Source organism: Streptomyces sp. NPDC038213 (assembly GCF_055600495.1).
The window spans coordinates 54655-166029 of the sequence record NZ_JBVJYM010000014.1 but is presented as its reverse complement, the minus strand read 5'-3'; the positions used below and the strand labels follow the sequence as shown (position 1 = coordinate 166029).

The window sequence follows — 111375 nt, the reverse complement described above, 5'->3', positions numbered from 1 at the left end:
GATCCATCTTGACTTGGATTCTGTCCATCGTAGGATCTGATGTGTTGACAGCCAAGGGACAGGAAGACTCCAGTACGGCAGGAGACGAAAGACGTGACGGACCGCCGTCCGGGAGCCGCGTGGTGCCGCAGTGCCCACCGCAGGCCCCCGCGCCCCGCCCCGGCCCCCCGGCGGGCCGCGCTCCTCCTCCTGCGGGGTCCGACCCGCCCGCCCACTGCCGCGCAGTTCCTGATCACCGAGATCCGCCTGGTCCGGAAGGATTCCCATGTCTGAGAACCACGACGCAACCACCGCCAACACCCCGGGCGGCTGCCCCGTTGCGCACGGGCGAGCCCCGCACCCCACCCAGGGCGGCGGAAACCGCCAGTGGTGGCCGGAGCAGCTCAACCTGAAGATCCTGGCCAAGAACCCGGCCGTGGCCAACCCGCTCGGCGGGGACTTCGACTACGCCGAGGCCTTCGCCGGCCTCGACCTGCCGGCCGTGAAGCGCGATATCGCCGAGGTGCTGACCACCTCCCAGGACTGGTGGCCCGCCGACTTCGGCCACTACGGCCCCCTGATCGTCCGCCTGGCCTGGCACAGCGCCGGCACCTACCGGATCAGCGACGGCCGCGGCGGCGCCGGGGCCGGCCAGCAGCGGTTCGCGCCGCTCAACAGCTGGCCGGACAACGCCAACCTGGACAAGGGCCGCCGCCTGCTGTGGCCGGTGAAGAAGAAGTACGGCCAGAGCCTGTCCTGGGCCGACCTCATGATCCTCGCGGGCAACGTGGCCCTGGAGTCGATGGGCTTCGAGACCTTCGGCTTCGCGGGCGGCCGCGCCGACGTCTGGGAGGCCGACCAGGACGTCTACTGGGGCCCCGAGACCACCTGGCTCGCCGACGAGCGCTACTCCGGCGACCGCGAGCTGGAGAGCCCGCTCGGTGCGGTCCAGATGGGCCTCATCTACGTCAACCCCGAGGGCCCGAACGGCAACCCGGACCCGCTGGCCGCGGCCCGCGACATCCGCGAGACCTTCGGCCGCATGGCGATGAACGACGAGGAGACCGTCGCCCTCATCGCGGGCGGGCACACCTTCGGCAAGACCCACGGCGCGGGCCCGGCGGACTCCGTCGGCGTCGAGCCCGAGGGCGCGCCGCTGGAGCAGCAGGGCCTGGGCTGGAAGAACGCCTTCGGCACCGGCAAGGGCGGCGACACCATCACCTCCGGCCTGGAGGGCATCTGGACCAGCACGCCCACCACCTGGGACAACAGCTTCTTCGAGGTGCTGTTCGGCTACGAGTGGGAGCTGTTCCACAGCCCCGCGGGCGCCCAGCAGTGGCGGCCGAAGGAGGGCGGCGGCGCGGGCACCGTGCCCGACGCGCACGACCCCGCGCTGACGCACGCGCCGACGATGCTGACCACCGACCTGGCGCTGCGCTTCGACCCGGCGTACGAGCAGATCTCGCGCCGCTTCCTGGAGAACCCGGACCAGTTCGCGGACGCCTTCGCCCGCGCCTGGTTCAAGCTGACCCACCGCGACATGGGCCCCGTGGCCCGCTACCTCGGCCCGGAGGTCCCCTCCGAGGTGCTGCTGTGGCAGGACCCGCTGCCGGAGGCCGTCTACGAGCCGGTCGGCGCCGCCGACGCCGCGGCCCTCAAGGCCCTGGTCCTGGAGTCCGGTCTCACGGTGTCCCAGCTGGTGTCCACCGCCTGGGCCGCGGCCTCCTCCTTCCGCGGCAGCGACAAGCGCGGCGGCGCCAACGGCGCCCGGATCCGACTCCAGCCGCAGGCCGGCTGGGAGGTCAACGAGCCCGACGAGCTGGCGGCGGTGCTCCGCACGCTGGAGGGCGTGCGGGAGTCCTTCAACGCGGCCCAGTCGGGGGGCAGGGGGATCTCCCTCGCCGACCTGATCGTGCTCGCCGGCGCGGCGGGCGTGGAGAAGGCCGCCGCCGACGCCGGGTTCCCGGTCGAGGTGCCGTTCACCCCGGGCCGGGTGGACGCCGCCCAGGAGCAGACGGACGTGGAGTCCTTCGCGGCGCTGGAGCCGGCCGCGGACGGGTTCCGCAACTACGCCGGGAAGGGCAACCGCCTGCCGGCCGAGTACCTGCTGCTCGACAAGGCGAACCTGCTGAACCTGAGCGCGCCCGAGCTCACCGTCCTGGTCGGCGGCCTGCGCGTGCTCGGCGCGAACCACCAGCAGTCCGCGCACGGCGTGTTCACCGACACGCCGGGCACCCTGACGAACGACTTCTTCGTCAACCTGCTCGACCTGGGCACCGTGTGGTCGGCGACCTCCGAGGACGCGCACACCTTTGAGGGCCGCGACACCGCCACGGGCGAGGTCAAGTGGACCGGCACCCGCGCCGACCTGGTCTTCGGCTCGCACTCCGAACTGCGGGCGCTGGCCGAGGTGTACGCGAGCGACGACGCGAAGGAGAAGTTCGTCCGCGACTTCGTCGCCGCCTGGGCGAAGGTCATGGAACTGGACCGGTTCGACCTGGTCTGATGCCCGGCACAACGGGCCGGCTCCCCGCGGGGGGCCGGCCCGTTCGTGTGCCCGTACCGTACGGCCTGCGCGCCCGTGCGGCCCGGGTGCCCGTGCGGCCCGGGTGCCCGTACCGGCTCAGACCCGCCGGAAGACGTACACGCCCTGGTCGGTGGTGACCTCCAGCCGGTCCTGGCCGAGCGGGCGCATCGCGAAGGCGCCGTGGCCGTGGCAGATGCCCATGTCGGGCTGGGTCGGGAGCTGTCCGGCGACCATCCCCTCCGGGCCGACCTCGGTGAGCACCGCGAAGACCGAGCAGACCCGGCTCCCGGCGCCCGCGGAGAACTCGACCTGCGTGCCGGGCGAGGTGCTGCTCATGTCGAGCCGCAGCGCCGGGGTGGAGTCCGAGGTCTCCCACTGCCCGAGGTACGCCTCCTGCTCGGCGCCGGTGAGGGGCTTGGCGGGCTCCCGGCTGAGGACGGCCGTCAGCTCTCCCGCCGTCCACTCCAGCCGGTCCCCCTTGCGGACGATGACCTGCTCCGGCGGTGAACAGTCCGGACCCTGCTCGCCGAGGGTGGGGTCCAGGTCGGCATGGCGGATCGTCAGGCGCTGGGCGGTGGACTCGCTGCCGAGGGCCTTGCCCAGGCAGGCCCGGGCCGCGGTGCGCAGCACGAAGTCGGCGATGTTGCCCGCGCCCTCGTAGCCCTCGCCGATGGAGAAGCGCACGAACACGATGTCGGTGTCCATGGACCCGCCGCTCACCTTGCCCGACCACTCCCCCGCGTACTGCGCGCGGGGACCGGCGCCGGGAGCGGAGCCGCTGCGGCGGGGGTCCGACGGGCTCGAACCGCCGCCGTTCTTCCCCTCCTCCCCGCCGCCGGGCAGGAGCCCGGGCGCGAGGACCGGGACGAGGGCGAGGGCGGCGGCGACCAGTACCGCCGCCGCGGCCCCGACGAGGAGCCTGCGCCGGGGGCGGCGGGCGGGGCCGGGCGGCGCGGGGTCCGGGGGCGCCAGCCGGGTCCCGGAGGCCGGAGGGGTGTGCGGGGGCTGCGGGGGCACCGGCTGCGCGTCCTGCGCGGGTGCGGCCTCGCGGGCCGCCGGGCCCGGGGCGGTGCCCGCCCGGTCCGGGGTGGTGGTGCCCTGCGGCGGGGTGGGCTCGCCGGGGGCCGGGCCGTCCTCGTTGAGCAGCCGTCCGGCCCGGGAGCCGAGTCCGGTGAGGATCTCGGCGGGCAGCCAGGCCGCCAGGGCCTCCCGGGACCAGGGCGCCGTGCGCTCCAGGAGCTCGGGGGTGGCCGGGCGGTCGGCGGGGTCCTTGGCCAGGCAGTCCCGCACGAGCTCGCGCAGCGGGGACTCCAGCCCGTCGAGGTCCGGCTCCTCGGAGACGATCCGGAACATGAGGGAGTGCGCGCCGCTGTCCGTGGTGCCGAAGGGCGTGCGGCCCGTCACGGCGTAGGAGAGGACCGAGCCCAGGCCGAACACGTCGGAGGGCGGGCCGGGCCGCTCGCCGCGGACCTGCTCGGGGGACATGAACCCGGGCGAGCCGAGGACCATGCCGGTCTGGGTGAGGAAGCCGTCGACCGGTGTTTCCATGGCCCGGGCGATGCCGAAGTCGATGACGCGCGGGCCGTCGGCGGTGACCAGGATGTTGGAGGGCTTCAGGTCGCGGTGGACCAGTCCCGCCGCGTGGATGTCCGTGAGCGCCTGGGCGAGTCCGTTGGCCAGGGCCAGGGCGGAGGCCAGGGGCAGCGGGCCGTGCTCCTTGGCCACGACGGCGGCCAGGTCCGGCCCGGGTACGTAGCCGGTGGCGATCCAGGGCGCGGGGGCGCTTGTGTCGGCGTCGAGCACCGGCGCGGTCCACGCGCCGCCGACGCGCCGGGCGGCCGCCACCTCCTGGGCGAAGCGGAGCCGGAACTCCTTGTTGTGCGCGTACCCGCCGTGCACGACTTTGACGGCCACGGTCCGGCCGCCTTCCGAGCGCGCCAGGTAGACCCGCCCCATGCCGCCGGCGCCGAGCCGGCCGATGAGACGGTACGGGCCGATGTACGGGGGGTCGTCAGGAGTCAGCGGTTCCACAGGAAGAAGGTAGGGCACCGGTGATCGCGCGTCATCGGGGGTCCGCGCCTCGGTCGTCGGAGTCGTGCACGGCGGGTGCGCGCCGTGGCCGGATCCCGCGGTGCGGGCGGGGTCCGTGGGGCACGGGCGGGTCCACGGTGCGCGGGCTCCTTCGGTCGCGGAGCCCGGCGCCGGGGCGCGGATCCGGTGTGCCGTCATGAGACCCGGTCGGGCGCATTGAGGTCAAGGGTGTTGTCATAAGGTCGGCGGCGGGTTTTCGGTGCGGTCGTTCCCGCAGGTCAGGCCGGGCCCTCCGGATCCCAGCGGTCCAGGATCTCCGCGGCCGCGGCGAGTGCGCCGGGCTCGAAGCGGGCGGCGAGTTCGCGGAAGAGCGCTTCGGCGGCGGCCGCGGGCCACTCCGCGGGCAGGTGCTCGGCGGGCAGCAGCGGATCGCGGCGTACGAGGTCCAGCCAGTCGGTGTGCAGCAGGAGCTGGCGGCCGAGGTCGTCGCGGGCCTCGGCGGGGGCCCCGTCGCCGCCCCAGCGGGCGAGGAAGTCCCGGTAGCCGCCGGCGATGGCCTCGGTGTCGAAGGCGGTGTGCAGCAGCGGGCCGGCCCCGGTGGGCGCGGCGGCCTCGCCGTGGAAGGCCCTGATACGGTCCTCCAGCCCGAGCTCGGCGGCCAGGGGCGCGACGTCCACCCGGCCGGGGGCCACCCACAGCCCGCTCTGGAGCGGGCCGAACCCGGCCCAGACCAGGCGGGAGCGCAGGTCGTGGCGCTCGCTGCGCCAGGATTCGGGCAGCGAGAAGCCGACCAGGGTCCAGGTGCCGTCCCAGTCGCGGTTGACGGCGCCGGTGCGCCAGATGCGCTCGTGCCCGTCGGCGAGCACGGCTGCTGCGCGCGCGGTGGGCCTGAAGTACATCCGCCTGCCGCGCCGGTGACGCTCCAGCAGGCCGCGGCCGACCATGCGGGTGAGCGTGGAGCGCACGGCGTCCTCGCCGACGGCGACCCGGGCGAGGACCTCGATGATCCCGGCCGAGGAGAGGGCGTCCCGGGTGCCGGGGGCGTGGATGCCGAAGAAGCTCAGCATCAGGGACTGGGGGCGGGCGGGGACGCCGCGGTCGGGGTCGGGGTTCGTCACGGGGACAGCGTAGGGGCGGGGCGCTGCGGCCCCGGCGGGCCCGGGCGGGCCCGCCCCCAATATTCGGCAGTTCATTGACGGCAGACAGAAATATGCCTAGCTTTGGCGCCCACCGGCGCCCTTCGGCGCCCTGCCGAGGGAAAGGACCCCGCTCATGGAACCCGTCGACCTCTCCGGAAAGGTCGCCGTCGTCACGGGCAGCGGCCGCGGGCTCGGACTCGCGTACGCCGAGTCGCTGGCCGCCGCGGGCGCCGCCGTGGTCGTCAACGACGTGGACCCGCTGGCCGCCGCGGCAGCCGTGGACAGGATCACCGGGGCGGGCGGCCGGGCCGTCGCCGAAGTGGTGCCGGTCGGCACGGCGGAGGCCGCCGAGGCCCTGGTGGCCCGGGCCGTGGACGCCTTCGGGCGGCTCGACGCGATGGTCACCAACGCCGGGGTGCTGCGCGACAAGGTGCTGTGGAAGATGACCGACGACGATTTCGACACCGTCGTCCGGGTCCACCTGCGCGGCACGTTCACCTGCGTCCGCGCCGCCGTGGACCGGATGCGCGAGCAGGGCGGGGGCGGCCGGATCATCGTGGCGGGCTCCCCGGCCGGGCAGCGCGGCAACTTCGGTCAGACCAACTACGCCGCGGCCAAGGCCGGGATCGCCGCCATGGTGCGCACCTGGGCCATGGAGCTGGCGCGCGCGGGCATCACGGCCAACGCGGTGATCCCAGTGGCCGCGACCGCGATGACCCGGACCGTCCCCGTCTTCGCCCCGCACATCGAGGCGCTGGAGCAGGACGGCACCCCCTTCCCCGACGCCCTGCGCAAGGGCGGGGGCTTCGGCACCCCGCAGGACGTGGCCGGGCTGGTGGCCTTCCTGGCCTCGGACGCCGCGGCGGGCGTCACCGGCCAGTGCATCGGCATCGGCGGGGACAAGCTCGCCCTGTGGTCGCACCCCGAGGAGGTCGCCGTGGCCTACGCGGACGGCGGCTGGTCCGCCGAGGCCATCGCCGCCGCCTGGCCGGTGAGCGTGGGCCGCACCCCGCAGACGTACGGCATCCCCGCCCCGCAGCTGTGAGGAGCGCACCCGTGCCGCACCCGGCCACCCCCCTGCCGAACCCGGACGAGCTCGTCGCCATCGACGTCCACACCCACGCCGAGGTCTCCGCCGGGGGCGGCACCTCCCTGTCGGCCGAGCTGGACTCAGCGGCCGGCGCCTACTTCAAGGCCGGCCACCGCCACCCCACCCTGCCGGAGATCGCGGCCTACTACCGCGAGCGCCGGATGGCCTGCGTGGTGTTCACCGTGGACGCCGAATCGGCCACCGGCACCCCGCCCGTGCCGAACGAGGAGATCGCCCGGGCCGCGGCCGAACACCCCGGCACCATCATCCCGTTCGCGGGCGTGGACCCGTACAAGGGCAAAGCGGCGGTCCGTCAGATCCGGCGCCTGGTCGCGGAGTTCGGGGTCAGGGGCTTCAAGTTCCACCCCAGCCTCCAGGCCTTCCACCCCAACGACCGGATGGCCTACCCGCTGTACGAGGCCATCGAGGAGGCCGGCGCGATCGCGCTCTTCCACACCGGGCAGACCGGCATCGGCGCCGGGGCCCCGGGCGGCGGCGGGATCCGGCTGAAGTACTCCAACCCGATGGACGTGGACGACGTGGCCGCCGACTTTCCCGGGATGCGCATCATCCTCGCCCACCCGTCCTTCCCCTGGCAGGACGAGGCCCTGGCCGTGGCCACCCACAAGCCGCAGGTGTACATCGACCTGTCCGGCTGGTCCCCGAAGTACTTCCCGCCGCAGCTGGTCCACTACGCCAACACGCTGCTCCAGGACAAGGTCCTCTTCGGCTCCGACTACCCGCTGCTCTCCCCGGACCGCTGGCTGGCCGACTTCGCCGAGCTCCCGATCAAGGACGAGGTACGTCCGAAGATCCTCAAGGACAACGCGGCCGCCCTGCTCGGGCTCACCGACCGCTGAGGGGCTCCCATGCACCACCAGGGCATCGGATCCTGGACCGCCCGCCGCCACCGCAGGACCCCGCGGCGCACCGCGCTCCTGCACGAGGGCCGGGCCACCACCTACGCCGCACTCCACGAGCGGGCCGTACGGCTCGCGCACGTCCTGCGCGCCCACGGGACCGGCCGCGGGGACCGGATCGCCTTCCTCGGGCCCAACCACCCCGCCTACCTCGAAGCCCTCTTCGCCTCGGCGCAGCTCGGCGCCGTGTTCGTCCCGCTGAACAACCGCCTCGCGGCGGACGAACTCGTCCACCAGCTCACCGACTCCGGCAGCCGGCTGCTCGTCCACGTCCGGCAGGACCCGGACCGGGTGGCGGAGCTCACCGCACGGGCGGGCACGGCCGCCACCCTGGCCGCGGACGGCCCCGGGTACGGGGAGCTGCTCGCCCGCGCCGGGACCGCCCCCCTGGACGAGCCGGTCGGCGGGGACGACCCCTGCCTCATCATGTACACCTCGGGCACCACGGGCCGCTCCAAGGGCGCGGTGCTCACCCACGGGAACGTGCTGTGGAACAGCCTCAACGTGCTCGTGGACACCGATCTGGCGAGCGACGAGGTCGCGCTCGTCAGCGCCCCGCTCTTCCACACCGGCGCGCTCAACATGAGCTGCCTGCCCGTGCTGCTCAAGGGCGGCACGGTCCTGCTGGAGTCCTCCTTCGACCCGGCCCGCACCCTGGACCTCGTCCAACGGCACGGCGTCACCTGCATGTTCGGCGTACCGACCATGTACGACGCGATCGCCGCGGACCCGGGCTGGGCCGGCGCGGACCTGTCCGGGCTGCGCACCCTGCTGTGCGGGGGCGCGCCCGTACCGGCCCGCACCGCGCGGGCGTACCTGGAGCGGGGGCTCGCCTTCGTGCAGGGGTACGGGATGACCGAGACCGCCCCGGGGGCCCTGATCCTCGACCGCTCCGACGCGGCGGGCCGCGCCGGTTCGGCGGGGGTGCCGCACTTCTTCACGGACGTGACCGTCGTCCGCCGCTCCGGCGAGGAGGCGGCGCCCGGCGAGAAGGGCGAGGTCGTGGTCGCGGGCCCCAACGTCACCCCGGGGTACTGGGGGCTGCCGGAGGCCACCGCCGAGGCCTTCCTGGACGGGGGCCGCTTCCGCTCGGGCGACGTGGCCACCGTCGACGGCGACGGGTACGTCACCCTCGTCGACCGGATCAAGGACATGATCATCTCGGGCGGGGAGAACGTCTACCCCGCCGAGGTCGAGGACGCCCTGCTCGGGCATCCGGCGGTGGCCGAGGCGGCCGTCATCGGCGTACCGGACCCCACATGGGGCGAGGTCGGCCGCGCGGTGGTCGTCCTGCGGCCCGGCGCGGACGCCACGGCGGCCGAGCTGACCGCCCACCTGGAGGGCAGGCTCGCCCGCTACAAGATCCCCCGCAGCGTGGTCCTCGCCACCGGGCTCCCGCGCAACGCCACCGGAAAGCTCCTGAAGGGCCCGATCAGGGCCCGGTACGGGACGGACGGGACCGACGGCGCGGCCGGGTCGCCTGGGGCAGCCGGCGGCGCCTGAGCGCGCCCGCCCCGCTCCCCCTTCTTTCCTCTTCTTCCCTCTTCCTTCCCCCACTTCCTCCCGAACGGAGTCACCATGCCCCTCACCGTGCACGGCATCGAGGAGATCAAGGCCCAGGACGGCGCCGACCTCGGCCACAGCTCCTGGCTGGAGATCGGCCAAGGCCGTGTCGACACCTTCGCGGACGCCACCGGCGACCACCAGTGGATCCACGTGGACGTGGAGCGCGCCAAGGACGGCCCCTTCGGCGGGACCATCGCCCACGGCTACCTGACCCTCTCGCTCCTCATCCCCCTGTGGACCGAACTGCTCCAGGTGGAGGGCGTGTCCATGGCCGTCAACTACGGCCTGAACAAGGTCCGCTTCCCCTCCCCCGTCCGCGTCGGCTCCCGGGTCCGCGCCCACGGCCGCATCGCCTCCGTGACCGGGGTCCGCGGCGGGGTCGAGGTGGTCGTGGACCTGACCGTGGAGGTCGAGGGCGGCGGGAAGCCGGCCTGCGTCGCCCAGCCGGTCTACCGCTTCCTCGCCTGACGGCCGGCCACCGGCCGGCGGTCCGGCAGCCGGCCCGGCGGGGTCAGTACCCCGAGGGGCGGACCAGTCCCGTCTCGTACGCGAAGACCGCCGCCTGCGTGCGGTCCCGCAGGCCCAGTTTGACCAGGATGCGGCCCACGTGGGTCTTCACCGTCTGCTCGGCCACGACCAGCTGCGCCGCGATCTCGGCGTTGGACAGGCCCTGGGCGATCAGCGCCAGGACCTCCGTCTCGCGCTCGGTGAGCTCGGCGACGCGCTCCCGGGACGGGCCCCGCGGGGTCCCCATCCGGGAGAACTCGGTGATCAGTCGCTTGGTGATGTTCGGGGAGAGCAGGGCCTCGCCGGCGGCGACCACCCGGACCGCCTCGGCGAGCTGGTCCGCCGAGGCGTCCTTGAGGAGGAAGCCGGAGGCGCCGACGCGCAGCGCCTCGTAGACGTACTCGTCGAGGTCGAAGGTGGTCAGCACGAGCACCTTGACCGCGGTGCCGGGGGCGGCGGTGACGGCGGCCGTGGCCTCGATACCGCCGACGCCTGGCATCCGGATGTCCATCAGCACCACGTCGGGGAGCAGTTCGGCGGCCTTCGCGATCGCGTCCGCGCCGTCCACGGCCTGGCCGACGACCTCGATGTCGGGCTCGGCGTCGAGGAGGACGGTGAAGCCCTGGCGGACCATCATCTGGTCGTCGGCGATCATCACCCGGATCGGAGCGGGGGAGGCAGTGGTCATGCGCCCTTCTTCGGCTCGGTGGTGGAGCCGTGCGCCTGCGTGGGCAGCACGGCGGATATCTCGTAGCCCCCGCCGGGGCGCGGGCCCGCGGTCAGCTCGCCGCCCAGCATGGCCGCCCGTTCGCGCATCCCGAGCAGGCCGTGCCCCGTACCGGGGGAGGCGGCAGCGGGCCGGGTCGGCGCGGTGTTGGTCACGCCGAGCAGGAGCGCGCGCGGCCCGTACGTGAGACCGACCTCGACGCGCGAACCGGGGGCGTGGCGCAGGCAGTTGCTGAGCGCCTCCTGCACGATCCGGTACGCCGTGAGCTCCACTCCGGGGGTGAGCGGCCGCTGTTCGCCGACGCGCTCGACGCCCACGGCCAGGCCGGCCCCGCGGACGTTCTCCACCAGGGAGTCGAGGTCGGCGAGGGTGGGCTGCGGGTGGTGCGGGTTCGCCGGGTCCCCGGGTTCCTCGGAGCGCAGCACGCCGAGGACGCGGCGCAGTTCGGTCAGGGCCTCGAGGGCGTTCTCCCGGATGCCGGCGAGGTTCTCCCGGAGCTCGTCGGAGGGGTTCTCGACCAGGTGCGGGGCGACCTGCGCCTGGATGGAGATCACCGACATGTGGTGGGCGACGACGTCGTGCAGCTCGCGGGCGATCCGGCTGCGCTCCTCCAGGAGGGTGCGCCGGGCCCGCTCCTCCTCCGTCAGCGTCTCCTGCTCGTGCAGTTTGCCGCTGGCGACGCGGACCCCGCGCAGGGCGTACCCGATCAGGGCCGCGGCCCCGAAGAGGACCGCCACCTGGATTCCGCTGGACGCGCTCTTCTCCGGGAAGTACAGGCCTTCCAGCAGGACCGTCAGGAGCATGGCGAGGCCGACCAGCGATACGGTCACCCGCGGCGGCACCCGGAGCGCGGCCAGGAGCAGCACGGCCGCGAAGGCGAACATCCCGGCCGGGGTCCACATCCAGTTCTGCCCCTGGCCGACCCGGTCGTGGATGGCGAAGGCGGTGGCGACGGCCGTCCCGAGCCCGAGCCAGTACGCGGCGGCGGGCCGGAGCATGGCGAGCAGTACGGACAGGCCCGTGAGCACGCTCAGCAGGAGGGTCAGGTCCCCCGGCGTGTCGTAGTGGTTGCGCAGGTTGGTGAAGGTCAGGCCGCCGAGCAGGTAGGAGGCCAGGGCCACGGCCAGGTGCGGCAGTCGGGCCAGCGCCCTGGGTCCGCCCATCTTCGGCAGCGGGTCGCGCCGGACCGTGAACAGCTCGCGGGCCAGGGCCGCCGCGGTGCTGCGGGCCTCTCCCAGGCGCGCGGTCCGCCCCCGGAGCACTGCGGTCGAACTGTTGTCCCTCGGGTCGTTCACGCGGTTCAGCCTAGCCATGGGTGATCCCCTTCCGTGCCGCCGCCCTCGGCCGTCCGCCGCGGACCGCGGCGCGGCCCGGCGGCCGGCCGGGGGTCCGGCCCTGCTCGTACGGGTGGAACGCGGCCCGGCAGAACGCCAGGGCGAGGGCGAACAGCGGCAGCCACAGCAGCCGGGCGGCGATCCACCCGGGGCCGTCGGGGACCCGGTGCAGACCGGGCAGGTCGGTGCCGAGGAGCAGGCCGAGGGCGGTGACGGCCATCATCGCGGTCTGGTGCCAGAGGAAGACCGTCATGGCGGACAGGTTCAGGAGGGCCACCGCCGCCCAGGCGGCGGGCCGCCGCATGAGCCGCGCCAGCGGACCGCGCAGCAGCAGCGCCAGCCCGCACTGGGCCAGCCCGAAGGCCGCGGCGGCCAGGGTCGGCGGGCTCAGGTTGGACACCGCCGCGCCGGGCACGCCCACCATCGAGGCCGGGTACCCGCCCCACACCACCAGCGCGGCGCAGGCCGCGGCCCCGCCGGCGGCCAGCACCGCCGCCTGCGCGCGGCCCCGCAGCGCGCCCCGGGCCCACATCGCGCCCAGGCAGTACGGCACCAGCCAGCCCGCGGCCACGTTGGCCCAGCCCAGCCAGGCGGGGCCGCCGAGGCCGAACCTGACCAGGTCCGCGGCCGCCACCGCGGCGAGGGGCCACAGCGGGTGCAGCCGCGCCACCAGCGGGGTGGCGGCCGTCAGCGCGGCGTAGACGAGCAGGAACCAGAGCGGGGACAGCACCAGCCGCAGGAGGGTGCGCAGGGTCTCCGGCGCGGTCCCGCCCGCCAGCATCACCGCGGAGGCCACCGCCCACAGGACGAGGACGGCGGCGACCGGCCGCAGCAGCCGGCCCATCCGGGCCGCGACCCAGGCGCCGTACCCCTCCCCGCGGGCCCGGGCGGCGGCGTGGCCCCGGACGGCCGCGTACCCGCCGACGAGGAAGAACACGGCCAGGGTCTGGAACACCCAGGACACCGGGGCCAGCCAGGGCATCCCGGCGAGCGGGCTGACCGTGCGCAGGACCCCGTCGCGGGTGCTCAGGGCGGTCACCAGCCAGTGCCCGAGGACGACTCCGGCCGTCGCGAAGGCCCGCAGCGCGTCGACGGAGCGGTCGCGCCCCGCCGGGGTGGCCGCCTCGACACGGGCGGTGAGTGCGGTGAGTGCGGTGCGCGGTCCGGGGAGTCCGGCCTCGTGCCTAGCCACGGGGGGCCTCCTGTGCCGGGGCGTCGGCCGGGGCTGTGCCCGCCGGGGTCCGGCCGAGCGCGATCTGGGTGAGGGCGCCGAGCGCCGCGGAGCCCGGCTGCAGGTAGTCGCTGTGCCCGGCGGGCCCGGCCTCGAAGATCCGGGCGCCGAAAGCCGGGTCCACCGGATCCCGCCCGAACCCGACTGCTGTGCCCGGCAGTTCGAGGCGGACGTGCGGTACGTGCCCGATCCAGTCGGTGCCGCCGCGGCCCGCCCAGACCCGGGCGCTGCCGGGCAGGTCGCCGGCCCGGTCCACACCGGTCCCGGGGCTGCCGTAGAGGGCCGTGTCGGTCACGGCGGGTCCGGTCTCCGTACGCGCGCAGACCACCGATCCGTACGAGTGGCACAGCAGCGCCACGCGGGCGCGCGGGTTCATCCCGTGCAGCTCTCCGGTGAACGCGCCCAGCAGGCGGGCCGCCTCCTGCGCGCGGCCCGTGCCCAGGACGGCGGGGCTGAACGTGCCCGGCGTCTCGTACCCGAGCCAGGCGACGACCGCGCTGCGCGGGTGCCGGGCCTGCACGGACCGGGCCAGGGACGCCGCTCCGGCCCGGAACCGGCCGTAGGTGTCGAGCGAGGTGTCGGACCCGGGGACCAGGACGGCGATCCGGTCGGCCGCGGCGAGGTCGCCGAAGACCTCGACCGCACGGCCGGGGCCCCGCCCGTCGAAGACCAGGAACTGCGCCCCTCCGGAGGCCATCCGGCGCAGCCGGTCCGCCCGTCCGGTGCGGCCCGCGTCCCGGGCGGTGCGCTCCGCCTCCCGCAGGTTGGCGGAGTTGGCCGCGTACCGCTCGGCGGCTCCCGCCGCCGCCCCGAACCGCACCGGTTCCGGCGCGGGCACGGCGGGCAGTGCGGCCGCGGTCAGCGGGAAGGCGACCGCGGCGGCCACGAGGGCGGCCATGGCGCTCTGGCGCAGGCGGGCGGGGATGCGGCGCGTCATGAAGGGGGCCCTTCGGTTCCTGGAGGCAGTGCTTCTGCCTGGCACCGAAGTTATGGAGCGGCCGCCGTGGTCGGCGTCCCGCTGCGGAGCTCCCTTCCCGCGTGGCTCTCAGGTATGACGGGTATGCCCTCAACCCGTGCGGTAGCCCACGTAGTTCTCGGCGAGCGTGGTCGCCGCCGCCTCGCTGGACACCAGGTAGCGCAGGTGCGAGAGCCGCAGTCTGCGGTCGAACTCCGTCTCCTCCGGGGCCCCGTGGAGCAGGGTCGTCATCGTGTACGAGAAGTGCTCGGCCCGCCAGATCCGGCGCAGGGCGGTCTCCGAGTAGGCGTCGAGCAGCGAGTCGTCGCCCGCGGTCCGGTGGCGGGTCAGGGCCTGGGCGAGGAGGGTCACGTCCGCAACGGCCAGGTTGAGGCCCTTCGCCCCGGTGGGCGGGACGATGTGGGCGGCGTCGCCGGCGAGGAACAGGCGGCCGTGGCGCAGGGGTTCGGCGACGAAGCTGCGCATCGGCGTGATGCTCTTCTCGGTGACGGGCCCCCGCCGCAGCTTCCAGTCCCCGGCCACCTCGAAGCGGGTCTCCAGCTCGTCCCAGACGCGCTCGTCCGGCCAGTCGGCGGTGGTGTCCTGCGGGGAGACCTGGAGGTAGAGCCGGCTCACCTGCGGGGAGCGCATGCTGTGCAGGGCGAAGCCGTTCTCGTGGTGGGCGTAGATCAGCTCCTCGCAGGAGGGGGGTACGTCGGCGAGGATCCCGAGCCAGGAGAAGGGGTACGTGCGCTCGGTGACGGTGAGCAGGTCCGCGGGCACCGAGCGGCGGCCTATGCCGTGGAAGCCGTCGCAGGCGACGACGTAGTCGCACTCCAGGGTGTGCTCGGCGCCGCGGTGGCGGTAGCGGACGGCGGGCCGGCCGGATCCGCCGGCTGCGGCGGCGCCCTCGACGGAGAGGGCCTCGGCCTCGAAGAGCACCGTGCCGCCGGCCTCGCGCCGCAGCGCGATCAGGTCCTTGACCACCTCGGTCTGGGCGTACACGGTCACCGAGCGGCCGCCCGTCAGGGAGGGGAAGTCGATCCGGTGGGACGCGCGGTCGAAGCGCAGCTCGATGCCGTGGTGTTCGATGCCCTCGCGGTCCAGTCGGGCGCCGGCGCCGCAGGAGCGGAGCACCTCGGCGGTGTCGTGTTCGAGGATCCCGGCACGCTGGCGGCGTTCGACGTAGTCCTGGTCTCGCAGTTCGAGGACCACGCTGTCGATGCCCTGGCGGTGCAGGAGGTGGGACAGGAGGAGTCCGGCGGGGCCGGCGCCGATGACGGCGACGGTGGTACGGGGCATGGCTGCTCCAACAGGGGTGGGGCGGACGGGGGGAGGGGGGACGCGTGCACGGCGCGGGGGGACGGGTGGTGGCGGTCCGCGGGTCGGCGGGCCGGGCGGGTCAGACCGGCGGGGCGGCGTCCTCGGCCAGGACGCGCTGCGCGGTGGCGAAGGCCGCGTTCGCGGCCGGGACCCCGCAGTAGACGGCGGTCTGGAGCAGGACCTCCCCGATCTCCTCGGGGGTGAGTCCGTTGCGCCGGGCGGCGCGGACGTGGAGGGCGAGCTCCTCCAGGTGTCCGCGGGCGGTGAGGGCGGTCAGGGTGATGCAGCTGCGGGTGCGGCGGTCCAGCCCGGGGCGGGTCCAGATCTCGCCCCAGGCGCAGCGGGTGAGGTAGTCCTGGAAGTCGGCGGTGAAGGCGGTGGTGCGGGCGAGGGCCCGGTCCACGTGGTCGTCGCCGAGTACGGCCCGGCGTACGGCCGTGCCCTCCGCGTGGCGGCCGTCCGCGCGCTCGTGGCCCTCGAAGTGGCCCAGCAGGGCGGCGAGTACGGCCTCGGGCTGTTCGGCGGGGGCGAGGTGGGAGGCCCCGGCGAGCTCGGTGAGGCAGGCGCCGGGGATGCCGTCGGCGAGTTCGCGGGCGTGCGCGGGCGGGGTGGCCGGGTCGGCGCGGCCCGCGAGGACCAGGGTGGGCGCGGTGATCCGGCGCAGGTCGGCCCGCAGGTCGTGGGCGGCGAGGGCGTCGCAGCAGGCCGCGTACCCGGCGGGGTCGGCGGCGTGCAGGTCGCCGACGAGCCGGCCGGCGGTGCGGGTGCCGGCGAATCCGGCGGTGAACCAGCGCTCGGCGGCGGTACGGGCCACCGGTCCGGTGCCCCGGCCGCGGACCAGTGCCGCGCGCTCCCGCCAGGGCCCCGGCTCGCCGAACCGGGCGGAGGAGCAGACCAGGGCGAGTGCGGTGACCCGGTCGGGGTGGTGGACGGCGAGGTGCGCGCCGACGGCCCCGCCGAGGGAGATGCCCGCGTACCCGAAGCCGTCGATCCCGAGCCGGTCGGCGAGCCCGAGGACGAGCGCGGCGAGGTCGGCGACGGTGGTGGCCCCGGGGGCGGGGTCGGACAGGGCGGCGGTCGGGCTGCCGCCGTGCCCGGGCAGGTCCCAGCGGACCACCCGGAACCGCCGGGCCAGCGCCGCCGCCTGCCCGTCCCAGACGGCGAGCGAGGTCCCGAGGGAGGGCCCCAGCAGGAGCACGGGCGCCCCTGCGGGCCCTTCGGCCCGGTGATGGAGTACGGGGGTCATGGACGGCCTTCCGTGGCGGGGGCGGACGGGGCGGGGGCGGATGTGCCCGGGGCGGACGGGGCGGGGGCGGGGTGCGCGGACGCGGGGTGCGCGGTCGGGCCGGGGGCTGATGCGCCCGGGTCCGACAGGCCCAGGTCGGGTGCGCCCGGGTCCGACCGGCCCGGCGCGAATGCACCCGGGCCGGACGGGGTCTCGGGCGGACCCGGCAGGCTCGCAGGCGGACCAGGCAGGGGCGGGGGGCCCTCAGCGAGGGACCGGTCGACGAGGTGGGGGGCGGCGCCGGTGGCGGTGGCGGGGTCGGCCAGCCGGCGGAGGCGTTCCGGGGTGATCCGGCCCGCGAGGGCCGGGTGCCCGGCGAGGACCTCCGCGAGCGCGCGCCCCTCCGCCGCGGCCCGGCGGGCGGCTCCGGTGAGCAGGTCCCGGGCGGCGGCCCGGCCGAGGGGGCCAGCGAGGGCGGCGGTGAGGCGTTCGCTCGCGACCAGGCCGCGGGTCAGGTGCAGGTTCGCCGCCATGCGGTCCGGGAAGACCCGCAGCTCCCCGGCGAGTTGTGCGGTGTGGTGGGCGGCCGCCCCGGCCAGCCGGAGCAGTTCGCGCAGCGGCTGCCATTCGGCGTGCCAGGCCCCGGCGGGCCGCTCGTCCTCGGCGGCGAGCGAGCCCAGGAGCACGGCGGCCGGCGCGGGCGCCTGCCGGGCGCCTGCCGCGACGAGGGCCGCCCGGACCGGGTTGCTCTTGTGCGGCATGGCGGAGGAGCCCCCGCCGGAGCCCTCGGCGAGTTCGCCGGTCTCGGTGCGGGCCAGGAGGAGGACGTCCGCGGCCGGTTTGCCGAGCGCTGCCGCGGTGAAGGCGAGGGCGCAGCCGACGTCGGCGACGGGGGTGCGGAGGGTGTGCCAGGGCAGGACGGGTACGGCGAGCCCGAGTTCGTCCGCGTAGGCGGCGACCAGCGCGAGGCAGCCGGCCTCCGAACCGGCTTCGCCGGTAACGGAGTCGGTATCCGTACCGGCCCGCTCCCCGGCCCCCGCGTGTTCCCCGGCCAGGTAGCCGAAGGCGGCCAGGGTGCCTGCCGCGCCGCCGAGTTGGGCCGGGAGGGTCAGAGCCGACAGTCGGGCGGCGGCGTCGAGGGCGAGGGCGCGCCAGCCCGCCGCCTTGAGGCCGAAGGTGGTCGGCACGGCGTGCTGGCCCAGGGTGCGGCCGGCCATCGGCGTGGCCCGGTGCTCCGCCGCCAGCCGCCCGAAGGCCCCCGCGGCCCGGTGCAGGTCGGCGGTGATCAGCGGCAGGGTGCGGGCCGCGACCAGCATGGCGGCGCTGTCCAGGACGTCCTGGCTCGTCGCACCCCGGTGGACGTACGGGGCCGCCGCGGCCGGCACGGCCGCGGTCAGGGCCTGCACCAGCGGGATGACCGGGTTGCCGCCCGCGGCGGCGGCCCGCAGGGCCAGTTCGCGCGGGTCGAAGCGCTCGGCGCGGGCCGCCTCCGTCACCGCGGCGGCGGCCGCGGCGGGGGCCTGGCCCAGCCGGGCCTGGGCCCGGGTCAGTGCGGCCTCGGCGTCCAGCAGGGCCTGGAGGAGGGCCCCGTCCCCGGTCGCCGCCTCGACGGGGGTCCCGGCCCAGGCGGGGGCGAGCAGCCCGAGGTCGGCGGCGCCCGTGGGGCGGTCGGCGGCGGAGCCGGGGTCCCGGCGGTCAGCGGAAGTCAAGGAACACCGTTTCGCCGGGCCCCTGGAGGCGGATGTCGAAGGTGTACGTCCGCGGCCCGGCCGGGGCGGCGAGGAGGGTGTCCCGGCGCCCGGCCGGCAGACCCGCGAGCAGCGGATCGGCCTCCGCGGCCGGGCCGGGCAGGTAGATCCGCGTGAAGAGGTGGTGCAGCAGCCCGCGGGCGAAGACGCACAGGGAGAGGTACGGGACCCCGCCCGGCGGCAGGGTCCGGACCCCCCAGTGCCCGTCGGCGTCGGTGGCGACCCGCCCGAATCCGGTGAAGGTGACCCCGTCCCGGCCCGCGTACCCGCCGGTGACGGGGTCGCGGCGCAGGGAGCCGGGGGCGCCGGAGCGGTCCCCGTCGGGGGCGGGCTGCCAGCACTCCACGAGCGCGTCGGGTACGGGGGCGCCCTGCCCGTCGTAGACGTACCCGTGGACGGTGAGGGCGTCCGGGTGGCCGGCGGGGGCGAGGTCGGGGCCGCCGGGGAAGGGCAGCGCGTACCCGTAGAAGGGGCCGACGGTCTGTGCGGGGGTGGGGTGCAGGGCGGTCATCGGCCTTCCTCGGTCCAGGTCGCGGCGGGGCCGTCGAGGACGATGTCCCAGCGGTAGCCGAGCGAGAACTCAGGGGTGGAAAGCTCGTGTTCGTACGCGGCGACGAGCCGGTCCCGGGCCGCGTCGTCGGTGACGGACTGGAGGATGGGGTCGTAGGCGAAGAGCGGGTCGCCGGGGAAGTACATCTGGGTGACGAGCCGCTGGGTGAACGCGGTGCCGAAGAGCGAGAAGTGGATGTGGGCGGGGCGCCAGGCGTTGGTGTGGTTGCGCCACGGGTACGCGCCGGGCTTGACGGTGGTGAACCGGTAGTTTCCCTGATGATCCGTCAGGCACCGGCCGAATCCGGTGAAATGGGGGTCGAGCGGGGCCGGGTGCCGGTCGCGCTGGTGGGCGTACCGGCCGGCGGCGTTGGCCTGCCAGACCTCCACGAGCTGGCCGCGCACGGGCCGCCCGTCCCGGTCGAGCACCCGCCCGGTGACGGTGATCCGCTCCCCGATGGGCTCCCCGGCGTGGGCCGCGGTCAGGTCGCTGTCGGTCTCGGTGACGTCCGTGATCCCGAAGGCGGGCCCGGAGAGTTCGACGGCCTCCGGGTCCGCGACCGCGATCAGCGGGTGCTGCGGATGGCGCAGGGCGCTGCTGCGGTACGGGGGGTAGGAGCGGTCGGGGTGGTGGCCTGCCGCACCGGAGGCGGGGCGGGCCGCGCGGAGGGCGGCGATCTCGCGGGAGACGGCCTCCTGGGTGTCGGCGGCGGGCACACCCGCACCCGCACCCGCGGCGGTACGCGCAGCCGTACCCGCGCCCGTATCCGTATCCGTGTGTGTCATCAGCTTTCCGTCACCTTTCCAGGACGAGGGCGAGGCCCTGGCCCACGCCGATGCAGAGGGTGGCCAGCGCGGTGCCGGAGCCCGCGGCGGCGAGCCGGTGGGCCGCGGTGCCCGCGAGCCGGGCGCCCGAGGAGCCCAGCGGGTGGCCGAGGGCGATGGCCCCGCCGTGCGGGTTGACCAGGGCCGGGTCGAGCTCGGGCCATGCGGCCAGGCAGCCGAGGGCCTGGGCGGCGAAGGCCTCGTTGAGCTCCACGGTGGTGAGCCCGGCGAAGCCGCGCCCCGCCCGGGCGAGGGCCCGGCGGGCGGCTTCGACGGGGCCGAGGCCGAAGTACTGCGGCTCGATCCCGCTGACCGCGGAGGCGGCGATCCGGGCGAGGGGTTCGCGGCCGGTGGCGGCGAGGCCCGCCTCGTCGGTGAGGAGGAGGGCCGCGGCCCCGTCGCTGAGCGGGGAGGAGTTGCCCGCGGTGACGGTGCCGCCGGGGCGGAAGGCGGGCCGGAGCCGGGCCAGGGCGGCGGCCGTGCTGTCCTCGCGGACGCATTCGTCGCGGTGCAGGCCGGTGCCTTCCACGGGGACGACCTCGCGGTCGAAGGCCCCGGCCGCCCAGGCCGCGGCGGCCCTGCGGTGGCTGTCGAGGGCGAAGGCGTCCTGCGCCTCGCGGCTGATCGCGTACTTGTCCGCGATCAGTTCGGCGCCCTCCCCGAGGCCCGTGGTCCACTCGGCGGGCATCCGCGGGTTGACGAGCCGCCAGCCGAGGGTGGTGGAGTGGAGCTCCTGGTGGCCGGCCGGGAAGGCCCGGTCGGGCTTGGGGAGGACCCAGGGGGCGCGGCTCATGGACTCCACCCCGCCCGCGACGGCCACGGAGGCCTCGCCGAGGGCGATGGCCCGGTAGGCCTGTACGACGGCCTCCATGCCGGAGCCGCAGAGCCGGTTGACCGTCACGCCCGGGACGCTGACGGGCAGTCCGGCGAGCAGCACGGCCATCCGGGCTACGTCGCGGTTCTCCTCGCCGGCGCCGTTGGCGTTGCCGAGGAAGACGTCGTCCACGCGGGCGGGGTCGAGGCCGGGGCTGCGGGCCAGCAGGGCGCCGAGCACCCCGGCGGCGAGGTCGTCGGGGCGGACCCCGGCGAGCGCTCCGCCGTACCGGCCGACGGGGGTGCGTACGGCGTCGACGACGTAGACCGTCCGGGCCCCTGTCGCGGTGCGGTTCAACGCCGTGCCTCCTGTCCGGCGGCGGGGAGGGTGGCGGGGGCCTTAGCCAGGGCGGCGGGCACGGTGACCGGGGCGCCGGTCCGGCGGAGGAGTTCGTCGGCGCCGACCCCGGGCGCGGTCTCCACCAGGACCAGCCCGCCGTCCGTCACGTCGAGGACGCCGAGGTCGGTGATGATCCGGTGGACGCAGGCCCGGCCGGTGAGCGGCAGGGTGCAGGTGTCGACGATCTTCGGGGTGCCGTCCTTGGCGGTGTGCTCGGTCAGGACGAGGACCCGGCGGGCGCCGTGTACGAGGTCCATGGCCCCGCCCATGCCCTTGACCATCCGGCCGGGCACGGCCCAGTTGGCGAGGTCGCCGCGGGCGGAGACCTGCATGGCGCCGAGGACGGCGGTGTCCACGTGGCCGCCGCGGATCATCCCGAAGGACAGCGCGGAGTCGAAGAAGGAGGCGCCGGGCAGGACGGTGACCGTCTCCTTGCCCGCATTGATGAGGTCGGGGTCGGCCTCGTCCTCGTACGGGTAGGGGCCGACGCCCAGCAGCCCGTTCTCGGAGTGCAGTACGAGGTCCGTGCCCGCGGGGAGGAAGTTCGGGATCCGCGTGGGGAGTCCGATGCCGAGGTTGACGCAGGTGCCGTCGGTGAGTTCGCGGGCGGCGCGGGCCGCCATCTCGTCCCTGGTCCAGCTCATCGGCTGCGCACCGTCCTTCGCTCGATGCCCTTGTCGGCGGCCTCTTCGGGGGTGAGGGCGAGGACCCGCTGGACGAACACGCCGGGCAGGTGGACCTCGTCGGGGTCGAGGGCGCCCGGTTCGACCAGCTCCTCCACCTCCGCGAGGGTGGTGCGGCCGGCCATGGCCGCCAGCGGGTTGAAGTTGCGGGCGGCGCGGCGGAAGACGAGGTTGCCGTGCCGGTCGCCGCGGGCGGCGCGGACGAGGGCGAAGTCGGTGGTGATGCCGTGCTCGAGGACGTGCGGACGGCCGCCGAACTCACGGACCTCCTTGGGCGGGGAGGCCAGGGCGACGCTCCCGTCGGGCGCGTAGCGCCAGGGCAGTCCGCCCTCGGCGGCCTGGGTGCCGACGCCGGCGGGGGTGAAGAAGGCGGGGATCCCGCAGCCGCCGGCGCGCAGCCGCTCGGCGAGGGTGCCCTGCGGGGCGAGTTCCAGTTCGAGTTCGCCGCCGAGGTAGCGGCGGGCGAACTCCTTGTTGTCGCCGATGTACGAGCCGGTCACCCGGGAGATCCGGCCGGCGGCGAGGAGGACGCCGAGTCCGCCGCCGTCCACCCCGCAGTTGTTCGAGACCACGGCGAGGCCGGTGCTGCCCCGGGCGTGCAGGGCGCGGATCAGCACCTGCGGAACCCCGCTGAGCCCGAAGCCGCCGACGGCGAGGGAGGCGCCGTCTCCGATGTCCGCCACCGCCGCGGCGGCGGACTCCACCACTTTGTCCATGTGCCATCCTGGTGTTCGCCTGGTGAACTTTCGTTCATCTCCATTGGGGCGGGCAGAGTGTCCGCCCCGCGGCGGGACCTGTCAACGGGTTCCGGCCGTGGACTGCGCCGGTGGCGCCCGTCCGCGGTCCCTCCGGCGGGTCCAGCCGGCGGGCCGGGCGCCGCCGATCCCCGTACGCACGCACCCCCGAGGAGTCCGCACATGACGCAGCCGACCGAGCTGGTGGGACCGCTGGAGCGCGGGCTGGCCCTGCTGACCGCCGTGGCCGCCGGTCCCGGCAGCGGCCGCTCCCCCGCCGAGCTGGTCCGCGCCACCGGGCTGGCCCGCGCCACGGTGGACCGGGTCGCCGGCACCCTCGTACGCCTCGGCTACCTGCGCTCCGAGGGCCGGGACCTGCTGCTCGCCCCGCGCTCGGCGGAGCTGGGCAACGCCTACCTGGCCGCGGCGGGGCTGCCCGCGCTGCTCGGCCCGTACGCGCTGGAGCTGGCGGACGGGCTCGACGAGTCCGTGTCCGTCGCCGTCCCCGACGGGGACGGGGTGCGCTTCCTGACGCAGGCCCCGCGGCGGCGGGCGATGGCCGTGTCCTTCCGCGCCGGGGACCTGCTGCCCGCCGAACGCTGCGCGCCCGGCGCGCTGTTCGCGGCGGACTGGGACGCGGAGGCCTGGGCGCGCTGGCGCGCCCGGCGCGCGGCGGACCCGCTGGACCTCGGCTTCCCGGCGGTCCCGCCGCGCGCCGCGCCGGGTGGGGACGGAGCCGACCCCGGGGGTGAGGAGGGCTTCCGGGAGCGGGTGCTGGCGGCCGCGGAGTCCGGCTGGGCGGTGGACGACCAGCTGGTCGAAGCCGGGCTGATCGCCGTGGCCCTGCCGGTGCACGGCCCGGACGGCACCCCGGTCTGCTCGGTGAGCGTGGTCAGCCACGGCAGCCGCCACGACGTCGGCTCCCTCCTCGCCCGGGCACTGCCGCCGCTGCGGCACACGGTGGGGCGGATGGCGGCCGCCCTGGCGGCCGCGTCCACCGACGCTCCGTCACATCTGGTAACCAGCAGGACTGTTGGGGACCAGATGGGTGCGGCGGGCAGGGCCGACCGCCGGCTCAAGGAGGAGCTGGGCGCCGGGTTCCTCCAGTCGCTCGCCCGCGGACTGGACGTGCTGTGCGCCTTCGGGGAGGTGCGCGGACCGGCCCGGCTGACCGACCTGGCCCGCCTGACGGGCCTCCCCCGCGCCACCGCCCGCCGGTCCCTGATCACGCTGTGCCACCTGGGCTACGTACGGGAGGACGCGGAGGGCTTCCGGGTGCTGCCGCGGGTCCTGGACCTCGGGCACGCCCGCCTGTCCGGGCTGTCCCTCGCCGCGATCGCCGCCCCGCACCTGGCCGAACTGGCCGCCCGCGTCCGCGAGTCGGCGTCCGCGGCCGTCCTGGACGGGGACGAGATCCGGTACGTCGCGCGGGCCGCGGGCTCCCGGATCATGCACATCGACATCACCGTCGGCACCCGGCTGCCCGCCTACGCCACCGCCATGGGCCGGGTCCTGCTGGCCGCCCTCCCGGCGGACGAGCGCGAAGCCCGGGTGGCCGGACGGGCGCCGCGGCCCCTGACCCCGCACACCGTGACCTCGTACGAGCAGCTGGCCGCCGTCCTGGCGCAGACCGCGCGGCGCGGGTACGGCTGGGTGGAGGAGGAGCTGGAGGTGGGGCTGCGCTCCCTCGCCGTCCCGGTGGCGGACGGCCGCGGACGGGTGGTCGCGGCGGTCAACGTGGCCCTGCCCGCGGGCCGGGCCCCGGCCGCGCAGAGCCTGGCGGAGCTCCTGCCGCCGCTGCGGGAGACCGCGGCACGCATCGGCGCCGACCTCGCGGCGGTCGGCCGCTGCTCGCCGACCCCGGTCCCGCTGTCCTGACCCTCCGGCAGACCGGCCCGGGCGTCCGGCGGCCCGCCGCCACCCCGCCCCTCAGGCCCGCCCGCCGAGCCCCGCCGACCCCCGAGCCCGCGCCCCCGCGCCTCAGCCCGCGGCCGGCCCCCGTCCGCCCGGGAGCCTCACGGCCACCGCCTCCAGCATCAGGTCGAGCGCGAAGGGGTACCCGCTGCCGCTCATGTCGGCGGCGAGCAGCGGGAAGGTGGCCGCGATGTTCGGATGGGTCTCGGCGGGCAGCTTCCCGTACACCGCCTGCCAGACGGCCGCGTCGGCGGTCTGGGCCTGGTCCGGCAGGGCGCGGGCGGCCGCGTCCTGGGCCGCGAAGGCGAGGGCCTGGTCCACGAAGGCGTGGTAGATCCGCACGGCGAGCGGGTCGGGGAAGCCCGCGCCGCGCAGGATCCCGAGGATCCGCTCGACGGCGCGGGTCTCGTGCTCCTGGCCGGTGGTGCGGTGCGCGGCGAGCAGGGCGGCCTGCGGGTTGGAGCTGTACGAGGCGTGGATCCGCAGGCCCATGCTGCGCAGGTCGGCGCGCCAGTCCCCGGTGGGCCGCCAGCCCTCCTGGGCGCGGCCGATGAGCTCGTCGGCGAGGGCGAGCAGCAGGGCGTCGGTATTGCGGAAGTACCGGTAGACGGCGCTGGGGTCGGCGCCGAGTGCGGCGCCGAGCCGGCGCACCGAGAGGGCGTCCGCGCCGTGCTGCGCGACCAGGCGCAGCGCGGTCTCGACGATGAGCTGCTGGGAGAGGACGGCGCCCTGCCTGGTCGGCCTGCGGCGCCGCCGCCGGTCTTCGGGAACCACGCGGTCGGCCATGGCCGGACCTTATGACAACACCATTGACGTGTAAACGGCCCGGCCGCTTGCATGGCGTCCACCCCAACGACACCTCACGTACTGGAGCAGCACATGACCCAGGCCGATCTGGTCTTCACGGGCGGGCCCGTGTTCACCGCCGATGCGGCCCGCACCCGGGCCACCTCGCTCGCGGTGACCGGCGAGCGGATCACGGCCGTCGGGCACGACGGGGTCCGCGACCTGATCGGGCCCGGCACCGAAGTGGTCGACCTGCGCGGCAAGCTGCTGCTGCCCGGCTTCCAGGACGCCCACGTGCACGCCGTGTACGGGGGTTCGGAGCTGGCGGAGTGCGACCTGTCGGGCACGGTGGGCACGGCCGAGTACCTGGAGCTGGTCGCGGCGTACGCGGCGGCGCACCCGGACCGGGAGTGGATCACCGGCGGCGGCTGGTCGATGGAGAGCTTCGAGGGCGGGCTGCCCACCCGGCAGCTGCTGGACTCCGTGGTCCCCGACCGCCCGGTGCTGCTGGTCAACCGCGACCACCACGGCGCCTGGGCCAATACCCGGGCCCTGGAGCTGGCCGGGCTGAGCGCGGACACCCCGGACCCGGCCGACGGCCGGATCGAGCGGGAGGCCGACGGCACGCCCAGCGGGATGCTCCAGGAGGGCGCGACCGCTCTCGTCTCGCGGCTGGCCCCGGCGAGCACCGCCGAGGACCGGCTCGCCGGGCTGCTGCGGGCCCAGGAGCTGCTGCACTCCCTGGGGATCACGGCCTGGCAGGACGCCCTGCTCGGCCCGTTCAACGGCAAGCCGGACCCCTCCGACGCCTATGTCACGGCCGCCCGCGAGGGCCTGCTGACGGCCCGGGTGACCGGGGCGCTGTGGTGGGACCGCGAGCGCGGGGGCGAGCAGATCGAGGACCTGGTGGCGCTGCGCAAGGAGCTCAGCTGCGGCCGGTTCCGGGCCGGGTCGGTCAAGGTGATGCAGGACGGCATCGCCGAGAACTTCACGGCCGCGATGACCAGCCCGTACCTCGACGGCTGCGGCTGCGCCACCGCGAACAGCGGGCTCAGCTTCGTGGACCCCGAGGCCCTGCGCGGGTACGTCACCGCCCTCGACGCCCTCGACTTCCAGGTCCACTTCCACGCGCTCGGCGACCGGGCGGTCCGCGAGGCCCTCGATGCGGTGGAGGCGGCCCTCGCCGCCAACGGGCAGCGCGGCAACCGGCACCACCTGGCCCACCTCCAGGTGGTGCACCCCGAGGACCTGCCGCGGTTCGCGCGGCTGGGGGCGATCGCCAACATCCAGCCGCTGTGGGCCGCCCACGAGCCGCAGATGGACGAGCTGACCATCCCCTTCCTGGGCGCCGAGCGGGCCGCCTGGCAGTACCCGTTCGCCTCGCTGGTCGCCGCCGGGGCCACCCTGGCCGCCGGCAGCGACTGGCCGGTCAGCAGCCCGGACCCGCTGGAGGGCGTCCACGTGGCCGTGAACCGGGTGGCGCCCGACGCGGAGCACGGGCGGGTGTTCTTCCCGGAGGAGCGCATCGACCTGCCGACCGCGCTCGCGGCGTACACCGCGGGTACGGCGCACGTGAACCGGCTCGACGACACCGGCAGCCTGCGCGCCGGGAACCTCGCCGACCTCGTGGTCCTGGACCGGGACGTCCTCACCGCCCCGGCCGCCGAGATCGCGGCGGCCCGGGTGGAGCGGACGTACGTCGGCGGCGCCCTGGTGTACGGGGGCTGATCGGCCGTGCGCGCCGGGGCAGGATGCCGGACAGGCTCAGTCCGCGGGGGCCCGCAGCGAGGACGCCCGCACCTCCAGCGAGGTGGGGACCAGCACGCCGGCGGGCTGCCCGCCCTGCTCCAGTGCGGCCACCAGCAGCTCTATCCCGGCCTCGGCGATATCGCGGGGGCGCAGGCTCAGCGTGGTCACGGGCGGCGCGGTGTGGGCGGCGGTCCCGTCCTCGCTGACGAGGACGACGAGCAGGTCCGCGGGTACGCCGTAGCCCTGCCGCCGCGCGGCCTCCAGCACCAGGGGCGGGCTGATCTCCGCGACCACGAACAGGGCGTCGGGGCGGCGGCCGGCCGTCCCGGCGAGGGCGGCCTCGACGGCCCGCACCACGGGGCCGTTGCCGAGCTCGCCGACCAGTTCGACGTGCTCGGGCACGGACCGTCCGGCGCACCAGTCGCGGTAGGCGTCCCGCACCCCGCGGTGGAAGCGGGTCGTGCTGTCCGGCAGGACCAGCGCGGGCCGCCCCGCGCCCTGTCCGGCCAGGTGGTCCAGGGCCTCCCGGACGGCCTGCGCGGCGTCGACGTCCACCCAGTGGGCACCCGGGCGGCCCTCCACGGAGCGGTCGCTGAAGACCGGGATGCGGGCCGCGAGGAGCTCCTCGACGACCCGGTCGTCGGCGACCGGGTCGGCGACGACCACCGCGTCGAGCGGGAGGTCGGCCCACTCCTGCTGGAGCGAGCCGGAGGGCAGCAGCACCAGCGCGTACCCGCGCCGGAGCGCCGCCGCCGCGGTCGCGCTGGTCAGCTGGGCGAAGTACGGCGACTCCAGGAAGGACCAGGGGGCGCCGGCGAACTCCCCGACCACGTACCCGATCGTCCTGGCCCGGCCCGCGCGCAGCCGGCGGGCGGTGGGGTCGGCCCGGTAGCCCATCCTGCGCGCGGTCTCCCGGGCCCGTTCGCGGACCGCCGGCGAGAGCCGGCCGGTGCCGTTGAGGGCCGCCGAGACGGTGGTCTTCGACAGGCCCGCCTCCCGGGCCACGTCGACGAGCCGCACCCGTGGCGGGGCGGGCGGCGAGCCGTGCCGCCCGGTCCGTGATTCATCGGTCATGAGCAGATGCTTGCACCTCTCCGACCTGTGCAAAACCGTTCCCGCAAACCCTTGTGCGGGAACGTTCCCGCATCAATACTCGCTCCATCCTCCAGCGCCCGTCACTACACCCGTAAAGGGGTGGGTCCCCATGCGCATGTCCAGAACCGCCGCGCTGCTCGTCTGTACCGGCGCCCTCGCAGCCACCGCCGGCTGCTCCGGCGCCCAGAACCCCGGCGGTGCCGGGAGCCCTACCGGACCGGGCTTCGCCCTCACGCCGACCTCGGAACCGGCCAAGGGCCCCCTGGACTCCGTCACCTGGTCCCTGTTCGCCGAGCCGTACACCCTCGACTACGCCCTCGCGTACGACTACCCGCCCAACACCGTGCTCGGCAACGTCTGCGAGCAGCTGCTGCGGGTCACCCCCGAGCTGAAGACCGAACCGGGCCTCGCCACCTCCTACCGGCGCCCCGACCCCAAGACCCTCGTGTTCACCCTCCGCCCCGGCGTGAAGTTCCACGACGGCACGACCATGACCGCGGACGACGTCGTGGCCTCCCTCAGCCGCCACACGGACCCGGCCACCGGCTCCCCCTGGGGATCCGCCTTCAAGAACGTCAGCGCGATCGAGAAGACCGGCCCGCTGGAGGTCACCCTCCGCCTCAGCCGCCCCGACGTACTGCTCTCCGAGCTGATGGCCGCCTCCCCCGGCACCGTCGAGAGCGCCGCCACCCTCAAGGCGAACGGCAAGAAGTACGGAACCCCCCAGGGCACCGTCAACTGCACCGGCCCCTACGCCCTCGACTCCTGGACCCAGGGCAGCAGCATCACCCTCAAGAAGCACGCCGCCTACTGGGACCCGAAGCTCGCGCCCAGGACCGGCACGGTGAAGTTCACCTTCACCGAGGACCCGGCCGCCCGCACCAACGCCCTGCGCTCCGGCTCCGCCGACGGCGGCTACATGGTCCCCTCGACCTCCTTCGCCCAGCTGCGCTCCGGCGCGAAGGGCAAGCTCCTCTTCGGCCCCAACACCGGCGCCGCCAACCTGGCCGTCCTCAACTTCGACGGCCCCCTCGGCAAGCTCAAGGTCCGCCAGGCCCTCTCCCTGGCCATGGACCGCAAGGGCATCGTCAAGGCCGCGGCCGGCGGGGTGGGCGCACCCGCCAAGGCGCCCGCCGCCAGCGGGGCCTGGGCCCTGCTCCCGGAGCGGACCGCGGAGATCTTCGGGGCGCTGCCCGAGCCCGCCCACGACATCGCCGCCGCGAAGAAGCTGATCGCCGAGTCCGGGGTGGCCGGCCGCAAGATCGTCATGGTGACCAGCCCGCTGGCCCCGGAGATCAGCGTGGTCGCCAACGCCGTGCAGTCCGCGGGCCGCCTGATCGGCCTCGACGTGGAGCTGAAGACCGTACCCCCGGACCAGTACAGCACCCTGTTCGTGGACCCGGACTCCCGCCGCGGCCTCGACCTGCTGGTCACCATCGGCTACGACAACACGCCCGACCCGCTCGAGTTCTACCAGTACCTGCGCACCGGGGACTTCGGGAACTACGGCAACTGGTCCGACGCCGAGTTCGACGTGGTCTTCGACCGCGCCAACTCCGAGCCCGACCCCGCCAAGCGCACCGAGCTGACGGTCAGGCTCCAGGACATCGCCCTGCGCGAGCTCCCGGTCATCCCGCTGTACGAGGCCCCGTACTCGGTCTACCTCGGCAACCGCATCACCGGGGCCCCCGCCGGCATCGCCCACCTCTACTACCCGTGGGCCGCAGGGATCGGGGCCGCGAAGCCATGACCCGCTTCCTCGTCGGACGGCTCCTCGGCCTGGTGACGGTGCTCCTCCTGACCTCGCTCGTGGTCTTCGGCACCGTCCACATGGCCCCCGGCGACCCGGTCTCGTTCCTCCTGCACGGCCGTCCCGCCACCCCCGAGGCCGTCGCCGCCCTGCGCAGCGAGTACCACCTCGACGACCCGCTTCCCGTCCAGTACCTGAAATGGCTCGGCGGGGTCCTGCAGGGCGACCTCGGCTACTCCGCCCAGTACCACCAGGACGTGGCCGACCTGCTCGGCTCCCGGCTGCCCGGCACCGCCGTGCTGATCGGGTACGCGGCCCTGCTGGTCGCCCTGTTCGGGGTGGGCGCCGGGGTGCTCGCCGCGCTGCGGCCCGGCGCCGCGGACAAGGCGGTGCTCATGGGCACCGCAGTGGCCACGGCCACCCCGTCCTTCGTCACCGCCATCGCGCTGGTCTCGCTGTTCTCCGTACAGCTGGGCTGGTTCCCCGGCCCCGGCGGCACCCCCGAGGGCCTCGGCGACCGGGTGTACCACCTGACCCTGCCGGCCTTCGCCCTCGCCCTGACCTTCGCCGGGCTGCTGGCCCGCGTCACCCGCTCCGCCATGCTCGACGAGCTGGGCCGCGAGCACGTCGAGGTGGCGCAGGCCCGCGGGACCGCCCGCCGCGAGGTGGTCCGCCGGCACGTGCTGCGCAACGCCCTCGGCCCCGTGGCCACCGTCGCCGGCACCATGCTCGCCGGGCTCCTCATCAGCACCTCGATCGTGGAGACCGCCTTCGACGTGCCCGGCCTCGGCTCCCTCCTCGTCCAGTCCGTCACGGCCAAGGACTTCGCGGTGGTCCAGGCGGTCACCCTGCTCAGCGTCACGGCCTTCACCCTGGTCAACCTGCTCGTGGACCTGCTCGCCCCGCTCATCGACCCCCGGCTCTCGCTCCACGGGGAAGGCACCTCATGACTCTCACCGCACCACCCGCGGCCTCCCCGGCGGGCGCCCTGCGCCGCCGGCCGGGGCTGCGCGCCCTGGCCGCGCTGGGGCAGGGGCCGCTGTTCACGGCCGCCCTCGCCGTACTGGCCCTGCTCGTCCTCACCGCCCTGGCCGCCCCGCTGCTCGCCCCGCACGACCCCGAGGCCGTGGACCTGTCCGCCAGCCTCGCGGGCAGCTCCGGCGAACACCTCCTCGGCACCGACCAGTCGGGGCGCGACATCCTCTCCCGGCTGGTCCACGGCGCCCGCACCGGACTCCTCGGACCCCTCGCGGTCGTCGCGGTGTCCACCCTCCTCGGCACCCTCCTCGGCGTGGTCGCCGCCTGGCGCGGGGGCTGGGCGGACACCTTCCTGTCCCGCTCGATGGACCTGGTCTTCGCCCTGCCCGGACTGCTCCTGGCGATCCTGCTGGTGGCCGTCTTCGGCTCCGGGATGACCGCGCCCGTCGTGGCCATGTCCGTGGCCTACACCCCGTACGTGGGGCGGCTCGTGCGCGGGATCGCCCGGCAGGAGAAGGCCCGCCCGTACATCGAGTCGTACCGGGTCCAGGGCTGGTCGGGCTGGACGGTCTGCGTACGGCACCTGCTGCCGAACATCGCCCCGACGGTCTTCGCCCAGGCCGCGATGAACTTCGGGTACGCCCTGATGGACCTGGCGGCGCTGTCCTTCCTCGGCTTCGGCGTGCAGCCGCCCACCGCGGACTGGGGAGCCATGATCAACGAAGGCCAGTCGGCCGTCCAGCAGGGGGCCATGCTGCCCGCGCTCGCGCCCTCGGCGTGCATCGTGCTCGCGGTCGTGGCCTTCGGCATCGTCGGCGAGGGGCTCGCCGACCGGATCGCCCGGCGGCAGGAGCGGTGAACGTGGACACGAACGCACCACACCCCGGACGGCCCGCGCCCGCGCCGGAACCCGTACTGGAGATCGACGGACTCGGCGTCCGGCTCCCCGAGGGGCGGGCCGCCCGGCCCATCCTCGACGGGGTCAGCCTGCACGTACGGCCCGGGGAGACCGTCGGACTGGTCGGCGAATCGGGCTCCGGCAAGTCCGTGGCCTGCCGCAGCGTCCTCGGACTGCTGCCCGGCGGCGCCACCGCCGGCGGCGCGGTCCGCGTCGCCGGGCGCGACGTCCTGCGCATGGACCGAACGGAACTGGCCGCCCTGCGCTCCCGGCAGGTCTCCATGGTCTTCCAGGACCCGCGGGCCTGCGTGAACCCGCTGCGCCGCGTCGGGGACTTCCTCACCGAGGGGCTGCGCGCCGCCGGCACCCGCCCCGCCGCCGCCCGGGAGCGGGCCGCGGAACTCCTCGACGCGGTCGGCATCCGCGACCCCCGCGGAGCCCTGCGCCGCTACCCCCACCAGTTCTCCGGCGGAATGCTCCAGCGCGTCGTGATCGCCGCCGCCCTCGCGGGGGACCCGGCCCTGATCGTCGCCGACGAGCCCACCACCGCCCTCGACGTCACCACCCAGGCCGAGATCATCGCCCTGCTCACCCGGCTGCGCGCCGAGCGCGGCACCGGGCTGCTCTTCGTCACCCACGACCTGGAGCTGGCCTCGGCCGTCTGCGACCGCGTGTACGTCATGTACGCGGGCCGGATCGTCGAGACCCGCGGCACCGACGAGCTCTTCGACCGCCCCCGCCACCCGTACACCGCCGGCCTGCTCGCCTGCACCCCGCGCATCGAGGCCGGCTCCCCGCCGCCGCGGCCCGTCCCGGGCCGGCCCGTCTCCCTCGCGGAGGCCCCGGCGGGCTGCGCCTTCGCGGCGCGCTGCGCCCACGCGCTGCCGCGCTGCGCGCAGGAGCCGCCGGCCCTCGCCCCCCACGGCGACGGGCTCGTCGCCTGCCACCGCGCCGACGAAGGGATCACGCTGTGAACGCCGCGGAGCCGTACGGGGAGCTCGGGAAGCCCGGTGACGGGGACCGGGGACTGGTGGTCGAGGGCCTGACCAAGCGCTTCGGCGGGCACACGGCCGTGGACGGGGTCTCCTTCCGCCTGGCGCCCGGCTCCTGCCTGGCGCTGGTGGGCGAGTCCGGCAGCGGCAAGACCACGACCGTGCGGATGCTCGTCGGCCTGGAGACCCCCGACGCCGGCACCGTCCGGCTCGACGGCCGGGACCGCTCGGCGCGGGTCCGGGGGCGGGCGGCCCGGCTGGCCCGGGCCCGCGAGGTCCAGATGGTCTTCCAGGACCCGTACCTGTCGCTGGATCCGCGGATCCCGGTGGCCGAGTGCATCGAGGAGGTGCTGCGCCTGCACACCCCGCTGGCCGGTCCGGCCCGCGCGGGCCGGGTGGCCGAGCTGCTGGACCAGGTGGGCCTGGGCGCGCGGGAGGCGCAGGCGCTGCCGCGGGGGCTGTCCGGCGGGCAGCGCCAGCGGGTGGCCATCGCCCGCGCGCTGGCCGTGGAGCCGCGGGTGCTCGTGCTGGACGAGGCGGTGGCGGCCCTCGACGTCTCCATCCAGGCGCAGATCCTCGACCTGCTGGCGGGGATCCGGCGCGAGGCGGGGATCGGGTACCTCTTCGTCACCCACGACCTGGCGGTGGTGCGGCACATGGCCGACGAGGTGCTGGTCCTGAAGTCGGGGCGGGTCGTGGAGTCGGGCCCGGTGGGCCGGGTGCTGGACTCCCCCGAGGACCCGTACACGCAGCTGCTGCTGGCCTCGGTGCCCCGGCGCGGCTGGGACCCGGCGGCGGCCGCGCCGCTGCGGCGCGCGCTGGGCTGACCGGCCGGAATCCGAAGGGCCCCGTCACGGAGCGCATCCGGGCGGGGCCCTCGGCGTACCCGGGGTGGCACGTGTTGCCTCCGTGTCATTCGCTGTTCGCTCAGAAGACCCTCAGATCCGGATAACGATCAGGTCATCACACAAGGGCCTTTCGGCCTGGTCACGGTCGTATGACCGATATGCCGGTGATGTGCGCCACGGTTTCGCGCCCCATGGCGTGATAAATCTTCACGACCGCCTGCCGGACACCACCCTCGTCCGCGCAGGGGCGCTGGAGCCGGCCGACCGCCGGCATGCAACTCCATTCACCATCCGGGGGATCGGAACCCGATCCGCAGCCGAGCGCGGCGCGGGTCGGCATGGAGCGGAAAGGCGCACCACAGCATGTCCTCGACTCAGGTCGACCAGCAGCAGAACGGCACCGGCGGCACGCCCGAGGAGGGCTACGAGCGCGGGCTCAACAGCCGCCAGGTCCAGATGATCGCCATCGGCGGCGCCATCGGCGTCGGCCTCTTCCTGGGCGCCGGCGCGAACATCGCGAAGGCCGGTCCCAGCCTCATCCTGATGTACGCCCTCGCCGGCGTGATCGTCTTCTTCATCATGCGGGCACTCGGCGAACTGCTCCTCTACCGCCCCGTCTCGGGTTCCTTCGCGGAGTACGCCCGCGAGTTCCTCGGCCCGTTCTTCGGCTTCGCCACCGGATGGACGTACTGGCTGATGTGGGTGGTCACCGGCATGGCCGAGCTGACCGCCGCCGCGATCTACGTGAACTACTGGTTCCCGCAGATCCCGCAGTGGACCACGGCCCTGGTCTTCCTCATCCTCCTGTACTTCGCCAACCTGATCTCGGTGAAGCTCTTCGGCGAGATCGAGTTCTGGTTCTCGATGGTCAAGGTCACGGCCCTGATGGGCATGATCGTCATCGGTATCGGCGTGGTGACCTTCGGCTTCAGCCAGGCCGGCGACACGGCCGCGGTCTCCAACCTGTGGGCCTTCGACGGGCTCTTCCCCAAGGGCGTCGGCTCCAGCCTCATGACCCTCCAGGGCGTCATGTTCGCGTACCTCGCCGTCGAGCTGGTCGGCGTCACCGCGGGCGAGTCCGAGAACCCGGAGAAGACCCTCCCCAAGGCGATCAACACCCTGCCGTGGCGCATCATCGTCTTCTACGTCGGTGCGCTCAGCGTGATCCTCATGGTCGTCAAGTGGACGGAGTTCCAGCCCGGGGTCAGCCCCTTCGTGGCGGCCTTCGCCAAGATCGGCATCCCGGCGGGCGCGGCCATCGTCAACTTCGTGGTCCTCACCGCGGCCCTGTCCTCCTGCAACTCCGGCATGTACTCCACCGGCCGGATGCTGCGCGACCTCGCCGCCAACTCCGAGGCCCCGAAGATCCTCGGCAGGCTCAGCTCCACCAAGACCCCCGCACTGGGCATCACCCTGTCCGTCGCCCTCATGGGCATCGGCGTGATCCTCAACTACGTGGTCCCCGAGAAGGCCTTCGGGTACGTGACCTCGGTCGCGACCGCGGCCGGCATCTGGACCTGGCTGATGATCCTGGTCAGCCACATCCGCTACCGCCGCGCGGTGGTCGCGGGCCGACTGCCCGCCTCCTCCTTCCCCGCCCCCGGCGGCACCGTGTGCAGCTGGATCGCCGTGGCCTTCCTCCTCATGGTCACCGTCCTCATCGCCATCGACGAGGACAGCCGCGTCTCCCTGTACGTGGGCGCCTTCTGGGCCCTGTGCCTGGGCGTCGGCTGGCTGGTCCTGAAGTCCCGCAACCCGCAGATCGCGGCCCGCGCGGCAGCCTCCGAGGCCGCCCGCACCACGGAGCCCGCGGCCCGCACCTGAGCCGCGCGAGCCCCCGGAGGGGCGTACCGGTCCACCGACCGGTACGCCCCTCCGGCGTCTGCGCCCCGCACCGGAGCGCCCGCCGTCCCCCACCCCGCACCGGACGGCAGCCCGCACCGAATCGACCCCGCCCCGAGGCAACCCGATCGCCGTCCCACGCGTCACAGAGGACGACAGGCCAACCCCCGGCCGGGAGGACACCAGGCCGCCCCGGCCAGTCGACCCGCCGGCCCACCCGGGGCAGGCGCCGCGAGCAGCCCAGGAACAGGACCGCGTGATGAGCGAAAAGGCCCGCAAGCTCTTCGAGGCGCTCGACCTCGACCAGGACGGCACCCTGACCCGCATCGAGGTCATCGAGGCCCTGCACGCCAAGGGCCCGACCCTGGCGGCCCAGGGCGTGATCCCCTTCTGGGGCGTGGGCGACGCCGACGACTCCTCGGCCCTCTTCGACGCCGCCGACCAGAACGGCGACCGCGTCCTGACCTTCGAGGAATTCGCCAAGGTGGTAAACCGCCGCTTCGGCTGGTAACCGGCACACCCCTCCGGGGTCACGTCCGCTGGAGTGGTCCTACGTTGTTGGTGGGTCGGACGGGCCAGCCGTCCCTTCCGCCCCCCGGGATCGCGCCCTCACCACTCCACGTGCAGGGTCTCCGGGGAGCGGTGGATCAGGGTCGGCAGCGGGACCGGGTGCGGCCGGTCCCCGGCCAGGCGCAGCCCCGGCAGGCGGCGGCCGAACAGCTCCAGCGTGAGGGCCAGCTGCCCGCGGCCCAGTCCGGCGCCGGGGCAGCCGTGGGGCCCGTGCCCGTAGGCGAGGTGGCCGGGGCCCGGGGGCCGGCGGATGTCGAAGCGGGCGGCCCGCTCGCCGTGCCGGTCCTCGTCCCGGTTGGCCGAGCCGTACGCGACGAGGACCGCGGACCCGGCGGGCAGGTGGGTGCCGCCGAGGGTGACGGGCCGGGTGGCGATCCGGCGGAAGGCCTGCACGGAGGTGTCGAAGCGGGCGGCCTCCTCCACCGCGGCGGGGATCAGGGCGGGGTCGGCGCACAGCAGCTCCCACTGCCCGCGGTCGGCGAGGAGGTGGCGCAGGGCGGAGGCGATGAGGGCGCCGGTGGTCAGGATTCCGGCGATCAGGAGGTTCTGGAGCTGGGAGCAGAGCTCGTGGCGCTGTTCGAGGGAGAGTTCCCCGCTGCCGGGGGCGAGGGCGGCGGTCATCTCGGAACACAGGTCCTCGCGGGGGCGGGCGCGGCGCTCGCGCACGTACGCCTCCAGTACGCGGGTGCCCGCGACCACGTCCTCGGCTGCGGCCGCCTGCTCGGCGGGGGACAGCGGCCGGAACACCATCTCCTCGGCCCGGTAGGCGCCGCGCACGGCCGTCGGCACGTCGGCCGGGTCCAGTCCGATGAGCCTGCCGACCACCTGCCCGGGCAACTGCCGTGCGTACGCGGAGACCAGTTCGGCGGCGCCGTCCCCGGCGAACCCGTCGAGCAGTTCCTCCGCGCAGGTGCGGGCGTACGGCAGGAGGGCCGCGACCCGCGCGGAGGACAGCGCCCGGCTGAGCGGGGCCCGGAGTCGGCGGTGGGCGGCGGCGTCGGAGGTGACGACGGTGGGGCGGGCCCCGAACCCGCCCTGGAGTACGGCGATGGCCTCCGGGCCCGGCGGGAAGTCGGGCACGAGGGAGTTGGCGGAGGAGAAGTCCCCTGCGCGGCGCAGGACTTCGCGGACGTCCCGGTCGCGCGAGACCAGCCAGGCGGCGGCCTCGGGGAGGTAGGTCAGGCCCTCGGCGCGGCGGGCGCGGGCGTAGTGGGGGTAGGGGTCGCGGTAGAAGTCCGTCCGCCGGTCTTGTAACTCGGCCGGATCGGAGGCGGGTTGGACGGATCGGGCGGCCTGGCCGCCTCGGGGCCGGGCGGGCGGCGGGGACGGGGAGCGGTCGGGGGTCTCGGTCACGCGGTCCTCCGGTGGGCGGCGGGGCGGGCGGTACGGGACAGGGCGGGGGAACGGGCTTCCGTACCCCCGCGTCCTACCCGCCCCCGCCCCGCACCCACTCCTCGCCGATCCCCCACCCCGCGCCCTCCCCACGCCCTCCCCCGCGGGCACGCCCGCCGCACGGGAACTGCCTACGTAAGAAAACCTGTTGGCGGTGCGGGCGGGCGGTCCTACCGTCGGGCCCGTATGGACATCGCCTTCCGGAAGCTGCCGGACAATCAGCACGAGATCCTGGTGACGGCCCGCTGGGCGGCCGTCCCGGAGGGCGGCTCCCTGGTATGGCACTGGCGCACGCGGCCAGACGCCGGTACGGGTGCCGGCACGGGCGCCCGTACCTCTACCGGTACCGGCAGGCACCGGGCGGCGGGCCGCGGAGGCCGGTCCGGGGGCCAGGCGGGGAACGCTTCGGCGGCCTGACCCTTCGACGGCCCGAGCCTCCGACGGCCTGACCCCTCGCCACCGACCCGGCGGCGGCCCGCCCCACCGCGCGCTCAGCGGCCGGAGCCGCGCAGGCGCGAGCGCCGGAGCCAGACGCCGACGCCCGCCCCGGCGAGGGCGGCCGTGCCGAGGCCGGCCACGGTGAGCCACGCGAGCCCCTTGCCGTCGACCGTCCCCGTGCGCTCCTCGGCGACCGACGGTGCCACGGTCACCTGGGGCCCGCCGGTCGCCGCAGCGGCATCCGGAGCCGCCCCCGAAACCGAACCTGCCGAACCACCCGAACCCGCAGCCGACGGAGACACCGAAGGTGCGGCGGACGGCGCCGCCGCCCCTGCCGTCCCTGCCACCCCCGCCTCCCCTGTCTCCCCAGCCGCCGCCACGGTCACCTTCCCCTCCGCCCGCCCCAGTCCGGGGAACCCGGCGGCGACGGTGACCTTCCAGACCCCGGGCGGAAGGGTCTCGGCGGTGGTCCAGTCGGTGGCCCCGGTGCCGCGGACCAGCTTCCAGGGGCCTGCCGTCCGGCTGCCGTCGGCGCTGACCGCGCTGACCACGGCGGCCACGTTCTCCTCTACCGGGTCCCCGTCGTTCTCCCAGGTCACCTCGGTGAGCACATGCCCGTCCCGGTGCCCGGTGACGACCACGTCCAAGGTGCTCCCGTGGGCCTCGGCGGGCAGCGGCAGGCCCAGCCCGAGGGCCAGGGCGACGGCCAGCGCGGCGGTGAGGGCGAGTCCCGGTCGGGTGATGGTGTGCATGGCGGTACTCCCATACGGCGACGGCGTGGAGAGGGCGTGAGGGGGAGGGCCGGGCGGGCGGGCCGATGGGGATCGGCGCGTCCGCCCGGCCGCTGGTGCGTGCGGATGCCTCAGCGGGTGGCGGCCTTGCGGAGCGCCCAGACCTGGGCGGGGCGGCCGTCGGCGCGCTGGAGGTCGAGCAGCCATGCGCCGTAGTACGGGCGGCTGCTGACGGTCAGTGCGAAGCTGCCGGTGCGGTCGGTGACGGCGGCCTTGCCGTCCTGGGCCTTCACCCGCCACTGCTGCGCGGCGGACCGGGCCGCGCAGGGCTGCTGGGCCACCCACATCCCGGCGGCCGGAGTGCCGCCGGGCTGGAGGCACTTGCCCGAGGCGGCGGACCGGATCCGCACGAAGCCGCTGCCGGCGTCGTCGAAGTACCACTGCTGCTGGGCGTATCCGTTGCCCTGGCCGCCGACGAGGACCGTTCCGTCTGCGGAACGCCCGCCCCACAGCTCGGCGTTGAGCCCAGTGGAGCCGTTGGAGAGCAGGTAAGGGGTGTTGGGGGCGGTGGTGCCGCCGCCGGAGCCCGAGGTGCGGAAGGAGGTCGGCCTGCCGGGTCCGCTGTCGCGGCCCTGGGCGTCGCGCACGGACACGGCGACGGTGTACGCGGTGCCCGGCCGCAGGTTGTAGACGCGGACGGCGGTCCCCTGCACCCAGGTGAGGTGCTTGCCGTTGAAGAGGACCTGGTACCAGGCGGCTCCGGTGACCCGCGGCCAGCTCGCGACGGCGGAGTCGGGCTGGATCTGCCCGACGGTGACGTCGGGTCCGGCGCCGGGCCTCGGGGCGGTCGGGCTGGGGGTGGGCGTCGGGGTCGGGGGCTTGGGGCTGGGGCTCGGGCCGGGGCCCGGGTCCGTACCGCCCCCGCCGCCCTTGGCGCGCATCAGGAACTGGTTGTCGGCGATGTTCCAGTGCGTGGCGAGGTAGCTGCCGGCCCGCGGGTTGGTGTGGAAGTAGTCGTCGTGGTTGCAGTCGAGGATGTTGTCGGAGGCGCGGTTGGTGCAGACGTCGCGCATCTTGGGGTAGTACGGGCTGTCGGAGTAGCACATGACGTCCCACTCGTCCGTGCAGTGGGCGCCCTTGCTGGTGTTGGGGGCGCTGTTGTTGACGGCGCCGAGGTTGTGGCCGAGTTCGTGTGCGGCGGTGTGACCGCCCCAGCAGCCGGTGTCCGTACGGCCGTAGGAGGGGCCGAAGTTGCTCTGGTTGTTCTGGCCGGGGCGCTCGTCGCCGTTGAAGGTGCCGATGCCGCAGTAGGTCTGCGAGTCCGCGAAGATCATGTACTTGCGGTCGCGGCGGTCGAGGCCCTTGGCGGCCAGGGCCCGGTTCATGGCGCTGAACTCCGACATGGCGGAGTCGGACAGCTCGATGTTGAGCACGGTGGGCGTGCAGTCCGCGGCGGTGACGTACCGGATGTGGCGGACGCCGCCGGTCTCCTGGGCGCTGGCCGAGTAGATGAGGTCGGCGTCGGCGGCCCATTTGCGGAAGGAGGCGAGGTACTGGGCGTACCGGTCGCGTCCGGGCCCGTGGGCGTAGACGACCTGCACGCGGTTGCCGGTGCTGCCGTCGCCCTCGCACTGCACGGTCTGCCCGGCGGGACCGGCCGCGGCCGTCCCTGCGGCGGCGGCGGTTCCGGCGGCCTGCCCCTCCGCCTCGGCCGTGCCGGCCGCCCCGTTCTCGGGCGGGGCCGCGGGCGCCTTCCCGGCCTGCTGCGCGTCGACGGCGGGCGTGCCCTGAGAACGCCCCCCGTCCTTGCGGGGCTTGGGGTCGGATCCGGCGGGCTTGGCGGGGTCGGCGGCCCGGGCGACCGTCTTCACCGCGGGCGGGGTGTCCTTCTTGATGTCCACGCCCTTGGGCGGGGCGTCGGGCCCGTGCGTACAGTGCCCGGTCGCGGTGCTGTAGACACCGGCGCACTCGTCGCCCTCGGGCGCGGCCTCCAGCCCGTCGTAGACCATGCCGCGGGCGGGCTCGTTGGCCGGCTTCTCCTCGATGGGCTCGGGCGCCTCCTCCCGGGCGGGTGCGGCCGCGGGTACGGCGATCTCGGCGGACGGCGTGTCGAGCCGGGCGAGCGGACTGCCCCCGGAGTCGGCCCGGCCGGCCTCGTAGGCGATCCCGCCGGCGACGACGGCCGCGATGGCCATGGCGGCCGTCACCCCTATGAACCGTCCGCGCGGCCGCTGTTGGCGTTCCTGACGTTGCTTCAGCTTCCGATGTTTGGACATGCGCACCTCAATTCCTGGGTCAGAAGACTGTGGGTGCGCGGAAGCCTGCCAGACCCTCCGGGTGGAGAATTCGGACAAAGGGGAGCCGGTCGAAAGATTCCATTCCGTTACCTACGGGACCGTATCTGATGAACACTCAACTCCCTTTAAAAATAGGCGAGTTACGCGCGTCGCACCTACTTGGTCCAGGCCTTTCTGCGACCCCCGTTATCAAATCGAAATAACCCCGCCAGGTTTATTGACCGCAATTCAGTAAAGGTTTCACCTTTTCCTTCACCTCGCGAATTCCCCCGGTCACGACCCGTGAGCACGCGCCGCCCCGGGCCCGCACAGCCACACAAGAAGGCGCCCGCCCCGGCCGACTGCCTGTCATCAAGTCCGGGGGATGACCTCGTTGAGGAGCCGTTCGGGTGGGCGCGGACCTCCACCGGCAGCTGACCGGCCGCGCCTCCGGCGGGCCTTCGTCGTGTCAGCCGCGCGGGACCGCGTAGTAGGCCAGGGCCGCGCCGCCCGGGGTCAGGGCGGGCCAGGGGGCGGGGCAGGAGAGGGCGGCGAGGGCGGCGGTCGGGAACTTGGCGGCGATGCGGTCCAGGTCGCGGTCGGGGGCTGCCGCGGCCAGGGCGAGGACGAGCTCCTGGAGGCCCGGGTTGTGGCCGACCAGGAGGAGGCGGCCTACGTGCTCCGGGACGGCGCGGACGGCGGCCAGGAGGTCTTCGGCGTCCGCGGCGTACAGGGCCCCGGTGTGGCGGACCGGGGGCGGGGGGCCGGGGAGTTCGGCGGCGGCCAGCTCCCAGGTGCGGCGGGTGCGCTCCGCCGGGGAGCACAGGACGAGGTCGGGCAGCAGGGCGGACCGGACGAGGAGCCGGCCGGCGGCGGGCGCGTCGCGCAGGCCGCGCGGGCCGAGGGGCCGTTCGCGGTCGGGCACGCCCGGCGGCCAGGCGCTCTTGGCGTGCCGCAGGATCACGAGGTCCGGCATGGGGGCGAGGGTACCCGCCCCCGGTCGGACCGGGGGCGGGGGACTTCAGGGGCTGCGGGGTGGGCGGGGCGGGCGGTCAGAAGCCCAGGGCCCAGCCGTCCAGGTGGCCGCTGAAGAAGAAGCCCACGTCGGCGACGCGCAGCTTCCAGGTGCCGTTCGCGGTCTCGGCGGAGGCGTTGACTCCCCAGATGCCGATCAGGTTGGTGCCGTAGTCCCCGGAGTTCTCGCGCTGGAGGCGGTAGACCGTGCCGTCGGGGGCGATCAGGTCCACCCGCAGGTCGCCGCGCCACTGGTGCTTGATGTTGACCTCGACGTCGAGGTCCGCGGGGGCCCGCCCCGCGACGCCGGTGACCTTGAGGGGCGAGACGACGGTGTTGTCCGCGATGGCCACGTCCTTCAGGTTGGCGAACCGCGGGCCGGGGGTGCGGGTGGGCGGCGGCCCGGTGTGCAGCAGCCGGTTCGGGGAACCCGCGCGTACGTCGTGCAGGGCCCGGGTCGAGGAGGCCGCGACCAGCGCCTTGGCCACCTGGGCGGGGGTGGCGGTGCGGTGGGCCGCCAGGTAGAGGGCGGCGGCGCCCGCGACGTGCGGGGCGGCCATCGAGGTGCCCGACAGGGTGGCCTCGTGCTGGTCGAAGAGGGAGCCCGCGGAGACGATGTCCGAGCCGGGGGCGAACAGGTCGACCAGCTTGCCGTAGTTGGAGAAGGAGGAGCGGGCCTCGGTGCGGTCGCTGGAGCCGATGGTGAGGGCCGTGGGCACCCGGGCGGGCGAGTGCGTGGAGGCGTCCTTGTCCTGGTTGCCGGCCGCGACGGTGTACGTCAGGCCGGAGGCGATGGAGTTGCGCACGGCGGTGTCGAGCGCGACGTCCGGGTCCCCGCCCAGGCTCATGTTGACCACGGCGGGCTTGACGGCCTTGCGGGTCACCCAGTTGATGCCGGCGACGACCTGGGCGGTGGTGCCCTCCCCGCTGTCGTTGAGCACCCGCACGGCGACGATCTTCGCCTTCTTCGCCACCCCGTACGTGGCTCCGGCGATGGTGCCGGCGACATGGGTGCCGTGGCCGTGCCCGTCCCCGGCCGCCCCGCCGTCGACGGCGTCGAACCCGTACGCGGCGCGGCCCCCGAACTCCTTGTGCGTGATGCGCACCCCGGTGTCGATGACGTACGCCGTGACGCCGGTGCCGGCCGCGGCCGGGTAGCCGTACTTCGCGTCGAGGGGCAGGCGCCGGCGGTCGATCCGGTCCAGGCCCCAGGAAGGCGGCGAGGGCTGTACGGCGTCCAGCCTCACCGTGCGGTTCTGGACGACGGCGGCCACGGCCGGGTCGGCCGCGAGCCTGCGGGCCTGCCGGGCCGGCATCTCGACCACGTAGCCCTGGAAGGCCGCGTCGAAGGTGTCGCGCAGCTTCCCGCCGTACCGCGCGGCCAGTGAACTCCCGCGCTGTGGTGCGGCCTTGGGGCCGGTCTCCTTGAGCATGACGATGTAGCTGCCCGGCACCGCGCCCGGGGCTCCTGCGTAGTGCACGGCCGCCTCGGGGCCCGCCGCGGCGGCGGGCGAGCCGAGGCTGCCCGCGGCCGCGACGGCGGCCGCGAGGACGAACGTGCCGGCGGCTCGGCGTAACCGCTGCCCGGTGTTTCCTACGGTCATGGGACCGTTCTCCCCCCTGCTGGGATCCCCGGGCGGTGCACCCGGGGGGTCGAGCCTGCGGCACGCTCAACTTCCGCGCAAGCAGGCCTGGTTGGAAGGGGGGTGGTGGGCGCAGGGGGCGGGAGACGGGTGTGCCCGGGGGCCTGGGCCCCCGGGCACGGTGTGCACCCGCCGCAGCGGGGTGCGGGTGGTGCTGTGGAGAGGTGGCGCCGTGCAGCGTGGCGCCGTGGAGAGGTGTTACGGAGCGGCGTTGAGGACGGTGCCGGTGACCACCGGGCCCGGCACGGACTGCCACTTCTCGTCGTACGTGCGCAGCTGGGCCCGCAGGGTCTCGCTGCCCTCGCGCACGGTGTCGGCGATGGTCGGGATGCTCAGCTCGGCGCTGCGCTTGCCCGCCGGGATGTGGAAGGACAGCGAGGTCTCGTTCTCGACGATCTTCGAGAGCGCGCGCTCGGGGTCGGCGGCGGGGCCGAACCACTCCTCGATCCAGCGCGGGTCGACGTCCTTGGTGGACAGCTCGGTGCCGCGCTGGACGGGCAGGAAGAGGAAGTCGCCCACGATGTCGGCGTCGGCGACCGCGTCGGTGGACACCTTCCAGGTCAGCTTCTTGCCCTCGGTGACCTTGTCGGCGACCGGGGTCAGGGTGATCTTGGGCATCGGGTCGTCGTTGGCGGCGGTGACCCCGCCGCGGTGCGAGCCGACGACCGCGCCGCTGACGGCCTTGACGAAGGCGTCCTGCGCGGTGTCCGTGCCGAAGCGGGTGTTGCCGCGGACGGTGAACGGGACGCTGACGGTGGCGCCGGGCTTGACGGTCACGACGCGGGACTCGACGGTCTCGAAGTCGGCCGAGGGCACGAACAGACGGATCTTGCCGGCGGTGCCGGCCTTCCCCGTGACCTTCACCGGCACGTTGTACGTCCTGGTGCCGGAGTCGCCCTCCTTGACGGTGAGGCGGCCGACGTCGACGCGCGGCAGGGCGGCGGGGCGCACGGCCGGGGTGCCGGGGCGCCAGCCCCAGGCGTCCATGAGCCAGGCCTTGCCGGTGCGGCTGTGCGAGACCAGTTCCAGGGAGGCCAGCTGCTTCAGGTCGAGCCCGGCGCGGACGGCGGCGGTCAGCGGCAGGCGGACCTCGCGGCCCCAGTGGGAGGCGGTGCGGTCGGTGCCGGGCAGGCCGTCGACGGTGGCGCGGCCGAGTACGGCCCGCTTGCCGGCGCGGTCGGTGACGGCGATGTCGAGCGCGGTGCCCTTGGTGTTGGGCGGCACGATCAGGCGCAGGGCCAGGGACTCGCTGCCGGCCAGGGAGAAGGGCTTCGCGGGGCGGACGGCGGCCTTGCCGCCGGCGCGGGACCAGCGCAGGGCGACGGCGTCGCGGCCGGCCTCGTCCATCGCGTCCCAGGTGGCGAAGTGCGGGGACTGGCCGTCCTCGCGGGGCAGGCAGGACTTCTTGGGGTCGGAGGCGACCTGGGCGCACAGCCGGCCGCCGGTGACGGCGGTGCCGGCGCCGGGCAGGACGGCCGGGGTGCGGTTCGCGCCGACGGCGTGGGCGAGGACGCGGGCCGGTCCGGCGGAGGGGGCGCGGCGGCCGGTGCCGTCGAGCAGCGGGCGCACCCGGTCGTCGCCGGCGACGAACAGGCGGGCGGCCGCGGCGATGTAGGTGGCGCCGGCGGCCTGCTGCTGGGTGGCGGTCAGGCGGGTCTTCTTGCCGGGGCTGCAGACCGGGTCGGCGCTCTCGCCGGGCCAGAAGTCGTCGTCGGCGGGGGCCTTGGCCTGGCCGGGCGTCCACTCGCTGTTGAAGAAGTTGTGGTTCGCGCCGACCATGTAGACGGCGCTGTTGAGGGAGGTGCCGCGGCCGACGCCGCGGACCCCGTCGACGTAGATCTGGCCCTGGAGGTCGGAGACGTCTCCGTCGCAGCCCGGGAGGATCGTCATGGAGGGCACGTCCGGGACCGGGTTCTGGCCGAAGACGGTCGGGCCGATGAGGACGTTGCCGCGGATCTTCCAGCGGACCTTGCCCGGGTAGCCGTCCTGGGCCTTGGGGGCCGCGTAGAGGCTGTCGAGGGCGGCGCGGTTGACGCCCTCGCCGCCGCGGGAGTGGCCGACGAGCATCACGCGCGAGAGGTCGGCGGAGCCGGCGGCGGCCTTGGCCGCGGCGGGGGCGGTGGCCGGGTTCGCGGCCCAGTCGGCCCAGCGGCCGAGGTGGAGGCGGACCAGGGAGGAGCGGGCCTGGGCGCCGCCGTCCTCGGCCTGCCAGTCCTGGCCGTTGATGCCGTTCGCGCTGATGGACAGGGTGACGTAGCCCTGCGAGGCGAGCAGCTTCTGGGTGCGCAGGTAGCCCTGGTGGCTGGGGATGGCCTTGTAGCCGGAGGCGCAGGGCCAGTCGCCGGTGACCTCGCCGCCCGTCTTGTAGCAGGTGCCGTGGCGGCCGTGCAGGAAGAGGGCGACGGGGCGCTTACCGGTGGCGCCGACGGGGGCGACGACGGTGGCGCGCATCTCGACCGGCTTGGGGAAGCCGGGCAGGCGCACGGCCTTCAGGTCGTACTCGCCGGTGGCGGCCCTGTAGCGGCCGGGGGTTCCGGGGTCGACCGCGTTCACCGGCGGCAGGGGCTCCTGCTGCGCGGAGGGCGGGAGCAGCCCGGAGAGCGGCGCCTTGGCCGGGGCGCCCGCGTCGATGCGCTTGCCGCCAGCCAGGACCCGCAGGTCGCCGGCCGCGGCGAGCTGCGCGCGGAGCTTGCCGGTGCCGACGGGCAGGCGGAAGGAGCGGCCGTCGGCGGCGGGCTCCGGTACGCCGAGGAGGCGGTCCCCGGAGTAGAACTCGACCCGGGCGTCGCCGAGGTGGGCGCGGTCGGGCGAGGTCCACACGAGCTGCGCGGCGGCCCCCGTGCCGGTGAGCTCCCAGCCCTTCGGGAGGTCTGCGCCGTCCCGTCCCCCCGGGACGCCGGCCGGGACGGGCGCGGACGGCTGTGCGTACGCGGCTCCCGGTGCCGCCGCTGCCAGCGCGAGGACCGCCGACGCGGCGGTCACGACGCGTGTGACACGTATCAAGGTGGTCATCCTCATCATCGGTCGTGTCGGGGCTGCCCCGCGATCTCCGGGCCTCCCCCGCCCCGGATGACGACGGGCCGGGCGTACGGGTTGCCTCGGATTGCCGGAGAGATTCGGCTCTTCCGATTTCCTTACCGGGAACGGGCTTTGACCGGGGGTCAAGACGCCGCAAAGCCCTGAAGTGAGGCGCTACCCGACAAAGGAGAAGATGAGGATGAATGCGGCTTTATGCGGCAGTTTGGTAGAGCCGGGTGGTTCCCCCGGTCAGCGGCGGCGGAGCAGCAGCCCCCTCAGGTACGCCGCCTGGCCCGCGTGCTGGAGGTCGTCGGCCAGGATGCTCATCAGGCGGACCCCGAGGGTCACGGGCGGGCTCCAGGACGCGTCGACCACCCGGTCGAGGTCGGCGGCGGACAGGCCCGCCAGGTACGCGGCGGTCCGGTCGTGGACCGCGTCGCTGTAGCCGAGCAGCAGGCCGGGGCCGTCTACGCGGACCTTCCCGGCCTCCTCCGCGGTGTGCCCGTATCCGGTCGAGCCGCCGCGCAGGGGCAGGGCGAAGCGCTCCCGCCAGCCGTCCGCGTGCCAGACCTGCTCCGTGCCGGCGGGTTCGGCCACCTGGTAGTCCTGGACCCGGGCCAGGTGCCACACGAGCCAGGCCACCGAGTTCGCCTCCGGGTCGGCGCGGTCGTTGAGCTCGTCCGCCGTCAGCCCGTCGAGGGCCGCGTGCACCTCCCCGCGGATCCGCCCGAACCCGTCCGCCAGTACGTCCACCGCTTCCATCGGCCTGCCCCTGCCCGCGCCCTCGCGCTCCCGTGCTGCGGCTCCGGCGAGCCGCTGAAGGGCCCATGTAACCGGGCGCGGGGCCGCCGGGCGGGACAGCGCGCCGTACGGGCCGCGGCGGGGGCTGCCGGGTCCGCTCAGCCGCCGTCCCGGCCCCGGGCCCGGCGGAACCGGTCGAGCCCCTCGGAGAGGCCGACGAGGGGTTCCGGGTAGTCGCAGCGGGCCCGGTCGGCCGCCGGGAGGCGCCAGGGCTCGTGGACGGCCGCGACCGGTACCTCCGCCAGCTCGGGCACCCAGCGGCGCACGTACGCCCCGTACGGGTCGTGGCGCTTGCCCTGGACGACGGGGTTGAGGACCCGCTGCGGCCTGCTGTCGGTGCCGGTGCCGGCCATCCACTGCCAGTTCATCTGGTTGTTGGCGAGGTCCCCGTCGACGAGCAGCGACAGGAAGTGGCGGGCGCCCTCGCGCCAGTCGAGGTACAGGGTCTTGGTGAGCAGGCTCGCGGCCAGCAGCCGGGCCCGGCCGGGCATCCAGCCCTCGTGGGCGAGCTGGCGCATCGCCGCGTCCACGACCGGGTAGCCGGTGCGGCCCTCCTGCCAGGCCAGCAGGTCGTGCCGGGCCGCGGCCCCGGTGCGCCAGCGGTCCTCGCGGGTGCGGTAGTCGGCGGTGGTGATGCCGGGCCGGACGGCGAGCACCTGATGGTTGAAGTCCCGCCAGCACAGCTGCCGTACGAAGGCCTCGGCGCCGGGGCCGCCGCGGGCCCGGGCCCGGTGCACGGTCTCGGTGGCCGACACCGCCCCGAAGTGCAGGTACGGGGAGAGGCGGGAGGTGGCGTCGCCCGGCAGGTCGTCGCTGCGCTCCTCGTAGGCGTCGGCGTGGTGGCCGAGCCAGGTGCGCAGCCGCTCGCGGCCCGCCGCCTCGCCGCCGCGGGCGAGTCCGGGCGAGACCCCGGCGATCTCCGCCCGCACGGGCAGCGGATCGGAGCGTACGCCGTCCGGGACGCGGACGGTGCGCGGGGCGGCGAGGGGCTCGCGGAGGTGTTCGGCGGCCCAGCGCCGGAAGTACGCGCCGAAGACGGCGTAGTGGTCGGAGCCCTGAGGGGTGACGGCCCCGGGCGGCAGGGCGGTGACCACGCCCTCGTGGACGTGCAGGCGGCAGCCCTGGGCGGCCAGGGCCCGGCGCAGCCGGTCCTCGCGGGCGCGGGCGAAGGCGCTGTACCCGGCGGCCGTGTGCACCTCGGCGGCGCCGGCCTCGCGCGCGACGGCGCACACCTCCCCGACCGGGTCGCCGGAGCGCAGTACGAGGCGGCCGCCGCGCTCGCGCAGGGCGGAGTCGAGGTCGTGCAGGCAGTCGGCGAGGAAGGCGAGCCGGTTGGGGGCGGCGAACCCGGCCCGGTCCACGGCGGGGTCGCGGACGAAGAGCGGTACGGCCCCGTGGCTGCCGGAGGCGGCGAGCGCGGCGCGCAGCGGCGGGTGGTCGTGGAGCCGGAGATCCGAGGTGAACAGGACGACCGGGACGTTCATCGGGGCACCCTCAGCCGGGGCCGCCGCGCAGGGGGCGCACGGTGACCGGACGGATACGTACACCCCCACTTCCGCGGGCCGGCCCGGGGCGGATGCAGCCGCCCGCCCGCGGATCCGGCCGGTGCGCGGACCGCCGACCGGTGGCGGGGCCCGGCCGGGGCGGTCATGCCCGTCGGGGCCCGTCGGAGCCTGCCAAACCCGCCCAAGACCCGCCTGCGGCGGCCCCGAGGCCCGGCCCGGGGCCCGGTCGGGGGCCCGTCAGGAACCGCCGGGAGTGCGCCCGGACGCTGACCCGCGCTCCGGGCCACCGGGCGCGGGAGCGGGCTCTGAGGTCCCGCCGGGGGCCGCCCCCGGCGGGACCGGGGCCGTCTGCGCCGCGCGCGCGATGTTGCGGGCCATGCCGCCGAAGACCACGGCGTGGAAGGGGGAGACCGACCACCAGTACGCGTGGCCCAGCAGCCCGCGGGGGTGGAAGAGGGCGCGCTGGCGGTAGCGGCTGCGGCCCGGGCCGTCGGGTTCGACGTACATCTCCAGCCAGGCGAGGCCCGGCAGCCGCATCTCGGCGCGCAGCCGCAGCAGCCGGCCGCGCTCGAGCTCCTCCACCCGCCAGAAGTCCAGGGACTCCCCCACCCGCAGCCGGTGGACGTCGCGCCGGCCGCGGCGCAGCCCGACCCCGCCGACGAGCCGGTCGAGCCAGCCCCGTACGGCCCAGGCCAGGGGCATCGAGTACCAGCCGTTCTCCCCGCCGATGCCCTCGACCACCCGCCACAGGGCCTCGGGTGCGGCTTCGACGGTCCGCTCGCGCTCGTCGCGGTAGAGGCTGCCGCCGGACCAGGCGGGGTCGGTGGGCAGCGGGTCGCTGGGGGCGCCGGGCACGGCGGCGGCGGACCAGCGGGTGGCGACGTCCGCGTCGCGGATCTTGCGCAGGGCCAGGATGAGGGCCCCGTCGAAGGGCACGGGGGTGCCGGGCGGGTCGGGCACGTGCGCGGCGATGTCGTGCTCGGCGCAGACGACCTCGTGCCGCAGGGACTCGGCGAGCGGCCGGGCCAGGTTCCGCGGTACGGGGGTGACCAGTCCGATCCAGAGGCTGGACAGGCGCGGGGTGAGCACAGGCACGGGGAGGATCACCCGGCGGGGCAGTCCTGCCACGGCGGCGTACCGGTGCATCATCTCGCGGTACGTGAGGACCTCGGGGCCGCCGATGTCGAAGCTGCGGCTGACCTCCCGGGGCATCGCGGCGCTGCCGACCAGGTAGCGCAGGACGTCGCGGACGGCGATGGGCTGGGTGCGGGTGCGGACCCAGCTCGGGGTGACCATGACCGGCAGGCGCTCGGTGAGGTGGCGCAGCATCTCGAAGGACGCGGAGCCGGAGCCGATGACGACCCCGGCGCGCAGGACGGTGGTCGGCACCCCGGAGGCCAGGAGGATCCGGCCCACCTCCGCGCGCGAGCGCAGGTGCGGGGAGAGTAGGTCCTCGGGCACCCCGGCGGGGGTGAGGCCGCCGAGGTAGACGATGCGGCGGACCCCGGCGGCCCTGGCCTGCTCGGCGAAGGTGCGGGCCGCCCGGCGGTCGGTCTCCTCGAAGTCCGCGCCGCCGCCGAGGGAGTGCACGAGGTAGTACGCGACGTCGGTGCCCGCGAGGGCCGCCCCGGTGGCCTCGGGGTCGGTGACGTCCCCGCGTACGACCTCGGCCCGGCCGGCCCAGGGGTGGTCGCGCAGCCGCTCCGGGGAGCGGGCCAGGCAGCGGACCCGGTGCCCGGCTGCCAGCAGCTCGGGGACCAGGCGGCCGCCGATGTAGCCGGTGGCGCCGGTGACCAGGCAGTGCAGGCCCGCCCCGGTGTCGGGGTGCGGGGCGCCGGGGGGCGGGGGGTCGGGGTGTGCGTGGTTCATGGGGAGGATCCGTTCCCGCGGGGGGTGGCTCTGTAGCGTGGTTCCCCGATCACCCCGTATTCGGATGCACCCGGACGGGTCAGGGGGCCGGGGAGCCGTCGCGGACGGCCAGGATGCCGTTGAAGACTCCGACGTACGCGGTGCCGTCGGGGCCGAGCGTGACGGGCGCCCAGTTGTTGTCGTACGCGGGGCCGGTCCCGGTGAGCCGCTGCCAGCGGCGCTCGCCGGTGCGGAAGTCGACCGCGGTCAGGTACCAGGCGTCGATGCCCCAGGCGTGCGGCTGCTTCTCGTAGAAGTAGAGCAGGCCGTTCGCGGCGGACAGCTTGGGCACGGTCGACGGGGAGCGGACCCCGCTCTCCCAGACGGTGTCGCAGCCGCTGCCGTCGGGGCGCACGTCGATGCGGGCGGCCCCGCCGGCCACGCTCCTGCCGAGGAGCAGCGAAGTGGGGTTCTCGTAGCCGTAGTTGTTCTCCACGACCAGGCTGTTGCCCCAGCTGACGAGGGAGTTGTCGGTGGTGGAGGCCCCGTGGCCGAAGACGGGCACCCTGCAGAGCAGCCGGCGTCCGGCGGGGATGCCGGGGGCCCGGCGGTAGACGAGTACGTTCATGCGGTCGTCGGCGTTGTCGGTGATGGCGACGTAGTCCCTGCCGAAGAGGTCGGGGGTGGTGCCCGAACCCTGGTTCACGGAGCCGGGCTTGGTGCCGCTGCCGCGGTCGTACGTCTCGCGCCAGCGGATCCGCGGGGTGCCGTCGGCGTCGGCGCGGAAGGCGTACAGGGCGTGGTCGGAGACGATGGAGACCCCGTCCTCGGCCACGGAGAAGGAGTTCTGGATCTCCTCGCCGGGCAGCCGGACGGATTTCACGGCCCCGGTGCCCGGGTCCACTGTGCCGACCCGGCCGAGCCGGGTGACCCACCAGATGCGGCCCTGCCAGTCGGGCATGACGGAGGTGACGGGATCGCAGGTGCCTGCGGGCCGCAGGTTGGTCCAGGCGGTGCAGTCGTGCGGGACGTGCGGGGTGAGGTCCCAGTCGTCCTCGACGGTGAACCTCCAGCGGCCTGCGGGGTCCTGGGAGTGGGCCAGGCGCAGGACGTGCTGCCGGGAGTCGGCGAGGACGGCGCGGTCCCGGTGGTCGAGGTAGAAGTAGGCGCCGCCCGAGGTGTCCTTGAAGATCTTCGCGGGGTCGAGGGTGGTGACCGCCTCGACGGTCGAGGAGCGCTGCGGGAGCCTGTGTTCGGCGAGGGTGGCCAGGGTGCGGGGGTCGAGCAGCACGACCTTGAAGCCGGCGAAGGTGCCGCACACGGTCACCAGGCGGCCGCCCGAGTCGAAGGTGGCCGTGGCGCATTCGCCGCCGACGGCGGCGATCCTGCGGCTGGTGACCTGCGGGTCGCGGCCCAGCGGGCCGGACCAGGGCGAGGTGGCGCTGCCGCCGGCGTCGGCGTGCATCCCGCTGCGGCCGTTGGGGGCGAGGTACGGGTGCTGCGGCGGGGGCGTACCGGGCAGCGGGTCCGCGGTGGCCGGGGCGCCCCGGTAGGCGTCCACCAGGCGGTGGCCGGGCGTCTTCGGTATCGCGTCGGCCCGGTCCGGGGCGAGCGCGCACACCAGGGCGGCGAGGGCGAGGGCGGGTGCCAGCGCGCAGCTGCGGGCCGTCCGCGAGCCCCGGTCGGCCCCGGCGCCGGGCAGCGCTGCGGGGGTCCCGGCGGGGCCGGTGGGCCGGGTGCGTCCGGCGGTGCTCTCGGTGCTGGCGGTCCTGGTCATCCGGCCTGCCTCCGTCGCTTCGGGTCGCGCCGCGGCCCGACCGTAGGACCCGCGGCCCGAGGAGTCCAGATCGGCAGGGGGCCGTTCGCGGGCGGACGCGGCCGGGTCAGGGCTTGAGGCTGGCGACCACGTCCGCGGTGGCCGAGAGGCCGTTGTGGATGGTCGCCGCCATGCTGCTGCCCGCCAGGTAGAAGCCGAGCAGCAGGCACACGAGCGCGTGCGTGAACTTGAGCCCGCCGCTGCGGACGAACACCACCACGAGGACGAGGAGCAGCAGCACCAGGGAGAGGGAAATCACCATCGGAACACCTCCTGCGCCGGGGGGCCGCGCCGGTGCGCGCGACGGCGGCGTCGGCGCCATGGTGGCGCAGCGCGGGGGCCTTTCGGCCGAACGACGTGTGGGCCGTACGGGTTCATGACGGAGGGTGACGCTACTGACGGTCCGTCAGACTGCTGTGCGCACTGTGGGGTCGGCGGGCGCGGAGAGCGCGGACCAGTGCACGGTGCGCTCGCACCAGCGCTCCAGCAGGACCCGGTCGTGGCTCACGGCGAGGAGTCCGGCGCCGGAACCCGCGCGGTACTCCTCGACCACGGCGACCAGCGCCGCGGCGGTGGAGGCGTCGAGCATGGCGGTCATCTCGTCGCAGACGAGCCAGCGCGGCCGCAGCACCAGGGCCCGGGCCAGGCAGGCCCGTTGGAGCTGGCCGTCGCTGACCTCGTGGGGCCTGCGGTCCAGGAGCCCGGCGCCGAGACCGACCCGCTGCGACCACTCCCGTACCGCGTCCGCGGCTTCGGCGCGGCGGCCGCAGGCGCGCAGGGGCTCGGCGATCAGGTCGCGCAGCCGCAGCCGCGGGTCGGCGGAGAGCCTGGGCTGCTGGAACACCACGCCGACGGCGGTGCGCAGTTCGCGGGGCGCGCGGTGGCGCCAGCCGGTGACGGGGGTGCCGTCGAGGACGAGGGTGCCGCGCTCGGGCCGGTGCAGGAGGGCGGCGACCCGGGCCAGGGTGGACTTGCCGCAGCCGCTGGGGCCGAGGAGCCCGGTGGAGCGGCCGGGCTCCAGTCGGAGGCTGACCCCCCGGACCACGGGCTCGCCGGGGCGGTAGCCGGCGGAGATCTCGCGCAGGTCAAGCACGGGCGGGCTCCGGTGCGGGGTGCGGGGCGGGCGGGGGCCCGACGGGGTGGTGGCAGGCCGTTCCGGCGACCGGCTCCGGGCGGACGGCGCAGACGGGACCGGCGAGGGGGCAGCGGGCGGCGAAGGCGCAGCCGGGCGGCAGGTCGCCGAGTTCGGGCGGGCTGCCGGGCAGCGGGGTGAACTCCCGCTCGGGCAGGGCCGCGAGCAGTCCGCGGGCGTAGGGGTGGCGCGGTCCCGCAGACCCGAAGAAGGCCTCGGCCGGGGCCAGTTCGACGATCCGGCCGGCGTACATGACGGCGACGGTGTCCGCGATGCGGGCGGCCGCGGCCAGGTCGTGGGTGATCATCAGCAGGGCGCGGTCGCCGCGCGCGTGCGCGCGCAGTTCGTCGGCGGTCCGGTCCACGAGCTCCCGGTCGAGCCCGGTGGTGGGTTCGTCGGCGAGCAGCAGGGGGGCGTCGCCGACCAGGGCCAGGGCGGTGGCGGCGCGCTGGGCGAGTCCGCCGGACAGCTCGTGCGGGTAGCGGTCGAGGTGGGTGCGGGGGAAGGCCGCCCGGTCGGCGGCGGCCTCGGCGGCGGCGCGCAGGGCGGCGCGGGGCCGCCGCCGGGTGCCGGTGAGGGCGCGGACGGTCTCCTCGAGGTGCGCGCGGACGGTCCGTACGGGGGTCAGGTGCGCGGCGGGGCTCTGCGGGACCAGCCCGATCCGGCGTCCGCGCACGGTGCGGGCGAGGGTGCGCTCGTCGGCGGCGAGCAGGTCGAGGCCGTCGGCCAGCAGGGCGGAGCCGGCGGTCTCGGCGTTGCCGGGGAGCAGCCCGAGCAGGGCGGAGGCGAGGACGGACTTGCCGCAGCCGCTCTCGCCGACCAGGGCGAGGCAGGTGCCGGGTGCGAGGTCGAACCGGGCGCCGGTGACCGCTTCGACGAAGCGGCCGCCGCGCATCCGGAAGCGTACGGAGAGGTCCCGTACGCGCAGGACCGGCGGCTGCCCGGGCGCGGGGGCCGCGCCGCCGGGACCGGGCGCGCCGCCGGGACGGCACGCGGAACCGGAGCCGCAGCCACCGCCACAACCGCATCCGGTGCCGCATCCGGTGCCCGTGCCGGGCCGCCCGCCGGGGCCGGGAAGGTGTACCGCGCTGGTGGTCACAGGGTCAGCTCCGAGCGGGTGCGCGGGTTGAGGCGGTCGCGCCAGGCGCCGGCGAGGCCCGCGACGGCGAGGGTCGGGACGATCAGGAAGAGCCCGGGGAAGAGGGTGGGCCACCAGTCGCCGGCGAGCAGGGAGCCGCGCCCGCCCTGGACGAGGGTGCCGAGGCTGGCCTCGTGGGCGGGCAGGCCGAGGCCGAGGAAGGACAGGGCCGATTCGTGCCACATGGCGTGGGGGATCATGAGCACGGCCGCGAGCCCGGCCTGCGGCAGCACCCCGGGCAGCAGGTGGCGTACGGCGATCCGCAGCCGTGAGGCGCCGCCGGAGACGGCCGCGTCCACGAAGGGCCGGGCGCGCAGCGAGAGCAGTTCGGCGCGCACGATCCGGGCCGTGGACAGCCAGTGGGTCAGGGCCACGGACACCACGACGGGCCAGACCCCGGGCCGGAACATCGCCACGACGAAGATGCCGAGCAGCAGGTGCGGTACGGAGGAGAAGGTGTCGACCACCCGCATCAGCAGCCGGTCGGTCCAGCCGCCCAGGGCCCCCGCGGCGGCGCCGACGGCGGTGCCGGCGAGGGTGGCGGCCAGGGCGGCGACCACGCCGACGAGCAGGGAGACCCGCAGCCCGTAGACGCAGCGCAGCAGCAGGTCGCGGCCGACCTCGTCGGTGCCGAAGGGGTGGTCCCAGGAGGGCGGCAGGAGTTTCGCGCCGAGGTCGACGGCCTGCTGGTCGAGGGGGACGAGGGCGGGGACGAGGAGCACGGCGAGGACCACCGCGGCGGTGACCGCGGCCGAGGTCCGCACGCGCAGGGTGCGGCTCGCGGGGCGCGCCCTGCGGCCGGGTCCGGCGCTGCGGGGGCCGCCCGTGCGGGTGCGCCAGGCGGTGGGCTCAGCCATCGAAGCCCACCCGGGGGTCGGCCAGCCCGTACAGCAGGTCGGCGAGGAGGTTGCCGGCGAGGACGGCGGCGGTGGCGAGCACGGTCAGGGCGGCGAGCAGCGGGAAGTCCACGGAGGTGGCGGCCTGCACGGTGGCGGCGGCGATGCCGGGCCAGCTGAAGACGGTCTCGACGAGCAGGGCGCCGGTGATCAGTTCGGGCACCCGGGTCCCGACGAGGGTGAGGACGGGCAGCAGCCCGGAACGCAGGGCGTGCCCGAGCAGGACGGTCCGCTCGGACAGCCCGCGGGCGCGGGCCCCGCGGACCGGGTCCTCGGCGAGGGCGTCGGCCACGCCCTGGCGTACGTACAGGTGGAACCAGGGCAGCTGGGAGACGCCGAGGACCAGGGCCGGGAGGAGCAGGTGGCGGGCCACCTGTCCGGGGGTGGCGGTGTCGGATCCGGCGTCGGTGAGCCCGCCGGCGGGCAGCAGGCCGAGCTGGACGGAGAAGAACCAGATGGCGAGCAGTCCGGTCCAGAAGGCGGGGGCGGCCTCCAGCGTGTATGCGGCGGAGGTCGCGAGCCGGTCCACGGCCCCGCCGGGGCGGCGGGCGGCCAGCACCCCGAGGAGGGTGCCGAGGACCACGGCGACGAGGAGGGCGCTCGCGGCCAGCAGCACCGACCAGCCGAGCCGCTCGCCGATCACCTGGGAGACGGGCTGGCGCATCGCGGCGGAGGTGCCGAGGTCCCCGGTGCTGGCGGCGGCCAGCCAGTCCCACCAGCGCTCGGCGAGCGGCCGGCCGGCGCCGAGGTTGGCGCGCAGCTGGTCCAGGTGCTCCTGGGAGGCGGTGAGCCCGGCGGTCCCGGCGTAGGCCTTGACGGGGTCGAAGGGCGAGAGCGCGGCGACCGCGAACACGCCGAAGGTGACGGCGAGCAGGACGGGTACGGCGAGCAGGGCACGGCGGCCGGCCATCCGGGCCGCGGGCCCCCAGGGCGGGCGGCGGGCCGCGGTACTGCCGGGGGTCACTTCTTCGGCTTCCAGGCCTCGACGTTCCACCAGGGGCCCGAGCCGAGTCCGTGGTCGTGGGGCTCGACCTGGGTGGTCAGGCCCTGCCAGCGGTCGGCGACCACGTAGAGGTGGTCGATGTGGGTGAGGAAGGTGTAGCCGGGGTCCTTGGCGAGTTCGCGCTGGACGGTGTCGTAGGCGGCCTTGCGGACGGCGTGGTCGCCGCTGGTGCGGCCGCGCTCCAGGGCCCGGTCCACGGCGGGGTTGGCGTACCGGGCCATGTTGTTGAAGCCGTCGCCGCCGAGGGTGGACTTCAGCAGCAGGTACTGGTCGAAGTCGGGGTCGGCGGGCGAGCCGCCGCCGGCGAGCACGGCCTCGGTCTTCATCCGCGGCTCGATGACCTCCCAGGTCCCGGCCTCGGTCCTGATCTCGATGCCGGCCTTCTTGGCGTCGGAGGCGTAGGCGAGGGCGTGCTCCTGGCGGAGCCTGTCGCCGGAGGTGTACCAGAGGGTGAAGGCGGCGCGGACGCCGTTCTTCGCGCGGATCCCGTCGGGGCCGGTCTTCCAGCCGGCGGCGTCGAGGAGCTTCTTGGCTGCGGCGGGGTCGTGGCGGCGCTCGGTGCCGGCCGCGAACCAGGGGCTGCCGGTGGGGACCGGGCCGTAGGCGGGCTTGCCGGCGCCCTCCAGGATCTTGTCGACCATGGCCCGCCGGTCGACGGCGAGGTCGAGGGCGCGGCGGACGGCGGGGTCGCCGGTGACCTCGTGGTGGGTGGGGAGGGTCACGTTCCGGTAGTCGAAGGACGCGGCCCTCAAGGTGGTGCGCCCCTTGTCCTGCGCGAAGCCCTCGGCGAGGTTGGGGGGCAGGACCGCCCCGTCGAGCTCGCCGGCGCGCAGCCGGGTGGCCCGTACGTCGTCGTCCTTGATCACGGCCATGGTGAACTTCTTCACCGCGGGGGCGGGGCCCCAGTAGCGGGGGTTGGCCTCGAAGGAGAGCTTCTCGCCCCGGGACCAGCGGGTGAGGACGTACGGTCCGGTGCCCACCGGCCTGGTGGCGAACTCCCCGCTGTTGACGTCCTGGCGGCCGGCTATGTGCTCGGGGGCGATGGGCAGGACGGTGCGCTCGGCGAAGGGGGCGTAGGGGTACTTGAGGGTGAAGACCACGCGGTCCGGGCCCTGCTGCGCGACGCTCTTGACGGCGTCGAGCTCGGTCTTGGAGGCGTTGTTCGTCTTCGGGTCGAGGATGGTGCGGTACGTGAAGACGACGTCCTTGGCGGTGAAGGGCGCGCCGTCGCTGAAGCGCACGCCCCTGCGCAGGGTGTACGTGTACGTGAGCCCGTCGGCGGAGACCTCGGGCAGGGCGGTGGCCAGGGCGGGGCGCAGGTTCATCTGCGCGTCGTGGGTGAGCAGCCCGTCGAAGACCTTGGAGTTGCCGTCCTTGCCGTAGCCGAGGAGGGGGCTGAGGGTCTCGGGTTCGGTGGCGATGCCGACCACGGCGGCGTCCGCGGACCCGGCGGCCGGGGTCCCGGCGGAGCCGGGGGTGGAGCAGGCCGCCGCGCCCGCGAGGAGGGCGGCGGCGGACAGGCCCGCCGTCAGGAGCCGCACCGATCGGACCGTCATGGTTGTGCACACCTCTTGTACTGCTTGTGTTGCTTGATGATCAAAAGTTCTTGCGAATCAGTCGCAATTAAACCGCACGTACGGGTCATGTCCTGCCACAGCCGGTCAGGGCGGACAACCTCCGCCGCCGCCCTTGATGCCGGGGCCGCACCCGTGCCATATATGTCTAGACCTTTGATGGGGGCCCGCCGGGCCCGGGTGAGGGGAGGGGACCGTGCGCGGGTCCGCTGTCACGGCCGTGCTCGCCTGCGGCCTCCTGGCCGGCTGCGGCGGACCGCCCCCCGACACCACCCCGCCGCCCGCCCCCGCGGGACTGACCGCCTACGCGGGCAGCTCGGGATCGGTGCACGTGATGTGGGACCAGGCCGCGGCGGCCGACGGGGTGGCGGGCTACCAGGTCTTCCGCGGGGGCCGGCTCGTGCGCGAACTGCCCGCGGACAAGAGGATGGTGGACGTGACCGGGCTCAGCCCGAGCACGCCGTACGCCTTCTCGGTGCGGGCCAGGGACGCGGCGGGCAACCTCTCCGCGCTCAGCGCGGAGGTCCGGGTCACCATGCCCGCGCCCGCCCCCGGCGACCGGCGCCCGCCGACCGCCCCCGCCCGCCTGGACGCCCGCCCCGACGGGCCCCGCGCGGCCACCCTGGCCTGGGCCGCGGCGCGCGACGACCGCGGGGTGACGGCGTACGACGTCTACCAGTCCGGGACCCGGATCCACACCGTGGACGGGCGCACCACCTCGACCCGGCTGACCGGGCTGCAGCCCGACACCGTCTACACCTTCACCGTCCGGGCCCGCGACCGCGCCGACAACTCCTCCCCCGACGGCCCCGCCGCCGACCTGACCACCCCGCCCGCCGCCGGGCGCGGCCCCTCCACCGCGCCCGCGGACTTCCGCGCCGCCGCGGCGCCGGGGGCGGTGGAGCTGTCGTGGACGGCGCCCGACACCGGCAAGCCGGTGACCGAGTACCAGCTGTACGTGGACGGGCGGATGACCACCGTCATCCAGTGGGGCCGGGGGGCGGTGCCCGCCGGGCGCGCCGTCTACAGCCTGACGGTGGCCCAGCCCGCGGGCACGGTCTGGAGGCTGAAGCTGCGGGCCCGGCTGCCCGATGGCAACTGGGGGTCATTCTCTGCGGAGCGATCGGTCAGACTCGCAGGGTAGGGGCCCGTTCTCTTGAATCTTCGGCGACAATTCGATCAACAATGATCACGGCTCCTTGTCTCCGCGGTGCCCTGAGACAGAATCTGTCGCCGTGTTGGGGAATCTTCCGTCGGAGACGGCAAGCTTTGTGGGGCGCGGCGCCGAACTCGACCGGCTGCACGGCCTGCTCCAGGACCGGCGGCTGATCACCCTCACCGGGGTCGGCGGGGTGGGCAAGTCCCGCCTCGCCCTGCGGGCCGCCCGCGACGCCCGGGAGGAGTACCCCGACGGGGTCTGGTGGGTGGAGCTCTCCCCGCTGCGCGACCCCGGACTCCTCTCGGCCACCGTGGCCCACACCCTCGGCCTGGCCGAGCAGTCCCCGCACTCCTCCGACGAGGACCTGTGCGCCTGGGTCTCCGACAAGCGGCTCCTGCTGGTCCTCGACACCTGCGAGCACCTCGTCGACGGCTGCCGCCACCTCGTCGGCGAGCTCCTCCAGTCCGCCCCCGGCCTGACCGTGGTCGTCACCAGCCGCCAGCCGCTCGGCTGCCACGGCGAATGGGTCACCGAAGTCGACCCGCTGCCCGCCGAAGGCCGGGAGAACCACGCCCTGGCCCTCTTCCGGGACCGCGCCGCGGCCGCCACCCCGCAGGCGGCGGCCGCCCTCGCCGACCCGGGGCGCGCCGCCACCGCCGCGGACCTGTGCCGCCGCCTCGACGGGCTCCCCCTGGCCATCGAGCTGGCCGGGGCCCGGCTGCGGCTGTGGAGCCTCGAACAGGTCGCCGAGCGCCTGGAGACCCGCTTCGAGGTGCTCTCCGACCCCCGCGCCGCCCGGCTCCCCCGCCACCAGACCCTGCGCACCGCCATCGGCTGGAGCCACGAGCTGTGCGAACCGCTGGAGCGGCTGCTGTGGGCCCGGCTGTCGGTCTTCGCCGGCGACTTCACCGCGGCCGCGGCCCGCGCGGTCTGCTCCGGCGGACCGCTGCCCGCCGCCGCGGTGGACCGGCTGCTCGCCGGCCTCGCCGCCAAATCCGTCCTGCGCCGCACCCCCACCGCCGCCGGCGTGCGGTACCGCATGCTCGACACCATCCGCGAATACGGGCGCAGCTGGCTCGCCGAGCTCGGCGAGGAGCGCCGCACCGCCGACCGGCACGCCCACTGGTTCGCGGACCTGGCCCGGCAGGGCGACTCCGCTTGGCTGGGCCCGGACCAGGTGGACTGGTACCGGCGGATGAGCGCCGACCACATGGAGCTGCGCACCGCCCTGGAGCACCTGCTCGGCACCGAGCCCGCGGCCGCCCTGGAGATGGCCGGGTCCCTGTGGTTCTTCTGGTTCTGCTGCGGGCACCTGCGCGAGGGCCGCGGCTTCCTCGAACGGGCCCTGGCCGCGCGGCCCGGCGGCCGGCCGGACGGGCCCTCGTACGTACAGGCCCAGTGGGCCCTGGGCCTGACCGCCATGCTCCAGGGCGATATGGACGCCAGCCTCGCGCTGGGCCGCGCATGCCTGCGGGCCGCCGCCGCGGACGGGAACCGCGAGGGCGAGCTGCGGGCCGCGTACGTCGTCGCCGTCTCGCTGCTGATGCCCGGGGACCCCGTACGGGCGCTGGAGCTGGCCGGTCCGCGGGCGCGCGCGGAGCACACCGGGCGCGGGGCCCGCACCGACGGGGCCGGCTGGCTGCTGGCCCAGCTGGCCTCGGCGTACGCCCTGTGCGACCTGGGGCGCCACGAGGAGGCCGTCCGGGAGGCGACGGAGCTGCGCGGGGCCTGTGCGGCCCGCGGCGAGGTCTGGCTGCGCGCGTACGCGGACTACGTCCTCGCGATGGCGGCGCTGCGGGCGGGGCGGCCCGCGGAGGCGGACCGGCACGTGCGGGCGATGCTCTCGGGGAAGCGGCAGCTGCACGACAGCTTCGGGATCGCGCTGGGCCTGGACCTGCGGGCGGCCGCGGCGGCCGCGCAGGGGGACGGGGGGCTGGCCGCGCGGCTGCTGGGCCGCGGGCACAGCGTCTGGCGGACGGTGGGCCGCCCGCAGATGGGCTCCCCCTCGCTGACCGCCCTGCGCGACGCGGGCGAGCGGCAGGCCCGGCAGGCCATCGGCGACCGGGCCTTCGAGGAGGAGTTCGCGGCGGCCGCGGCCCGGGGCTGAGCGGCGGCAGGGGCCCGCCCCGACGGGACCGGGGCGGGCTCAGCGGGGTCGTACGGCGGTCGGCGCGCTCCCGTACCGGTCCGGGCGGATCAGTACGGGAGGGGCCTGCCCGACGGGGTGCGCAGGTCGAGATCGCGCGGTGCGGGCTTCGGTGTGGGCTTGCGGATCTGGATGCGGCGCGCGGTCATCGGAACCTCCTCGGCTCACGCGGGGACGGAAGCCGGGCGGCGGGAGCCGACCGCGCTGCCGTCGGGGAGCAGTTCGCCCGTGTCGTCGAAGACGACCACGCCGTTGCACAGCAGGCTCCAGCCCTGTTCGGGGTGGAAGGCCACGGTGCGGGCGGCATCGCGGTCACTGCTGTCGGCGTGCGGGCACGGGGGCTGGTGGGTACACATGGCGCACCTCCTCATCCGAGTGGAGGCGCAGGGCCGGTGGTCGTTGCGGTCGTGCCGCCATCCACGTGGCGGGAAGTATTACTGATCACGCGGTCGGTTCGGAACCCGTTTTCGTGCTCTATCTCAAGGGTCGGGAGGGCGTTTTACCCTCTGTGGGTGGCCTTTATCCTTATCGTGCGCAAGAGCTCTCTCCCCGCCTCCGAGGCGTGGCTGCGCGTGACCGACTGGAAGCGGCACGGGGAGCACGTCCCCCTCACCCGCACCACGGTCCACAGCCCGCCCCCGACCGGGCCCGGAACCCGCTTCACGGCGCGGACCGGCATCGGTCCGGTCGGCTTCGGCGACCCGATGGAGGTGGTGGACTGGCACCCGCCGGGCGCGGGGGCGCCCGAGGGGCGCTGTCGGCTGGAGAAGAGGGGGCGCACGGTCACGGGCTGGGCCGAGATCGAGGTGCGCCCGGCGCCGGGCGGCGGCAGCGAGGTGGTGTGGCGGGAGGACATCGGGGTGCGGCTGCTGCCCCGGGTCTTCGACCGGCAGCTGGCCGCAGCCGGCCGGGTGCTCTTCGGGAGGGCGCTCGACCGGCTGCTGGAGACCCCGTAGCCGCCGGGGCCGCGGGCGCGCGTCAGCGGATCGGCATGCCGGCCAGGGTGCGGGCGATCACGAGGCGCTGGATCTCGCTGGTGCCCTCGAAGATCGTATAAATCGCGCTGTCGCGGTGCATCCGCTCCACCGGGTACTCGCGGGTGAAGCCGTTGCCGCCGAGGATCTGGACGGCCTGGGCCGTGACCTTCTTGCACATCTCGCTCGCGAAGAGCTTGGACATCGAGCCCTCGGCGGAGTCGAAGGGCCGGCCGGCCACGGCCATCCAGGAGGCGCGCCACACCAGCAGCCGGGCGGCGTCGATCTGGGTGCGCATGTCGGCGAGCTGGAAGGCGACGCCCTGGTTGTCGATGATCGGGCGGCCGAACTGCGTGCGGGTCTTCGCGTAGTCGAGGGCGACCTCGTACGCGGCGCGGGCCGTGCCCACCGCCATGGCCCCGACGGCGGGGCGGGAGGCCTCGAAGGTGGCCATGGCGGCGTTCTTGACGCGCTCGCCGCCCGTGCGGGCCTTCTCCCGGGCCCGCGCCAGCCGCTCGTCCAGCTTCTCCTTGCCGCCCAGGAGGCAGGACCCGGGGATCCGTACGTCCTCCAGGACCACCTCGGCGGTGTGGGAGGCGCGGATGCCGTGCTTCTTGAACTTCTGGCCCTGGGAGAGCCCGGGGGTGCCCGGCGGGACGATGAAGGAGGCGTGGCCCTTGGTCCCCAGTTCGGGGTCGACGACGGCGACGACGATGTGGACGTTGGCGATGCCGCCGTTGGTCGCCCAGGTCTTCGTACCGCTCAGCACCCACTCGTCCGAGGCCTGGTCGTAGACGGCGCGGGTGCGCATGGCGCCCACGTCGGAGCCGGCGTCGGGCTCCGAGGAGCAGAAGGCGGCGACCTTCACGTCGTCGGGGGTGCCGTACATCTGCGGGATCCAGGTGCCGATCTGCTCCTCGGTGCCGTTGGCGACGACGCCGATGGCGGCGAGGCCGGTGCCGACGATCGACAGGGCGATGCCCGCGTCCCCCCAGAACAGCTCCTCCATCGCCATCGGGATGCCGAGACCGGTCGGGTCGAAGAACTGCTGGGCGTAGAAGTCGAGGGAGTAGATGCCGACCTTCGCGGCCTCCTGGATGACGGGCCAGGGGGTCTCCTCGCGCTCGTCCCATTCGGCGGCCGCGGGGCGGATCACGTCGGCGGCGAACCCGTGCACCCAGTCGCGGACCTGCTTCTGGTCGTCGTTGAGCTCCATGGTGAACTCCGCCATGTCCCCTCCAAAGGTCCGTTACCTAGGGTAACTCGATCAAGGGCCCCAGTCTGTTACCCGTCGGTAAGGCATGTCAACGCCGCTGCCGGTTCGATCGCCCTGCGGCGCGGGGTGTTACTTTGCGTGGGCGTTACGCGATTCGTACGGGCGGGGAGAAGATCAGCTCATGGAGACCACGCAGCAGGACGGCCAGCGGCAGGCGGCCGAGCGACGGCGACGGGAGCTGCTCGAAGCCGCCGACCGGGTCGTGCTCCGCGACGGCCCCAAGGCCTCCATGAACGCCATCGCGGCGGAGGCCGGGATCACCAAGCCCATCCTCTACCGCCACTTCGGCGACAAGGCGGGGCTCTACCACGCCCTCGCCGTCCGGCACACGGACGCCCTCCTCGACTCCCTGCGGGCCGCCCTCGACGCCCCGGCCGAACGCCGCCGCCGCGTCGAGGTCACGCTGGAGACCTACCTCGCGGCCATCGAGGCCCGCCCGCAGGTCTACCGCTTCCTCATGCACCCCGCGGAGGACCCGAACTCCACCGAGCGCGGTTTCGACGTGGGCCTGCACTCGGCCCCGCTGCTGCGCCGGCTCGGCGAGGAGCTGGCCAAGGTCATCGCCGAGCGCGTGGACCTCGGACCGGAGGGCGAGGAGCTGGCGCGGGTCTGGGGCCACGGCATCGTCGGCATGATGCACGCGGCCGGCGACTGGTGGCTGGGCGAGCGGCCGTGCAGCCGGGAACGCCTGGTCACGGCCCTGGCAGACCTCCTGTGGGGCCGGCTGGCCACGGCGGGCAACCGCGCGGACGGCCCCGGCTTCTGACCGGCCCGCGGCCAGGTCGGACCAGGGCGGGGCAGGTCGGGACACGGCAGGGCCGGGCCGTGCGGGGGCGCCTCAGGCGTCCGGCGCGGTCCCCGCGCTCCACGGCGCCTTGCGGATCGCCCGCTGGAGCCGGCGCGACCGCAGTCCGGTGACCCGGTCCGCGTAGACCGTCCCGTCGAGGTGGTCGCACTCGTGCTGGAGGCAGCGGGCGAAGAAGCCGGTGCCCTCGATGCGCACCGGGGACCCGTCCGCGCTCACGCCCTCGACCACCGCCCGGTCGTGCCGGACGGTACCGGCCTCCAGGCCGGGCAGGGACAGGCAGCCCTCGGGCCCGAGCACCTCGAAGCCGTCGGCCTCGACCAGCCGCGGGTTCACCACGTGCCCCACGTGCCGGACGTCCTCGTCGTCGGGGCAGTCGTACACGAACACCCGCTGCGCCACCCCGATCTGGTTGGCGGCGAGGCCCACGCCCTCGGCGGCGTACATGGTCGCGAACATGTCCTCGACCAGCCGGGCCAGCCCCGGACCGAACTCGGTGACCTCCCCGCAGGGGGCGTGGAGCACCGGGTCGCCCAGCAGGGTCATGGTGCGGACGAGTCCGGAATTGCCGGGGATAGGGCGGTGTCGCATGGCCGTAAGGGTACGCGGGGCGAAGATATGACGGAGACCGGGACCGGGCGGCGGGCCCCCAGGGGGCGCCGCGGTCGGGGGCCTGGCCTGTTCTGGATAGGCTGAGCCCGGACCGACGCAAGGAGGAACAAGGACGATGGCAGGCAACACGGAGCCGCTTTCGCCGCGCGCCAAGCTGGCGGTGACGGCGGGCAAGGCCGCGGCGGCGGTGTCGCGGGCCGCGGGGCGCGGAAGTGGATCGGTGATCGGCGGCAAGGTCGCCCTCAAGCTGGACCCCGATCTGCTGGGACGGCTGGCACAGCACCTCGATGTCGTCCTGGTGTCGGCAACGAACGGCAAGACCACGACGACCCGGCTGATCGCGGAGGCGCTGCGCGCCAGCGGCCCGGTGGTGTCGAACGCGCTCGGCGCGAACATGCCCGCGGGCATCACCTCCGCCCTGGCGGGCGGCTCGGACGCCAAGTACGGCGTCATCGAGGTGGACGAGAAGTACCTGGCCGGGGTGGCCCGGGACGTGACGCCCAAGGCGATCGCGCTCCTGAACCTCTCCCGCGACCAGCTGGACCGGGCCGCCGAGACCCGGATGCTGGCGGAGAAGTGGCGCGAGGGCCTGGCCGGCTCCAAGGCCGTGGTGATCGCCAACTGCGACGACCCGCTGATCGTGTGGTCGGCCTCCTCCTCCCAGAACGTGGTGTGGGTGGCCGCCGGGCAGGAGTGGAAGGACGACGCCTGGTCGTGCCCCTCCTGCGGCGGTGTCATGCAGCGCCCGGGCGACGACTGGTTCTGCGGCGAGTGCGGCTTCCGCCGCCCGACCCCGAGCTGGGTGCTCAGCGGCGACCACGTGCTCGACCCGCACGGCTCGGCCTGGCCGATCCGCCTCCAGCTTCCCGGCCGCGCCAACAAGGCCAACGCCGCGACCTCCGCGGCCGTCGCCGCGGTGTTCGGCGTGCCGCCGCAGGTCGCGCTGGAGCGCATGTACCAGGTGCAGGCCGTCGCGGGCCGCTACGACGTGGTGAACTTCCAGGGCCGCGAGCTGCGGCTGCTGCTGGCGAAGAACCCGGCGGGCTGGCTCGAAACGTTTTCCCTGATCGATCCCCCGCCCGCGCCGGTGATCCTCTCGGTCAACGCCCGGGGCGCCGACGGCACCGACACCTCCTGGCTGTGGGACGTGGACTACCCGCGCCTGGCAGGCCACCCGATCTTCGTGATCGGTGACCGCCGCCTCGACCTCGCGGTCCGCCTGGAGGTCGCCGGACTGGACTTCCGGGTCTGCGAGACGCTGGACGAGGCCGTGCAGCTCGCGCCGCCCGGCCAGATCGAGCTGATCGCCAACTACACCGCCTTCCAGGACGTGCGCCGCCGCGTCGGCAACTGACCCACCGGAAAGAGACGAAAGCGAATGAGCGACAACAGCCTGCGTCTGGTGTGGGTCTACCCGGACCTGCTGAGCACCTACGGCGACCAGGGCAACGCCCTGGTCGTGGAGCGCCGGGCCCGCCAGCGCGGCCTGGACGTGCAGCGCGTCGACGTGCGCAGCGACCAGCCCATCCCGACCTCCGGCGACATCTACCTGATCGGCGGCGGCGAGGACCGGCCCCAGCGGCTGGCCGCGGAGCGGCTGCTGCGCGACGGCGGCCTGGAGCGGGCGGTCTCCAACGGGGCCATCGTCTTCTCGGTGTGCGCCGGCTACCAGATCCTCGGCAAGGAGTTCGTCAACGACCAGGGCCAGCGCCAGGAGGGCCTCGGCCTGCTCGACGTGGTGACGGTCCGCGGCGAGGGCGAGCGGTGCGTGGGCGACGTGCTCGCGGACATCGACCCGCGGCTCGGCCTGCCGCAGCTGACGGGCTTCGAGAACCACCAGGGTGTCACGCACCTGGGCCCGACGGCCAAGGCCTTCGCCCGGGTCCGCCTGGGGCGGGGCAACGGCACCGGCGACGGCACCGAGGGCGCGTACAACGAGACCGTGTTCGGCACGTACATGCACGGCCCCGTCATGGCCCGCAACCCGCAGATCGCGGACCTGCTGCTGAAGCTGGCCCTCGACGTGAACGCCCTGCCGCCGGTCGACGACCGCTGGTACGAGGCGCTGCGCGCCGAGCGCATCGCGGCGGCAACGCAGCCCGCGTAGCAGCTCCCGCACCGGCCCGGCGGCCGGGGTCCCCCAGGTGGGGCCCCGGCCGCCGGCGTTTCGCGGACCCCCGGCGGCCCTGGCCGGGTCTGCTCGTCTGCGCAGGTCAGCGCTCGTTTTCCGGTGCTCGAATGCGCGCCCTCGCGCTCGTAGGAGTTTCCTCCAAAAGAACCTGCCCGCAATGTGGAGCATGGTTCAGTCCAGTGCCGATCCGCTTGTAGGGTGGCGTCAGTTCCAACCGGACGACGTGGTCCGGTCGTCGGCCCACGTTGCAAAGGTCTTCCTGCCATGCGCATTGGTGTGCTCACTTCCGGCGGCGACTGCCCCGGCCTCAATGCCGTCATCCGCTCCGTCGTGCACCGCGCGGTCGTCGACCACGGTGACGAGGTCATCGGCTTCCACGACGGCTGGAAGGGCCTCCTGGAGTGCGACTACCGCAAGCTCGACCTCGACGCCGTCGCCGGCATCCTGGCCCGCGGCGGTACCGTCCTCGGCTCCTCCCGGGTCCAGCCCGCGCACCTGCGCGACGGGGTCGAGCGGGCCCGCGGGCACGTGGCCGAACTGGGTCTGGACGCCATCATCCCGATCGGCGGCGAGGGCACCCTGAAGGCGGCCCACCTGCTCTCGGAGGCCGGGCTGCCGATCGTCGGGGTCCCGAAGACCATCGACAACGACATCGCCTCCACCGACGTCACCTTCGGTTTCGACACCGCCGTCGGCGTGGCCACCGAGGCCCTCGACCGCCTGAAGACCACCGCCGAGTCCCACCAGCGCGTCATGGTGGTCGAGGTGATGGGCCGCCACACCGGCTGGATCGCCCTGCACTCCGGCATGGCCGCCGGCGCCCACGCCATCGTGGTCCCCGAGCGCCCCTTCGACATCGAGCAGCTGACCCGCGTGGTCGGCGAGCGCTTCTCCGCGGGCAAGCGCTTCGCCATCGTCGTGGTCGCCGAGGGCGCCAAGCCGAAGCCCGGCTCGATGGCGTTCGAGGAGGGCGGCAAGGACATCTACGGCCACGAGCGGTTCGCCGGCATCGGCAACCTGCTCGCCGTGGAGCTGGAGCGCCGCCTCGGCAAGGAGGCCCGCCCGGTCATCCTCGGCCACGTCCAGCGCGGCGGCACCCCGACGGCGTACGACCGCGTGCTCGCGACCCGCTTCGGCTGGCACGCGGTGGAGGCCGCGCACCGCGGGCAGTTCGGGATGCTGACCGCCCTGCGCGGCACCGAGATCGAGATGGTCCCGCTGGGCAGCGCCGTCGAGACCCTGAAGACCGTACCGGCGGAGCGCTACGCCGAGGCGCAGAACGTGCTCTGACGGGCCCTCCCCGACGGGCGGGGTGTGATCTTTCCCCTGTCTTGTCCTCTTATGCCGCCCCGGCCGCAGTCGCGGTCCGGGGCGGCACTAGTGTGGTGGGGCACCACGGGTCGAGGGAGTAGGCAGATGGATCACAGCGGGCACGGCACGGACATGAACATGGACCTGCCGCCGTTCACGCTGGGGCGTGGCCTGGAGTTCTCCCCCGACTCCTTCTTCCTGATCGGCTGCCTGCTCGGGCTGGCCCTGTACGGCTGGGGCGTGGTCCGGCTGCGCCGCCGCGGTGACAGCTGGTCCTGGGGCCGGACGGTCGCCTGGACCGCGGGCGTGCTGAGCGTGGCGCTGGTGATGTGCACCAAGCTCAACGACTACGGCATGGTCATGTTCAGCGTGCACATGGTCCAGCACATGGTCATCAGCATGCTGTCCCCCATCCTGCTGCTGCTCGGGGCTCCGATGACGCTGGCGCTGCGGGCGCTGCCGCCGGCCGCGCGGGGCACCAAGGGGCCGCGGGAGTGGCTGCTCGCCCTGCTGCACAGCCGGTACATGCGGGTGGTGACCCATCCGGCGTTCACGATCCCGATGTTCATCGCGAGCCTGTACGCCCTGTACTTCACCCCGCTGTTCGACACCCTGATGGGCAGCAAGCCGGGGCACATCGCGATGATGGTGCACTTCCTCATGGTGGGCCTGGTCTTCTTCTGGCCGATCATGGGCGTGGACCCGGGTCCGCACCGCCCCGGCTACGTGATGCGGATGCTGGAGCTCTTCGCGGGCATGCCCTTCCACGCCTTCTTCGGCATCGCCCTGATGATGGGCTCCGAGCCGATGATCGGTACGTACTCCAGCCCGCCCCTCTCCCTGGGCATCGACGCGCTCGACGACCAGAAGTGGGCGGGCGGCATCGCCTGGGCCTTCAGCGAGATCCCCTCGGTCCTGGTGCTGATCGCGCTGATCTACCAGTGGTACCACTCCGAGCAGCGGGCGGCGAAGCGCTCCGACCGGGCCGCGGACCGGGACGGCGACAAGGAGCTGGAGGCGTACAACGCCTACCTGGCCTCGCTCCGGACGGGCAGCGGCAGCCGCTAGCGCGCCCCTCCCCGGCCCCCTTCCTCCCCTGCGCTCCCCTGTACTCGCCGCAGCCGTCCGGCGCGGGGAGTAGCGCGGCGGGCCTCCCGGCGGGACGATGGCCCCCTGATCGCCGTCCGGGGCGGAACAGCTCCGTCCGGACTGCTCGGAGAAGGGGAAGCCGATGCCCGGATCTGTGAAGGCGATGGCCGGTCTGACCATCGGGGGCCTCGTGGTGGTCTCGGCGTACTCGGTGGCGCTGGGGTCGAACGGCTGGCTCTGGTTCGGCTGGGTGGTGCTGGGCATCCTCACCATCGGCATGGCCGCCTCGCGCAGCGCCTGAGCCGCGGGTGCGGGCCGTGCGGCTACGAGGTGAGCTCGCGGAGGGTCCCCGCGAAGAAGGACCAGGACTCCGCCGTGTCCGCGGTCGCGGTGTGGGGGGCGCGGAAGTCCCGCAGGTACGCGGCCACGTCGTCGAGGGCCCAGCGCAGCGGGTACAGCTCCAGGGCCGTGCGGTCGACCGGGGGCCCGCCGGCCTCGGCGTAGGCGTCGAGGTCGCCCTCCTCGCGGACCACGAGCCACAGGTCGCGCTCGGGTACGGCGAGGCCCGCGGTGTCCCAGTCCGCCAGCAGCAGCCGGCCGTCCGCAGTGCGCAGCACGTTGCCGGGGTGGGGTTCGCCGTGGGTGACCACCGCACGGTCCGCGCCGGCCGCGCCAGCGGCGCGGCGGTCGAACTCGTCGAGCCGGGAGCGCAGGCCGCGGGCGTGCTCCGCCAGCAGGGCGCGGGCCCGCTCGGCGTAAGGCCCGCCCGTCCAGGGGGTGCCGAGTCCGGCCAGGGACTCCTCCAGTCCGGACCGGCCGGGGATCCCCACCCGGTGGACGGGGGTGCCGGCGGGGGGCGCGGCCCGGTGCAGCCGGGCGAGCAGGGAGAGCACCCCGGCGCGCTCGGCGGGGGTCAGGTCCTGGCCGAAGCGCCCGGCCTCGGCATCGGCGTACGGGAAGACGCTGACGCCGTAGCGCTCGCCGGCCCGGACCAGGGTGGCTCCGTCCCCGCGGGTGCGCAGGGGGGCGAGGACGAATGCGAGGCCGGGCTCCTCGGAGAGCCGCGCGGCGCAGTCCATCGCCCGGGCCAGGCCCCGGGCGGCGGCCCCGGCGCCGTCCCCGCAGGCGGTCTTGGCGGGCAGGTCGGCGACGGTGACGAAGCGGCGGGCGCCGTCGGGCGCCACCGCCGCCCAGTGGTGGTCCCCGTAGCCGACGGGCAGGTAGGTGCACTCGGCCTCGCCGAGGCCCCAGTGTGCGAGTGCCGCGGCGAGGGTGGAACCGTCGAGGTCCCGGGGTCGTTCCTTCATCGCGTCACCATGCCGTCACCGTACCCGCGCCGGTGGACGGGCTGTCAGAATATTCGGGCCGTTCTACCGGATCCGTGGGGGTCATCCGTGTTCTACCAGCTGCTCAAGCACGTCATCCTGGGGCCGCTGCTGCGCCTGTTGTTCAGGCCCCGGATCGAGGGGCTGGAGAACGTGCCGGCGGAGGGCGCCGCGATCGTCGCGGGCAACCACCTGTCCTTCTCGGACCACTTCCTGATGCCGGCCATCCTGAAGCGGCGGATCACCTTCCTCGCGAAGGCGGAGTACTTCACGGGGCCGGGGGTCAAGGGCCGGCTGACGGCCGCGTTCTTCCGCAGCGCCGGGCAGATCCCGGTGGACCGCAGCGGGAAGGAGGCCGGGCAGGCAGCGATCCGCGAGGGGCTCGGCGTCCTGGCCAAGGGCGAGCTGCTGGGCATCTACCCCGAGGGCACCCGCTCGCACGACGGGCGGCTGTACAAGGGCAAGGTCGGGGTGGCGGCGATGGCCCTCGGCGCGGGGGTGCCGGTGATCCCCTGCGCGATGGTCGGGACCTTCGAGATCCAGCCGCCCGGGCAGGTGGTGCCCAAGCTGAAGAGGGTCACGATCCGCTTCGGGGAGCCGCTGGACTTCTCGCGGTACGCGGGGCTGGAGGGCGAGAAGGCGGTGCTGCGGGCGGTGACGGACGAGATCGTCTACGCCATCCTCGGGCTGTCCGGGCAGGAGTACGTGGACCGGTACGCGGGCGAGGTCAAGGCGGAGCAGCAGGCGGCGGCCGCGGAGGCGAAGAAGGCCCAGCGCAGGGCGCGCTGAGCCTTCTTCCCGTCCGGTGCGGCCCGCCGCGGTGTGCGGGCCGCGGGTCAGCGCTGCGGGAGCGCCGGCAGGTCGCCGGCCTCGGCGGCCTTCGCCGGGGCCTTCGCGGCGGCGGCCGCGGCGACGGGGGCGGCGTGCGGGGCGCACACCACGTCGCGGGCGTCGACCCTGCCGGTGAGCAGGTAGCGGTCGACGCGGGTGTTGATGCACGCGTTCACGAGGCTGGTGACCCCGTGCGAGCCGGCGTTCTTCTCGGTGATCAGGCGCGAGCCCGCCAGGCGCTTGTGGAGCTCGACGGCGCCCTCGTACGGGGTGGCGGCGTCACGGGTTGCCTGGACGATCAGGACGGGCGGCAGGCCGCGCTTGGCGCCGACCTCGACCGGGGTGTGCTGCTTCGACTTCCAGGTGGCGCAGGGCAGGTTCATCCAGGCGTTGGCCCAGGTCATGAACGGGTAGTCCTTGTGCAGCCGGGTGTTGTCGCGGTCCCAGGTCTTCCAGCTGGTGGGCCACTTGGCGTCGGCGCACTCGACGGCGGTGTAGACGGCGTTGCCGTTCTCCGAGGAGGCGTTGCCCGCGGTGTCGGACATGTCCGGGGAGGCGGCGTCGATGAGCGGCTGGGCGTTGCCCTTGGCGTACTCGCTGAAGATCTGCGCGACCGGGACCCAGGCGCTGTCGTAGTACGGGGCGCTCTGGAAGAAGGAGATGAGCTCGGCGGGGCCGACCGTGCCGCCGAGCGGCCGCTTCTTGGCGGCGGCGCGCAGCTTCAGCCACTGGCGCTCGACCTTGGCGGGGGTGTTGCCGAGGTGGAAGACGGCGTCGTTCTTGGCGACCCACTTCTTCCAGTCGTTCCAGCGCATCTGGAAGGCGACGTCCTGGTCGAGGTTGGCCTCGTACCAGATCTTCTTCTTCGAGGGGTTGACCACGCTGTCGACGATCATGCGGCGCACGTGGTTCGGGAACAGGGTCGCGTACACCCCGCCGATGTAGGTGCCGTACGAGACGCCGAGGAAGTTCAGCTTCTTCTCGCCGAGGGCGGCGCGGATGACGTCGAGGTCGCGCGCGGTGTTCGGGGTGGTCATGTGCGGCAGCATCCAGCCGCTGCGCTTCTGGCACCCGTCGGCGTACGCGGCGGCGAGCTTGCGCTGCACGCGCTTGTCGGCCTCGGTGTCGGGAACCGGGTCCTTCTTCGGCGCCTTGACGAACTCCTGCGGGTCGATGCAGGAGATCGGGGTGGAGTGGCCGACGCCGCGGGGGTCGAAGCCGACGAAGTCGTAGGCCTTGGAGGTGTTGACCCACAGCGGGGCCTTGGTGGTGACCCGGCGCGGGAAGCGCATCCCGGAGCCGCCGGGGCCGCCCGGGTTGTAGACGAGGGCCCCCTGGCGCTCCGCCTTGGTGCCGGTGTTGCCGATGCGGTCCACGGCGAGCTTGATCTGCTTGCCGTTCGGCTTCGCGTAGTCGAGCGGGACCGTCACCCAGCCGCACTGGATGGGGGCTTCGAGGCCCCAGTCGGCGGGACAGGTCTTCCAGGCGATGCCCTTGCGGGCGGCGCGGGCGGCCGCGATGGCCGTGCCGCGGGCCTCGGAGGTGCTCTGGCCGCTGGTCCCCGCGGCGCTCGTCGGGGCGGCGGCCGCGGTCGGGGCGATCACGGCCCCGGCGATGAGCGTGCCCGCCATCAGAGTGCCGGCTCCGCCGAGCACTGCTGTGCGTATCACGAAATATCCCCCTGCGTCATGGACGGCCGGTGACGGCCCTTTTCGGTCTGACTGCAGAGGGATCCTTTCTCCTGAGAGGTCCCTGACAACAGGGTGCCGCCCGGTTCTTTACCAAGCCGATAACCGGATGATCATGCACGGTGAGCGGTACGGGGCTCCCGGGGGCCGTCCCACTCGAGTCGCCGAGGCCGCGTTCAGCGGGTGCCCGGGCCGCCCTGCGGGGCGTAGGTGCGGCAGGCCTCGTCGAGGAGGGCGCGCAGTCGCAGGGCGTCCGGGGCCACGGCCGTGACCAGCACTGCGGGCCCTGCGAGCGGGACGGCCGCGGCGTACTCCCCCAGCAGCCGGGCCTCGGGGGGCGCGGACGCGAACGCGGGCTCCACGACGAGGAGCTGACCGACGGCCCGGTGTCCGGCCAGGACCGCGGGGCCGTCCCAGCCGGCGGGTGCCCCGGGCCCGCAGGACAGCTCCTGGTCCAGCAGCGGGCGGCCCCCGCGGCGTACCGACAGGCGGCTGCGGAGCAGGCCGGGCTCCTCGCCGTGGCGTCCGAGCACCTGCTCCTCGCGCAGCACCAGCCGGGCGGTGGGGGCGAGTTCGGCGGTGGTGAGCACGTGCAGGTCGCTGCCGCGCACGGAGACGAGGGGTTCGGGCAGCCAGTGCAGGCGGGCCCCGTCGGACACGGTCAGGCGGACCTCGTAGCGGGCGGGGGCCCCGCAGCGGCCGGGCAGGGCGAGGGTGGCCGCGGCCGAGTCCACCGCGAGGACGGCCCCGGGCCCGGCCTCCGCCTCGACGGCGATCCGGTCCCCGCCGAGCGGCGCGCTCATCGCCCCGACGAGGGTGACCCGGGCGCCGGGCCCGCGGGTGCGGGTGCGGCGCAGGGCGACGGGTCCGGATCCGGCGAGCACCGGCAGGTCGGTACCGCCCCGGCCGTCGGCCCGCGCCAGGATCCGGGCCCGGGCGCGGACCCCGGCGGGGGCGGTGTCCGCCGCGGGAGGGGTCACGGGCGGGCCGCCGACCAGGCGGCGATCCGGGCCCGGATCCAGTCAGCGACGGGGGCCGCGCCCGGCCCGTCCCCGCCCGCGCGCAGGGACTGGAAGAGCACCGGCAGCTCCCCGCGCTGCTCGCGCGCGTCGCGGGCCATGCGCGCGAGGTCGGAGCCGACGTGCCCGGCCAGGTCGGTCTTGTTGACGACCAGGAGGTCCGCGGTGGTCACCCCGGGGCCGCCCTTGCGCGGGATGTCGTCGCCTCCGGCCACGTCGATGACGAAGATCTGCGCGTCGACCAGGCCCCGGGAGAAGGTGGCGGTCAGGTTGTCGCCCCCGGATTCGACCAGCACCAGGTCCAGCGGATGGGTCTCGCGGAAGGCCTCCTCCAGGTCCTCCACGGCCTCCAGGTTGGCGGAGATGTCGTCGCGGATCGCGGTGTGCGGGCAGGCACCGGTCTCCACCGCCGCGATCCGCTCGGGCGGCAGGACCGCCTCGCGCAGCAGGAACTCCGCGTCCTCGCGGGTGTAGATGTCGTTGGTGACCACGGCGAGGGAGTACTCGCTGCGCAGGGCCCGGCACAGGGCGGCGACGGTGGCGGTCTTGCCGGAGCCCACCGGCCCGCCGAGTCCGACGCGCAGGGCCCGGCGGCTGCCGTCCGCGCGCAGGGGGGCCGCGCTGTGGGTGTGGCGCTGGGGGAAGGCGACGGCGTGGTCGAGGTGCACGGGGTTCTCCCTCGGGTCGGGGTGCGGGGCGGGCTTCGGTCGGGCGGGGCGGCCGGTCAGGTGGGATCCGGTCGGTTGCCGGGCGGGCTCCGGGCGGGTGCCGGCCGGCCGGGGTCAGGAGGCGAAGAGGCGTACGGGCCAGCGGGCGTGCTGTTCGGCGGTGAGGTCGAGCAGCGGGGCGCCCGCGGCGGGCAGCGCGCCGGTGCCCTCGCGCCGGGCGCGCAGCGCGGCCGCCACGGCGCGGTCGGCCGTCTCGTCGAGGGCGGGGGCGAGGCGGGCGAGTACGGCGGCGGACTCGAAGGGGTCGAGGCCCAGCAGCCGTACGGTGGCGGTGGCCGGTCCGCCGACGCTCTCGTACGCGGCCGCGTGGGCGGCGTCGGAGGGGCCGAGCCCGGCGGACCGGGCGGCCAGCCCGAGCACCACGGGCTGGTGGGCACCGCGCGGGAACTGCGCCGCCAGCGCGTCGAGTCCGGGTGCGGGCCAGACCGCGCGGGCGGCCCGCAGGAGCTGGCGGCCGAGTCTGCGGGAGGCGGCGCGCAGGGCGGGCGAGGGGGTGCGGGCGTCGGCGGCGGCGTCGAGTTCCGCCGGGTCCAGTCCGGCGGCGGCCGCCGCGGCGAGGGCGGCGGCGACCAGTCCGGCCGTGTGGAGCCGGCCGCGGCAGAACTCCTCCAGTGCGGCGGCGTCGGTGATCCGGCCGGCCCGGACGGCGGACTCGGCGCCCCCGGAGTGGGCGTGGCCGCCGGCCGGGAAGCGGCCGTCGGCGAGCAGGAGCAGGGCGGAGCGGCTCATCCTGGGACCCCTCAGAAGAGGAAGTAGCGCTGGGCCATGGGCAGTTCGGCGGCGGGTGCGGGTTCGACCGGTTCCCCGTCGATGGTGACGGTGAAGGTGTCGGCGTCGACTTCGACCCGGGGCCGGGCGTCGTTCTCGCGCATGTCCGCCTTCGTCAGCCGCCGCGTGCCGTCGATGGCGCGGAACTCCTTGCCGAGGGCCAGGCGTTCGGGGAGTCCGTCCTCCAGGGCCGCGGGGGCGCAGAGGTTGAACGAATTGTGGGCCGGGGCCCGCCCGTGGGCACCGAACATGGGCCGGGGCAGGACGGGTTGGGGGGTGGGGATCGAGGCGTTGGCGTCGCCCATCTGCGCGTACGCGATCTGGCCGCCCTTGAGGACCAGCAGCGGTTTCACCCCGAAGAAGGCGGGCTCCCACAGCACCAGGTCCGCGAGCTTGCCGGTTTCGACGGAGCCGATCTCGCGGGCGAGGCCCTGGGCCACGGCCGGGTTGATCGTGTACTTGGCGACGTACCGGCGGGCCCGGTGGTTGTCGGCGCGGCCGTCCCCGGGCAGGGGGCCGCGGCGCTTCTTCATCACGTGGGCGGTCTGCCAGGTCCGCAGGACCACCTCCCCTATGCGGCCCATGGCCTGGGAGTCGGAGGAGATGATCGAGATGGCGCCGAGGTCGTGGAGGACGTCCTCGGCGGCGATGGTGGCGGGCCGGATCCGGGATTCGGCGAAGGCGAGGTCCTCGGGGACGGCCGGGTTGAGGTGGTGGCAGACCATCAGCATGTCGAGGTGCTCCTCGACGGTGTTGAGGGTGTGCGGCCGGGTGGGGTTGGTGGAGCTGGGCAGCACGTTGGCCTCGGAGACCACGGTGATGATGTCGGGCGCGTGCCCGCCGCCGGCCCCTTCGGTGTGGTACGCGTGGATGGTGCGCCCGGCGATGGCGGCGAGGGTGTCGCCGACGAACCCGGCCTCGTTGAGGGTGTCGGTGTGGACGGCGAGCTGGGCGCCGCTCTCCTCGCAGACGCCGAGGCAGGCGTCGATGGCGGCGGGGGTCGCCCCCCAGTCCTCGTGGATCTTGAACCCGAGTGCGCCGCCGCGCAGTTGGGAGTGCATGGCCTCGCGGGAGGTGGTGTTGCCCTTGCCCAGCAGCCCGATGTTGACCGGGTGGGAGTCCAGGGCGGCGAACATCCGGGCCAGGTGCCAGGGGCCGGGGGTGATGGTGGTGGCCTTGGTGCCCTCGGCGGGTCCGGTGCCCCCGCCGACCAGGGTGGTGACCCCGGAGGCGAGTGCGGTGTCGAGGAGGGTCGGGGAGATGAAGTGGACGTGGGCGTCCACGGCCCCGGCGGTGAGGATCCGGCCGTTGCCCGCGATGACCTCCGTCTCGGGCCGATGACGAGGGCGGGTGCGATGCCGTCCATGGTGTCGGGGTTGCCGGCCTTGCCGATGCCGGCGATGCGGCCGTCGCGCAGGGCGACGTCGGCCTTGACGATCCCCCAGTGGTCGAGGATCACGACCCCGGTGATGACGGTGTCGGCGGCGCCCTCGGCCCGGGTGGTGCGGGCCTGGCCCATGGATTCGCGGATCACCTTGCCCCCGCCGAAGACGGCCTCGTCGCCGGCCCGGCCGGGGCCGCCGCTGAGGTCCTCCTCGATCTCGACGAGCAGGTCGGTGTCGGCGAGCCGGATCCGGTCCCCCGTGGTGGGGCCGAACAGGTCGGCGTACTCCTCACGGGTGAGCTCAGCCATCGAGGGGTCCTCCGGTCTCCCCGCGCAGCCCGGGGACGGTTCGGGTCCCGGCGAGCGGTACGAGCTCCACGGCCACCGGGATGCCGGGCTCGAAGCGGACGGCGGTGCCGGCGGCGACGGCGAGGCGAAGGCCACGGGCGGCGGCCCGGTCGAAGTCGAGCCCGGGGTTGGCCTCGGCGAAGTGGTAGTGGGAGCCGACCTGCACGGGCCGGTCGGCGGTGTTGAGGACGGTGAGCCGGGTGACGGGCCGCCCCTCGTTGAGGGGGATGCCGCCTTCGGGGTGCAGGATCTCGCCGGGGATCATCGGGCGCACCGTCCTTTCAGAGGATGGGGTCGTGGACGGTGACGAGCTTGGTGCCGTCGGGGAAGGTGGCCTCGACCTGCACGTCGCGGATCATCTCGGGGATCCCCGCCACGACCTCCGCGCGGGTGAGCACGGTGCGGCCCGAGGCCATCAGCTCGGCCACCGTGCGCCCGTCGCGGGCGCCTTCGAGGATGTGCGCGGTGATGAGCGCGACGGATTCGGGGTGGTTGAGGAGCACCCCCCGGGCCCGGCGCCGCTCGGCCACGTCGGCGGCGACATGGACGAGCAGGCGCTCCTGTTCGTGCGGGGTCAGCTGCACGGTCCCACCTCACTGTCGGCTCGGCGAAGCAACGGGCTCCGCACGTTAGGCCGCCCGCTTTTCCGTGGCGTTAACCCGTGTTTCGGGCAGGGCACGGGTTCGGCGGACGGGCGGCGCGGACGGCCGGTCCGTATACGGGGGCGACCCCCGGGCGAGCACGGAGAGTACGCAGTGCGATACCCGGGGTCACATCGGGCCGGGGCGCGGCGAGTTGCCGGCGGTCCGCGGGGCCCTGCGGGTGTCGACACGGCGGCGAATCACCTCACCCATTCGGCGTAGCGCAGACGTGGGCCGCCCGTGCCCCGGGTTGCGCACTGCGGAGGTTGAGCACGGCTGGTGCGCAGGGCTTCACTGCAGGTGGATGATTTTCAGCCGCCCTCAAACGTGGTGCGAATCACCCTTCAACCGCCAAATGGTTCAAGAGTGATGAGGCTCACAAAACAGTGAATCAGTTTAGTTTGCGGGCAGTTCATGGGTCAGGATCCCTGGGACGACAAGCCCCCGCCGCCGCGGCGGGGCGGTCCGGGCGGACGCCGAGTCCTGCCGCCTCACCCGGACGACTGGTCGACAGGAGTGCACCGGCAGGAGTGGAGGACCCAGGCAGTACGGAGCGCCGGCGGTGACGCCTGCGCGCTCCTCGGGGTGAAGCCGCTGCGGCGGCCGGGCGAACTTCGCAGGCCCGAACCCGACAGGTCATCCTTCACAGGCGGCTGACGAAGGGTTGCGCATGTCCGCGCTGAAGAACGTTCCGTCTGTCATGTCCCGAGCGGGTGCCACGTCGGTGCTCACGCTCGCCGTGGTCGGGGGCACCGTCCTGGTCCCCGGCGCCGGCTCGGAGGCGCAGGCGGCGACGTCCCACGCCACGAAGGCCCTCCAGGTGGCCGCGTCCAAGAAGGGGTCCCCGTACAAGTGGGGGGCCGCCGGCCCGTCCCGGTTCGACTGCTCGGGGCTGACGCTCTACTCGTACAAGCGCGCAGGCAAGACGCTGCCCCGCACGGCGGCCCAGCAGTACAACAAGACCCGCCACATCTCCGCGGGCGACCGGCAGAAGGGCGACCTGGTCTTCTTCCACTCCCGCGGCTCCGTCTACCACGTGGGCATATACGCGGGCTCCGGCAAGATCTGGCACTCCCCCAAGGCCGGCTCCACGGTCAAGCTGGAGAAGATCTGGACCGGCAGCGTCAAGTACGGGCGCGTCCGGTAGGTCCCGGGCGGGGACACGGGCCCTCAGCAGCTCTGTTCGGCGGTCGTCGCGGGTGCGGCGGCCGCCGTCCACGGCAGGGCGATCCAGACCGTCTTGCCGCCCTCCTCGGTGGGGGTCACCGAGAGCCTGCCGCCCGCCTCGACGGCGAGCCAGCGGATGATGACCATCCCGCGGCCGTTGTCCTGCTGCACCGCGGCGGGCAGCCGCCGCGGCCACCTCGGGTGGCTGTCGGTCACCCCGATGCGCAGCAGCTCCTCGCGCTCCAGCCTGAGGTCCACCGTGAAGGTGGGCGACTGGCCGAAGGTGTGCTGGACGGCGTTGGTGGCCAGTTCGGACACGATCAGGCGGACCGAGTCGGCCGTCCCGTGGTCCTCGGGCAGTCCCCAACCGCTCAGTACGCCGGCCGCGTACCTCCGGGCGAGGGCGACCGAGGCGGGCTCGCTCGGCAGAGTGACGGATGCTTCCTGGTGGTCTGCCATGGCGACGGTGTCCCTTTCCCACGTACGTCGAGCCAGACTGCCACTGCCCGCCCGGCCGATGCGGGCGTTCCCCCAAGATCTGCATATATCTGTCGCCCGAAGCGGTGAACTCTGCTACGGAAGAGCGTATTTGGACGCGATACCGGCAGACTGGCGCAGCGAGTGCCGGGGAAGGAGACGGGCATGCAGCACGGCCCCGCGGTGCGTCGGCGGCAGCTGGGGGAGGAACTGCGCGCGCTGCGCGACCGTTCCGGGCTCACGAGCGGCGAGACGGCCCGGCTGCTCGGCTGGCACCAGTCGAAAGTCAGCCGGATCGAGACCGGGCGCAGTGGCGTGAAACCGGAGGACGTACGGCTGCTGCTGGACGCCTACGGGGTCGCCGGCGAGGGGGAGCGGGCCCTGCTGGAGGCCCTGGCCGCCTCCGCCGCGAACGCCGGGGCGAGCGCGGGCCGCGAGCGGCAGTGGTGGCACGAGTACCGGGGGCTGCTCCCGCAGGAGTACCGCGATTTCATCAGCCTGGAGGCCGGGGCCCGGGCGGCGCGGACGGTGGAGCTCTCCGTGGTACCGGGACTGCTCCAGACCGCGGGCTACGCACGGGCGGTGACCAGGGCGGCCCTCGCCGGGCTCCCCGGTCCGAAGGTGGAGGCGCTGGTCGACGTACGGCTGGCCCGGCAGTCGGTGCTGCGGGCGGAGCCTCCGCTGGAGCTGAGCGCAGTGCTCGACGAGGCGGTGCTGCGGCGGCAGATCGGCGGTCCGGGGGTGATGGCCGAGCAGCTGCGGCACCTGGTGGAGGTGGCGCGCCTGCCCCATGTGCGTCTCCAGGTACTGCCGTTCAGCATGGGGGGTCATCTCGGCCTCACCGGGCCTTTCGTCATCTTCTCATTTCCGAACATCGCTGATCTGGACGTGGTTGTTCTCGACCATTTGACGAGTAGCCTCTATCTGGAGCGGAAGGAAGACCTCGAGGCCTACGGCGCCGCTTTCCGTACCATCCAGGCGCACGCCCTCCCGCCCCAAGACTCGTCGGATCTCATCAGCCGGATCGCTGACGGCGTGTAAGGAGGCACCATGTCCGCAACCCCCTTATCAACCGGCGGACTTCAGAACGGCGCACCGACCGACCCCCGGCAGGAACCGCACGCACTGCTCGACGGCGCGCAGTGGCGGCGCAGCACCCGGAGCACCGGCATGAACAACTGCGTCGAGGCGGCGGTCCTCGGCGGCGGCCTGCTGGCCGTCCGCGACTCCAAACGGGTCTCCGGCCCGGCCCTGCTCTTCACGGGAGGCGCCTGGGGAGGGTTCCTGGACTCCCTCGGCTCCCCCGGCTCCCCCTGCTCCAGGCGCTCCCCGGAGGAGTCCGCCTAGACCGCCCGGTCCGGCCGGCCGGCCGCGGGCGCGGTCCGCAGGACCGTGGCGACGGCGCGGTCGATCTCGTCCCCCGTGAGATCGGCCCGCGCGGTCAGCCGCAGCCGGGAGATGCCGTCCGGTACGGACGGCGGCCGGAAGCACCCGACGGACAGGCCCGCCTCGCGGCAGTCGGCGGCCCAGCGCAGTGCCGCCGAGGGCGAGGGGGCCCGTACCGACACCACCGCCGCGTCCGGCCTGGCAGCCGTCAGGCCGGCCGCGGTCAGCCGCCCGTACAGTTCGGCGGCGACCTCCCGGGCCCGCGCGGCCCGCTCCGGTTCCCGCTGCAGCAGCCGCAGGCTGCCCAGGGCCGCGCCGGCGGCCGCGGGCGCGAGCCCGGTGTCGAAGATGAAGCTGCGGGCGGTGTTGACCAGGTGCCGGATCACCTTGGCCGGGCCGAGCACGGCCCCGCCCTGGCTGCCCAGGGACTTGGAGAGGGTCAGGGTGGCCACGACCCCGGGGGCCCCGGCCAGGCCGGCCGCGTGGAGGGCGCCGCGCCCGCCCTCGCCCAGGACGCCCAGGCCGTGCGCGTCGTCGACGAGCAGGGCGGCCCCGTACGCGCGGCAGGCGGCGGCGTACCCGGCCAGCGGGGCCGCGTCCCCGTCCACGGAGAAGACCGAGTCGCTCACCACCAGGGCCCGGCCGCCGTGCCCGGCGAGGGTCTTGCGGACGGCCTCCGGGTCGGAGTGCGGGACGACCGCGGTCTCGGCGCGCGCGAGGCGGCAGCCGTCGACGATGGAGGCGTGGTTGGCCGCGTCGGAGACCACCAGCGAGCCGCGGCCGCCGAGCGCGGTGACGGCGGCGAGGTTGGCCGCGTACCCGGAGGACAGCACGAGCGCGGCCTCGAACCCGCAGAACGCGGCCAGTTCGGCCTCCAGCTCCGCGTGCAGCGCCGTACTGCCGGTCACCAGGCGGGAGCCGGTGGCGCCGGCGCCCCAGCGGCGCGCGGCGTCCACGGCGGCGGCGACGGTCACGGGGTGCCGGGACAGGCCCAGGTAGTCGTTGCTCGCGAGGTCGAGCAGGCGCGGCTGCGCGGCGCCCTCCGCGGGTTCGGCCTCGCGCGGGCGCAGGGTCCGCACCAGTCCGGCCCGCTCGCGCGCCCGCTCCTCGCCGTCGATCCAGGCGAACACGTCCGCGGCGGCCGCCCCGGCCGCTTCCCGGTCCGGGCCCCCGGCGGGGCGCGCTCCGGCGGGCGGGTGCGGGAGTGCTTCCTGAGGCATCGGCGGGGTCCTCGCGTTTTGTCGGCTGTCCACAGACCCTAACCCTCCGTGTTCCCTCCGGTGGTGTGGTGATGCACACACCCCTCTCCGGGGAACTTGTAGCTTCCCTCCTTGGCCGACGGCGGTGCCGTGCGCCAGGATCAGCCCCATGGACCTGCTGAACACCCTGGTGGACAAGGGGCTGCGGCGCGAGCTGCCGACCCGTGAAGAGGCGCTCGCCGTACTGGCGACCTCCGACGACGACCTGCTCGACGTGGTGGCCGCGGCCGGCAAGGTGCGCCGCCACTGGTTCGGGCGCCGGGTCAAGCTCAACTACCTCGTGAACCTCAAGTCCGGGTTGTGCCCCGAGGACTGCTCGTACTGCTCCCAGCGGCTGGGCTCGAAGGCCGAGATCCTCAAGTACACCTGGCTGAAGCCCGAGGAGGCCTCGCAGGCCGCCGCCGCGGGCGTGGCCGGCGGCGCCAAGCGCGTCTGCCTGGTCGCGAGCGGCCGCGGTCCGACGGACCGGGACGTGGACCGGGTCTCGAAGACCATCGAGGCGATCAAGGACCAGAACGAGGGCGTCGAGGTGTGCGCCTGCCTCGGCCTGCTGTCCGACGGCCAGGCGGAGAAGCTGCGCGAGGCGGGTGCCGACGCGTACAACCACAACCTCAACACCTCCGAGGCCACGTACGGCCAGATCACCAAGACCCACACCTACGCCGACCGCGTGGACACCGTCCAGAAGGCGCACGCCGCGGGGCTGTCGGCCTGCTCCGGTCTGATCGCGGGCATGGGCGAGAGCGACGGGGACCTCGTCGACGTCGTGTACTCGCTGCGCGACCTGGACCCGGACTCGGTGCCGGTCAACTTCCTCATCCCCTTCGAGGGCACGCCGCTGGCCAAGGAGTGGAACCTCACCCCGCAGCGCGCCCTGCGGATCCTCGCGATGGTCCGGTTCGTCTGCCCCGACGTCGAGGTCCGGCTCGCGGGCGGCCGCGAGGTGCACCTGCGCACCCTCCAGCCGCTGGCCCTGCACCTGGCCAACTCGATCTTCCTCGGCGACTACCTGACCAGCGAGGGGCAGGCCGGCCAGGCCGACCTGGACATGATCGCGGACGCCGGCTTCGAGGTGGAGGGCGCCGGTACGACGACCCTGCCGAAGCACCGCTCCGAGGCCGCCGCCGACGCGGCCGCCGGTGCCCCGGCGGGCGGCGGCTGCGGTTCGCACGGCGGCGCCTCGCTCTGCGGCCCGAAGGCCGAAGCGGGCTGCGGCTCGGGCTGCGGCGGCTGCGGCGGGCACGAGGCGCCCGCGGCGGGCGCTGCTGCCGGCGGCTGCGGAGGCGCGGCGGCTCCGGTTCCGGCGGCGGCTGCGGAGGCGGAGGCCGGTGCGCAGGCCGCTCCGGGCGAGGTGCGCCCCGAGCTGGTCTCCGTACGGCGCCGGGGTGCGGGAACGGACCTCGCGCCGAATGCCTGAGCCCCTCTCCACGGCCCGGCTGCTCGACCTGGACCGCCGGCACGTCTGGCACCCGTACGGTCCGATGCCCGGACGCCAGGAGCCCCTCGTGGTCTCCTCGGCGTCCGGGGTGCGGCTGCGGCTCGCCGAACCGGCCGAGGGCCGCAGCGAGTTGGTGGACGGCATGTCCTCCTGGTGGTCGGCCGTCCACGGCTACAACCACCCGGTGCTCAACGGGGCCGTCCAGGGGCAGCTGGAGCGGATGAGCCACGTCATGTTCGGCGGGCTCACCCACGAGCCCGCCGTCCGGCTCGCCTCCCGGCTGGTCGAGATCACCCCGGCCGGGCTGGAGCACGTCTTCCTCGCGGACTCGGGGTCGGTGGCGGTCGAGGTCGCCGTCAAGATGTGCCTGCAGTACTGGCGCTCCGTCGGCCGCGCGGGCAAGACCCGGCTGATGACCTGGCGCGGCGGCTACCACGGGGACACCTGGCAGCCGATGGCGGTCTGCGACCCCGACGGCGGGATGCACGACCTGTGGCAGGGCCACCTGCCGCGCCAGGTGTTCGCCGACGCCCCGCCGGCCGGCTTCGACGCGGCACCGGACCCCGCGTACGTGGCGCACCTGCGCGCGCTGGTGGCCGCGCACGCGCACGAACTCGCCGCGGTCATCGTCGAACCGGTGGTCCAGGGCGCCGGGGGGATGCGCTTCCACTCCCCCGCCTACCTGACCGTGCTGCGCGAACTGTGCGACGAGTACGACGTCCTGCTCGTCCTCGACGAGATCGCGACCGGGTTCGGGCGCACCGGCGCCCTGTTCGCCGCGGACCACGCGGGGATCACCCCGGACGTCATGTGCCTGGGCAAGTCCCTGACGGGCGGCTACCTGACCATGGCGGCCGCCCTGTGCACCGGGCGGGTGGCCGACGGGATCTCGCAGGGCGAGGTGCCCGTGCTCGCCCACGGCCCGACCTTCATGGGCAATCCGCTCGCGGCCGCGGTCGCGAACGCCTCGATCGACCTGCTCCTCGGCCAGGACTGGGCCCTGGAGGTCAAGCGGATCGAGGCCGGGCTGCGCGAGGGGCTGGCCCCGGCGGCGCAGCTGCCGGGCGTCAGGGAGGTACGGGTGCTGGGGGCCATCGGCGTGGTGCAGCTCGACCACCCGGTGGACATGGCCGCCGCCACCCGGGCGGCGGTGCGCGAGGGCGTGTGGCTGCGGCCCTTCCGCGACCTGATCTACACGATGCCGCCGTACGTGACGGGTGACGCCGACGTGGCGCGGATCGGCCGGGCCGTGTGCGCGGCCGCACGGGAGGGGTGAGCGTCCCATGGGCGTGATGGTGGTGTCCGGGACGGGCACGGAGATCGGCAAGACGGTGGTCACCGCGGCGCTCGCCGCGGTGGCGCTGGCGGCCGGCCGGACGGTGGCCGTCCTCAAGCCGGCCCAGACGGGCGTGGCCCCGGACGAGCCCGGGGACGTCGCGGAGGTCGCCCGGCTCGCGGGCGCCGTGACCGGGCTCGAACTGGCCCGCTACCCCGAGCCGCTGGCCCCCGAGCGGGCCGCGGCCCGGTCCGGGCTGGCGACGGTCGGGCCCGGGGAGGTGGCCGCCGCCGCGCGGAAGCTGGCGGCGGAGCACGACCTGGTGCTCGTCGAGGGGGCGGGCGGACTGCTCGTGCGCTTCGACCCGGAGGGCAGCTCGCTGGCCGACGCGGCCCGGCTGCTCGGCGCCCCGGTGCTGGTGGTGGCCCCGGCGGGGCTCGGCACCCTCAACTCCGCGCAGCTGACGGCCGAGGCGCTGCGGGCCCGCGGGATCTCCCAGGCGGGGGTGGTCGTGGGCAGCTGGCCCGCGGCACCCGACCTGGCCGCGCGCTGCAACCTGGCCGATCTGCCCCTGGTGTCGGGCGTCCCGCTGCTGGGCGCCGTACCCGAGGGGGCGGGCGGGCTCGCCCCCGGCGCCTTCCGGGAGGCCGCGGCCTCCTGGCTGGCGCCGGCGCTGGGCGGCGGCTGGTCGGCGGAGGAGTTCCTGGCCTCCTGGGGGTGAGTACGGCGGCCCCGGGGCGGCCTGGTCGGGGCCGGTTCCGCGCGTTCCGCGCGTCGAGGGGTGAGCGGGGGCGGCGGGGGGAGACTGGGGGTACGCGTACGTCCGCTCGAGGAGGTCCGTCATGCCCCTGCGATCCCGCGGAACACGGGTGCGGGCGCCGCAGAACGCCGTGCACCACCCGCTGTTCGCCCGGTTCTACGCCCGTATGAGCGTCCAGGCGGACGCGCACGGCGGGGTCGGCGCCCTGCGGCACGAGCTGCTCACGGGGCTGTCCGGCCGGATCGTCGAGATCGGGGCGGGCAACGGTCTGAACTTCGCGCACTACCCCGCGGCCGTGGCGGAGGTCGTGGCCGTCGAACCCGAGCCCACCCTGCGCCGGCTCGCCCTGAGCGCCGCGCTGCGCTCCGAGGTGCCGGTGGACGTGGTGCCGGGCGCCGCCGAGGCCCTGCCGCTCAAGAGCGAGGCCTTCGACGGCGCGGTGTGCTCCCTGGTCCTGTGCACGGTCCGCGACCTGCCCCGGTCGCTGGCCGAGATCCGGCGGGTCCTGCGCCCGGGCGGCGAGCTGCGCTTCTTCGAGCACGGGCTGGCGCCCGGCCCGGCGATGGCCGCCGTCCAGCGGGGCCTGGACCGGACGGTGTGGCCGCGGGCCTTCGGCGGGTGCCACACCGCACGGGACACGCTGGCCGCGATCGAGGCGGCCGGTTTCGAGATCACGGCCCAGCGGGGCCTGCGGGTGCCGCAGCGCGGGCCCGCACTCCCGAACTCGTACTGCGTCATCGGCGCGGCGCGACGACCGCGAACCTGACCCCCGGGTGGCGGGCCGGCCGGGGCAGGGGCCGCCGGGGGGCGACGGACCTGACCCCCGGGTGGCCGGCTGGGCGGGGCCGTGGCCGGGGCCGCCGGGGGGCGACCTGCCCGACCCGCCCGCCTCACCGGTCCCGGGTGCCCGCCCGTCCCGCCCCTCAGGCCTCGAGCGGCTTGACCCAGCGGGTCCACTGCTCCTGCGGCCGGTAGCCCGCGGCCTCCCAGGCCCGGTGGGCGGACTCGTTGCGGTCGAGCACCATCGCGTCCCCGCGGCGCCCGCCGAGGCCGGCGAAGCGCTGCTCCGCGGCAGCCAGCAGGGCCTTCGCCACCCCCTGCCGCCGGTGCCCGGGGTGCACCGCGAGCCGGTACAGGTGGCAGCGCCAGCCGTCGAAACCCGCGATCACCGTGCCCACCAGCTCCCCGCCCCGCTCGGCCAGCAGCAGGGCGCCGGGGTCCCGGGCGACCAGCGCCGTCACCCCCGCGAGGTCGTCGCTGATGCTCGTACCCTCCGCGGCGGTCCGCCAGAAGCCGAGGACGGTGTCCAGCTCGCCGGGTGCCGCCGGTCTGATCTCAAGATCGCTCATGGGACCATCCCAGCACCCGGCCCGACCGGGGTCGAACGGGTTTCACGGAGCGGACGGGAGCCGACGCCGCGCACCGGACCGGCCTCTGACCGATCATGGGACGGAGGTGAACCGATGACCGAAGTGCTCCTGCTCCTCCTGGCGCTGCTGCTCTGCCTTGCCTGCGGGGTGTTCGTCGCGGCGGAGTTCTCGCTGACGACCATCGAGCGCGGCGAGCTCGAAGAGGCCGCGGCGCGGGGCGACCGGGGGGCCGCGAGCGCCCTGTCCGCCGTGCGCAGCCTGACCTTCCAGCTCTCCGGGGCCCAGCTCGGCATCACCGTCACGGGCCTGGTGATCGGCATGATCTCCAAGCCCTCGATCGCCGCCCTGCTCCAGGGGCCCTTCGAGGCCGCGGGGCTGTCCGCGGAGGCCGCCTCGTCGACCGCCCTGGTGCTGGGCACCGCGCTGTCCACCGTCGTGCTGATGGTGGTGGGCGAGCTGGTGCCGAAGAACTGGGCGATCTCCTCCCCGCTCGCCGTGGCCCGGCGCGTGGCGACCGCGCAGCGGGTGTTCAGCGGCGCGTTCCGGCCGCTGATCGGGCACCTGAACACCACGGCGAACCACATGGTGCGCCGGCTGGGCATGGAACCGGCCGAGGAGCTGGCCTCCGCGCGGACCGCGCAGGAGCTGGTCGCACTGGCCCGGCACTCGGCCCGGGCGGGCGCGCTGGAGAGCGACACGGCCGAGCTGTTCGTCCGTACGCTCAACCTCGCGGACCTGACCGCGGAGAACGTGATGACCCCGCGGGTGCAGGTCACGGCCCTGGACGTGCACACCACGGCCGAGGACGTCGCGAACGCCACCCAGGCCACCGGCCTGTCCCGCTTCCCCGTCTACCGGGGCAGCCTGGACTCGGTGGTCGGGACGGTGCACATCAAGGACGTCCTGGCGCTGCCCGCCGAGGAGCGGCACCGCCATCCGGTGTCCCAGCTGCTGCGCGAGCCGCTGCTCGTGCCCGAGTCCCTGACCGTGGACCGGCTGCTGGACCGGCTGTCGGGCCGCCAGACCATGGCCGTGGTGATCGACGAGTACGGCGGCACGGCCGGGGTGGCCACGCTGGAGGACATCGTGGAGGAGGTCGTGGGCGAGGTCCGCGACGAGCACGACCCGCACGAGACCCCGGACCTGGCGCCCGCGGGCACGGACGCGCTCGGGCGCGGGCTGTACTCCGCGGACGGAGCCGCGCGCACCGACCAGCTGCGGCGGATCGGGCTGCGGGTGCCGGACGGGCCGTACGAGACCCTGGCCGGGCTGGTGGCCACCCGGCTGGGGCGGATCCCGGCCGTGGGCGACAGCCTGGAGCTGGACGGCTGGCGGCTGGACGTCGTGGACTCCTCGGGGCGGCGGGCGGCACGGGTGCTGCTGCACATGCCGGACGGGGAGGGCACAGCGGGGGCAGCGGGCGCAGGTGGGGCAGAGGGCGGGGCGCCTGGGGGCGGAGGGGTCGGATGACCGCGGTACAGCTGCTGATCGGCCTGGCGACCCTGATCGTCAACGCCTTCTTCGTCGGGGCGGAATTCGCGCTGATCTCGGTGCGGCGCAGCCAGGTCGAGCCGTACGCCGAGCAGGGCGACCGGCGGGCCCGCAGCGTGCTGTGGGGGCTGGAGCACGTGTCGGCGCTGATGGCGGCGGCGCAGCTCGGCATCACCCTGTGCACGCTGGTGCTGGGCGTGGTGGCGGAGCCGGCCATCGCGCACCTGCTGGAGCCGCTGTTCGACGCCGCGGGGGTGCCGGACGGGCTGACGCACGCGATCTCCTTCGTGGTGGCGCTGTCGCTGGCCACGTACCTGCACATGCTCTTCGGCGAGATGGTGCCGAAGAACGTGGCCCTGGCGGAGCCGGTGCGCACGGCGCTGGCCCTGGGTCCGCCGCTGGTGGCCCTGACCCGGGCGCTGAAGCCGGTGATCTTCGCGATCAACGCCTTCGCGAACATGCTGCTGCGGCTGCTGCGGGTGGAGGTCAGGGACGAGGTGGCGGCCACCTTCTCGGACGACGAGCTGGCGCGGATGGTCAAGGACTCCAGTGATGCGGGGCTGATCGACGACCGGGCGAGCGAGCGGCTGCACGATGCGCTGGAGCTGGGCCGCCGCCCGGTGACCGACGTGGTGCTGCCGGCGGAACGGGTGGTGACGGCCCGGGAGGGGGTCACCCCGGCGGTGCTGGAGCGGCTGTCGGCGGAGTCGGGGTACTCCCGCTTCCCGGTGGTGGACGCGGACCGCCGGATCCTCGGCTACCTGCACGTGAAGGACGCGCTGGACGCCCCGGACCGGGAGGCGCCGTTCCCGATGTCGGAGCTGCGGCAGATCGCGCAGGTACGGGCGGACACCCCGCTGGACGACGTGCTGACCGCCATGCGGCGCAGCCGCACGCACCTGGCGGCCGTACGCGGGGCGGACGGGGCGCTGGCGGGCCTGGTGACCATGGAGGACGTGCTGCGGGAGCTCTTCGGGAACCCCGCCTCGGCCTGAGTGGCGGCCCGGTGGCGTCCCCGGGCGGGCCCTGGGCGCACCCGGACCCCGCACGGGCATCTCCCGGGCGCCCGGGACACCGGGGCCAACTGCGCGGTAACATCGCTCCGCCATGGAGATGAATGCGTCGTACACCAGTTTTGTCGCGGTCGGGGACTCCTTCACCGAGGGAATGTCCGACCGCCTGCCCGACGGCTCCTACCGCGGCTGGGCGGACCTCCTCGCCGCCCGCCTCGCGGCCCGCACCCCCGGGTTCCGGTACGCGAACCTGGCCGTGCGCGGGAAGCTGATCGGGCAGATCGTCGACGAGCAGGTGGACGTCGCGGCAGCCATGAAGCCCGATGTGATCACCCTGGTCGGCGGGCTGAACGACACGCTCCGGCCCACGTGCGACATGGGCCGGGTGCGTGGGCTGCTGGAGCAGGCCGTCGAGCGGCTCTCCCCCGCCTGCGGTCAGCTGGTGCTGATGCGCTCCCCGGGCCGCCGCGGTCCGGTCCTGGACCGCTTCCGGCCGCGGATGGAGGAGCTCTTCGCGCTCGTGGACGAGCTGGGCGGCCGGTACGGCGCCCTCGTGGTCGACCTGTACGGGGCTCCCGCGCTCGGCGACCCGCGGATGTGGGACGTGGACCGGCTGCACCTGACCGCCGAGGGCCACCGCCGGGTGGCCGAGGCGGTCTGGCAGGGTCTGGAGCTTCCCCCGGAGGAGGACTGGCGGGCCGTCCTGCCGCCCACGGCGCCCCCGCGCTGGCCGTCCCGGCGCGCGGAGGACCTCCGCTTCGCCCGCCAGCACCTGCTCCCCTGGATCGGCCGCCGCCTGTCGAAGCGCTCCTCGGGCGACGGGCTGCCGGCCAAGAGGCCGGAGCTGCTGCCCCTGGACGCACCGGCCTCCCCGCCGCTCTCGTAGATAGCCACAAGCAGGGCCGGGGCGCTGGCCTGCGCGAACCGACAGTAGAATCCGTTTACGTGACAGCCAAGCCCCGCATCCCCAATGTCCTGGCCGGCCGCTACGCCTCCGCGGAGCTCGCCGTCCTGTGGTCCCCCGAGTACAAGGTGACGCTGGAGCGTCGGCTGTGGCTCGCCGTCCTGCGCGCCCAGAAGGACCTCGGCATCGAGGTCCCGGACGCCGCGCTCGCCGACTACGAGCGCGTGCTCGACCAGGTCGACCTGGCCTCCATCGCCGAGCGCGAGAAGGTCACCCGGCACGACGTGAAGGCCCGGATCGAGGAGTTCAACGCCCTCGCCGGCCACGAGCACGTCCACAAGGGCATGACCTCCCGGGACCTCACCGAGAACGTCGAGCAGCTCCAGATCCGGCTCTCCCTCGAACTGGTCCGGGACCGCTCGGTCGCCGTCCTGGCCCGCCTCGCCAAGCTCTCCGGCGAGTACGCCGAGCTGGTCGTGGCCGGCCGCTCCCACAACGTCGCGGCGCAGGCCACGACCCTGGGCAAGCGCTTCGCGACCGCCGCGGACGAGCTGCTGGTGGCCTACGGCCGCCTGGAGGACCTCCTGGGCCGCTACCCGCTGCGCGGGATCAAGGGCCCGGTCGGCACCTCGCAGGACATGCTCGACCTGCTCGGCGGGGACACCGCCAAGCTCGCGGAGCTGGAGCAGCGGATCGCCGCCCACCTGGGCTTCGCGCACGCGTTCACCTCCGTCGGCCAGGTCTACCCCCGGTCGCTCGACTACGACGTGGTCACCGCCCTGGTGCAGCTGGCGGCGGCCCCCTCCTCCATCGCCAAGACGATCCGCCTGATGGCGGGCCACGAGCTGGTCACCGAGGGCTTCAAGCCCGGCCAGGTCGGCTCCTCGGCGATGCCGCACAAGATGAACACCCGCTCCTGCGAGCGCGTGAACGGCCTGATGGTCATCCTGCGCGGGTACGCCTCCATGACCGGCGAGCTCGCCGGCGACCAGTGGAACGAGGGCGACGTGTCCTGCTCCGTGGTCCGCCGCGTGGCCCTGCCGGACGCCTTCTTCGCCTTCGACGGCCTGCTGGAGACCTTCCTCACCGTCCTCGACGAGTTCGGCGCCTTCCCGGCGGTCGTGGCCCGCGAGCTCGACCGCTACCTGCCCTTCCTGGCCACCACCAAGGTCCTCATGGGCGCCGTCCGCGCCGGTGTGGGCCGCGAGGTCGCCCACGAGGTCATCAAGGAGCACGCCGTGGCCTCCGCCCTGGCCATGCGCGAGCAGGGCGCGGAGCGCAACGAGCTGCTGGACAAGCTGGCCGCCGACGGGCGCATCCCGCTGGACCGGGCCGCGCTCGACGCCCTGATGGCGGACAAGCTCTCCTTCACCGGCGCGGCGGGCGACCAGGTCGCCACCGTCGTCTCCCGGATCGAGGAGATCGCCAAGCAGCACCCGGAGGCCGCCGGGTACGCGCCGGGGTCGATCCTCTGATCCCGGGATGACCGCCGCATGACCCCCGAAGAAGCAGCCGCCGCCCGTGGCCTCGTCCTCCCGGACGTGGTCGCGGGCGGTCTGCGCGTGCTCTTCTGCGGGATCAACCCGGGCCTCCTCTCCGCCGCGACGGGCCACCACTTCGCCCGCCCCGGCAACCGCTTCTGGCCGGTGCTCCACCTCTCGGGCTTCACCCCGCGCCGACTGGCCCCCGCCGAGCAGGAGGAACTGCTCGCCTACCGGCTCGGCATCACCAACGTCGTCGCCCGCGCCACGGCCCGCGCCGACGAGCTGACCCCGGAGGAGTTCCGCGAGGGCGGGCGCATCCTCACGGAGAAGGTGGAGCGGCTGCGCCCCGAATGGCTCGCCGTGGTCGGCGTGACCGCCTACCGCACGGCCTTCGGCGAGCGCACCGCCCGGATCGGCCCCCAGGAGCGGATGATCGGCGCCACCCGGATCTGGGCCCTGCCGAACCCGAGCGGCCTCAACGCCCACTGGACGGCCGAGTCCATGGCCGAGGAGTACGGCCGGCTGCGCGCCGCCGCAGCGGGTCCGCGCCCGTGACCGCCGAGCGCAGCAGACGGGGCTGCGTCCGGCCCCACTGCGCGGCGTACAGCACCACCCGGCGGCCCCCGTCCCGCCCCAGGTGCACGCGGTCCGGGACCCCGCGCGGCTCGTAGCGGAGCTGCGGAACCGCTCCGCCGTCACGCGTCCCTGCGCCGGATCCCCGCCCAGCCGGCCAGCAGCGCCGCGCCCGCCCACAGGGCCAGTACGCCCATGCCCTCCCAGGGGCCCAGGGAGCCCGGCGGCACCTGGTGGAGCACCACCTGCCCGGCGCGGTCGGGCAGGTACTGCGCCGCTCCCCCGGCCACGCTCCCGATCACGAACGGCACGATCAGCAGCAGGGGTATGAGCAGGGACAGGACCGCGGCCCCGCTGCGCAGCAGCGCGGTCAGCCCGGCGGCGAGCAGGGAGACCAGGGCGAGGTAGGGCCCGCAGCCCACGACGGCGCGCAGGACGCCCGGGTCGCCGGCGCCGAGGGCGTACGGGCCCGTGAAGGCCTGCCCCGTGAGGAAGGCGGCCGCGGCCGTGACCAGGCCCGCGGCCAGGGAGGCGGCGGCGATGACGGCCGTCTTCGACAGGTAGAACAGGGTGCGGTCGGGCACGGCGGCGAGGCTGGTGCGCAGGGCGCCGTTGTGGAACTCCGTGGCGAAGGCGCCCACCCCGAAGGAAAGGGCGGCTATCTGCCCGAAGTTGACCCCGTAGAAGGCGAAGAAGAGGCGGTCGGCGCCCGGTTCGGACACCTCCTCCTGCCCCACCGTGGCCCCGACGAGCGCGGTGATGCCGACGGTGGTGAGGAACACGGCGAGCAGCGAGCCGAACGTGCTCCGCACGGAGCGTATCTTGATCCACTCCGCGTGCAGGACGGGCAGCGCGGACCGGGCGGTGCGGGGCGGGCGGACGGCCGGGGCGGCGGGGACGGCGGCGGTGCGGGCGGACATGGCTCAGGCCTCCTGCGGGCTGGCGGTCAAAGGGCCGGTGGGGGTGGCGGACGCGAACGGGGTGTCGGCGGCGGTGAGGTCGAGGTAGGCCTGTTCCAGCGAGGCCCTCTCGTCGGTCAGTTCCAGCACGGGGACGCCCTCGCGGGCGGCCAGGGCGCCTATCTCCTCCGCGCGGACCCCCTCGACGCTCCAGCGGCCGCCGCCGGCCTCGTCCAGCCGCCGCCCGGTCCGGGCGAGCGCGGCGCGCAGCCGCTCGGGGTCGGTGGTGCGCACCCGGACCCGCGGGGCGCTGCGGGACTCGATGAACTCCTGCATCGGCAGATCGGCCAGCAGCCGGCCCCGGCCGAGGACCACCAGGTGGTCGGCGGTGTCGGCGGTCTCGGCCATGAGGTGGCTGGACACGAGCACCGTGCGCCCCTCGGCGGCCAGTCGGCGCATCAGCTCCCGGATCCACACCATGCCCTCGGGGTCGAGCCCGTTGGCCGGCTCGTCGAGTATGAGGACCCCGGGGTCGCCGAGGAGGGCCCCCGCTATGCCCAGCCGCTGGCGCATCCCGAGCGAGAAGGTCTTGATCCTGCGCCCGGCCGCCGGGGCGATCCCGGTCTCCTCCAGGACCTCCGCCACCCGCCGGGCCGGGATGCCGTTGCTCACGGCGAGGGCCCGGAGGTGGTCCCGGGCCGTCCGGGAGCCGTGGGCGGACTGCGGGTCGAGGAGGGCGCCGACCTCGCGCAGGGGCTGCGCGCATCCGGTGTACGAACGGCCGCCTACGGCCGCCGTGCCCGACGTCGGCCGGTCCAGGCCCAGGACGAGCCGCATCGTGGTGGACTTCCCGGCCCCGTTGGGCCCGAGGAATCCGGTGACCCGGCCCGGGAGGACGTCGAAGGTGAGCCCGTCCACGGCGCGGTTCCTGCCGTATTCCTTGGTGAGTTCGCGGATCTCGATGCTGTTCATGGCCCCAGCCTCGCCGCCGGACCCCCTCCCCCTCCTCCCCCGCCAGGGGGGATCTCCTCCCCCGTACGGGGGAGACGGGGGCTGCGGGCCTGCTGACACGATGGCCGGATGCTCCGTATGCCCCGTCTCCTGCGTGCACCGGCCCGCCCGGTCACCTACTCGCGCTGGCTGCACCTGGTCATCCCGGCCTTCTTCATGGCCCTGTGGCTGTTCATCTTCCGGGACTTCCCCGGCTCGCTGGTGCCCCTGGTGCTGTACGCCCCGCTCGGGCTGCTCCCCTGGATGCGGCTCGTGGAGGGGGTGCAGGCCCGGCTGCTGCTGATGCCGCAGGACCCGGAGGCGGGCGCGGGGATAACCGAGGCCCGCGCGGGCACCTGGGCGGACCGCTGGCGGACCGTGCTGTGGCTGCAGGTGCGCGTGGCCCTGGCGGGCGTGACCACGATGGCCTCGGTCTGGCTGCCGGTGAGCACGGTCCACCTGGTGGTGTTCGCCGCGGGCGCGGGCGGGCCCGACTCCCTGGTGCCCCCGTGGCTGCCCCGGTGGGCGGCGTGGGCACTGGCGCCCGTACCCCTCGTGGTGCTGCTCGGGCTGGTGATACTGCTGGGCGAGGCGGCGTCCGGGGTGGCGCGCAGGCTGCTGGGGCCCTCCGCCGCCGAGCGCCTGACGGTCCTGGAGGCCCGTACCGCGCAGCTGCTGGAGCGCACCCGCATCGCCCGGGAGCTGCACGACTCGATCGGGCACGCGCTGACGGTGGCCGTGGTGCAGGCCGGCGCGGCCCGCGCGGCGGGGAGCCCCGAGTTCACCGAGCGGGCGCTCGCGGCCATCGAGGACACCGGACGGGCCGCGCTGGAGGACCTGGACCGGGTGCTGCGGGTGCTGCGGGAGTCGGGGCAGGAGCCCTCGAAGGGGCCTACCCTCGCGGAGGCGGACCGGCTGCTGGAGTCCGCGCGCGGTTCGGGGGCGGTGGTGGCCGCCGAGCTGTCCGGGCCGCTGGACCGGCTGCCGGGGCAGGTGAGCCGGGAGGGCTACCGGATCCTCCAGGAGGCGCTGACGAACGTGCTGCGGCACTGCGGGCCCGTTCCGGTCCGGGTGCGGGTCGAGGCGTCCCCCGCAGGGCTCCACCTGGAGGTCGCGAACCCGCTGCCCGACGACCGCGCACCCGGAGCCCCGGGCGCGGCCGGAGCGGGGAGCGGCAGCGGACTGCGCGGGATGCGCGAGCGGGCCGCACTCCTGGGAGGGGAGGCGCACACCGGGCCCGCCGGGGGCGAGTGGCGGGTGCGCGCCCGGCTGCCGCTGGAGCGCATACCCTGACCGAATGCCGGTTACCGTACTGCTCGTTGACGACGAACCGCTGGTCCGCGCCGGACTGCGCGCCGTGCTGGAGGCCCAGCCCGATATCGAGGTGGTCGGCGAGGCCGGGGACGGGGCGGCGGTCGTGCCGCTGGTGCGGCAACTGCGGCCGGACGTGGTCGCGATGGACGTGCGGATGCCGCTGCTCGACGGGATCGAGGCCACCCGGGCCGTCCTGCGCTCGGTGGACTCCCCGCCGAAGATCATCGTGGTGACCACCTTCGAGAACGACGAGTACGTGTACCAGGCCCTGCGGGCGGGGGCCGACGGCTTCCTGCTCAAGCGGGCCCGCCCGGCGGAGATCGTGCACGCCGTACGGCTGGTCGCCGCGGGCGAGACCCTGCTGTTCCCCGCCGCCGTCCGGGCCCTGGCCGCGGAGTACGGGAACCGCGAGGCCCGCCGGGCCCTGGAGCACGCGGCGCTCACCGAGCGGGAGGAGGAGGTGCTGCGCCTGATGGCCCGCGGGCTGACGAACGCGGAGATCGCCGGGGAGATGTTCGTGGGCGCGGAGACGGTGAAGAGCCACGTCAGCGCGGTGCTCTCGAAACTCGGGGCGCGGGACCGGACGCAGGCCGTGATCGCGGCGTACGAGTCGGGGTTCGTGGCCCCGGCCTGAGCCGGGGTACCCCCTGCTCCTCGCCGTGCCCGCGGCGGGGCAGTACGATCCGCCTGAACAGGTGCGCACGCTGGGAGGACACACGTTGGGGCAGCTGACCGGCGGGGATCCCTCTCTGCTCCGGCGGATCAATTCCGCCGTCGTACTGCGGGCCCTGCGCGCGGCGGGTTCGCCGACGCTGACCGACCTCACCCGGGTGACGGGCCTGTCCCGGCCCACGGTCGAGGGGGTGGTCGAGGGCCTGATGGCCAGCGGCCTGGTCGTGGAGGCGGTGGCCGAGGAGGGCGCCCGCAGGCAGGGACGGCCCGCGCGGCGGTTCCGGTTCCGTACCGAGGCCGGCCACCTGCTGGGCATCGAGATCGGCTCCCACCGGGTGGCGGCGCTGCTGTCCGGCCTGGACGGCCGGGTGATCGGCGCGGGCACGAAGGAGGTCGCGGAGACCGCGACCAGCGACGAGCGCCTGGAGAAGGTCCGGGCCACGGTCGCCGACCTGCTGCGGCGGGCCGGGGTGCCCCGGGACTCGCTGCGCGCGGTCGGGGTCGGCAGCCCGGGGATCGTGGAGGCGGACGGCACGGTCAGGCTGGGCACGGCGCTGCCCGGCTGGACGGGGCTTCCGCTGGGCGAGCGGCTGCGCCGCTCCTTCCGCTGCCCGGTGCTCGTGGAGAACGACGCCAATGCCGCGGCCGTGGCCGAGCACTGGAAGGGTTCGGCGCAGGACACCGACGACATCGTCTTCGTGATGGCCGGGCTGAGCCCGGGGGCCGGCTCCCTGATCGGCGGCCGGCTGCACCGCGGGTACGGCGGGGCCGCGGGCGAGATCGGGGCCCTGCACCTGCTGGGCCGGGGCGTGACCCCCGAGCGCCTGCTGTCGACCACGGGCGAGCCGCTGCACCCGCTGGACGAGCAGGCGGTCGCGAAGGTCTTCGCCGAGGCCAGGCGGGGTGACGAGCAGGCCGTCGCGGCGGTGGAGCGGTTCATCCAGCGGCTCGTGCACGACGTGGCGGCGCTGGTCCTGGCCATCGATCCGGAGCTGGTGGTGGTCGGCGGCTGGGCGGCCGGACTCGACGGGGTGCTGGAGCCGCTGCGCCGGGAGCTGGCCCGCTACTGCCTGCGCCCGCCGCGGGTGGCCCTGTCCCTGCTGGGAGAGGCCGCGGTGGCCACGGGGGCGCTGCGGCTGGCCCTGGACCACGTGGAGGAGCAGCTCTTCGCCGTGGAGAAGACGGTGACGGCCCGCCGCTGAGCGCGACGGGCCGCGGGTGCGTACCGAGTCGGGTACGCACCGGCCCGGCTTCGTACCCGACCGGGGATCTGCACCGGCCCGGGCTGCGTACCGTCCGGGCGCGGGGACCAGCCGACAGGGGGTACCGGCAGGACACGGCGGACGAGCCCGCCCGGGGTACCAGCCGACAGGGGTACCGGCCGGAGGTGGGTACCGGTCGGCCCGCGGGGTCAGGAGGCGCGGCGCTCGGCGGGGCTGCCGTCTTCGAGGATCTCCACGTCGCCCGTGGCCCCGAAGGTCAGCCGGCAGGTGTCCGCGCGGTAGGTGGCGACGGAGACCGCGGCCGTGCCCCCGGCGGTGAAGTAGCGGGTGGTGACCAGCAGCACGGGGGCGCCGGGCAGCCGGTCCAGCTCCTTGGCGTCGTCCGCGCGGGCGGAGCCGAGCTCGACCGAGCGGTCCTGGCCGAGCAGTTCCAGCCGCTGGAGCTCGCGCATCACGGCGCGGGCGCGGGAGGGGCCGGCAGGGGTGTCGATCGCGGAGAGGCCGGGGACGGAGACCGCGGGCACGTAGAGCAGTTCGGCGGCGACCGACTGGCCGTGCGTGACGCGCGTCCGGCGGACCGTGTGGACGACCTCGGAGGTGCTGACGCCGAGCAGGCGGGAGACGGCGCCCGAGGGCAGGGTCTCGGCGGCGTCCACGGGCTGCCAGCCGTCGACGGCCTCGCCGGGCCAGCTGTGCCGGGCGCTGCCGACGTCCACGCCCACGCGCGGCGGGGCGACCGTCGTGCCGACTCCGCGGCGGCGCTGGAGGCGGCCTTCGAGCTCCAGCTGCTCCAGGGCTTGCCGGAGGGTGGCGCGGGCGACCCCGAAACGGGCCGCGAGCTCACGCTCGTTGGGCAGTACCTCGCCCACGGCGAAGTCCTGATCGAGCGCCTCGCTCAGGACGGTCTTCAGGTGCCAGTACTTCGGCTCCGGTACCGATTCGAGCTGCGTCGTCCCCACCCTGACTCCTCCTGCAGTGGCCGTCTCCGGCGGTAGTTCCGCGCCTTTGTTTATTAAAGGTTCTTGCACTAACTCTGCCGACCATAGGGCGACGCACCCCCTTGGTCAAGACCAATGCTCGTACCTTTGCCGGGCACATCGGGCATACGTATCAGGCCGTTCACGGGATGTTCTTACGGAGTGCAAACTGCCCGTAACGCCCTGTGCCCCGCATCACATCGGACGCGGGGCACAGGCCCGATCACGGGAGCACATATGGAATTCAGCCTGCCAGGGAGGCCAGCTTGTCTGGATTCCGCAGGATGTAGACGCTCCGGATCCGGCCTTCGCAGACGTCGATCTGGAAGACCGAGTCGGGCGCCCCCGCGGAACGCACGAGGACCGCGGGGCCCGCGTTGAGCTCGACGAGCTCCATGGTCATATCGGGTACGGGCTTCTGGGCCGCGCCGAGCAGGAAGCGCGCGACCTTGTCGGCGCTGCCGATGACCCGCAGCGGCGCCCGGGACTTGCCGCCGCTGTCCCCGATCAGGGTGACGTCCGGGGCCAGCAGGGCCATCAGGCCCTCCAGGTCGCCGCCCCCGGCCGCGGCGAGGAAGCCCTCGGTCAGGGCCCGCCGCTCGTCCGGGTCCACGTCGAACCGCGGCTTGCGCTGCTCGACGTGCCGGCGGGCGCGGGTGGCGAGCTGGCGCACGGCGGGCTCGGCGCGGTCGAGGGCGGTGGCGATCTCGGCGTACGAGAAGCCGAAGGCCTCGCGGAGCACGAACACGGCCCGCTCCAGGGCGGAGAGGGACTCGAGGACCACGAGCACGGCGAGCGAGACGGACTCCATCAGGACCGCGCGCTCGGCCCCGTCCGCCGCCCAGGCCGCCGAGCCGGACGGCCCGGCGGCGGTGAAGTCGGTGGGCAGCGGCTCCGGCAGCCAGGGCCCGACGTACGACTCGCGGCGGGACTGCACCGCGCGGTGCCGGTCGATGGCGAGGCGGGTGGTGATCCGCACCAGGTACGCGCGGGGTTCGCGCACCTCCTCGCGGTCCGCGGACGACCAGCGCAGCCAGGCCTCCTGGACCACGTCCTCGGCGTCGGCCACGCTGCCGAGCATCCGGTAGGCGACCCCGGTCAGCAGCGGGCGGTGGGTTTCGAAGAGGCGGGCCGCGGAGGCGACCGCAGATGCGGCGGGGGCGCCGGCGGGGGGATCGGCCGGGCACCGGGCGGGGGACTCGTTCAGGGCGTCAGCGGTCATCTGATCATCCTGCCTCTTGCCGCCCAACCTACCCAACGGTAATGATGGTTGACGCTTCGTCTCTCTGCGCCGAGGAGCAGCTGCATGACCGCCGAGATGGCCGCCGCCGGGGTCCGCCGGGTCTCCTTCTCCTTCGACTCCCCGATCGGCCCGCGTACCGCGCGGGTGGCCTACGAGCGCCGCGGTGCGGGCGAGCCGCTCCTGCTGCTGCACGGCATCGGGCACCACCTCCAGGCCTGGCACCCGGTGCTGGACCTGCTCGCCGCGGACCACGAGGTCGTGGCCGTTGACCTGCCCGGCTTCGGCGCCTCGGACCCCCTGCCCGAGCGGGTCCCGTACGACCTGCCGACGGTCGTGGCCGTCCTCGGCGCCCTGTGCGGGGAGCTCGGCCTGGAGCGGCCGCACGTCGCGGGGAACTCCCTGGGCGGGCTGCTCGCCCTGGAGCTGGGCCGCGCCGGGCTGGTGCGCTCGGTCACCGCCCTGTCCCCCGCGGGCTTCTGGAACGGCGCCGAGCGCCGGTACGCCTTCGCCGCGCTGCTCGCGATGCGGGCCGGGGCCCGGGCGCTGCCGCTGTCCGCGGTGGAGCGGCTGGCGCGCAGCAGCGCCGGCCGGGCGGCCCTGACCGGCACCATCTACGCCCGGCCCGGGCGCCGCTCCCCGCAGGCCGTGGTCGCCGAGACCCGTGCGCTGGGCGAGGCGAGCGGTTTCGGCCGGACGCTCGCCGCGGGCGGTTCGGTCACGGTGACCGAGGACGTGCCGGGGCTGCCCGTGACCGTCGCGTGGGGCAGCCGCGACCGGCTGCTGCTGCCCCGGCAGGGGATCCGCGCCAAGCACCGGCTGCCGCAGGCCCGGCTGGTGCGGCTGCCCGGCTGCGGGCACGTGCCGATGCACGACGATCCGGCGCTGGTCGCCCGGGTCATCCTGGACACGGCGGCGCGGGCGGGGGAGACTGCGGCCGCGGGCACAGCAGGGGGCACCGGCTCGGACCGCTGAGCGGGACGGGGTCCGCAGCGCCGCGGACGCACCGCACGAAGGAGGGGCCCACGCCGCCGCACCCCGTCCGAAAAACGGACGAAACCCGCCGGATCGATGCTTAACCAGTCGGTCACAGGACGTTCGTGATCACGCAACACCCGTCCCCCACAGTGGTCTGCATGACTGACCGCACCCCTGTCCCCGCCGCACCCTCCGCCTCCCCCGCCCGCGTCCGCCGCCACCACTGGCGCCGCGACGTGGTCGAACTGGCAGCCCTGTTCACGGCCGTGGCCGTGGCCGACGCCATCGCGAACACCGTGGCGCACGGTCCCGACGGGCCGGTGCTGCTCGTGGCCTCGGCCGTGGTCCTGCTGGTCACGGCCGGGTTCCACACCTGGTGGGCCCGTCGCCACAGCCATGCGCCGCCCCCGCACGCGGGTACGAAGCCCACAGACCACGCAGACCCCGCAGGCCCCGCAGGAATCACGCAGACCGCGCCCGCCCCCGCCGCCTCCGAGGCCGCGCTCTGGCGGATGCGCACCACCGTACGCGACGCCCCCGGCAGCCTCGCGGCCCTGTGCACGGCGCTCGCGGCCCGCGGGGTGGACATCCTCACCCTCCAGACGCACCCCTTGGCCGAGGGCACCGTGGACGAGTTCCTGCTGCGCGCCCCGCAGGCCCTGACCGCCGCGGAGCTGACCCGTGCCGCGGCCCGGGCCGGCGGCCACAGCACCTGGATCGAGCGGGCCGACGCCCACGACCTCGTGGACGCCCCCACCCGGATCCTCGGCCTGGCCACCCGTACCGCGCTCGACGCCGCCGAACTCCCCCTGGCCCTGCGGCGGCTGCTCGGCCGCTGCACCATCCACTCGCTGCCGGCCACCACCCTGTCCGGCCACCCGACGGGCGCCGACGCCCCCGTGGAGGGCGTGCTGGAGTCCACGGTGATGCGCCTGCGCGACCCCTCCGGCGGGGCGATCACCATCGAGCGCCCGTACCTGCCCTTCACTCCCACCGAGTTCGCCCGGGCGCGCGCGCTCGTCGAGCTCGACGCCCGGCTCGGGCCGCGCGTGCCCCGCAGCCGGGACGTGCTGACGCTGCCCGAGGGCAACGAGATCACGATCCGCCGCGCCGACTCCTCCGACCTCGCTGCCGCGCGCGCCATGCACGACCGCTGCTCCGCGCGCACCCTCGGCCTGCGCTACCACGGGCCCGTCGCCGACGCCGACCGCTACCTGTCCCACCTGCTCAGCCCCCGCTACGGCCGCACCTTGGCCGTGACCACCGCGTCCGGGCGGCTCGTCGCCCTCGGCCACCTGCTGTGGGACGGGGACGAGACCGAGGTGGCCCTGCTGATCGAGGACGACTGGCAGCGCCGCGGCATCGGCTCGGAGCTGCTGCGGCGGCTCGCGGCCCTCGCGGTCGAGGCGGGCTGCGACAGCGTCTACGCCGTCACCCGCTCCTCCAACACCGGGATGGTGGCCGCCATGCGCGGGCTCGGCCTGCCCCTGGACTACCAGATCGAGGAGGGCACGCTCGTGATCACCGCACGGCTCGACGCCGTCCCCGCATCCTCCCGGCCCGCCTTCGACGCGGGCGACGCCTGGGAGCGGCACGGCGCGTAGGACAGCACACGGCGCGTAGGACACCGCACGGGCGCGCAGGCCGCACGCGGGCGGGCGCGGCGGCCGGTGCACACCGGCCCGTCAGGAGCCTCGGGCCGATTAGGTGGTGACGTGGGGACATTCTCCGTACGAAGATGTCCCCATGTCAGACACCCTCCACAGCAGCATGCTGCCCCGCCGGGTCGCCGACGCCTACGTCGACGACCTCATCGCCCTCGACCCGATCACCGGCACGTACCTCGGTGTGGCCGCCAGCTCCCCCTTCCTCCCGGACTTCTCCCCGCAGGGCCGCGAGGCCGTGGCGCAGCTCGCCCGGACCACCCTCGAGAAGCTGGCCGCCGCCGAGGCGCTGCCCGGCGCGGACACCGACGCGGAGCGCCGCTGCGCCCGGCTGCTGCGCGAGCGGCTGACCGCCGAACTGGCCGTGCACGAGGCCGACGAGGACCTGCGGGCCGTCAGCAACATCCACTCCCCCGCCCACTCCGTCCGCGAGGTCTTCACCCTGACCCCGCAGGAGACCGACGAGGACTGGTCGGCCGTCGCCGCCCGGCTGCGCGCGGTGCCGGCCGCCCTGGAGGGCTACCGCTCCTGCCTCGAACTGGGCCTGGAGCGCGGCCTGTACGGCTCGCCGCGGCCGACCGCCACCTTCGTCGGCCAGCTGGGCACCTGGGCCGGCGAGGGCGGGGAGCCCGCGTTCTTCGAGGAGTTCGTGGCCGCGAAGGACTCGGGACCCGAGGAGCTGCGCGCGGAGCTGGCCGAGGCGGCCGCGGGGGCGACCGCGGCGGTGGCGGCCCTGCGCGACTGGATGCGCGACGTGTACGCGCCGGCCGTCGAGGGCCGCCCCGACACCGTCGGCCGGGAGCGGTACGCCCGCTGGTCGCGGTACTTCAACGGCACCGACCTGGACCTGGACGAGGCGTACGCCTACGGCTGGTCGGAGTACCACCGCCTGCTCGCGGAGATGCAGACGGAGGCCGGGCGGATCCTGCCCGGCGCCGGCCCCTGGGAGGCGCTGCGCCACCTGGACGAGCACGGCACGCACATCGAGGGCGTGGACGAGGTCCGGGACTGGCTGCAGGGCCTGATGGACGAGGCCATCGAGGCGCTGGACGGCACGCACTTCGAACTGGCCGAGCGCGTGCGGCGGGTGGAGTCCTGTATCGCCCCGCCCGGGGGCGCCGCGGCGCCGTACTACACGAGTCCGTCGGAGGACTTCTCCCGGCCGGGCCGGACCTGGCTGCCGACCATGGGCCAGACCCGCTTCCCGGTCTACGACCTGGTCTCGACCTGGTACCACGAGGGCGTGCCCGGCCACCACCTCCAGCTCGCGCAGTGGACGCACGTGGCCGACCAGCTCTCCCGCTACCAGGCCACCGTCGGCATCGTCAGCGCGAACGCCGAGGGCTGGGCCCTGTACGCGGAGCGGCTGATGGACGAGCTGGGCTTCCTCAAGGACGCCGAGCAGCGGCTCGGCTACCTGGACTGCCAGATGATGCGCGCCTGCCGGGTGATCGTGGACATCGGCATGCACCTGGGGCTGGAGATCCCGGCGGACTCGCCGTTCCGTCCGGGCGAGCGCTGGACCCCCGAGCTGGCCCAGGAGTTCTTCGGGCTGCACAGCGGCCGGCCGGGCGACTTCGTGGAGAGCGAGCTGACCCGCTACCTGTCCATGCCGGGCCAGGCGATCGGCTACAAGCTGGGCGAGCGGGCCTGGCTGCTGGGCCGGGACAACGCCCGCGCCGCGCACGGGGACTCCTTCGACGCGAAGGCCTGGCACATGGCCGCGCTGTCGCAGGGCTCGCTGGGCCTGGACGACCTGGTGGACGAGCTGTCGAAGCTCTGAGGCCGGGGCGGGGGCCGGTACGCCGTACCTGACGGTGCCGCGTACCGGCCGCCCGCCGCGCGCGGTCTCAGCAGCCGCAGTCGTCGGAGTCCACGGGCGCGGTGAGCGGGTCGGCCTCCCCGCGCTGCTGCGGGCCCTGCCACGTCTCCACCTCGAAGCCCTCCCGGATCCAGTACTCGATGCCGCCGAGCATCTCCTTGACCTGGTAGCCGAGTTCGGCCAGGGCGAGGGCGGAGCGGGCGCCTCCGTTGCAGCCGGGGCCCCAGCAGTAGGTCACCACGGGCACGTTCTTGTCGAGGAGCTTCTCCGCCTGCCCGGGGATGAGGGCGGTGGGCAGGTGGACGGCGCCGGGTACGTGCGCCTGGTCCCAGGACGGGGTGGAGCGGGAGTCCACGAGGACGAAGCCCAGGTCGGCGCCCTGCTCCCGGTGGGCCTTGAAGGCGGCGGCGACGTCGGAGACGTCGGCGTGGAAGGCGAGGCTCGCGGCGAAGTAGGCGGCGGCCGCGGCAGGGGCGGCCGGGGGCACGCGCAGGACGGGGTTGGCGGTGGCGGGGGCGGTGGTCTGCGGCCGAGTCGTCGTCATGGCCGGAAATCTACGGCCGGTGATCATCTTGGGGAAGGGAGTTTCCCCGGCGTATCAGTTGTTGGACCGGGGATTCCCCTGCTATCCATGCCGGATGACCATGAACCCCCCGTACACCCCTGACGCCACCGACTGGCGGATCCTGGAGGCGCTCCAGGAGAACGGCCGGGCCGGCTTCGCCGAGCTGGCCCGCGCGGTCTCGATGTCCGCGAGCGCGGTCACCGAGCGGGTCCGGCGGCTGGAGGAGGCCGGGGTGATCACGGGGTACACCGCCGTGGTCGACCCCGAGAAGCTGGGCAAGTCGATCATGGCCCTGGTGCGGCTGCGCTACCCGCACGGCAACTACAAGCCCTTCCACGACCTGCTGGAGCAGACCACCGAGATCCTCGAGGCGCACCACGTCACCGGCGACGACTGCTTCGTCCTCAAGGTCGTCGCCCGCTCGATGCGGCACCTGGAGGAGGTCACCGGCCGGATCTCCGGCCTGGGCTCGGTGACCACCAGCATCGTGTACTCCTCCCCGCTGCCGAGGCGCGCCCTGCGCGACTGACGGGGCACGGGCGCCCCGGACGGTACGGGCGGTACGGCCGGCCCGGACGGTACGGCCGACACGGGCCGCGGAGACCGCACGGGCACCAGGGCCCGCGCGCTCAGTCCGCGGGCCCCCGCTGCCGGACCACGGAGCCGCCCCGCTGTTTGACGATCTCCAACTGGGCCTGCACGCGCGTGCGCAGGTCCCCGACGTGGCTGACGATGCCCACGCTGCGGTCCCGTTCGCGCAGCGAGTCCAGGACGTCGAGCACCTCGTCCAGGGCCTGCTCGTCGAGGCTGCCGAAGCCCTCGTCGATGAAGAGGGTGTCGAGCCGGATCCCGCCCGCCTCGCCGGTGACCACGTCGGCGAGGCCCAGGGCGAGGGCGAGGGAGGCGAAGAAGGTCTCGCCCCCGGAGAGGGTGGCGGTGTCGCGGGCCCGGCCGGTCCAGGAGTCGACCACGTGCAGGCCCAGGCCCGAGCGGCCGCGGCCGCCCGCCCGCTCGTCGGAGTGGACGAGGGTGTACCGGCCGCCCGACATCCGCAGCAGCCGCTCGGTGGCCGCGGCGGCCACCTGCTCCAGGCGGGCGGCGAGCACGTACGACTCCAGCCGCATCCGGCGCTCGTTGTCCGCGGACGTGCCCGCGGTCAGTCCCGCGAGCCGGGCCACCCGGTCGTACCGCTCGCGCAGCGGCCCCAGGGAGCGCAGTTCGGCCTCGGCCTGGCGCGAGAGCCGGTCGAGGTCCGCGCAGCGCTGCCGGGCCGCGTCGGCGGCGGAGGCGGCGGCGCGCAGCAGCGCCACGGCCCGGGCCGCCCGCTCCGCGGCCTCCGCGGGCCGGGCGGGGGCCCGGTCGGCCGCCTCTGCGGTGTCCGCCTCGCGGCGGCGCTCGGCGAGGGCGGCCTCCTCGGCCTGCCAGGCGTCGGCGCGGTGCTGGTGGGCGCGGCGCTCGTGTTCGGGCAGGACGGCGGCGGCCGCGGCGTCCGTGGTGTCGAAGCCGGCCCGGAAGGCGGCGTCGGCCAGCCGGTCGTCGGCCTCCTTCAGGCGCTCGGCGGCCGTCTCGGCCCGGCGCGCGGCCCGGACCGCCGCGGCGACCAGCCGGATCCGGGTCTCCAGGGTGCGGGCGCGGTCGGCGACGGTGGCGGAGTCGGCCCGTACGCGGGCGAGTTCGGCCTCCAGGGCGCGCTGCTCCCGGTCCAGGGCCTCGCGGTGGGAGGCGCGGGCGGCGGAGCGCTGCTCGGCGCGGCTGCGGCTCTCCTGGCGGGCCGCGTGCTCGTGTTCGGCGCGGGCGAGGGCCTCGCGGGCGGAGTGCAGGGACGCGGCCTCGGCGTGGGCGGCGGCGTGCTCCTGCGCCAGCTGCCCGGTGAGCCGCAGGAGTTCGTCGGTGCCGGCCCCGCCCGCGGCGGCGGAGGCCTCGGTGCAGGCCTCGCGCAGGGCGGCGAGGCGGCGCTCGGCGCCGGTGCGCAGGTCCTCGGCGTGCTCGTACCGCTCCCGGGCCGCGTCCTCGGCGGCGCGGTCCACGTGGCCCGGGGCCGGGCGGGCCGGGCGGGGGTGCTCGGGGGAGCCGCAGACGGCGCAGGGCTGCCCGGCGGCGAGGGCGGCGGCCAGTTCGGCCGCGATCCCGCGGAGCCGGGCCTCCTTGAGTGCGAGCCAGTCCTCGCGGGCCCCCGCGGACTCCTCGCGCAGCCGGAGCAGGGCGGTGTCCGCCCCGGCGGCCTCCCGGTCGAGCTCGTCGCGGCGGCGGGCGGCGGCGAGCTGGAGCCGGGCGGGCTCCAGCCGGCCGGCGAGCTGCTCGGAGCGGGTGGCGGCCTGCTGGGCCCGCTCGACCCGGCCGGTGAGCTCCGCCCGTACGGTGTCCCAGCCCGCGAGCCAGGCCGCACCCTCGTGCAGCTGCTCCTCGGCGGCGCGCGCCTCGCGGTCGAGGGCGGCGCGCTCGCGGGTGATCTCGGCGCTGCGCTGCTCGGCCCGCTCGGCGGCGCCGAGGGCGCCGCGCTCCTCGCTGAGCTGCTGCTCCATGGCGGTGAGCTGTTCGACCCCGGCCTCGGCGAGCTGCGGGGGGAGCTGGGCGCGGCAGCGGGCGTCCCCGTCCGCGGCGGCCCGGTGCTCGGCCGCAGCGGCGTGCCGCAGGTCGAGGGCGGGGGCGACGCGGTCGGCGCGCCGGGCCCGGTCGAGCAGGTCCTGTACGCGCTGCCGCTCGGGGGCCTCGGCGGCGAGGGCCGCGGCCCGGCGGACGGTCTCCGCGTGCCGCTGCTGGAGGCGGTCGAGTTCGCGGGCCTGCTCCAGGGCTTCGCGGGCGGCGGCCTCGCGGGCCTCGGCGGCGGTGAGGGCCGAGGCGGCGACGGCGAGCCGTTCGCGGGCCTCGCAACGGGCGACGGCGGCCCAGGACCGCACCTCCTCGGCGAGGCCGGGCTCGCCGGGGGCGAGCGGGGCCAGGGGCCGGGCGCGCAGGCCGGCGCTGTCCCCGGCGGCCTGGGCCATCCGCTGGGCGGTGCCGAGCACCCGCTCGTCGCCGGTGCGCACCCGCTCCTCGGCGAGGCGGCGCTGTTCGGCGAGCCGCTTCTCCACGGCGGCGAAGCGGCGGGTGTCGAAGAGCCGGCCGAGGAGCCGGCCGCGGTCCTCGGCGTCGGCGCGCAGGAAGCGGGCGAAGTCGCCCTGGGGCAGCAGGACGACCTGGCAGAACTGCTCGCGGCTCATGCCGAGGAGCTGTTCGACCTCGGTTCCGACCTCCTGGTGGGACCTGCTGAGGGCCTTCCAGCCGTCGGCGGCGGTGTGCTCCCGCAGCAGGGTCTGGGCCTTGTCGCGGGTGGTGCCCGTGCCGCGCTTCTTGGCGCGCAGCTGCTCGGGGCGGCGGGTCAGTTCGAGGCGCCGGTCGCCGACGGTCAGTTCGAGGACCACCTCGGTGGCGGTGCCGTCCTCGGCGTGGTCGGAGCGCAGGGTGGTGCCGGGGGCCTGGCGGCTGCCGGGCACCGAGCCGTACAGGGCGTAGCAGACGGCGTCGAGGACGGAGGTCTTGCCGGCGCCGGTGGGCCCGTGCAGGAGGAAGATCCCGGCGGCGCCGAGGGCGTCGAAGTCGATCTCCTGGGCGGTGGCGAAGGGCCCGAAGGCGGTGACGGTCAGCCGGTGGAGCCTCATCGGTCCGTCTCCCGCAGGGTGTCGTCGGTGCGTACGTCGTCGAAGGCGCGGCGCAGGACGGTGCGCTCCTCGGGGTCGGGGGCGCTGCCGCCGCGGACGTGGGCGACGAAGTCCTCGGCGATCTCCTGGTCGCTGCGGCCCTTGAGGCGTTCGGCGTAGGAGGCGCCGCCCGTGTCCGGGGCGCCCTCGGGGTCGAAGGCCAGGCTGAGGACGTGCGGGAAGCGGGCGGCGAGGCGGGCCATGGGTTCGGCGGGGCGGGCCGGGTCGGTGAGGGTGGCCTCGACCCAGGCCTCTTCGTGGGCGGCGAGCGCGGGGTCCGTCAGGAGGGTGTCGAGGGGGCCGCGGATCCGGGCGAGGCGGCGGGGCACCGGGGTGTCGAGCCGTTCGGCGGCGATCTCGCCCGCGGGGCCGAGCTCGACCAGCCACACGGTCTTGCGGTGGCCGGTCTCGGAGAAGGAGTACGCGAGGGGGGAGCCTGAGTAGCGGACCCGCTCGGTGATGGTCTGGCAGCCGTGGAGGTGGCCGAGGGCGGCGTAGTCGACCCCGTCGAAGACGGCGGCGGGGACGGCGGCGACCCCGCCGACGGAGATGTCCCGTTCGCTGTCGCTGGGCAGGCCGCCGGTGACGAAGGCGTGGGCGAGGACCACGGAGCGGGTGCCGGGGGCGCGGGCCGCGAGGTCGGCGCGGATCCGGTCCATGGCGGCCGCGAGCACGGCCTCGTGCCCGGCCCGCTCGGTGGCGAACTCGTCCTTGACCAGGGCGGGTTCGAGGTACGGGAGCCCGTACAGGGCCACGTCCCCGTGGGCGTCGCGCAGCACGACGGGCTCGGCGCAGCGGGCCGGGTCGGTGCGCAGGTGGACCCCGGCGCGGCCGATGAGGCCGGCGCCCACGCCGAGCCTGCGGGCGGAGTCGTGGTTGCCGGAGATCATGACGGTGGGCACGCCGAGGTCGGCGAGGCGGTGCAGGGCCCGGTCGAAGAGCTCGACCGCGGCGAGCGGGGGCACGGCCCGGTCGTAGACGTCCCCGGCGACGAGGACGGCGTCGACGCCGCGGGTGCGGACGGTCTCGACGAGGTGGTCCACGAAGGCGGCCTGCGCGGCGAGCAGCCCGACGCGGTGGAAGGACCGGCCGAGGTGCCAGTCGGAGGTGTGCAGAAACTTCACTCGACCCGCTCCGACCCTGCGCCCGCTGCCTGTGCCACCCCACAAGCCTGCCAGACCCCGCGGGCCGCTCGTATGCTCGGGCGCATGTCAGTACTCCTCCGCACGGCCGGCGCCACCGGGCGCATCACCCTCGACCGCCCCCGGGCGCTCAACGCCCTGACCCACGCGATGGTGGCGCGGATCACAGAGGCGCTCGACGCCTGGGAGCGCGATCCGGCGGTGTCCGCGGTGCTGCTCGACGGGGCGGGCGGGCGCGGGCTGTGCGCGGGCGGGGACATCCGGGCGATCCGGGAGTCGGCGCTGGGCGACGGGTCCGCGGCCCTGGCCTTCTGGCGCGACGAGTACCGGCTCAACGCGCGCATCGCCCGCAGCGGCCGGACCGGGATGCCGTGGGTGGCCTTCATGGACGGGATCGTGATGGGCGGCGGGGTGGGGCTGTCCGCGCACGGGGGCGTGCGCGTGGTCACCGAGCGCTCGCGGGTGGCGATGCCCGAGGTCGGCATCGGCTTCGTCCCCGACGTGGGCGGCACCTTCCTGCTGAGCAGGGCCCCCGGGGAGCTGGGCACGCACCTGGCGCTGACGGCGGACGCGATGGGCGCGGCGGACGCGCTGCTGTGCGGGTTCGCGGACCACCACGTGCCCTCGGAGCGGCTGGGGGAGCTGGCGGACGCGCTGGAGCGCGGCGGGGAGCCGCGGGAGACGGCGGCGGAGTTCGCCGTGCCGCCGGCCCCCGGGGTGCTGGCGGGGCGGCGCGAGTGGATCGACCGCTGCTACGCGGCGGACACGGCCGAGGAGATCGTGGACCGGCTGTTCGCGGCCGGGGACCCGGCGGCGAAGGAGGCGGCCGAGCGGATCCTCGGGCACTCCCCCACCTCCGTGAAGGTCACCCTGCGCGCCCTGCGGCGGGCGCGGGACCTCGCCGGTCTGGAGGAGGTGCTGGAGCAGGAGTGGCGGGTCTCCTCGGCGGCCCTGGCCGGGCCGGACCTGCCGGAGGGGGTCCGGGCCCAGGTCGTCGACAAGGACCGCTCGCCCCGCTGGTCCCCGGCCTCGCTGGCGGAGGTCTCCGAGGCGGCGGTGGAGGCGCACTTCGCCCCGGCGGGCCCGCTGTTCTGAGTGCTGCGGGACGGCGGCGGTACGGTGCGGCGCGCGGGCGGCGGGCCCGTGCGGAGCGCCGTGCGTCAGCCCTCGCCGTACGCCTCGCCGCCGAGGCTGAAGCCGGCGGTACCCGCCGTGGTGTCGGCGAGCCAGGCGCGGAAGGCCTCGACGTCCGACTCGGGCAGGCCGATCTCCAGGGCGACCGCCTCGCCGTAGCGGACGTCGAGGACGGCGCGCCCGGTGGCCCGCAGGTCGTTCTGCATCTTCCCGGCGCGCTGGTGGTCCACGGTGACGGTGGCCAGGCGGTAGCGGTGCCGGGTGACGGTGCCGAGGGCGTCGAGCGCCTCGC

General features: G+C 75.0%; 96 protein-coding genes and 2 pseudogenes (1 of these 98 only partly in view). 44 read left to right on the top strand and 54 right to left on the bottom strand.

What is annotated here, in order from left to right; all coding sequences use genetic code 11:
• The first annotated feature begins 265 nt into the window (after positions 1–265).
• A complete protein-coding gene (gene katG / locus ACZ7JZ_RS20890; RefSeq protein ID WP_470941268.1) occupies positions 266–2485 on the top strand; it encodes a catalase/peroxidase HPI in 2220 nt (739 codons plus the stop codon).
• 117 nt (positions 2486–2602) lie between these two features.
• On the opposite strand, the gene ACZ7JZ_RS20885 is transcribed toward katG, so the two are convergent.
• Together ACZ7JZ_RS20885 and ACZ7JZ_RS20880 are read right to left on the bottom strand one after the other, a co-directional pair.
• Entirely contained in the window at positions 2603–4537 is a 1935-nt protein-coding gene (locus ACZ7JZ_RS20885; RefSeq protein WP_470941266.1) for a serine/threonine-protein kinase, read from the bottom strand.
• Between the two features lie 278 nt (positions 4538–4815).
• The gene (locus ACZ7JZ_RS20880; protein ID WP_470941264.1) at positions 4816–5655 is read right to left on the bottom strand and encodes a PaaX family transcriptional regulator; all 840 of its coding nucleotides are present in this window, start codon (positions 5653–5655) and stop codon (positions 4816–4818) included.
• Between the two features lie 154 nt (positions 5656–5809).
• On the opposite strand from ACZ7JZ_RS20880, the gene ACZ7JZ_RS20875 reads away from it, so the two are divergent.
• The 4 genes from ACZ7JZ_RS20875 to ACZ7JZ_RS20860 all read left to right on the top strand — a co-directional run bounded on the left by ACZ7JZ_RS20875 (position 5810) and on the right by ACZ7JZ_RS20860 (position 9720).
• Positions 5810–6721 carry an SDR family NAD(P)-dependent oxidoreductase gene (locus ACZ7JZ_RS20875; RefSeq protein WP_470941262.1) on the top strand — a complete coding sequence of 304 codons (912 nt, stop codon included), beginning with the start codon at positions 5810–5812 and terminating at the stop codon, positions 6719–6721.
• A gap of 11 nt (positions 6722–6732) precedes the next feature.
• Positions 6733–7626 carry an amidohydrolase family protein gene (locus ACZ7JZ_RS20870; RefSeq protein ID WP_470941260.1) on the top strand — a complete coding sequence of 298 codons (894 nt, stop codon included), beginning with the start codon at positions 6733–6735 and terminating at the stop codon, positions 7624–7626.
• Positions 7627–7635: 9 nt separating this feature from the next.
• A complete protein-coding gene (locus ACZ7JZ_RS20865) occupies positions 7636–9189 on the top strand; it encodes an acyl-CoA synthetase (protein WP_470941258.1) in 1554 nt (517 codons plus the stop codon).
• A gap of 75 nt (positions 9190–9264) precedes the next feature.
• Entirely contained in the window at positions 9265–9720 is a 456-nt protein-coding gene (locus ACZ7JZ_RS20860) for a MaoC family dehydratase (RefSeq protein ID WP_470941256.1), read from the top strand.
• A 43-nt stretch (positions 9721–9763) separates the two neighbouring features.
• Here the strand turns inward: ACZ7JZ_RS20860 and ACZ7JZ_RS20855 are convergent, their stop codons facing one another.
• The 12 genes and pseudogenes from ACZ7JZ_RS20855 to ACZ7JZ_RS20800 form a co-directional block, all read right to left on the bottom strand.
• Positions 9764–10447, bottom strand: a complete 684-nt coding sequence (locus ACZ7JZ_RS20855; protein WP_470941254.1) for a response regulator — start codon at positions 10445–10447, stop codon at positions 9764–9766.
• Complete coding sequence (locus tag ACZ7JZ_RS20850; protein ID WP_470941252.1) at positions 10444–11781, bottom strand: sensor histidine kinase; 1338 nt, start codon at positions 11779–11781, stop codon at positions 10444–10446. The genes ACZ7JZ_RS20855 and ACZ7JZ_RS20850 overlap by 4 nt, the downstream gene beginning before the upstream one ends.
• Positions 11782–11791: 10 nt before the next feature.
• On the bottom strand, positions 11792–13012 hold the full coding sequence (locus ACZ7JZ_RS20845) for an acyltransferase family protein (protein ID WP_470941250.1): 1221 nt from the start codon (positions 13010–13012) through the stop codon (positions 11792–11794).
• Positions 13005–13988 (bottom strand): alpha/beta hydrolase, encoded by a 984-nt coding sequence (locus ACZ7JZ_RS20840; RefSeq protein WP_470941248.1) that lies wholly within the window; start codon positions 13986–13988, stop codon positions 13005–13007. Before ACZ7JZ_RS20840 ends, ACZ7JZ_RS20845 begins: the two co-directional genes overlap by 8 nt.
• Positions 13989–14117: 129 nt before the next feature.
• Positions 14118–15308: a 4-hydroxybenzoate 3-monooxygenase gene (locus tag ACZ7JZ_RS20835; protein ID WP_470941246.1), complete on the bottom strand. Its 1191-nt coding sequence runs from the start codon at positions 15306–15308 to the stop codon at positions 14118–14120.
• A 100-nt stretch (positions 15309–15408) separates the two neighbouring features.
• Positions 15409–16575, bottom strand: a complete 1167-nt coding sequence (gene pcaDC, locus ACZ7JZ_RS20830; protein WP_470941244.1) for a bifunctional 3-oxoadipate enol-lactonase/4-carboxymuconolactone decarboxylase PcaDC — start codon at positions 16573–16575, stop codon at positions 15409–15411.
• 239 nt (positions 16576–16814) lie between these two features.
• A pseudogene (locus ACZ7JZ_RS20825) lies at positions 16815–18263 on the bottom strand (lyase family protein); the annotation flags it as partial.
• The gene (gene pcaG, locus ACZ7JZ_RS20820; RefSeq protein WP_470941242.1) at positions 18250–18813 is read right to left on the bottom strand and encodes a protocatechuate 3,4-dioxygenase subunit alpha; all 564 of its coding nucleotides are present in this window, start codon (positions 18811–18813) and stop codon (positions 18250–18252) included. The pseudogene ACZ7JZ_RS20825 and the gene pcaG, both read right to left, overlap by 14 nt.
• Positions 18810–19637, bottom strand: a complete 828-nt coding sequence (gene pcaH / locus ACZ7JZ_RS20815) for a protocatechuate 3,4-dioxygenase subunit beta (RefSeq protein WP_470941240.1) — start codon at positions 19635–19637, stop codon at positions 18810–18812. The genes pcaG and pcaH overlap by 4 nt, the downstream gene beginning before the upstream one ends.
• A gap of 10 nt (positions 19638–19647) precedes the next feature.
• Positions 19648–20847 carry an acetyl-CoA C-acyltransferase gene (locus ACZ7JZ_RS20810; protein ID WP_470941238.1) on the bottom strand — a complete coding sequence of 400 codons (1200 nt, stop codon included), beginning with the start codon at positions 20845–20847 and terminating at the stop codon, positions 19648–19650.
• The gene (locus ACZ7JZ_RS20805) at positions 20844–21533 is read right to left on the bottom strand and encodes a CoA transferase subunit B (protein ID WP_470941236.1); all 690 of its coding nucleotides are present in this window, start codon (positions 21531–21533) and stop codon (positions 20844–20846) included. Before ACZ7JZ_RS20805 ends, ACZ7JZ_RS20810 begins: the two co-directional genes overlap by 4 nt.
• Positions 21530–22288 (bottom strand): CoA transferase subunit A, encoded by a 759-nt coding sequence (locus ACZ7JZ_RS20800; protein ID WP_470941234.1) that lies wholly within the window; start codon positions 22286–22288, stop codon positions 21530–21532. Before ACZ7JZ_RS20800 ends, ACZ7JZ_RS20805 begins: the two co-directional genes overlap by 4 nt.
• A 201-nt stretch (positions 22289–22489) precedes the next feature.
• Here ACZ7JZ_RS20800 and ACZ7JZ_RS20795 point away from each other — a divergent pair, with 201 nt between their 5' ends.
• Positions 22490–24184 carry an IclR family transcriptional regulator domain-containing protein gene (locus ACZ7JZ_RS20795; RefSeq protein WP_470941232.1) on the top strand — a complete coding sequence of 565 codons (1695 nt, stop codon included), beginning with the start codon at positions 22490–22492 and terminating at the stop codon, positions 24182–24184.
• A gap of 102 nt (positions 24185–24286) precedes the next feature.
• On the opposite strand, the gene ACZ7JZ_RS20790 is transcribed toward ACZ7JZ_RS20795, so the two are convergent.
• Complete coding sequence (locus tag ACZ7JZ_RS20790) at positions 24287–25006, bottom strand: TetR/AcrR family transcriptional regulator (protein WP_470941230.1); 720 nt, start codon at positions 25004–25006, stop codon at positions 24287–24289.
• A 93-nt stretch (positions 25007–25099) separates the two neighbouring features.
• Here ACZ7JZ_RS20790 and ACZ7JZ_RS20785 point away from each other — a divergent pair, with 93 nt between their 5' ends.
• Entirely contained in the window at positions 25100–26734 is a 1635-nt protein-coding gene (locus ACZ7JZ_RS20785) for an amidohydrolase (protein WP_470941229.1), read from the top strand.
• A 36-nt stretch (positions 26735–26770) separates the two neighbouring features.
• Here ACZ7JZ_RS20785 and ACZ7JZ_RS20780 read toward each other — a convergent pair whose 3' ends face one another.
• Positions 26771–27829 (bottom strand): LacI family DNA-binding transcriptional regulator, encoded by a 1059-nt coding sequence (locus ACZ7JZ_RS20780; RefSeq protein WP_470941227.1) that lies wholly within the window; start codon positions 27827–27829, stop codon positions 26771–26773.
• A gap of 130 nt (positions 27830–27959) precedes the next feature.
• Here ACZ7JZ_RS20780 and ACZ7JZ_RS20775 point away from each other — a divergent pair, with 130 nt between their 5' ends.
• The 7 genes from ACZ7JZ_RS20775 (at position 27960) to ACZ7JZ_RS20745 (ending at position 35669) form a co-directional block, all read left to right on the top strand.
• Complete coding sequence (locus tag ACZ7JZ_RS20775) at positions 27960–29600, top strand: ABC transporter substrate-binding protein (RefSeq protein WP_470941226.1); 1641 nt, start codon at positions 27960–27962, stop codon at positions 29598–29600.
• Positions 29597–30550: an ABC transporter permease gene (locus tag ACZ7JZ_RS20770; protein WP_470941224.1), complete on the top strand. Its 954-nt coding sequence runs from the start codon at positions 29597–29599 to the stop codon at positions 30548–30550. The genes ACZ7JZ_RS20775 and ACZ7JZ_RS20770 overlap by 4 nt, the downstream gene beginning before the upstream one ends.
• Positions 30547–31437 carry an ABC transporter permease gene (locus ACZ7JZ_RS20765; RefSeq protein ID WP_470941222.1) on the top strand — a complete coding sequence of 297 codons (891 nt, stop codon included), beginning with the start codon at positions 30547–30549 and terminating at the stop codon, positions 31435–31437. The genes ACZ7JZ_RS20770 and ACZ7JZ_RS20765 overlap by 4 nt, the downstream gene beginning before the upstream one ends.
• Positions 31438–31439: 2 nt before the next feature.
• Positions 31440–32450: an ABC transporter ATP-binding protein gene (locus tag ACZ7JZ_RS20760; RefSeq protein WP_470941220.1), complete on the top strand. Its 1011-nt coding sequence runs from the start codon at positions 31440–31442 to the stop codon at positions 32448–32450.
• The gene (locus tag ACZ7JZ_RS20755) at positions 32447–33295 is read left to right on the top strand and encodes an ABC transporter ATP-binding protein (RefSeq protein ID WP_470941218.1); all 849 of its coding nucleotides are present in this window, start codon (positions 32447–32449) and stop codon (positions 33293–33295) included. The genes ACZ7JZ_RS20760 and ACZ7JZ_RS20755 overlap by 4 nt, the downstream gene beginning before the upstream one ends.
• A 384-nt stretch (positions 33296–33679) precedes the next feature.
• Positions 33680–35140, top strand: coding sequence for an amino acid permease (locus ACZ7JZ_RS20750; RefSeq protein WP_470941216.1), 1461 nt, complete (start codon positions 33680–33682; stop codon positions 35138–35140).
• Positions 35141–35417: 277 nt separating this feature from the next.
• The gene (locus tag ACZ7JZ_RS20745; RefSeq protein WP_470941215.1) at positions 35418–35669 is read left to right on the top strand and encodes an EF-hand domain-containing protein; all 252 of its coding nucleotides are present in this window, start codon (positions 35418–35420) and stop codon (positions 35667–35669) included.
• 98 nt (positions 35670–35767) lie between these two features.
• Here the strand turns inward: ACZ7JZ_RS20745 and ACZ7JZ_RS20740 are convergent, their stop codons facing one another.
• From ACZ7JZ_RS20740 to ACZ7JZ_RS20665, 16 genes are all read right to left on the bottom strand, one after another.
• On the bottom strand, positions 35768–37081 hold the full coding sequence (locus tag ACZ7JZ_RS20740) for a cytochrome P450 (protein WP_470941213.1): 1314 nt from the start codon (positions 37079–37081) through the stop codon (positions 35768–35770).
• Positions 37082–37611: 530 nt separating this feature from the next.
• Entirely contained in the window at positions 37612–38310 is a 699-nt protein-coding gene (locus ACZ7JZ_RS20735) for a hypothetical protein (RefSeq protein WP_470941211.1), read from the bottom strand.
• 110 nt (positions 38311–38420) lie between these two features.
• Positions 38421–40496, bottom strand: a complete 2076-nt coding sequence (locus ACZ7JZ_RS20730) for an RICIN domain-containing protein (RefSeq protein ID WP_470941209.1) — start codon at positions 40494–40496, stop codon at positions 38421–38423.
• Between the two features lie 538 nt (positions 40497–41034).
• Positions 41035–41541 carry a SixA phosphatase family protein gene (locus ACZ7JZ_RS20725; RefSeq protein ID WP_470941207.1) on the bottom strand — a complete coding sequence of 169 codons (507 nt, stop codon included), beginning with the start codon at positions 41539–41541 and terminating at the stop codon, positions 41035–41037.
• Positions 41542–41617: 76 nt separating this feature from the next.
• Entirely contained in the window at positions 41618–43183 is a 1566-nt protein-coding gene (locus tag ACZ7JZ_RS20720) for a S8 family serine peptidase (RefSeq protein ID WP_470941205.1), read from the bottom strand.
• Positions 43184–43420: 237 nt separating this feature from the next.
• Positions 43421–46225: an alpha/beta hydrolase gene (locus ACZ7JZ_RS20715; protein ID WP_470941203.1), complete on the bottom strand. Its 2805-nt coding sequence runs from the start codon at positions 46223–46225 to the stop codon at positions 43421–43423.
• Between the two features lie 264 nt (positions 46226–46489).
• Positions 46490–47002: a mycothiol transferase gene (locus tag ACZ7JZ_RS20710; protein WP_470941201.1), complete on the bottom strand. Its 513-nt coding sequence runs from the start codon at positions 47000–47002 to the stop codon at positions 46490–46492.
• Between the two features lie 137 nt (positions 47003–47139).
• Positions 47140–48525: a cryptochrome/photolyase family protein gene (locus ACZ7JZ_RS20705; protein WP_470941199.1), complete on the bottom strand. Its 1386-nt coding sequence runs from the start codon at positions 48523–48525 to the stop codon at positions 47140–47142.
• A 258-nt stretch (positions 48526–48783) separates the two neighbouring features.
• Positions 48784–50415 carry an SDR family oxidoreductase gene (locus tag ACZ7JZ_RS20700; RefSeq protein ID WP_470941197.1) on the bottom strand — a complete coding sequence of 544 codons (1632 nt, stop codon included), beginning with the start codon at positions 50413–50415 and terminating at the stop codon, positions 48784–48786.
• Between the two features lie 79 nt (positions 50416–50494).
• The gene (locus ACZ7JZ_RS20695) at positions 50495–52171 is read right to left on the bottom strand and encodes a hypothetical protein (protein WP_470941195.1); all 1677 of its coding nucleotides are present in this window, start codon (positions 52169–52171) and stop codon (positions 50495–50497) included.
• 106 nt (positions 52172–52277) lie between these two features.
• Positions 52278–52472 (bottom strand): hypothetical protein, encoded by a 195-nt coding sequence (locus ACZ7JZ_RS20690; protein ID WP_470941193.1) that lies wholly within the window; start codon positions 52470–52472, stop codon positions 52278–52280.
• A 144-nt stretch (positions 52473–52616) separates the two neighbouring features.
• On the bottom strand, positions 52617–53303 hold the full coding sequence (locus tag ACZ7JZ_RS20685; protein WP_470941191.1) for an ABC transporter ATP-binding protein: 687 nt from the start codon (positions 53301–53303) through the stop codon (positions 52617–52619).
• Positions 53296–54237, bottom strand: coding sequence for an oligopeptide/dipeptide ABC transporter ATP-binding protein (locus ACZ7JZ_RS20680; RefSeq protein WP_470941189.1), 942 nt, complete (start codon positions 54235–54237; stop codon positions 53296–53298). The genes ACZ7JZ_RS20685 and ACZ7JZ_RS20680 overlap by 8 nt, the downstream gene beginning before the upstream one ends.
• A gap of 200 nt (positions 54238–54437) precedes the next feature.
• Complete coding sequence (locus ACZ7JZ_RS20675) at positions 54438–55337, bottom strand: ABC transporter permease (RefSeq protein WP_470941187.1); 900 nt, start codon at positions 55335–55337, stop codon at positions 54438–54440.
• Positions 55330–56286, bottom strand: coding sequence for an ABC transporter permease (locus ACZ7JZ_RS20670; RefSeq protein WP_470941302.1), 957 nt, complete (start codon positions 56284–56286; stop codon positions 55330–55332). The genes ACZ7JZ_RS20675 and ACZ7JZ_RS20670 overlap by 8 nt, the downstream gene beginning before the upstream one ends.
• Before the next feature lie 50 nt (positions 56287–56336).
• Positions 56337–57935: an ABC transporter substrate-binding protein gene (locus ACZ7JZ_RS20665; RefSeq protein ID WP_470941185.1), complete on the bottom strand. Its 1599-nt coding sequence runs from the start codon at positions 57933–57935 to the stop codon at positions 56337–56339.
• A 214-nt stretch (positions 57936–58149) separates the two neighbouring features.
• On the opposite strand from ACZ7JZ_RS20665, the gene ACZ7JZ_RS20660 reads away from it, so the two are divergent.
• Both ACZ7JZ_RS20660 and ACZ7JZ_RS20655 read left to right on the top strand, forming a co-directional pair.
• Complete coding sequence (locus tag ACZ7JZ_RS20660) at positions 58150–59097, top strand: fibronectin type III domain-containing protein (RefSeq protein ID WP_470941183.1); 948 nt, start codon at positions 58150–58152, stop codon at positions 59095–59097.
• 91 nt (positions 59098–59188) lie between these two features.
• The gene (locus ACZ7JZ_RS20655) at positions 59189–61219 is read left to right on the top strand and encodes an ATP-binding protein (protein ID WP_470941181.1); all 2031 of its coding nucleotides are present in this window, start codon (positions 59189–59191) and stop codon (positions 61217–61219) included.
• Positions 61220–61422: 203 nt separating this feature from the next.
• Here ACZ7JZ_RS20655 and ACZ7JZ_RS20650 read toward each other — a convergent pair whose 3' ends face one another.
• Entirely contained in the window at positions 61423–61614 is a 192-nt protein-coding gene (locus ACZ7JZ_RS20650; RefSeq protein ID WP_470941179.1) for a DUF5999 family protein, read from the bottom strand.
• Positions 61615–61788: 174 nt separating this feature from the next.
• On the opposite strand from ACZ7JZ_RS20650, the gene ACZ7JZ_RS20645 reads away from it, so the two are divergent.
• Positions 61789–62214, top strand: a complete 426-nt coding sequence (locus ACZ7JZ_RS20645) for an SRPBCC family protein (RefSeq protein WP_470941177.1) — start codon at positions 61789–61791, stop codon at positions 62212–62214.
• A 22-nt stretch (positions 62215–62236) separates the two neighbouring features.
• On the opposite strand, the gene ACZ7JZ_RS20640 is transcribed toward ACZ7JZ_RS20645, so the two are convergent.
• Positions 62237–63463, bottom strand: a complete 1227-nt coding sequence (locus tag ACZ7JZ_RS20640; protein WP_470941175.1) for an acyl-CoA dehydrogenase family protein — start codon at positions 63461–63463, stop codon at positions 62237–62239.
• A 166-nt stretch (positions 63464–63629) separates the two neighbouring features.
• On the opposite strand from ACZ7JZ_RS20640, the gene ACZ7JZ_RS20635 reads away from it, so the two are divergent.
• Complete coding sequence (locus ACZ7JZ_RS20635; protein WP_470941173.1) at positions 63630–64274, top strand: TetR/AcrR family transcriptional regulator; 645 nt, start codon at positions 63630–63632, stop codon at positions 64272–64274.
• A 72-nt stretch (positions 64275–64346) separates the two neighbouring features.
• Here ACZ7JZ_RS20635 and def read toward each other — a convergent pair whose 3' ends face one another.
• Entirely contained in the window at positions 64347–64904 is a 558-nt protein-coding gene (gene def, locus ACZ7JZ_RS20630; RefSeq protein WP_470941171.1) for a peptide deformylase, read from the bottom strand.
• A 136-nt stretch (positions 64905–65040) separates the two neighbouring features.
• Between def and ACZ7JZ_RS20625 the strand changes: the two genes are divergently transcribed.
• From ACZ7JZ_RS20625 to ACZ7JZ_RS20605, 5 genes are all read left to right on the top strand, one after another.
• The gene (locus ACZ7JZ_RS20625; RefSeq protein ID WP_470941170.1) at positions 65041–66279 is read left to right on the top strand and encodes a MurT ligase domain-containing protein; all 1239 of its coding nucleotides are present in this window, start codon (positions 65041–65043) and stop codon (positions 66277–66279) included.
• Positions 66280–66303: 24 nt separating this feature from the next.
• Positions 66304–67032, top strand: a complete 729-nt coding sequence (locus ACZ7JZ_RS20620) for a type 1 glutamine amidotransferase (protein ID WP_470941168.1) — start codon at positions 66304–66306, stop codon at positions 67030–67032.
• A gap of 288 nt (positions 67033–67320) precedes the next feature.
• A complete protein-coding gene (locus ACZ7JZ_RS20615; RefSeq protein WP_470941167.1) occupies positions 67321–68346 on the top strand; it encodes a 6-phosphofructokinase in 1026 nt (341 codons plus the stop codon).
• A 126-nt stretch (positions 68347–68472) separates the two neighbouring features.
• Complete coding sequence (locus ACZ7JZ_RS20610; protein WP_470941165.1) at positions 68473–69435, top strand: cytochrome c oxidase assembly protein; 963 nt, start codon at positions 68473–68475, stop codon at positions 69433–69435.
• A 163-nt stretch (positions 69436–69598) separates the two neighbouring features.
• Positions 69599–69757, top strand: coding sequence for a hypothetical protein (locus ACZ7JZ_RS20605; protein WP_470941163.1), 159 nt, complete (start codon positions 69599–69601; stop codon positions 69755–69757).
• A gap of 22 nt (positions 69758–69779) precedes the next feature.
• Here the strand turns inward: ACZ7JZ_RS20605 and ACZ7JZ_RS20600 are convergent, their stop codons facing one another.
• Positions 69780–70763, bottom strand: coding sequence for a phosphotransferase (locus tag ACZ7JZ_RS20600; RefSeq protein ID WP_470941161.1), 984 nt, complete (start codon positions 70761–70763; stop codon positions 69780–69782).
• Between the two features lie 87 nt (positions 70764–70850).
• Between ACZ7JZ_RS20600 and ACZ7JZ_RS20595 the strand changes: the two genes are divergently transcribed.
• A complete protein-coding gene (locus tag ACZ7JZ_RS20595; protein ID WP_470941159.1) occupies positions 70851–71570 on the top strand; it encodes a lysophospholipid acyltransferase family protein in 720 nt (239 codons plus the stop codon).
• Positions 71571–71617: 47 nt separating this feature from the next.
• Here the strand turns inward: ACZ7JZ_RS20595 and ACZ7JZ_RS20590 are convergent, their stop codons facing one another.
• The 7 genes and pseudogenes from ACZ7JZ_RS20590 to ACZ7JZ_RS20560 form a co-directional block, all read right to left on the bottom strand.
• Positions 71618–73243, bottom strand: coding sequence for an alpha/beta hydrolase (locus ACZ7JZ_RS20590; protein ID WP_470941300.1), 1626 nt, complete (start codon positions 73241–73243; stop codon positions 71618–71620).
• A 233-nt stretch (positions 73244–73476) separates the two neighbouring features.
• A complete protein-coding gene (locus ACZ7JZ_RS20585) occupies positions 73477–74280 on the bottom strand; it encodes an urease accessory protein UreD (protein ID WP_470941157.1) in 804 nt (267 codons plus the stop codon).
• Positions 74277–74987: an urease accessory protein UreG gene (gene ureG / locus ACZ7JZ_RS20580; RefSeq protein ID WP_470941155.1), complete on the bottom strand. Its 711-nt coding sequence runs from the start codon at positions 74985–74987 to the stop codon at positions 74277–74279. Before ureG ends, ACZ7JZ_RS20585 begins: the two co-directional genes overlap by 4 nt.
• A 114-nt stretch (positions 74988–75101) precedes the next feature.
• Positions 75102–75776: an urease accessory protein UreF gene (locus ACZ7JZ_RS20575; protein ID WP_470941153.1), complete on the bottom strand. Its 675-nt coding sequence runs from the start codon at positions 75774–75776 to the stop codon at positions 75102–75104.
• 11 nt (positions 75777–75787) lie between these two features.
• A pseudogene (locus ACZ7JZ_RS20570) lies at positions 75788–77508 on the bottom strand (urease subunit alpha).
• Complete coding sequence (locus ACZ7JZ_RS20565) at positions 77501–77812, bottom strand: urease subunit beta (protein WP_470941151.1); 312 nt, start codon at positions 77810–77812, stop codon at positions 77501–77503. Before ACZ7JZ_RS20565 ends, ACZ7JZ_RS20570 begins: the two are co-directional and overlap by 8 nt.
• Before the next feature lie 16 nt (positions 77813–77828).
• Positions 77829–78131: an urease subunit gamma gene (locus ACZ7JZ_RS20560; protein WP_470941149.1), complete on the bottom strand. Its 303-nt coding sequence runs from the start codon at positions 78129–78131 to the stop codon at positions 77829–77831.
• A gap of 727 nt (positions 78132–78858) precedes the next feature.
• Between ACZ7JZ_RS20560 and ACZ7JZ_RS20555 the strand changes: the two genes are divergently transcribed.
• Positions 78859–79335 (top strand): C40 family peptidase, encoded by a 477-nt coding sequence (locus ACZ7JZ_RS20555; RefSeq protein ID WP_470941147.1) that lies wholly within the window; start codon positions 78859–78861, stop codon positions 79333–79335.
• A 23-nt stretch (positions 79336–79358) separates the two neighbouring features.
• Here ACZ7JZ_RS20555 and ACZ7JZ_RS20550 read toward each other — a convergent pair whose 3' ends face one another.
• The gene (locus ACZ7JZ_RS20550; protein WP_470941145.1) at positions 79359–79814 is read right to left on the bottom strand and encodes an ATP-binding protein; all 456 of its coding nucleotides are present in this window, start codon (positions 79812–79814) and stop codon (positions 79359–79361) included.
• Positions 79815–79997: 183 nt separating this feature from the next.
• Here ACZ7JZ_RS20550 and ACZ7JZ_RS20545 point away from each other — a divergent pair, with 183 nt between their 5' ends.
• Together ACZ7JZ_RS20545 and ACZ7JZ_RS20540 are read left to right on the top strand one after the other, a co-directional pair.
• A complete protein-coding gene (locus ACZ7JZ_RS20545) occupies positions 79998–80873 on the top strand; it encodes a helix-turn-helix domain-containing protein (RefSeq protein ID WP_470941143.1) in 876 nt (291 codons plus the stop codon).
• Positions 80874–80882: 9 nt separating this feature from the next.
• Positions 80883–81179 (top strand): DUF397 domain-containing protein, encoded by a 297-nt coding sequence (locus ACZ7JZ_RS20540; RefSeq protein WP_470941141.1) that lies wholly within the window; start codon positions 80883–80885, stop codon positions 81177–81179.
• Here the strand turns inward: ACZ7JZ_RS20540 and ACZ7JZ_RS20535 are convergent.
• Positions 81176–82438, bottom strand: coding sequence for an 8-amino-7-oxononanoate synthase (locus ACZ7JZ_RS20535; protein ID WP_470941140.1), 1263 nt, complete (start codon positions 82436–82438; stop codon positions 81176–81178). The two genes, ACZ7JZ_RS20540 and ACZ7JZ_RS20535, sit on opposite strands and share 4 nt — an antisense overlap.
• A 148-nt stretch (positions 82439–82586) precedes the next feature.
• Between ACZ7JZ_RS20535 and bioB the strand changes: the two genes are divergently transcribed.
• The 4 genes from bioB to ACZ7JZ_RS20515 all read left to right on the top strand — a co-directional run bounded on the left by bioB (position 82587) and on the right by ACZ7JZ_RS20515 (position 86717).
• Entirely contained in the window at positions 82587–83894 is a 1308-nt protein-coding gene (gene bioB / locus ACZ7JZ_RS20530) for a biotin synthase BioB (protein WP_470941138.1), read from the top strand.
• Positions 83887–85191: an adenosylmethionine--8-amino-7-oxononanoate transaminase gene (locus ACZ7JZ_RS20525; RefSeq protein WP_470941136.1), complete on the top strand. Its 1305-nt coding sequence runs from the start codon at positions 83887–83889 to the stop codon at positions 85189–85191. Before bioB ends, ACZ7JZ_RS20525 begins: the two co-directional genes overlap by 8 nt.
• A gap of 7 nt (positions 85192–85198) precedes the next feature.
• Positions 85199–85912, top strand: coding sequence for a dethiobiotin synthase (bioD, locus tag ACZ7JZ_RS20520; protein ID WP_470941134.1), 714 nt, complete (start codon positions 85199–85201; stop codon positions 85910–85912).
• Between the two features lie 121 nt (positions 85913–86033).
• Positions 86034–86717, top strand: a complete 684-nt coding sequence (locus ACZ7JZ_RS20515) for a class I SAM-dependent methyltransferase (RefSeq protein WP_470941132.1) — start codon at positions 86034–86036, stop codon at positions 86715–86717.
• A 157-nt stretch (positions 86718–86874) separates the two neighbouring features.
• Here the strand turns inward: ACZ7JZ_RS20515 and ACZ7JZ_RS20510 are convergent, their stop codons facing one another.
• Entirely contained in the window at positions 86875–87300 is a 426-nt protein-coding gene (locus ACZ7JZ_RS20510; protein WP_470941130.1) for a GNAT family N-acetyltransferase, read from the bottom strand.
• A gap of 114 nt (positions 87301–87414) precedes the next feature.
• Between ACZ7JZ_RS20510 and ACZ7JZ_RS20505 the strand changes: the two genes are divergently transcribed.
• The 5 genes from ACZ7JZ_RS20505 to mug all read left to right on the top strand — a co-directional run bounded on the left by ACZ7JZ_RS20505 (position 87415) and on the right by mug (position 92768).
• Complete coding sequence (locus ACZ7JZ_RS20505) at positions 87415–88791, top strand: hemolysin family protein (RefSeq protein WP_470941128.1); 1377 nt, start codon at positions 87415–87417, stop codon at positions 88789–88791.
• On the top strand, positions 88788–89807 hold the full coding sequence (locus ACZ7JZ_RS20500; RefSeq protein WP_470941126.1) for a hemolysin family protein: 1020 nt from the start codon (positions 88788–88790) through the stop codon (positions 89805–89807). Before ACZ7JZ_RS20505 ends, ACZ7JZ_RS20500 begins: the two co-directional genes overlap by 4 nt.
• A gap of 112 nt (positions 89808–89919) precedes the next feature.
• On the top strand, positions 89920–90711 hold the full coding sequence (locus ACZ7JZ_RS20495) for an SGNH/GDSL hydrolase family protein (RefSeq protein ID WP_470941124.1): 792 nt from the start codon (positions 89920–89922) through the stop codon (positions 90709–90711).
• Between the two features lie 59 nt (positions 90712–90770).
• Entirely contained in the window at positions 90771–92204 is a 1434-nt protein-coding gene (purB, locus tag ACZ7JZ_RS20490; protein ID WP_470941122.1) for an adenylosuccinate lyase, read from the top strand.
• Positions 92205–92222: 18 nt separating this feature from the next.
• Complete coding sequence (mug, locus tag ACZ7JZ_RS20485) at positions 92223–92768, top strand: G/U mismatch-specific DNA glycosylase (RefSeq protein ID WP_470941120.1); 546 nt, start codon at positions 92223–92225, stop codon at positions 92766–92768.
• A 140-nt stretch (positions 92769–92908) separates the two neighbouring features.
• On the opposite strand, the gene ACZ7JZ_RS20480 is transcribed toward mug, so the two are convergent.
• Both ACZ7JZ_RS20480 and ACZ7JZ_RS20475 read right to left on the bottom strand, forming a co-directional pair.
• Entirely contained in the window at positions 92909–93706 is a 798-nt protein-coding gene (locus ACZ7JZ_RS20480; RefSeq protein WP_470941118.1) for an ABC transporter permease, read from the bottom strand.
• A gap of 3 nt (positions 93707–93709) precedes the next feature.
• Positions 93710–94657: an ABC transporter ATP-binding protein gene (locus ACZ7JZ_RS20475; protein ID WP_470941116.1), complete on the bottom strand. Its 948-nt coding sequence runs from the start codon at positions 94655–94657 to the stop codon at positions 93710–93712.
• A 117-nt stretch (positions 94658–94774) separates the two neighbouring features.
• On the opposite strand from ACZ7JZ_RS20475, the gene ACZ7JZ_RS20470 reads away from it, so the two are divergent.
• From ACZ7JZ_RS20470 to ACZ7JZ_RS20460, 3 genes are all read left to right on the top strand, one after another.
• On the top strand, positions 94775–95968 hold the full coding sequence (locus tag ACZ7JZ_RS20470) for a sensor histidine kinase (protein WP_470941298.1): 1194 nt from the start codon (positions 94775–94777) through the stop codon (positions 95966–95968).
• 4 nt (positions 95969–95972) lie between these two features.
• Entirely contained in the window at positions 95973–96623 is a 651-nt protein-coding gene (locus ACZ7JZ_RS20465) for a response regulator (RefSeq protein WP_470941114.1), read from the top strand.
• Between the two features lie 85 nt (positions 96624–96708).
• Positions 96709–97863 (top strand): ROK family transcriptional regulator, encoded by a 1155-nt coding sequence (locus tag ACZ7JZ_RS20460; RefSeq protein ID WP_470941112.1) that lies wholly within the window; start codon positions 96709–96711, stop codon positions 97861–97863.
• A gap of 209 nt (positions 97864–98072) precedes the next feature.
• Here ACZ7JZ_RS20460 and ACZ7JZ_RS20455 read toward each other — a convergent pair whose 3' ends face one another.
• Entirely contained in the window at positions 98073–98843 is a 771-nt protein-coding gene (locus ACZ7JZ_RS20455) for a GntR family transcriptional regulator (protein WP_470941110.1), read from the bottom strand.
• A 262-nt stretch (positions 98844–99105) separates the two neighbouring features.
• The gene (locus ACZ7JZ_RS20450) at positions 99106–100083 is read right to left on the bottom strand and encodes an RNA polymerase sigma-70 factor (RefSeq protein WP_470941108.1); all 978 of its coding nucleotides are present in this window, start codon (positions 100081–100083) and stop codon (positions 99106–99108) included.
• 84 nt (positions 100084–100167) lie between these two features.
• Between ACZ7JZ_RS20450 and ACZ7JZ_RS20445 the strand changes: the two genes are divergently transcribed.
• From ACZ7JZ_RS20445 to ACZ7JZ_RS20435, 3 genes are all read left to right on the top strand, one after another.
• On the top strand, positions 100168–101076 hold the full coding sequence (locus ACZ7JZ_RS20445) for an alpha/beta fold hydrolase (protein WP_470941106.1): 909 nt from the start codon (positions 100168–100170) through the stop codon (positions 101074–101076).
• Between the two features lie 161 nt (positions 101077–101237).
• On the top strand, positions 101238–102683 hold the full coding sequence (locus ACZ7JZ_RS20440; protein ID WP_470941104.1) for a GNAT family N-acetyltransferase: 1446 nt from the start codon (positions 101238–101240) through the stop codon (positions 102681–102683).
• Positions 102684–102825: 142 nt separating this feature from the next.
• Positions 102826–104526, top strand: a complete 1701-nt coding sequence (locus ACZ7JZ_RS20435; protein ID WP_470941102.1) for a DUF885 domain-containing protein — start codon at positions 102826–102828, stop codon at positions 104524–104526.
• A 67-nt stretch (positions 104527–104593) separates the two neighbouring features.
• On the opposite strand, the gene ACZ7JZ_RS20430 is transcribed toward ACZ7JZ_RS20435, so the two are convergent.
• Entirely contained in the window at positions 104594–105109 is a 516-nt protein-coding gene (locus ACZ7JZ_RS20430) for a rhodanese-like domain-containing protein (RefSeq protein WP_470941100.1), read from the bottom strand.
• A gap of 94 nt (positions 105110–105203) precedes the next feature.
• On the opposite strand from ACZ7JZ_RS20430, the gene ACZ7JZ_RS20425 reads away from it, so the two are divergent.
• Positions 105204–105659, top strand: a complete 456-nt coding sequence (locus ACZ7JZ_RS20425; RefSeq protein ID WP_470941098.1) for an Lrp/AsnC family transcriptional regulator — start codon at positions 105204–105206, stop codon at positions 105657–105659.
• Between the two features lie 100 nt (positions 105660–105759).
• Here the strand turns inward: ACZ7JZ_RS20425 and ACZ7JZ_RS20420 are convergent, their stop codons facing one another.
• Positions 105760–108768, bottom strand: coding sequence for an AAA family ATPase (locus ACZ7JZ_RS20420; RefSeq protein WP_470941096.1), 3009 nt, complete (start codon positions 108766–108768; stop codon positions 105760–105762).
• Entirely contained in the window at positions 108765–109931 is a 1167-nt protein-coding gene (locus ACZ7JZ_RS20415) for an exonuclease SbcCD subunit D (protein WP_470941094.1), read from the bottom strand. Before ACZ7JZ_RS20415 ends, ACZ7JZ_RS20420 begins: the two co-directional genes overlap by 4 nt.
• Before the next feature lie 84 nt (positions 109932–110015).
• Between ACZ7JZ_RS20415 and ACZ7JZ_RS20410 the strand changes: the two genes are divergently transcribed.
• Entirely contained in the window at positions 110016–111044 is a 1029-nt protein-coding gene (locus ACZ7JZ_RS20410) for an enoyl-CoA hydratase/isomerase family protein (protein WP_470941093.1), read from the top strand.
• 65 nt (positions 111045–111109) lie between these two features.
• Here ACZ7JZ_RS20410 and ACZ7JZ_RS20405 read toward each other — a convergent pair whose 3' ends face one another.
• Positions 111110–111375 carry the final stretch of a YigZ family protein gene (locus tag ACZ7JZ_RS20405; RefSeq protein ID WP_470941092.1) on the bottom strand. It continues 364 nt past the right edge of the window, so 266 of the gene's 630 nt are visible here — the last part of the coding sequence; the start codon falls outside the window, past its right edge — the gene reads right to left on this strand; it ends in the stop codon at positions 111110–111112.

What these genes read in the sequence shown, in the direction of transcription:
- katG (WP_470941268.1), top strand. Translation starts at nt 266, where the DNA reads ATGTCTGAGAACCACGACGCAACCACCGCCAACACCCCGGGCGGCTGC.
- ACZ7JZ_RS20875 (WP_470941262.1), top strand. Translation starts at nt 5,810, where the DNA reads ATGGAACCCGTCGACCTCTCCGGAAAGGTCGCCGTCGTCACGGGCAGC.
- ACZ7JZ_RS20865 (WP_470941258.1), top strand. Translation starts at nt 7,636, where the DNA reads ATGCACCACCAGGGCATCGGATCCTGGACCGCCCGCCGCCACCGCAGG.
- ACZ7JZ_RS20860 (WP_470941256.1), top strand. Translation starts at nt 9,265, where the DNA reads ATGCCCCTCACCGTGCACGGCATCGAGGAGATCAAGGCCCAGGACGGC.
- ACZ7JZ_RS20855 (WP_470941254.1), bottom strand. Translation starts at nt 10,447, where the DNA reads ATGACCACTGCCTCCCCCGCTCCGATCCGGGTGATGATCGCCGACGAC.
- ACZ7JZ_RS20840 (WP_470941248.1), bottom strand. Translation starts at nt 13,988, where the DNA reads ATGACGCGCCGCATCCCCGCCCGCCTGCGCCAGAGCGCCATGGCCGCC.
- ACZ7JZ_RS20835 (WP_470941246.1), bottom strand. Translation starts at nt 15,308, where the DNA reads ATGCCCCGTACCACCGTCGCCGTCATCGGCGCCGGCCCCGCCGGACTC.
- pcaDC (WP_470941244.1), bottom strand. Translation starts at nt 16,575, where the DNA reads ATGACCCCCGTACTCCATCACCGGGCCGAAGGGCCCGCAGGGGCGCCC.
- pcaG (WP_470941242.1), bottom strand. Translation starts at nt 18,813, where the DNA reads ATGACCGCCCTGCACCCCACCCCCGCACAGACCGTCGGCCCCTTCTAC.
- pcaH (WP_470941240.1), bottom strand. Translation starts at nt 19,637, where the DNA reads ATGACACACACGGATACGGATACGGGCGCGGGTACGGCTGCGCGTACC.
- ACZ7JZ_RS20805 (WP_470941236.1), bottom strand. Translation starts at nt 21,533, where the DNA reads ATGAGCTGGACCAGGGACGAGATGGCGGCCCGCGCCGCCCGCGAACTC.
- ACZ7JZ_RS20800 (WP_470941234.1), bottom strand. Translation starts at nt 22,288, where the DNA reads ATGGACAAAGTGGTGGAGTCCGCCGCCGCGGCGGTGGCGGACATCGGA.
- ACZ7JZ_RS20795 (WP_470941232.1), top strand. Translation starts at nt 22,490, where the DNA reads ATGACGCAGCCGACCGAGCTGGTGGGACCGCTGGAGCGCGGGCTGGCC.
- ACZ7JZ_RS20790 (WP_470941230.1), bottom strand. Translation starts at nt 25,006, where the DNA reads ATGGCCGACCGCGTGGTTCCCGAAGACCGGCGGCGGCGCCGCAGGCCG.
- ACZ7JZ_RS20785 (WP_470941229.1), top strand. Translation starts at nt 25,100, where the DNA reads ATGACCCAGGCCGATCTGGTCTTCACGGGCGGGCCCGTGTTCACCGCC.
- ACZ7JZ_RS20780 (WP_470941227.1), bottom strand. Translation starts at nt 27,829, where the DNA reads ATGACCGATGAATCACGGACCGGGCGGCACGGCTCGCCGCCCGCCCCG.
- ACZ7JZ_RS20775 (WP_470941226.1), top strand. Translation starts at nt 27,960, where the DNA reads ATGCGCATGTCCAGAACCGCCGCGCTGCTCGTCTGTACCGGCGCCCTC.
- ACZ7JZ_RS20770 (WP_470941224.1), top strand. Translation starts at nt 29,597, where the DNA reads ATGACCCGCTTCCTCGTCGGACGGCTCCTCGGCCTGGTGACGGTGCTC.
- ACZ7JZ_RS20765 (WP_470941222.1), top strand. Translation starts at nt 30,547, where the DNA reads ATGACTCTCACCGCACCACCCGCGGCCTCCCCGGCGGGCGCCCTGCGC.
- ACZ7JZ_RS20750 (WP_470941216.1), top strand. Translation starts at nt 33,680, where the DNA reads ATGTCCTCGACTCAGGTCGACCAGCAGCAGAACGGCACCGGCGGCACG.
- ACZ7JZ_RS20745 (WP_470941215.1), top strand. Translation starts at nt 35,418, where the DNA reads ATGAGCGAAAAGGCCCGCAAGCTCTTCGAGGCGCTCGACCTCGACCAG.
- ACZ7JZ_RS20735 (WP_470941211.1), bottom strand. Translation starts at nt 38,310, where the DNA reads ATGCACACCATCACCCGACCGGGACTCGCCCTCACCGCCGCGCTGGCC.
- ACZ7JZ_RS20725 (WP_470941207.1), bottom strand. Translation starts at nt 41,541, where the DNA reads ATGCCGGACCTCGTGATCCTGCGGCACGCCAAGAGCGCCTGGCCGCCG.
- ACZ7JZ_RS20720 (WP_470941205.1), bottom strand. Translation starts at nt 43,183, where the DNA reads ATGACCGTAGGAAACACCGGGCAGCGGTTACGCCGAGCCGCCGGCACG.
- ACZ7JZ_RS20710 (WP_470941201.1), bottom strand. Translation starts at nt 47,002, where the DNA reads ATGGAAGCGGTGGACGTACTGGCGGACGGGTTCGGGCGGATCCGCGGG.
- ACZ7JZ_RS20705 (WP_470941199.1), bottom strand. Translation starts at nt 48,525, where the DNA reads ATGAACGTCCCGGTCGTCCTGTTCACCTCGGATCTCCGGCTCCACGAC.
- ACZ7JZ_RS20700 (WP_470941197.1), bottom strand. Translation starts at nt 50,415, where the DNA reads ATGAACCACGCACACCCCGACCCCCCGCCCCCCGGCGCCCCGCACCCC.
- ACZ7JZ_RS20695 (WP_470941195.1), bottom strand. Translation starts at nt 52,171, where the DNA reads ATGACCAGGACCGCCAGCACCGAGAGCACCGCCGGACGCACCCGGCCC.
- ACZ7JZ_RS20690 (WP_470941193.1), bottom strand. Translation starts at nt 52,472, where the DNA reads ATGGTGATTTCCCTCTCCCTGGTGCTGCTGCTCCTCGTCCTCGTGGTG.
- ACZ7JZ_RS20680 (WP_470941189.1), bottom strand. Translation starts at nt 54,237, where the DNA reads ATGCGCGGCGGCCGCTTCGTCGAAGCGGTCACCGGCGCCCGGTTCGAC.
- ACZ7JZ_RS20675 (WP_470941187.1), bottom strand. Translation starts at nt 55,337, where the DNA reads ATGGCTGAGCCCACCGCCTGGCGCACCCGCACGGGCGGCCCCCGCAGC.
- ACZ7JZ_RS20670 (WP_470941302.1), bottom strand. Translation starts at nt 56,286, where the DNA reads ATGGCCGGCCGCCGTGCCCTGCTCGCCGTACCCGTCCTGCTCGCCGTC.
- ACZ7JZ_RS20665 (WP_470941185.1), bottom strand. Translation starts at nt 57,935, where the DNA reads ATGACGGTCCGATCGGTGCGGCTCCTGACGGCGGGCCTGTCCGCCGCC.
- ACZ7JZ_RS20650 (WP_470941179.1), bottom strand. Translation starts at nt 61,614, where the DNA reads ATGTGTACCCACCAGCCCCCGTGCCCGCACGCCGACAGCAGTGACCGC.
- ACZ7JZ_RS20640 (WP_470941175.1), bottom strand. Translation starts at nt 63,463, where the DNA reads ATGGCGGAGTTCACCATGGAGCTCAACGACGACCAGAAGCAGGTCCGC.
- ACZ7JZ_RS20635 (WP_470941173.1), top strand. Translation starts at nt 63,630, where the DNA reads ATGGAGACCACGCAGCAGGACGGCCAGCGGCAGGCGGCCGAGCGACGG.
- def (WP_470941171.1), bottom strand. Translation starts at nt 64,904, where the DNA reads ATGCGACACCGCCCTATCCCCGGCAATTCCGGACTCGTCCGCACCATG.
- ACZ7JZ_RS20625 (WP_470941170.1), top strand. Translation starts at nt 65,041, where the DNA reads ATGGCAGGCAACACGGAGCCGCTTTCGCCGCGCGCCAAGCTGGCGGTG.
- ACZ7JZ_RS20620 (WP_470941168.1), top strand. Translation starts at nt 66,304, where the DNA reads ATGAGCGACAACAGCCTGCGTCTGGTGTGGGTCTACCCGGACCTGCTG.
- ACZ7JZ_RS20615 (WP_470941167.1), top strand. Translation starts at nt 67,321, where the DNA reads ATGCGCATTGGTGTGCTCACTTCCGGCGGCGACTGCCCCGGCCTCAAT.
- ACZ7JZ_RS20610 (WP_470941165.1), top strand. Translation starts at nt 68,473, where the DNA reads ATGGATCACAGCGGGCACGGCACGGACATGAACATGGACCTGCCGCCG.
- ACZ7JZ_RS20605 (WP_470941163.1), top strand. Translation starts at nt 69,599, where the DNA reads ATGCCCGGATCTGTGAAGGCGATGGCCGGTCTGACCATCGGGGGCCTC.
- ACZ7JZ_RS20600 (WP_470941161.1), bottom strand. Translation starts at nt 70,763, where the DNA reads ATGAAGGAACGACCCCGGGACCTCGACGGTTCCACCCTCGCCGCGGCA.
- ACZ7JZ_RS20590 (WP_470941300.1), bottom strand. Translation starts at nt 73,243, where the DNA reads ATGGCGGGCACGCTCATCGCCGGGGCCGTGATCGCCCCGACCGCGGCC.
- ACZ7JZ_RS20575 (WP_470941153.1), bottom strand. Translation starts at nt 75,776, where the DNA reads ATGAGCCGCTCCGCCCTGCTCCTGCTCGCCGACGGCCGCTTCCCGGCC.
- ACZ7JZ_RS20565 (WP_470941151.1), bottom strand. Translation starts at nt 77,812, where the DNA reads ATGATCCCCGGCGAGATCCTGCACCCCGAAGGCGGCATCCCCCTCAAC.
- ACZ7JZ_RS20555 (WP_470941147.1), top strand. Translation starts at nt 78,859, where the DNA reads ATGTCCGCGCTGAAGAACGTTCCGTCTGTCATGTCCCGAGCGGGTGCC.
- ACZ7JZ_RS20550 (WP_470941145.1), bottom strand. Translation starts at nt 79,814, where the DNA reads ATGGCAGACCACCAGGAAGCATCCGTCACTCTGCCGAGCGAGCCCGCC.
- ACZ7JZ_RS20545 (WP_470941143.1), top strand. Translation starts at nt 79,998, where the DNA reads ATGCAGCACGGCCCCGCGGTGCGTCGGCGGCAGCTGGGGGAGGAACTG.
- ACZ7JZ_RS20540 (WP_470941141.1), top strand. Translation starts at nt 80,883, where the DNA reads ATGTCCGCAACCCCCTTATCAACCGGCGGACTTCAGAACGGCGCACCG.
- ACZ7JZ_RS20535 (WP_470941140.1), bottom strand. Translation starts at nt 82,438, where the DNA reads ATGCCTCAGGAAGCACTCCCGCACCCGCCCGCCGGAGCGCGCCCCGCC.
- bioB (WP_470941138.1), top strand. Translation starts at nt 82,587, where the DNA reads ATGGACCTGCTGAACACCCTGGTGGACAAGGGGCTGCGGCGCGAGCTG.
- ACZ7JZ_RS20525 (WP_470941136.1), top strand. Translation starts at nt 83,887, where the DNA reads ATGCCTGAGCCCCTCTCCACGGCCCGGCTGCTCGACCTGGACCGCCGG.
- bioD (WP_470941134.1), top strand. Translation starts at nt 85,199, where the DNA reads ATGGGCGTGATGGTGGTGTCCGGGACGGGCACGGAGATCGGCAAGACG.
- ACZ7JZ_RS20515 (WP_470941132.1), top strand. Translation starts at nt 86,034, where the DNA reads ATGCCCCTGCGATCCCGCGGAACACGGGTGCGGGCGCCGCAGAACGCC.
- ACZ7JZ_RS20510 (WP_470941130.1), bottom strand. Translation starts at nt 87,300, where the DNA reads ATGAGCGATCTTGAGATCAGACCGGCGGCACCCGGCGAGCTGGACACC.
- ACZ7JZ_RS20505 (WP_470941128.1), top strand. Translation starts at nt 87,415, where the DNA reads ATGACCGAAGTGCTCCTGCTCCTCCTGGCGCTGCTGCTCTGCCTTGCC.
- ACZ7JZ_RS20500 (WP_470941126.1), top strand. Translation starts at nt 88,788, where the DNA reads ATGACCGCGGTACAGCTGCTGATCGGCCTGGCGACCCTGATCGTCAAC.
- ACZ7JZ_RS20495 (WP_470941124.1), top strand. Translation starts at nt 89,920, where the DNA reads ATGGAGATGAATGCGTCGTACACCAGTTTTGTCGCGGTCGGGGACTCC.
- mug (WP_470941120.1), top strand. Translation starts at nt 92,223, where the DNA reads ATGACCCCCGAAGAAGCAGCCGCCGCCCGTGGCCTCGTCCTCCCGGAC.
- ACZ7JZ_RS20480 (WP_470941118.1), bottom strand. Translation starts at nt 93,706, where the DNA reads ATGTCCGCCCGCACCGCCGCCGTCCCCGCCGCCCCGGCCGTCCGCCCG.
- ACZ7JZ_RS20475 (WP_470941116.1), bottom strand. Translation starts at nt 94,657, where the DNA reads ATGAACAGCATCGAGATCCGCGAACTCACCAAGGAATACGGCAGGAAC.
- ACZ7JZ_RS20470 (WP_470941298.1), top strand. Translation starts at nt 94,775, where the DNA reads ATGCCCCGTCTCCTGCGTGCACCGGCCCGCCCGGTCACCTACTCGCGC.
- ACZ7JZ_RS20465 (WP_470941114.1), top strand. Translation starts at nt 95,973, where the DNA reads ATGCCGGTTACCGTACTGCTCGTTGACGACGAACCGCTGGTCCGCGCC.
- ACZ7JZ_RS20450 (WP_470941108.1), bottom strand. Translation starts at nt 100,083, where the DNA reads ATGACCGCTGACGCCCTGAACGAGTCCCCCGCCCGGTGCCCGGCCGAT.
- ACZ7JZ_RS20445 (WP_470941106.1), top strand. Translation starts at nt 100,168, where the DNA reads ATGACCGCCGAGATGGCCGCCGCCGGGGTCCGCCGGGTCTCCTTCTCC.
- ACZ7JZ_RS20440 (WP_470941104.1), top strand. Translation starts at nt 101,238, where the DNA reads ATGACTGACCGCACCCCTGTCCCCGCCGCACCCTCCGCCTCCCCCGCC.
- ACZ7JZ_RS20435 (WP_470941102.1), top strand. Translation starts at nt 102,826, where the DNA reads ATGTCAGACACCCTCCACAGCAGCATGCTGCCCCGCCGGGTCGCCGAC.
- ACZ7JZ_RS20430 (WP_470941100.1), bottom strand. Translation starts at nt 105,109, where the DNA reads ATGACGACGACTCGGCCGCAGACCACCGCCCCCGCCACCGCCAACCCC.
- ACZ7JZ_RS20425 (WP_470941098.1), top strand. Translation starts at nt 105,204, where the DNA reads ATGACCATGAACCCCCCGTACACCCCTGACGCCACCGACTGGCGGATC.
- ACZ7JZ_RS20420 (WP_470941096.1), bottom strand. Translation starts at nt 108,768, where the DNA reads ATGAGGCTCCACCGGCTGACCGTCACCGCCTTCGGGCCCTTCGCCACC.
- ACZ7JZ_RS20410 (WP_470941093.1), top strand. Translation starts at nt 110,016, where the DNA reads ATGTCAGTACTCCTCCGCACGGCCGGCGCCACCGGGCGCATCACCCTC.